General features: G+C 49.1%; 122 protein-coding genes, 3 tRNA genes and 1 riboswitch (1 of these 126 only partly in view). Of the genes, 62 read left to right on the top strand and 63 right to left on the bottom strand.

What is annotated here, in order from left to right:
* Positions 1-162: 162 nt before the first annotated feature.
* The gene (locus tag Q7T66_RS05090; RefSeq protein WP_304932227.1) at positions 163-1,758 is read left to right on the top strand and encodes a gamma-glutamyltransferase family protein; all 1,596 of its coding nucleotides are present in this window, start codon (positions 163-165) and stop codon (positions 1,756-1,758) included.
* Positions 1,759-1,871: 113 nt separating this feature from the next.
* Here Q7T66_RS05090 and Q7T66_RS05085 read toward each other — a convergent pair whose 3' ends face one another.
* Positions 1,872-2,570: a GntR family transcriptional regulator gene (locus Q7T66_RS05085; RefSeq protein WP_304932225.1), complete on the bottom strand. Its 699-nt coding sequence runs from the start codon at positions 2,568-2,570 to the stop codon at positions 1,872-1,874.
* Positions 2,571-2,882: 312 nt separating this feature from the next.
* Here Q7T66_RS05085 and Q7T66_RS05080 point away from each other — a divergent pair, with 312 nt between their 5' ends.
* A complete protein-coding gene (locus Q7T66_RS05080) occupies positions 2,883-3,578 on the top strand; it encodes a fumarylacetoacetate hydrolase family protein (RefSeq protein ID WP_304932224.1) in 696 nt (231 codons plus the stop codon).
* 132 nt (positions 3,579-3,710) lie between these two features.
* On the opposite strand, the gene Q7T66_RS05075 is transcribed toward Q7T66_RS05080, so the two are convergent.
* Positions 3,711-4,196 (bottom strand): glycine zipper 2TM domain-containing protein, encoded by a 486-nt coding sequence (locus tag Q7T66_RS05075; RefSeq protein ID WP_304932223.1) that lies wholly within the window; start codon positions 4,194-4,196, stop codon positions 3,711-3,713.
* A gap of 562 nt (positions 4,197-4,758) precedes the next feature.
* Here Q7T66_RS05075 and Q7T66_RS05070 point away from each other — a divergent pair.
* From Q7T66_RS05070 to Q7T66_RS05055, 4 genes are all read left to right on the top strand, one after another.
* Positions 4,759-5,208 (top strand): rhodanese-like domain-containing protein, encoded by a 450-nt coding sequence (locus Q7T66_RS05070; RefSeq protein ID WP_304932222.1) that lies wholly within the window; start codon positions 4,759-4,761, stop codon positions 5,206-5,208.
* Between the two features lie 39 nt (positions 5,209-5,247).
* A complete protein-coding gene (locus Q7T66_RS05065; protein WP_304932221.1) occupies positions 5,248-5,517 on the top strand; it encodes a helix-turn-helix domain-containing protein in 270 nt (89 codons plus the stop codon).
* A gap of 95 nt (positions 5,518-5,612) precedes the next feature.
* Positions 5,613-6,542, top strand: a complete 930-nt coding sequence (locus tag Q7T66_RS05060; RefSeq protein WP_304932220.1) for a family 2A encapsulin nanocompartment shell protein — start codon at positions 5,613-5,615, stop codon at positions 6,540-6,542.
* An 8-nt stretch (positions 6,543-6,550) separates the two neighbouring features.
* On the top strand, positions 6,551-8,620 hold the full coding sequence (locus tag Q7T66_RS05055; protein ID WP_304932218.1) for a family 2A encapsulin nanocompartment cargo protein cysteine desulfurase: 2,070 nt from the start codon (positions 6,551-6,553) through the stop codon (positions 8,618-8,620).
* A 241-nt stretch (positions 8,621-8,861) separates the two neighbouring features.
* Here Q7T66_RS05055 and Q7T66_RS05050 read toward each other — a convergent pair.
* The 3 genes from Q7T66_RS05050 to Q7T66_RS05040 form a co-directional block, all read right to left on the bottom strand.
* Positions 8,862-8,936, bottom strand: a tRNA-Arg gene (locus tag Q7T66_RS05050).
* A gap of 445 nt (positions 8,937-9,381) precedes the next feature.
* Entirely contained in the window at positions 9,382-10,020 is a 639-nt protein-coding gene (locus tag Q7T66_RS05045) for an RloB family protein (protein WP_304932217.1), read from the bottom strand.
* Entirely contained in the window at positions 10,020-11,249 is a 1,230-nt protein-coding gene (locus Q7T66_RS05040) for an ATP/GTP-binding protein (protein ID WP_304932216.1), read from the bottom strand. The genes Q7T66_RS05045 and Q7T66_RS05040 overlap by 1 nt, the downstream gene beginning before the upstream one ends.
* A gap of 496 nt (positions 11,250-11,745) precedes the next feature.
* Here Q7T66_RS05040 and Q7T66_RS05035 point away from each other — a divergent pair, with 496 nt between their 5' ends.
* Complete coding sequence (locus Q7T66_RS05035; protein WP_304932215.1) at positions 11,746-13,659, top strand: ATP-binding cassette domain-containing protein; 1,914 nt, start codon at positions 11,746-11,748, stop codon at positions 13,657-13,659.
* Between the two features lie 53 nt (positions 13,660-13,712).
* On the opposite strand, the gene Q7T66_RS05030 is transcribed toward Q7T66_RS05035, so the two are convergent.
* Positions 13,713-14,552, bottom strand: a complete 840-nt coding sequence (locus tag Q7T66_RS05030) for a SirB1 family protein (RefSeq protein ID WP_304932214.1) — start codon at positions 14,550-14,552, stop codon at positions 13,713-13,715.
* Between the two features lie 59 nt (positions 14,553-14,611).
* Positions 14,612-16,162 (bottom strand): murein biosynthesis integral membrane protein MurJ, encoded by a 1,551-nt coding sequence (murJ, locus tag Q7T66_RS05025; protein ID WP_304932213.1) that lies wholly within the window; start codon positions 16,160-16,162, stop codon positions 14,612-14,614.
* A gap of 338 nt (positions 16,163-16,500) precedes the next feature.
* On the opposite strand from murJ, the gene rpsT reads away from it, so the two are divergent.
* The gene (gene rpsT / locus Q7T66_RS05020) at positions 16,501-16,764 is read left to right on the top strand and encodes a 30S ribosomal protein S20 (protein WP_112991257.1); all 264 of its coding nucleotides are present in this window, start codon (positions 16,501-16,503) and stop codon (positions 16,762-16,764) included.
* Positions 16,765-16,902: 138 nt separating this feature from the next.
* Here the strand turns inward: rpsT and Q7T66_RS05015 are convergent, their stop codons facing one another.
* The 3 genes from Q7T66_RS05015 to Q7T66_RS05005 all read right to left on the bottom strand — a co-directional run bounded on the left by Q7T66_RS05015 (position 16,903) and on the right by Q7T66_RS05005 (position 18,427).
* Positions 16,903-17,358, bottom strand: a complete 456-nt coding sequence (locus Q7T66_RS05015) for a DUF192 domain-containing protein (RefSeq protein ID WP_304932212.1) — start codon at positions 17,356-17,358, stop codon at positions 16,903-16,905.
* A 121-nt stretch (positions 17,359-17,479) separates the two neighbouring features.
* The gene (locus tag Q7T66_RS05010; protein WP_304932211.1) at positions 17,480-18,040 is read right to left on the bottom strand and encodes a pseudouridine synthase; all 561 of its coding nucleotides are present in this window, start codon (positions 18,038-18,040) and stop codon (positions 17,480-17,482) included.
* A gap of 183 nt (positions 18,041-18,223) precedes the next feature.
* Positions 18,224-18,427, bottom strand: a complete 204-nt coding sequence (locus Q7T66_RS05005) for a cold-shock protein (RefSeq protein WP_009665919.1) — start codon at positions 18,425-18,427, stop codon at positions 18,224-18,226.
* Between the two features lie 334 nt (positions 18,428-18,761).
* On the opposite strand from Q7T66_RS05005, the gene clpS reads away from it, so the two are divergent.
* Positions 18,762-19,070 carry an ATP-dependent Clp protease adapter ClpS gene (gene clpS / locus Q7T66_RS05000; protein ID WP_304932210.1) on the top strand — a complete coding sequence of 103 codons (309 nt, stop codon included), beginning with the start codon at positions 18,762-18,764 and terminating at the stop codon, positions 19,068-19,070.
* Complete coding sequence (gene clpA / locus Q7T66_RS04995) at positions 19,067-21,370, top strand: ATP-dependent Clp protease ATP-binding subunit ClpA (RefSeq protein ID WP_304932209.1); 2,304 nt, start codon at positions 19,067-19,069, stop codon at positions 21,368-21,370. The genes clpS and clpA overlap by 4 nt, the downstream gene beginning before the upstream one ends.
* A 114-nt stretch (positions 21,371-21,484) precedes the next feature.
* Here the strand turns inward: clpA and Q7T66_RS04990 are convergent, their stop codons facing one another.
* The 3 genes from Q7T66_RS04990 to aat form a co-directional block, all read right to left on the bottom strand.
* Entirely contained in the window at positions 21,485-22,525 is a 1,041-nt protein-coding gene (locus Q7T66_RS04990) for a quinone-dependent dihydroorotate dehydrogenase (protein WP_304932208.1), read from the bottom strand.
* Between the two features lie 94 nt (positions 22,526-22,619).
* Positions 22,620-23,369, bottom strand: a complete 750-nt coding sequence (locus Q7T66_RS04985; protein WP_304932207.1) for an arginyltransferase — start codon at positions 23,367-23,369, stop codon at positions 22,620-22,622.
* Between the two features lie 90 nt (positions 23,370-23,459).
* Entirely contained in the window at positions 23,460-24,191 is a 732-nt protein-coding gene (aat, locus tag Q7T66_RS04980) for a leucyl/phenylalanyl-tRNA--protein transferase (protein WP_304932206.1), read from the bottom strand.
* 181 nt (positions 24,192-24,372) lie between these two features.
* Here aat and Q7T66_RS04975 point away from each other — a divergent pair, with 181 nt between their 5' ends.
* On the top strand, positions 24,373-25,575 hold the full coding sequence (locus tag Q7T66_RS04975; protein ID WP_304932205.1) for an ammonium transporter: 1,203 nt from the start codon (positions 24,373-24,375) through the stop codon (positions 25,573-25,575).
* Positions 25,576-25,647: 72 nt separating this feature from the next.
* Here the strand turns inward: Q7T66_RS04975 and Q7T66_RS04970 are convergent, their stop codons facing one another.
* Positions 25,648-26,244 carry an NUDIX hydrolase gene (locus tag Q7T66_RS04970; RefSeq protein ID WP_304932204.1) on the bottom strand — a complete coding sequence of 199 codons (597 nt, stop codon included), beginning with the start codon at positions 26,242-26,244 and terminating at the stop codon, positions 25,648-25,650.
* Between the two features lie 139 nt (positions 26,245-26,383).
* Here Q7T66_RS04970 and Q7T66_RS04965 point away from each other — a divergent pair.
* The 9 genes from Q7T66_RS04965 to typA all read left to right on the top strand — a co-directional run bounded on the left by Q7T66_RS04965 (position 26,384) and on the right by typA (position 37,982).
* Positions 26,384-26,460: transfer RNA gene (locus tag Q7T66_RS04965), tRNA-Met, on the top strand.
* A 160-nt stretch (positions 26,461-26,620) separates the two neighbouring features.
* Complete coding sequence (gene scpB / locus Q7T66_RS04960) at positions 26,621-27,550, top strand: SMC-Scp complex subunit ScpB (protein ID WP_304932203.1); 930 nt, start codon at positions 26,621-26,623, stop codon at positions 27,548-27,550.
* Positions 27,528-29,183 (top strand): 23S rRNA pseudouridine(2605) synthase RluB, encoded by a 1,656-nt coding sequence (gene rluB / locus Q7T66_RS04955; protein ID WP_304932202.1) that lies wholly within the window; start codon positions 27,528-27,530, stop codon positions 29,181-29,183. Before scpB ends, rluB begins: the two co-directional genes overlap by 23 nt.
* 288 nt (positions 29,184-29,471) lie before the next feature.
* Positions 29,472-29,960 (top strand): ribosome maturation factor RimP, encoded by a 489-nt coding sequence (rimP, locus tag Q7T66_RS04950; RefSeq protein ID WP_304932330.1) that lies wholly within the window; start codon positions 29,472-29,474, stop codon positions 29,958-29,960.
* Complete coding sequence (gene nusA / locus Q7T66_RS04945) at positions 29,957-31,516, top strand: transcription termination factor NusA (RefSeq protein WP_304932201.1); 1,560 nt, start codon at positions 29,957-29,959, stop codon at positions 31,514-31,516. The genes rimP and nusA overlap by 4 nt, the downstream gene beginning before the upstream one ends.
* Positions 31,517-31,565: 49 nt before the next feature.
* Positions 31,566-34,370, top strand: coding sequence for a translation initiation factor IF-2 (gene infB, locus Q7T66_RS04940; protein WP_304932200.1), 2,805 nt, complete (start codon positions 31,566-31,568; stop codon positions 34,368-34,370).
* A gap of 114 nt (positions 34,371-34,484) precedes the next feature.
* The gene (gene rbfA / locus Q7T66_RS04935; RefSeq protein ID WP_304932199.1) at positions 34,485-34,871 is read left to right on the top strand and encodes a 30S ribosome-binding factor RbfA; all 387 of its coding nucleotides are present in this window, start codon (positions 34,485-34,487) and stop codon (positions 34,869-34,871) included.
* A 125-nt stretch (positions 34,872-34,996) separates the two neighbouring features.
* Positions 34,997-35,941, top strand: coding sequence for a tRNA pseudouridine(55) synthase TruB (gene truB, locus Q7T66_RS04930; protein WP_304932198.1), 945 nt, complete (start codon positions 34,997-34,999; stop codon positions 35,939-35,941).
* A 205-nt stretch (positions 35,942-36,146) separates the two neighbouring features.
* The gene (gene typA, locus Q7T66_RS04925; protein ID WP_304932197.1) at positions 36,147-37,982 is read left to right on the top strand and encodes a translational GTPase TypA; all 1,836 of its coding nucleotides are present in this window, start codon (positions 36,147-36,149) and stop codon (positions 37,980-37,982) included.
* Between the two features lie 169 nt (positions 37,983-38,151).
* On the opposite strand, the gene Q7T66_RS04920 is transcribed toward typA, so the two are convergent.
* The gene (locus Q7T66_RS04920; RefSeq protein WP_304932195.1) at positions 38,152-39,471 is read right to left on the bottom strand and encodes an aspartate aminotransferase family protein; all 1,320 of its coding nucleotides are present in this window, start codon (positions 39,469-39,471) and stop codon (positions 38,152-38,154) included.
* 392 nt (positions 39,472-39,863) lie between these two features.
* Here Q7T66_RS04920 and Q7T66_RS04915 point away from each other — a divergent pair, with 392 nt between their 5' ends.
* Positions 39,864-40,214, top strand: coding sequence for a hypothetical protein (locus Q7T66_RS04915; protein WP_304932194.1), 351 nt, complete (start codon positions 39,864-39,866; stop codon positions 40,212-40,214).
* 21 nt (positions 40,215-40,235) lie between these two features.
* Here Q7T66_RS04915 and Q7T66_RS04910 read toward each other — a convergent pair whose 3' ends face one another.
* Positions 40,236-40,520 carry a hypothetical protein gene (locus tag Q7T66_RS04910; protein ID WP_304932193.1) on the bottom strand — a complete coding sequence of 95 codons (285 nt, stop codon included), beginning with the start codon at positions 40,518-40,520 and terminating at the stop codon, positions 40,236-40,238.
* A gap of 17 nt (positions 40,521-40,537) precedes the next feature.
* Positions 40,538-40,843 carry a helix-turn-helix domain-containing protein gene (locus tag Q7T66_RS04905; protein WP_304932192.1) on the bottom strand — a complete coding sequence of 102 codons (306 nt, stop codon included), beginning with the start codon at positions 40,841-40,843 and terminating at the stop codon, positions 40,538-40,540.
* A 93-nt stretch (positions 40,844-40,936) separates the two neighbouring features.
* Here Q7T66_RS04905 and Q7T66_RS04900 point away from each other — a divergent pair, with 93 nt between their 5' ends.
* The 3 genes from Q7T66_RS04900 (at position 40,937) to Q7T66_RS04890 (ending at position 42,002) form a co-directional block, all read left to right on the top strand.
* Positions 40,937-41,185 (top strand): hypothetical protein, encoded by a 249-nt coding sequence (locus Q7T66_RS04900; RefSeq protein WP_304932191.1) that lies wholly within the window; start codon positions 40,937-40,939, stop codon positions 41,183-41,185.
* The gene (locus Q7T66_RS04895) at positions 41,182-41,586 is read left to right on the top strand and encodes a hypothetical protein (RefSeq protein WP_304932190.1); all 405 of its coding nucleotides are present in this window, start codon (positions 41,182-41,184) and stop codon (positions 41,584-41,586) included. Before Q7T66_RS04900 ends, Q7T66_RS04895 begins: the two co-directional genes overlap by 4 nt.
* Before the next feature lie 77 nt (positions 41,587-41,663).
* Positions 41,664-42,002 (top strand): hypothetical protein, encoded by a 339-nt coding sequence (locus Q7T66_RS04890; protein WP_304932189.1) that lies wholly within the window; start codon positions 41,664-41,666, stop codon positions 42,000-42,002.
* A 9-nt stretch (positions 42,003-42,011) separates the two neighbouring features.
* Here the strand turns inward: Q7T66_RS04890 and Q7T66_RS04885 are convergent, their stop codons facing one another.
* Entirely contained in the window at positions 42,012-42,539 is a 528-nt protein-coding gene (locus Q7T66_RS04885) for a hypothetical protein (protein WP_304932188.1), read from the bottom strand.
* A 16-nt stretch (positions 42,540-42,555) separates the two neighbouring features.
* On the bottom strand, positions 42,556-43,185 hold the full coding sequence (locus tag Q7T66_RS04880) for an SOS response-associated peptidase family protein (protein ID WP_304932186.1): 630 nt from the start codon (positions 43,183-43,185) through the stop codon (positions 42,556-42,558).
* Positions 43,186-43,344: 159 nt separating this feature from the next.
* Between Q7T66_RS04880 and Q7T66_RS04875 the strand changes: the two genes are divergently transcribed.
* Both Q7T66_RS04875 and Q7T66_RS04870 read left to right on the top strand, forming a co-directional pair.
* On the top strand, positions 43,345-43,806 hold the full coding sequence (locus Q7T66_RS04875; protein WP_304932185.1) for a LexA family transcriptional regulator: 462 nt from the start codon (positions 43,345-43,347) through the stop codon (positions 43,804-43,806).
* A gap of 4 nt (positions 43,807-43,810) precedes the next feature.
* Positions 43,811-45,082 carry a Y-family DNA polymerase gene (locus Q7T66_RS04870; RefSeq protein ID WP_304932184.1) on the top strand — a complete coding sequence of 424 codons (1,272 nt, stop codon included), beginning with the start codon at positions 43,811-43,813 and terminating at the stop codon, positions 45,080-45,082.
* A 61-nt stretch (positions 45,083-45,143) separates the two neighbouring features.
* On the opposite strand, the gene Q7T66_RS04865 is transcribed toward Q7T66_RS04870, so the two are convergent.
* From Q7T66_RS04865 to Q7T66_RS04845, 5 genes are all read right to left on the bottom strand, one after another.
* Positions 45,144-45,716, bottom strand: coding sequence for a hypothetical protein (locus Q7T66_RS04865; protein WP_304932183.1), 573 nt, complete (start codon positions 45,714-45,716; stop codon positions 45,144-45,146).
* A gap of 454 nt (positions 45,717-46,170) precedes the next feature.
* A complete protein-coding gene (locus Q7T66_RS04860; RefSeq protein WP_304932182.1) occupies positions 46,171-46,698 on the bottom strand; it encodes a hypothetical protein in 528 nt (175 codons plus the stop codon).
* A 190-nt stretch (positions 46,699-46,888) separates the two neighbouring features.
* Positions 46,889-47,347 (bottom strand): thermonuclease family protein, encoded by a 459-nt coding sequence (locus tag Q7T66_RS04855; protein ID WP_304932181.1) that lies wholly within the window; start codon positions 47,345-47,347, stop codon positions 46,889-46,891.
* Positions 47,347-47,748, bottom strand: coding sequence for a surface-adhesin E family protein (locus Q7T66_RS04850; RefSeq protein ID WP_304932180.1), 402 nt, complete (start codon positions 47,746-47,748; stop codon positions 47,347-47,349). Before Q7T66_RS04850 ends, Q7T66_RS04855 begins: the two co-directional genes overlap by 1 nt.
* 24 nt (positions 47,749-47,772) lie before the next feature.
* On the bottom strand, positions 47,773-48,006 hold the full coding sequence (locus Q7T66_RS04845) for a hypothetical protein (protein ID WP_304932179.1): 234 nt from the start codon (positions 48,004-48,006) through the stop codon (positions 47,773-47,775).
* A 169-nt stretch (positions 48,007-48,175) separates the two neighbouring features.
* Here Q7T66_RS04845 and Q7T66_RS04840 point away from each other — a divergent pair, with 169 nt between their 5' ends.
* On the top strand, positions 48,176-48,979 hold the full coding sequence (locus tag Q7T66_RS04840; protein WP_304932178.1) for a hypothetical protein: 804 nt from the start codon (positions 48,176-48,178) through the stop codon (positions 48,977-48,979).
* 119 nt (positions 48,980-49,098) lie between these two features.
* Here the strand turns inward: Q7T66_RS04840 and Q7T66_RS04835 are convergent, their stop codons facing one another.
* Positions 49,099-49,428: a multidrug efflux SMR transporter gene (locus tag Q7T66_RS04835; RefSeq protein WP_304932177.1), complete on the bottom strand. Its 330-nt coding sequence runs from the start codon at positions 49,426-49,428 to the stop codon at positions 49,099-49,101.
* 465 nt (positions 49,429-49,893) lie between these two features.
* Here Q7T66_RS04835 and Q7T66_RS04830 point away from each other — a divergent pair, with 465 nt between their 5' ends.
* Together Q7T66_RS04830 and Q7T66_RS04825 are read left to right on the top strand one after the other, a co-directional pair.
* On the top strand, positions 49,894-50,148 hold the full coding sequence (locus tag Q7T66_RS04830; protein ID WP_304932176.1) for a hypothetical protein: 255 nt from the start codon (positions 49,894-49,896) through the stop codon (positions 50,146-50,148).
* A 9-nt stretch (positions 50,149-50,157) separates the two neighbouring features.
* Positions 50,158-50,907: a hypothetical protein gene (locus tag Q7T66_RS04825; RefSeq protein ID WP_304932175.1), complete on the top strand. Its 750-nt coding sequence runs from the start codon at positions 50,158-50,160 to the stop codon at positions 50,905-50,907.
* Between the two features lie 68 nt (positions 50,908-50,975).
* Here Q7T66_RS04825 and Q7T66_RS04820 read toward each other — a convergent pair whose 3' ends face one another.
* Together Q7T66_RS04820 and Q7T66_RS04815 are read right to left on the bottom strand one after the other, a co-directional pair.
* On the bottom strand, positions 50,976-51,884 hold the full coding sequence (locus Q7T66_RS04820) for a hypothetical protein (RefSeq protein WP_304932174.1): 909 nt from the start codon (positions 51,882-51,884) through the stop codon (positions 50,976-50,978).
* A gap of 49 nt (positions 51,885-51,933) precedes the next feature.
* Positions 51,934-52,545, bottom strand: a complete 612-nt coding sequence (locus Q7T66_RS04815) for a hypothetical protein (protein WP_304932173.1) — start codon at positions 52,543-52,545, stop codon at positions 51,934-51,936.
* Between the two features lie 340 nt (positions 52,546-52,885).
* On the opposite strand from Q7T66_RS04815, the gene Q7T66_RS04810 reads away from it, so the two are divergent.
* Complete coding sequence (locus tag Q7T66_RS04810) at positions 52,886-53,281, top strand: helix-turn-helix domain-containing protein (protein ID WP_304932172.1); 396 nt, start codon at positions 52,886-52,888, stop codon at positions 53,279-53,281.
* Between the two features lie 216 nt (positions 53,282-53,497).
* Positions 53,498-54,649: a hypothetical protein gene (locus Q7T66_RS04805; RefSeq protein WP_304932171.1), complete on the top strand. Its 1,152-nt coding sequence runs from the start codon at positions 53,498-53,500 to the stop codon at positions 54,647-54,649.
* A 378-nt stretch (positions 54,650-55,027) separates the two neighbouring features.
* On the opposite strand, the gene Q7T66_RS04800 is transcribed toward Q7T66_RS04805, so the two are convergent.
* The 11 genes from Q7T66_RS04800 to Q7T66_RS04750 all read right to left on the bottom strand — a co-directional run bounded on the left by Q7T66_RS04800 (position 55,028) and on the right by Q7T66_RS04750 (position 61,673).
* On the bottom strand, positions 55,028-55,618 hold the full coding sequence (locus tag Q7T66_RS04800; RefSeq protein WP_304932170.1) for a recombinase family protein: 591 nt from the start codon (positions 55,616-55,618) through the stop codon (positions 55,028-55,030).
* A gap of 400 nt (positions 55,619-56,018) precedes the next feature.
* Positions 56,019-56,555, bottom strand: coding sequence for a hypothetical protein (locus Q7T66_RS04795; RefSeq protein WP_304932169.1), 537 nt, complete (start codon positions 56,553-56,555; stop codon positions 56,019-56,021).
* A 213-nt stretch (positions 56,556-56,768) separates the two neighbouring features.
* A complete protein-coding gene (locus Q7T66_RS04790) occupies positions 56,769-58,085 on the bottom strand; it encodes a primase-helicase family protein (RefSeq protein WP_304932168.1) in 1,317 nt (438 codons plus the stop codon).
* The gene (locus tag Q7T66_RS04785; protein ID WP_304932167.1) at positions 58,063-58,290 is read right to left on the bottom strand and encodes a hypothetical protein; all 228 of its coding nucleotides are present in this window, start codon (positions 58,288-58,290) and stop codon (positions 58,063-58,065) included. The genes Q7T66_RS04790 and Q7T66_RS04785 overlap by 23 nt, the downstream gene beginning before the upstream one ends.
* Positions 58,287-58,592 (bottom strand): hypothetical protein, encoded by a 306-nt coding sequence (locus Q7T66_RS04780; protein ID WP_304932166.1) that lies wholly within the window; start codon positions 58,590-58,592, stop codon positions 58,287-58,289. The genes Q7T66_RS04785 and Q7T66_RS04780 overlap by 4 nt, the downstream gene beginning before the upstream one ends.
* On the bottom strand, positions 58,585-59,067 hold the full coding sequence (locus Q7T66_RS04775) for a hypothetical protein (protein WP_304932165.1): 483 nt from the start codon (positions 59,065-59,067) through the stop codon (positions 58,585-58,587). Before Q7T66_RS04775 ends, Q7T66_RS04780 begins: the two co-directional genes overlap by 8 nt.
* Before the next feature lie 13 nt (positions 59,068-59,080).
* On the bottom strand, positions 59,081-59,344 hold the full coding sequence (locus tag Q7T66_RS04770) for a hypothetical protein (RefSeq protein WP_304932163.1): 264 nt from the start codon (positions 59,342-59,344) through the stop codon (positions 59,081-59,083).
* Positions 59,337-59,597, bottom strand: a complete 261-nt coding sequence (locus tag Q7T66_RS04765; protein ID WP_304932162.1) for a hypothetical protein — start codon at positions 59,595-59,597, stop codon at positions 59,337-59,339. Before Q7T66_RS04765 ends, Q7T66_RS04770 begins: the two co-directional genes overlap by 8 nt.
* On the bottom strand, positions 59,597-59,887 hold the full coding sequence (locus Q7T66_RS04760; RefSeq protein ID WP_304932161.1) for a hypothetical protein: 291 nt from the start codon (positions 59,885-59,887) through the stop codon (positions 59,597-59,599). The genes Q7T66_RS04765 and Q7T66_RS04760 overlap by 1 nt, the downstream gene beginning before the upstream one ends.
* Before the next feature lie 284 nt (positions 59,888-60,171).
* Positions 60,172-60,420 (bottom strand): hypothetical protein, encoded by a 249-nt coding sequence (locus Q7T66_RS04755; RefSeq protein ID WP_304932160.1) that lies wholly within the window; start codon positions 60,418-60,420, stop codon positions 60,172-60,174.
* Between the two features lie 212 nt (positions 60,421-60,632).
* Positions 60,633-61,673 (bottom strand): site-specific integrase, encoded by a 1,041-nt coding sequence (locus tag Q7T66_RS04750; protein WP_304932158.1) that lies wholly within the window; start codon positions 61,671-61,673, stop codon positions 60,633-60,635.
* Positions 61,674-61,796: 123 nt separating this feature from the next.
* On the opposite strand from Q7T66_RS04750, the gene dusA reads away from it, so the two are divergent.
* From dusA to Q7T66_RS04735, 3 genes are all read left to right on the top strand, one after another.
* Positions 61,797-62,813 carry a tRNA dihydrouridine(20/20a) synthase DusA gene (gene dusA / locus Q7T66_RS04745; protein ID WP_304932157.1) on the top strand — a complete coding sequence of 339 codons (1,017 nt, stop codon included), beginning with the start codon at positions 61,797-61,799 and terminating at the stop codon, positions 62,811-62,813.
* 285 nt (positions 62,814-63,098) lie between these two features.
* Positions 63,099-63,551, top strand: coding sequence for a BON domain-containing protein (locus Q7T66_RS04740; RefSeq protein ID WP_304932156.1), 453 nt, complete (start codon positions 63,099-63,101; stop codon positions 63,549-63,551).
* A gap of 208 nt (positions 63,552-63,759) precedes the next feature.
* Complete coding sequence (locus Q7T66_RS04735) at positions 63,760-64,305, top strand: DUF421 domain-containing protein (RefSeq protein WP_304932155.1); 546 nt, start codon at positions 63,760-63,762, stop codon at positions 64,303-64,305.
* A gap of 121 nt (positions 64,306-64,426) precedes the next feature.
* Here the strand turns inward: Q7T66_RS04735 and Q7T66_RS04730 are convergent, their stop codons facing one another.
* From Q7T66_RS04730 to Q7T66_RS04720, 3 genes are all read right to left on the bottom strand, one after another.
* Positions 64,427-64,567, bottom strand: a complete 141-nt coding sequence (locus tag Q7T66_RS04730) for an entericidin A/B family lipoprotein (protein ID WP_304932154.1) — start codon at positions 64,565-64,567, stop codon at positions 64,427-64,429.
* A gap of 182 nt (positions 64,568-64,749) precedes the next feature.
* Positions 64,750-65,094: a YqjD family protein gene (locus Q7T66_RS04725; RefSeq protein WP_304932153.1), complete on the bottom strand. Its 345-nt coding sequence runs from the start codon at positions 65,092-65,094 to the stop codon at positions 64,750-64,752.
* Positions 65,095-65,177: 83 nt separating this feature from the next.
* The gene (locus Q7T66_RS04720; RefSeq protein WP_304932151.1) at positions 65,178-65,432 is read right to left on the bottom strand and encodes a hypothetical protein; all 255 of its coding nucleotides are present in this window, start codon (positions 65,430-65,432) and stop codon (positions 65,178-65,180) included.
* Between the two features lie 372 nt (positions 65,433-65,804).
* On the opposite strand from Q7T66_RS04720, the gene epsC reads away from it, so the two are divergent.
* The 15 genes from epsC (at position 65,805) to Q7T66_RS04645 (ending at position 79,844) form a co-directional block, all read left to right on the top strand.
* The gene (gene epsC, locus Q7T66_RS04715; protein WP_304932150.1) at positions 65,805-66,767 is read left to right on the top strand and encodes a serine O-acetyltransferase EpsC; all 963 of its coding nucleotides are present in this window, start codon (positions 65,805-65,807) and stop codon (positions 66,765-66,767) included.
* 179 nt (positions 66,768-66,946) lie between these two features.
* A complete protein-coding gene (locus tag Q7T66_RS04710; RefSeq protein ID WP_304932149.1) occupies positions 66,947-67,840 on the top strand; it encodes a TauD/TfdA family dioxygenase in 894 nt (297 codons plus the stop codon).
* Positions 67,841-67,933: 93 nt separating this feature from the next.
* Entirely contained in the window at positions 67,934-68,986 is a 1,053-nt protein-coding gene (locus Q7T66_RS04705) for an ABC transporter substrate-binding protein (protein WP_304932148.1), read from the top strand.
* A 2-nt stretch (positions 68,987-68,988) separates the two neighbouring features.
* Complete coding sequence (locus tag Q7T66_RS04700; protein WP_304932146.1) at positions 68,989-69,993, top strand: ABC transporter substrate-binding protein; 1,005 nt, start codon at positions 68,989-68,991, stop codon at positions 69,991-69,993.
* Position 69,994: 1 nt separating this feature from the next.
* Positions 69,995-70,930 carry an ABC transporter ATP-binding protein gene (locus Q7T66_RS04695; protein ID WP_304932145.1) on the top strand — a complete coding sequence of 312 codons (936 nt, stop codon included), beginning with the start codon at positions 69,995-69,997 and terminating at the stop codon, positions 70,928-70,930.
* Positions 70,927-71,799 carry an ABC transporter permease gene (locus tag Q7T66_RS04690; protein ID WP_304932144.1) on the top strand — a complete coding sequence of 291 codons (873 nt, stop codon included), beginning with the start codon at positions 70,927-70,929 and terminating at the stop codon, positions 71,797-71,799. Before Q7T66_RS04695 ends, Q7T66_RS04690 begins: the two co-directional genes overlap by 4 nt.
* Before the next feature lie 245 nt (positions 71,800-72,044).
* The gene (locus Q7T66_RS04685; protein ID WP_304932143.1) at positions 72,045-72,836 is read left to right on the top strand and encodes a GntR family transcriptional regulator; all 792 of its coding nucleotides are present in this window, start codon (positions 72,045-72,047) and stop codon (positions 72,834-72,836) included.
* 9 nt (positions 72,837-72,845) lie between these two features.
* Positions 72,846-74,609 carry a fumarate reductase/succinate dehydrogenase flavoprotein subunit gene (locus Q7T66_RS04680; protein ID WP_304932141.1) on the top strand — a complete coding sequence of 588 codons (1,764 nt, stop codon included), beginning with the start codon at positions 72,846-72,848 and terminating at the stop codon, positions 74,607-74,609.
* A 42-nt stretch (positions 74,610-74,651) separates the two neighbouring features.
* Positions 74,652-74,885, top strand: a complete 234-nt coding sequence (locus Q7T66_RS04675; protein ID WP_304932140.1) for a ferredoxin family protein — start codon at positions 74,652-74,654, stop codon at positions 74,883-74,885.
* A gap of 72 nt (positions 74,886-74,957) precedes the next feature.
* Positions 74,958-76,355, top strand: coding sequence for an ABC transporter substrate-binding protein (locus Q7T66_RS04670; protein ID WP_304932139.1), 1,398 nt, complete (start codon positions 74,958-74,960; stop codon positions 76,353-76,355).
* A 15-nt stretch (positions 76,356-76,370) separates the two neighbouring features.
* Positions 76,371-77,207, top strand: coding sequence for an ABC transporter permease (locus Q7T66_RS04665; protein WP_304932138.1), 837 nt, complete (start codon positions 76,371-76,373; stop codon positions 77,205-77,207).
* Positions 77,204-78,055 carry an ABC transporter ATP-binding protein gene (locus tag Q7T66_RS04660; protein ID WP_304932137.1) on the top strand — a complete coding sequence of 284 codons (852 nt, stop codon included), beginning with the start codon at positions 77,204-77,206 and terminating at the stop codon, positions 78,053-78,055. Before Q7T66_RS04665 ends, Q7T66_RS04660 begins: the two co-directional genes overlap by 4 nt.
* A 10-nt stretch (positions 78,056-78,065) precedes the next feature.
* Complete coding sequence (locus Q7T66_RS04655) at positions 78,066-79,037, top strand: HEAT repeat domain-containing protein (protein ID WP_304932136.1); 972 nt, start codon at positions 78,066-78,068, stop codon at positions 79,035-79,037.
* Positions 79,024-79,332: a DUF971 domain-containing protein gene (locus Q7T66_RS04650; protein WP_304932135.1), complete on the top strand. Its 309-nt coding sequence runs from the start codon at positions 79,024-79,026 to the stop codon at positions 79,330-79,332. The genes Q7T66_RS04655 and Q7T66_RS04650 overlap by 14 nt, the downstream gene beginning before the upstream one ends.
* Positions 79,333-79,487: 155 nt before the next feature.
* The gene (locus Q7T66_RS04645; RefSeq protein ID WP_304932134.1) at positions 79,488-79,844 is read left to right on the top strand and encodes a PilZ domain-containing protein; all 357 of its coding nucleotides are present in this window, start codon (positions 79,488-79,490) and stop codon (positions 79,842-79,844) included.
* 212 nt (positions 79,845-80,056) lie between these two features.
* On the opposite strand, the gene Q7T66_RS04640 is transcribed toward Q7T66_RS04645, so the two are convergent.
* From Q7T66_RS04640 to Q7T66_RS04595, 10 genes are all read right to left on the bottom strand, one after another.
* Positions 80,057-80,132 (bottom strand) — tRNA-Lys (locus Q7T66_RS04640).
* Positions 80,133-80,393: 261 nt separating this feature from the next.
* Complete coding sequence (ybgF, locus tag Q7T66_RS04635; RefSeq protein WP_304932133.1) at positions 80,394-81,131, bottom strand: tol-pal system protein YbgF; 738 nt, start codon at positions 81,129-81,131, stop codon at positions 80,394-80,396.
* 5 nt (positions 81,132-81,136) lie between these two features.
* Positions 81,137-81,643, bottom strand: a complete 507-nt coding sequence (gene pal / locus Q7T66_RS04630; protein ID WP_304932132.1) for a peptidoglycan-associated lipoprotein Pal — start codon at positions 81,641-81,643, stop codon at positions 81,137-81,139.
* A gap of 68 nt (positions 81,644-81,711) precedes the next feature.
* The gene (gene tolB / locus Q7T66_RS04625) at positions 81,712-82,983 is read right to left on the bottom strand and encodes a Tol-Pal system beta propeller repeat protein TolB (protein WP_304932131.1); all 1,272 of its coding nucleotides are present in this window, start codon (positions 82,981-82,983) and stop codon (positions 81,712-81,714) included.
* Positions 82,984-82,986: 3 nt separating this feature from the next.
* A complete protein-coding gene (tolA, locus tag Q7T66_RS04620) occupies positions 82,987-83,862 on the bottom strand; it encodes a cell envelope integrity protein TolA (RefSeq protein WP_304932130.1) in 876 nt (291 codons plus the stop codon).
* A 10-nt stretch (positions 83,863-83,872) separates the two neighbouring features.
* A complete protein-coding gene (locus Q7T66_RS04615; protein WP_304932129.1) occupies positions 83,873-84,310 on the bottom strand; it encodes an ExbD/TolR family protein in 438 nt (145 codons plus the stop codon).
* A gap of 11 nt (positions 84,311-84,321) precedes the next feature.
* Entirely contained in the window at positions 84,322-85,017 is a 696-nt protein-coding gene (gene tolQ, locus Q7T66_RS04610; protein WP_304932128.1) for a protein TolQ, read from the bottom strand.
* 156 nt (positions 85,018-85,173) lie between these two features.
* A complete protein-coding gene (ybgC, locus tag Q7T66_RS04605; RefSeq protein ID WP_304932127.1) occupies positions 85,174-85,599 on the bottom strand; it encodes a tol-pal system-associated acyl-CoA thioesterase in 426 nt (141 codons plus the stop codon).
* A 139-nt stretch (positions 85,600-85,738) separates the two neighbouring features.
* On the bottom strand, positions 85,739-86,485 hold the full coding sequence (locus Q7T66_RS04600) for an SDR family NAD(P)-dependent oxidoreductase (protein WP_304932126.1): 747 nt from the start codon (positions 86,483-86,485) through the stop codon (positions 85,739-85,741).
* A gap of 122 nt (positions 86,486-86,607) precedes the next feature.
* Entirely contained in the window at positions 86,608-88,119 is a 1,512-nt protein-coding gene (locus tag Q7T66_RS04595) for a leucyl aminopeptidase (RefSeq protein WP_304932125.1), read from the bottom strand.
* A gap of 39 nt (positions 88,120-88,158) precedes the next feature.
* Between Q7T66_RS04595 and lptF the strand changes: the two genes are divergently transcribed.
* From lptF to Q7T66_RS04580, 3 genes are read left to right on the top strand one after another with little or no spacing between them, the layout of a single operon-like run.
* Complete coding sequence (gene lptF / locus Q7T66_RS04590) at positions 88,159-89,289, top strand: LPS export ABC transporter permease LptF (RefSeq protein ID WP_304932124.1); 1,131 nt, start codon at positions 88,159-88,161, stop codon at positions 89,287-89,289.
* A complete protein-coding gene (gene lptG, locus Q7T66_RS04585) occupies positions 89,286-90,434 on the top strand; it encodes an LPS export ABC transporter permease LptG (RefSeq protein WP_304932122.1) in 1,149 nt (382 codons plus the stop codon). The genes lptF and lptG overlap by 4 nt, the downstream gene beginning before the upstream one ends.
* A 2-nt stretch (positions 90,435-90,436) precedes the next feature.
* On the top strand, positions 90,437-90,817 hold the full coding sequence (locus tag Q7T66_RS04580) for a sirohydrochlorin chelatase (RefSeq protein WP_304932121.1): 381 nt from the start codon (positions 90,437-90,439) through the stop codon (positions 90,815-90,817).
* Positions 90,818-90,827: 10 nt separating this feature from the next.
* On the opposite strand, the gene cobA is transcribed toward Q7T66_RS04580, so the two are convergent.
* Genes cobA through Q7T66_RS04545 form a run of 7 tightly spaced genes read right to left on the bottom strand, consistent with a single transcriptional unit; the run spans position 90,828 to position 97,616 of the window.
* Complete coding sequence (cobA, locus tag Q7T66_RS04575) at positions 90,828-91,562, bottom strand: uroporphyrinogen-III C-methyltransferase (protein WP_304932120.1); 735 nt, start codon at positions 91,560-91,562, stop codon at positions 90,828-90,830.
* Between the two features lie 27 nt (positions 91,563-91,589).
* The gene (locus Q7T66_RS04570) at positions 91,590-92,915 is read right to left on the bottom strand and encodes a sulfate adenylyltransferase subunit 1 (RefSeq protein WP_304932119.1); all 1,326 of its coding nucleotides are present in this window, start codon (positions 92,913-92,915) and stop codon (positions 91,590-91,592) included.
* Entirely contained in the window at positions 92,915-93,850 is a 936-nt protein-coding gene (cysD, locus tag Q7T66_RS04565; protein ID WP_304932118.1) for a sulfate adenylyltransferase subunit CysD, read from the bottom strand. The genes Q7T66_RS04570 and cysD overlap by 1 nt, the downstream gene beginning before the upstream one ends.
* Before the next feature lie 6 nt (positions 93,851-93,856).
* Positions 93,857-94,591, bottom strand: coding sequence for a phosphoadenylyl-sulfate reductase (locus Q7T66_RS04560; RefSeq protein WP_304932117.1), 735 nt, complete (start codon positions 94,589-94,591; stop codon positions 93,857-93,859).
* Positions 94,588-95,145, bottom strand: coding sequence for a DUF934 domain-containing protein (locus Q7T66_RS04555; protein WP_304932116.1), 558 nt, complete (start codon positions 95,143-95,145; stop codon positions 94,588-94,590). Before Q7T66_RS04555 ends, Q7T66_RS04560 begins: the two co-directional genes overlap by 4 nt.
* Complete coding sequence (locus Q7T66_RS04550) at positions 95,138-96,832, bottom strand: nitrite/sulfite reductase (protein WP_304932114.1); 1,695 nt, start codon at positions 96,830-96,832, stop codon at positions 95,138-95,140. The genes Q7T66_RS04555 and Q7T66_RS04550 overlap by 8 nt, the downstream gene beginning before the upstream one ends.
* A 10-nt stretch (positions 96,833-96,842) precedes the next feature.
* Positions 96,843-97,616 (bottom strand): sulfite exporter TauE/SafE family protein, encoded by a 774-nt coding sequence (locus tag Q7T66_RS04545; protein WP_304932113.1) that lies wholly within the window; start codon positions 97,614-97,616, stop codon positions 96,843-96,845.
* Positions 97,617-97,766: 150 nt separating this feature from the next.
* Here Q7T66_RS04545 and Q7T66_RS04540 point away from each other — a divergent pair, with 150 nt between their 5' ends.
* The 5 genes from Q7T66_RS04540 (at position 97,767) to Q7T66_RS04520 (ending at position 101,323) form a co-directional block, all read left to right on the top strand.
* Positions 97,767-98,708, top strand: coding sequence for a CysB family HTH-type transcriptional regulator (locus Q7T66_RS04540; RefSeq protein WP_304932111.1), 942 nt, complete (start codon positions 97,767-97,769; stop codon positions 98,706-98,708).
* A 79-nt stretch (positions 98,709-98,787) separates the two neighbouring features.
* Positions 98,788-99,444 (top strand): trans-aconitate 2-methyltransferase, encoded by a 657-nt coding sequence (locus tag Q7T66_RS04535; RefSeq protein ID WP_304932109.1) that lies wholly within the window; start codon positions 98,788-98,790, stop codon positions 99,442-99,444.
* Positions 99,445-99,465: 21 nt separating this feature from the next.
* A complete protein-coding gene (locus Q7T66_RS04530) occupies positions 99,466-99,729 on the top strand; it encodes a hypothetical protein (protein ID WP_304932108.1) in 264 nt (87 codons plus the stop codon).
* A 90-nt stretch (positions 99,730-99,819) separates the two neighbouring features.
* Positions 99,820-100,170, top strand: a complete 351-nt coding sequence (locus Q7T66_RS04525; RefSeq protein WP_304932107.1) for a DUF6572 domain-containing protein — start codon at positions 99,820-99,822, stop codon at positions 100,168-100,170.
* 175 nt (positions 100,171-100,345) lie between these two features.
* Positions 100,346-101,323, top strand: a complete 978-nt coding sequence (locus Q7T66_RS04520; protein ID WP_304932106.1) for a tripartite tricarboxylate transporter substrate binding protein — start codon at positions 100,346-100,348, stop codon at positions 101,321-101,323.
* A gap of 125 nt (positions 101,324-101,448) precedes the next feature.
* Here the strand turns inward: Q7T66_RS04520 and xth are convergent, their stop codons facing one another.
* Positions 101,449-102,213 (bottom strand): exodeoxyribonuclease III, encoded by a 765-nt coding sequence (xth, locus tag Q7T66_RS04515; protein ID WP_304932104.1) that lies wholly within the window; start codon positions 102,211-102,213, stop codon positions 101,449-101,451.
* Positions 102,214-102,435: 222 nt separating this feature from the next.
* Positions 102,436-102,540: riboswitch (ZMP/ZTP riboswitch) on the top strand.
* 166 nt (positions 102,541-102,706) lie between these two features.
* Between xth and glyA the strand changes: the two genes are divergently transcribed.
* The 3 genes from glyA (at position 102,707) to Q7T66_RS04500 (ending at position 105,781) form a co-directional block, all read left to right on the top strand.
* Positions 102,707-103,951 carry a serine hydroxymethyltransferase gene (gene glyA, locus Q7T66_RS04510; protein WP_304932103.1) on the top strand — a complete coding sequence of 415 codons (1,245 nt, stop codon included), beginning with the start codon at positions 102,707-102,709 and terminating at the stop codon, positions 103,949-103,951.
* A gap of 269 nt (positions 103,952-104,220) precedes the next feature.
* On the top strand, positions 104,221-104,691 hold the full coding sequence (gene nrdR, locus Q7T66_RS04505) for a transcriptional regulator NrdR (protein WP_304932102.1): 471 nt from the start codon (positions 104,221-104,223) through the stop codon (positions 104,689-104,691).
* Between the two features lie 238 nt (positions 104,692-104,929).
* Positions 104,930-105,781: a Crp/Fnr family transcriptional regulator gene (locus Q7T66_RS04500; RefSeq protein WP_304932101.1), complete on the top strand. Its 852-nt coding sequence runs from the start codon at positions 104,930-104,932 to the stop codon at positions 105,779-105,781.
* An 87-nt stretch (positions 105,782-105,868) separates the two neighbouring features.
* Here Q7T66_RS04500 and Q7T66_RS04495 read toward each other — a convergent pair whose 3' ends face one another.
* From Q7T66_RS04495 to Q7T66_RS04480, 4 genes are all read right to left on the bottom strand, one after another.
* Positions 105,869-106,819, bottom strand: coding sequence for a PDR/VanB family oxidoreductase (locus Q7T66_RS04495; RefSeq protein WP_304932100.1), 951 nt, complete (start codon positions 106,817-106,819; stop codon positions 105,869-105,871).
* 13 nt (positions 106,820-106,832) lie between these two features.
* Positions 106,833-107,327, bottom strand: a complete 495-nt coding sequence (locus Q7T66_RS04490; protein ID WP_304932099.1) for an MOSC domain-containing protein — start codon at positions 107,325-107,327, stop codon at positions 106,833-106,835.
* Positions 107,324-107,731: a RidA family protein gene (locus Q7T66_RS04485; RefSeq protein WP_304932098.1), complete on the bottom strand. Its 408-nt coding sequence runs from the start codon at positions 107,729-107,731 to the stop codon at positions 107,324-107,326. The genes Q7T66_RS04490 and Q7T66_RS04485 overlap by 4 nt, the downstream gene beginning before the upstream one ends.
* A 90-nt stretch (positions 107,732-107,821) precedes the next feature.
* A complete protein-coding gene (locus Q7T66_RS04480; RefSeq protein ID WP_304932097.1) occupies positions 107,822-109,132 on the bottom strand; it encodes an MFS transporter in 1,311 nt (436 codons plus the stop codon).
* Positions 109,133-109,340: 208 nt separating this feature from the next.
* Here Q7T66_RS04480 and Q7T66_RS04475 point away from each other — a divergent pair, with 208 nt between their 5' ends.
* Both Q7T66_RS04475 and Q7T66_RS04470 read left to right on the top strand, forming a co-directional pair.
* The gene (locus Q7T66_RS04475; protein ID WP_304932096.1) at positions 109,341-110,036 is read left to right on the top strand and encodes a DJ-1/PfpI family protein; all 696 of its coding nucleotides are present in this window, start codon (positions 109,341-109,343) and stop codon (positions 110,034-110,036) included.
* A protein-coding gene (locus Q7T66_RS04470) for a helix-turn-helix domain-containing protein (protein WP_304932095.1) crosses the window boundary here: on the top strand, positions 110,011-110,450 show its 5' portion. 190 nt of this gene lie beyond the right edge of the window; 440 of the gene's 630 nt are visible here — the first part of the coding sequence; its start codon is at positions 110,011-110,013; the stop codon falls past the right edge of the window. Before Q7T66_RS04475 ends, Q7T66_RS04470 begins: the two co-directional genes overlap by 26 nt.

Raw genomic sequence — 110,450 nt, 5'->3', positions numbered from 1 at the left:
GATTTAAATAAAAGGAATTGTCGCGATCGCTGTATGCGGCAATTCCATTAATAAATCGAAGGCAAGATTTGGTTAAGTTTGTAATTAGAGGTTTGAGATCAAGACTGAACAAATCGAATCAATTAAAGAAAACTAATACCCGGATTTAATACAAAGGTTTTTATGCAAAATACTACCTACGCAACACGCGGCATGGCTGTTGCGCCGCATTCTCTTGCTGCTCAGGCTGCACAGTCGGTATTGCAAGAAGGCGGCAATGCGCTTGAGGCTATGATTGCCGCGGCATCGACGATTGCAGTTGTTTATCCGCATATGAACGGGATAGGCGGCGACAGTTTTTGGGTGATGTCTGAACCTGGTAAGCCAGTGTTGGCGATCGAGGCTTGCGGTGTTGCTGGTGCTGATGTGTCTACGGATTTTTATGCAAGCCGCAAGCTGGATGCGATTCCTGTGCGCGGGCCGTTGGCTGCGAATACCACTGCCGGCACTATAGGCGGCTGGCAACAAGCTTTGGATCTGGCGGGAAGTTGGGGCGGCACGTTGCCGTTGCCACGTTTGCTGGCCGACGCTATTCACTACGCAGAAGACGGCATACCAGTGACGCCATCGCAGTATGCAAGCACATCAGCTAAACATGCAGAGTTGCTGGCGCAGCCGGGATTTGCCAATACGTTTTTGGTAAAAGGAAAAGCGCCACTTGCAGGTACTCGCTTCAAGCAAGCACGCATGGCGACAACTTTGCGTACGTTGGCACGCGACGGCCTAGACAGTTTTTATCGTGGTGAACTCGCACAACACATTGCCGCGGATCTGGCGGCTGTCAGTAGTCCGATTACATTGCAGGATCTGAATGCTTATCGCGCGCGTACGGTTGCGCCGGTTCATCTGAAGCACAGTCTGGGCGATGTCTATAACTCGGCGCCGCCAACGCAAGGCGTAGTGTCGCTGATCATCATCGGGATTCTGGATCGCTTGAATCTGGCGCAGTACGAAGCAGACAGTTTGGAATATGTGCATCTGGTCGTCGAAGCGACCAAGCAGGCGTTTGCGATTCGCGACAAGTACGTGACCGATCCTGCGTACATGACGATTGATCCGCAAGAATGTTTGACCGACGAATTTCTGGCGCCTTATGTTGCGGCGATACGCGTCAATCAGGCTTTGCCGTGGGGGCAAGGCAAAGGTCCCGGCGACACAATCTGGATGGGCGTGATCGATGGTGAAGGACGCGCAGTGTCTTTCATTCAAAGTATTTATCACGAGTTCGGTAGCGGTGTTGTGCTAGAAAAAACCGGCATCAATTGGCAAAACCGTGGCTGTTCTTTCTCGCTGGATCCTAATCATTTGAACGCATTGTTGCCGGGTAAAAAACCGTTCCACACATTGAATCCTGCGCTCGCTCGTTTCAACGATGGTCGCACGATGGTGTATGGCACGATGGGTGGTGACGGTCAGCCGCAAACGCAAGCTGCGGTATTCACGCGTTACGCTGTATTCGGTCAGGCGGTGCAGCAGGCGATCACCGCTCCGCGCTGGTTACTTGGTCGTACCTGGGGCCAGAGCTCGGATTCACTTAAAGTTGAAAATCGTTTTTCGCCAGAGATCGTGGCTGGCTTGCAGGCGCTGGGTCATGAGGTTGATGTGATCGCTGCGTTTGACGAAATGGTCGGCCATGCTGGCGCGATTGTGCGCAATCCTGATGGTATCTTCGAAGGCGGTTTTGATCCGCGCAGCAATGGGATTGTTGCGGGTTTCTGATCGATGGGGAAGTCGATTTGAAAATAAACGTCCAACGACTGATCCCGTTTGATCCTGTTTCTGGAAGCAAGTTTACGGCGACAGTGATGTCGCCGTTTTTTCGTTTATTTGTTTTACAGCCCGCCCATGAATTGCAGCGTTTTGCGCGTGTATTCTTCAACGTAATCGATCAAGCGATCGGACGCTTCACGCGCACCAGCTTCATCGTTGGCGGCAATCGCGCGTGCGATACGTGCATGTAAATTTGATACACGTGCCAAGTCGCCGAAGCGTTTGAAATGCAAATACCAGAAACGACGGGTTTGCGCTTCGATCGGGCCGATGGCGTAGGACACGTATTTGTTTTGCGCAGTCTCTATGCAGAGACTGTTGAAGTCTCTATCGGTTTCGATAAAGATCGCACCGTCATTGGTTTCCGCAGCGCGGTCAAAGCCTTCCGCCAGCTTCAGAAAAACCGCACGCTGATCTTCCATCGCCAGACGTGCAGCGCGACCGGCGATGATTTTTTCTAGTTCGCGTCGGACTTCGATCATGTTCAATTGATCAGCTAAATCGATTTCAGAAACGATCACACCAGAGCGCGGCATGATTTTTACGTTGCCTTCGATAGCTAGACGCTGCAGCGCTTCACGCAAAGGTGTGCGGCCAAAACCTAGCGAACGGTTCAAGGCTTTTTCAGAAATCTTGCTGCCTGGCGGAAGTTTGAGCGTGACGATCATTTCTTCCAGGATGCGATAAGCCATCTGTGCCTGGTTCTCGCCATTGCCTTCCATTTCAGACTGCAATGCTTTTACTTGTTCTTCTGTGATCATCGCTCTACCTTTGAGATAACGCTTTTTGCCCCGCACTATTTAGTAGCGGTTTGCTAATTATTTGTTGATTATACGATCCGCCTGCGCTGCCCTGGAATAATCCGTTTAGGGTGCTTGATACAAAGTAAATATAAACAAAATCATTACAAGCAAAAACAGCGCCTGCGATCAAGTGAGTATTTCACGCATAACGTGGAGCTAGCGCCGATGGCATAATTCTGCGAAGCGCATTTTCACTGAATTAATGAATTATTTTTATAAAACCATAGATTGAGAAAAACGAATCTATGGTTTTCACAACGAGGAGTTGTCATGCAGTTTGTTATTCCCGCTGTGCCGACAGCCGCAGTGCCTGTTGTGGGCAGCGATGCATTCTTCCCTGTGCATAGAATTTATTGCGTCGGACGTAACTATGTCGATCATGCGATTGAAATGGGCGGCACGGGCAGGGAGCCACCGTTCTTTTTCATGAAGCCGGCGGATGCGGTTTTCCCAATCGGATACGGTGCAGTCGCAGAACTGCCTTATCCGGAGATGACGGAAGATTTTCAATACGAGCTTGAGCTGGTTGCGGCCATAGGCAAGGCCGGTAAAAACATCGCGGCTGCAGATGCTATGCAATACGTCTGGGGTTATGCGATCGGTTTGGATATGACGCGCCGCGATGTGCAGGCTGAAGCAAAAAGCCTGCGCCGTCCGTGGGATACCGGCAAGGCGTTTGAACAATCTGCGCCCATCGGTCCGCTTCATCCGGCAGCAGAGATTGGCGCACCGGGAAACCGTGCGATTCAGCTAAGCGTCAATGGCCAGGTGAAACAACAAAGCACTGTCGATAAATTGATCTGGAGTATAGAAGAAATGATTGCGTATCTGTCGCAATATTTCACGCTGCAACCCGGCGACTTGATCATGACTGGAACGCCAGCCGGTGTATCGGCAGTGAAGAAGGGCGATCTAATGGAATGCAAAATTGAAGGCTTGGGCGAATTGAATATAAAAGTGGTGTAACTTTTTTCTACCGAATAGAAAAAGCCCCGCGTCATTTACATGAAGCGGGGCTTTTTCACGTTGTACTCATCGAGTCCAACAATGTCGCTACAGATTACTAATTGAAATTAGTAATGCGACTAGTAACGACGATTAATAACGATACACGCGACCGTTTTCGATACGTACGCGATTACCAACACGCAGATCGCCTACGCTATCCAGCGTCATGGTTTGATATGCGCCATTGTCGAGACGTACACCGATTTGGTATACATCACGCACTTGCTGGTTGCTGTTTTGAATTTGATTGCCAATCAGCGCGCCACCCGCTACGCCTGCTACTGTTGCTACAGTGTTGCCTGACCCTTTACCGATCTGGTTACCTACCAAGCCGCCGACGACGCCACCGACTACTGCGCCAGCACCGATGCCACTATGGCCTGTCGTTTGCTGCACAACTTGAATCGAATCAACCACGCCATAAGCAGAGTTGTATGCCGGAGCATTCGAAACAGGTGTTTGCGGATATTGATTGCCTGCGGGATCAGGATTGTAAGGTGCTGCACAACCTGCAAGAACTGCGACTGAAAAAACAGCAGCAGCTGTGAATATTTTTTTTGTTTGAGTGGTTTTCATGATGACTCCGTTATTGTTAATGGTATTTTTTTGACGGTACGTTCAGAGCTTAGCCGCGAAATACATAGCTGCTCGGTGCGGTAGCGCACCCAACTTCGATGATGGTTGCGCATCTGAGCGGCGTACGGCTCTAGACCGTATCTTTAGCGACAAGTGCGCAGCAAACTGGTTAAGAAAGTGTGAGCTTTGTAACAAAACGCATTAAGGTTGCGTAACGATTGAGCATGATTGCGCGGTCGTATTATTTTTATTACAGCGCTTCGCGATGGTTCGCCTTGCCATTTCCCTTGAATTAGCAAATCCAAATCAAGCTTTAATCTGTGCGCGAGACACGCTGCACGAAGATGGTCATAGACATCCGCGACACGATTCAAGTGTCTTCATCAAACGTATATCTATATGCGTTTGATGCCTCAAATATCCTTCCGAAGTCAGTAACAAAATTCAGATATTCAAGCGCGTTTTTATTCGTTTGTTGGCTATAGGCTTTCTTATATTCTGGTTGCACTGATTTTATTGATGCCGATGTCACACCATCGGCGTCCATGCCTAGGAGAACGAAATGGGTGCATCTCTTCCAAATATTCAAATCACGCAGGATGGCAGCGATGCATCAAGTGTGTTGTCTGCAGACGGCGTAACGCCACAAGCTGCATGGGCTCTTTTTTCAAGTGGACAAGCCGTGCTGGTCGACGTGCGCACTGCAGAAGAACGCGCATTCGTCGGCTATGTACCGGATAGCGTGCACGTGCCATGGGCCACCGGCACCAGTCTGACGCGCAACCCACGTTTTGTCCGTGAGCTGGAAGCGAAGACCGGCAAGGACAAAACCATTCTGTTGTTGTGCCGTAGCGGTAAGCGTTCTGCGCTGGCGTTAGACGCTGCCAGCAAAGCCGGCTTCACCAGCGTATTCAATGTGCTGGAAGGCTTCGAAGGCGAGCTCAACGATAAGCAGCATCGCGGCTCTGCCGATGGCTGGCGCTTTCATAAGCTGCCTTGGATACAAGCCTGATTTTCTCTAAGCAATTGATACGAATGCGTTTGTAAAAAGATGAGTAAGTTGTGTGCCAGTTTTGGTGTCACGGTGCGGCAATTGCGCGAAGCGCAAGGTTGGTCGCAAGAGATATTGGCCGAGAAGGCGCAACTCAATCGCTCCTATGTGGGCGAGGTAGAGCGCGGCAAGGTCATCCCATCGCTGATCACCTTGGACAAACTCGCCAGCGCACTCGGTTTAAAAATTTCAGATCTGCTGGCGCAGTGCGAACGTCATCGCGGACAGCAGGCTGTTTATAAACTCAACTTGGCGTCTATAGCATGTTGAGCGTCATGCAATTCCAGTCGACACTCCGCGCTGACATTGCCGTTTCATCATTCATTCAAGTTTCATCACTCTCTTAATTTACAACTGGAATTCTCATGGCAGATACTTCTCCGCAATTAGCCCTTGGCGACAACGCAGCGCGTCAGTTAGCCAACGCAACTAAAACCGTTCCGCAGTTATCGATCATCTCGCCGCGCTGGCTGACACATCTGTTGCAATGGGTGCCTGTCGAAGCCGGTATCTATCGCGTCAATCAAGTCAAGAATCCAGAGTCGATCAAGGTTACTTGCACGTCGCGTGAAGAAGAAAATCAACTGCCGCGCACCTTCGTTGATTACGAAGAAAATCCGCGTGAACATTTCCTGAATGCTGTCAGCACCATCCTTGATGTGCACACACGCATCTCCGATCTGTATAGCAGCCCGCACGATCAGATCAAAGAACAACTGCGTCTGACAATCGAAACGATCAAAGAAAATCAGGAGAGCGAACTCATCAACAATCCTGACTACGGCCTGCTGGCACAAGTCGCGGAAGAGCAACGTATTTTCCCTTTGACCGGCGCGCCAACTCCTGACGATCTGGATGAATTGCTGACTAAAGTCTGGAAAGAACCAGCATTCTTCCTGGCGCATCCGCTGGCGATTGCCGCCTTTGGTCGTGAAGCGACGCGTCGCGGTACGCCACCACCGACCATCAGTTTGTTCGGCTCGCAATTCATCACATGGCGCGGTATTCCATTGATTCCATCGGACAAAATTCCCGTCGCAGATGGCAAGAGCAAAATCATTTTGCTGCGCGTAGGCGACAAACGCCAAGGCGTGGTCGGTCTGTTCCAACCAGGTTTGCCTGGCGAACAAAGCCCAGGTTTGTCGGTGCGCTTCATGGGCATCAACAACCAGGCGATCGCTTCGTATCTGATTTCACTGTACTGCTCGCTTGCCGTATTGACGCCTGATGCGCTGGCTGTGCTGGACGATGTTGAGGTCAACAAATATCACGAGTACCCAGATACTTACCGTTAAGCGCGACTATGAGTAACTTACCATCCAATCCCGTGAGTATTCCTCAAGCGGGCGAGGCGCCTATCGATCCGGCTTTGCTTGCACGCATGGCGACTGCATTTTTTTCGGCGCTGCCGAATCAAAGCAGTGGCGTATTGCCAGGTGTACAAGCGCCGGTGAATATCGCGCCGCCGGGTTCGCCCTTGGCCAGTCCTGCTGGATTTGGCCCATCGATACCCGGCACGCCTATCCCGCAAGGACAGATACCCGGCACGAATCTGTTGCCGGCTTCGCCTACGCAATTGCCCTCATTGGCAAACCGTGCGCCCGCATTATTGCCGCACGCGACTGCGCCTAACGGCGTACCCGATACCTTGATCAGTACCTTGCCGGCTTATGAGCCGCGTCTGGGTGGTGCAGTTCTTGGTGTGCCGCAGGCGCAAGCAGCGGGTGGTCAGCAAGCTGGTTCAAGTCAGTTTGCGCAGCCAGCTTCCTCTGCGCCTGTCGACTTGCCATCGAATGCTGGTGCAAGCTCGCCGTATTATTTTCTGCAACACGGGCAGCCATCGCTACCCGGACGCGCGGGGAATACGCCAGCGGTAGGCAATATTCTTGATCAATTGGCGGATCAGCCTTTTGCAAATCCGGCTGGTAATGATGTGCAGAATTTGCTCTCGCCAAGTTCGTCGAATGCGAGCAAGGCGAGTGCGCAAGGTCCGGCTAAACCATCGACAGCACCGCAGTATTACTTTGTCGATTCAGTGGTGCTGCCTAGCGGTTATGTCACACCAGCCAAACCGCACCCGCATGGTCATGCTGGTCATGTGCAAAGCACGCCGATTTCAAATGCAGATCAAAGTCGTCATCCTGCATTCGATGTGCATGCAGTGCGTCGCGATTTTCCGGTATTGCAAGAGCGCGTCAATGGCAAGCAACTGGTTTGGTTCGACAATGCCGCCACCACGCACAAACCGCAATCGGTGATCGACCGCATTGCGTATTTTTACGCACACGAAAATTCCAATATCCATCGCGCCGCACATGAACTTGCAGCACGCGCCACCGATGCGTATGAAGGTGCACGGCTACGTGTGAAGAACTTCATCAACGCACCTGACGTGAACGAAGTTATCTTCGTACGCGGCACCACTGAGGCGATCAATCTGGTTGCCAAAAGTTGGGGCGGACAGCATGTGGGTGAGGGCGACGAGATTATCGTTTCCAATCTTGAACACCACGCCAACATCGTGCCGTGGCAGCAACTCGCCGCAGCCAAAGGTGCCAAGCTGCGCGTGATTCCAGTGGACGATTCGGGACAGGTTTTGCTCGATGAATACAAGAAACTGCTCAACGACCGCACTAAAATCGTCGCCGTCACGCAAGTGTCGAACGCATTGGGTACGGTCGTCCCGGTGAAAGAAATCGTTGCACTGGCACAGCGTGCTGGGGCCAAGGCTTTGGTCGATGGTGCGCAATCGATTTCGCACATGCGGATCGACGTGCAAGACATCGGTGCCGACTTCTTCGTTTTCTCAGGTCACAAAGTATTCGGCCCAACCGGTATCGGCGTGGTCTGGGGCAAACGCGAAGTGCTGGAAGACATGCCACCATGGCAAGGCGGCGGCAACATGATCGCCGACGTCACTTTTGAGAAGACAGTGTTCCAGCCGATTCCGAACAAGTTCGAAGCCGGCACCGGTAACATCGCCGATGCAGTTGGTTTGGGCGCAGCAATCGATTACGTCACCAAAGTCGGTATCGAAAACATCGCCCGCTACGAGCATGAGCTGCTGGTCTACGGAATGCAAAAGCTAGCTGCGATTACTGGTGTGCGTTTGATCGGTACAGCCGCAGACAAAGCCAGCGTCATGTCTTTTGTCTTGCAGGGATATACGACGGAAGAAGTGGGCAAGGCGCTCAATGAAGAAGGTATCGCAGTACGTACCGGCCATCACTGCGCACAACCGATTTTGCGCCGCTTTGGCGTAGAGACAACCGTGCGTCCTTCACTCGCGTTCTACAACACCTTCGAGGAAATTGATCGTTTGGTGCAAGTGGTAACGCAACTTGCAGGGCAGCGTCGGCTTTCATCAAAATAGAAATACGTCTTCAACAAACGGCCATCGCGAATGTTTTTTGTTAAGAACTTTTGGATGGCTGTCACAAAGAGGTAATAAAACCTTTTTATGATGACCCCAGATTTGCCACTCTCCACTATAGGTTTGGGTAAATCTTCGCAAAGCCTGCGTCTTAACTGACGTGGGCTTTTTTATTATGGGAGGCATTTATGTGATGGCAATGTGCAAACTCCATTACCAGTTTGATCAGGATAGGAAAAATTGGTCCCGCCGACAGGAATCGGACCTGTATCTAGCGCTTAGGAGGCACTCGTTCTATCCATTGAACTACGGCGAGGCAATGGGTAGAATAATTTTTTCTACCGCATTCTCTACTCTGTGGGACTCATTCTGACTCATCTCTGACTCATCTGATTTCACCCAACTTTTCCCCTTCAGTGATACGAAGTGATACGGCGAGTGATACAGAAAAGAGTCCAGATTTGGGACAGCAAGATTGTAACAGAGCTAATCTTTGTTATTCCATAGCGTTATCGCAATCGGTTCTACCCCGTAACCTTAAGGGGAGCACTAGTCGAAGAGTATCGTGAATCGAATAGCAAGAAGGGAGAGATATTGCTCGGTATCGCCCAAGAGCAAATGAAGCCGCTCCGCCGCACCAAGTGCTTAATTATTTAGGAGTGCTGCTGCAATATTACGGTTGTTGCAGTGAGTAATCCTGCATGGTGTGAAATGGCGATAAGAATGCTGGATACGAATTTTCAGTTCAGTTCAAGTGAAGTTCACTTCTTATCTTGAACCTGAATAGGTTGGGCTAAGGCTTCAAATGCATCGAACACTTCATGAATGCCCGTACTCGGATTCATTTCGCCATTTTCGATAGCTGCCTTCAGAATTATTGGAGAAGTTTTACGCGCTTGATTAAACGGCTCGCCGAGAAATGATGAAAACAAATTTCTTATATTGCCCTTGGCGTACTCCGCCATTCCGGGATGCTTTCGAAGATCGGCAATCAAACGATCCGCCGCGCTATGATTACCTACAGAGGAATATGGTTTGCAAATGTGTCCGAAGTGGATCAATAGCCAATATTCGAAGCAAGGATATGAGGCGATTACATTGACGTTCTCTTTAGACTCAGATAATACCAACGCTTCATCGAAATTTTGGTGGCTGTCACGATCAATAATGCAGAAAATCTGTTCATAAGCCTTGGACCGTTTTAAAGCGGCTTCTACAATCCCTTTTGGATCAGTTCGGCCACAGTGCAGAACTTCAACCTCCACATCAACTCTAAAATGAGCACGTGCTTCTTCAAAGTATTGTTTACCTGATTTCAAATCTTCACAGATCAGGAGGACTTTAGGCTGCGGCTTAAATTTTTGTCCTATCCTTTTAAAGGAGTCTGCATTGCGCGCCATCAAGACTCTCCTAAAAGCGGAAGGGAGCGGTACCTACCTTCATAGTATCGCTTTTCAATGTCCTCATTATCTCTGCCGACAAAATCATGTATTGAACGCAGCTGTGTAGCACCTTCAGAGTTGCGTTCAGTTAGCCAAAACTGATCTCTTCGCATCAGTTTGGTGTCCATCAAATGCGTATCATGCGTTGTAAAAATTAATTGCGTGCTATTCCCTGACTTGATGTGCTGCGAAACTAAACTTGCAACAATCTTGGGATGTAAGCTGCTATCCAATTCGTCAACTGCCAATACTCGATATTCTTTTGCATGGTTGTCCTGGACAAGCATCCACGGAAGCCAAAAACCGATGAGATTTTTCGTGCCGCTCGATTCTTCGTCAAAATCAAAATCAGCTGCTCCCAACGAGGAATTGTGCGTTAACGTTGTCGTCGTTGGCGCATCATCGTTCGAATCTAACATCCCGCCATCAGGTGATTTTTTGTCAAAACGAATGCCGAGTACGGGAACATCCACCTTCTGGAGGAAAGTCGCCAGTCGATTCATAAGTTCAGGCGCTCTCTTTGCAACTTGCTGCGAAGCGTTGGCCCAAGGCCTCATTTCACTTGAAACCACAGTAAATCCGGCCTGCAGCCACTTCAGTGGAGAACGAAGTTGAAGAAGATCATCGCTGCTGTTTGCCACAGCTTGTGTAATAAACAAAACTTGTGAGCTAGTTAGGTTTGCCCAAGTTGCATGGAGTTCTTTCGTACCTTCGAGCAATCCAAAATCATAAATGTCGTGTTTGCCATTCCAAGTTCGGCTATATAGCAAAGTTTCCTTGCCTCGAGGATAGCAAATCAGTCTTTCTTCATGGATTCTGGATTGAGTTGCTGCAAACTCAAATTGATATCTTATGTGATCTTGTATGAAATGAATCTCAAATCGACTCGGCTTATCCTGTAATGCCGTGTCAAATCGGAAAGGTTGCACTGGCAAAATAGTTGGCGTAGAAGACGGCCTCTGGTGCGCGAACACGCGAAAAGCGTCTAATGCTAATAAAAGATTTGATTTGCCGGAAGCATTTGGTCCGTATATAGCTACTACTTTCAACAGGTTTGGCAATTTTTCGCCAAGCGCACCAGCTGGGAAATGATTTTCTTTTTTTTGCAGGCGCGGTGCGGCAACCATGGAAAACGTCTGCTTGTCCTTAAAAGAACGAAAATTGCTTACGGATATTTCGATTAACATGCAGTTTTTCCGCGTTTAAAACTAATAATCATCGAGTGTAATCTTATTTTTTGAGTTTAACTGCTGTTTTTCTGCAACTGGCGTTGTAATTCCCTTCATTGCCTTCTTTTAGATGGTTGGCGAATGGCTGAGAGAACCATATGAGCGGTTAATTCATTTTTCTCCAACCTGAATTAAGGTTATTCGGGGTGTTTCGAGGGCGTCGAGATAGAAATGGGAGATGTGGAAATTGTTGATAGCTAGCATCAAAATTTGATACGCAAGTGATACGAGTCGGCTTGAGAGCCTTATCTGTATTAGACATGTCCCCTTGAACTACGGCGAGACGCGCGGAAGTGATGCATGTTGCTCACTTCCGCCCGCGATTATAGCTGACGAAAGTGCAAAGAATAGCGAGATAGGCGCCGCTATCGGTACAATGCTGACTTCATTCTCGATTTACTCTTTTTAATTGGTCGCCTGCAATCGCACGCAGACCTCACATCCTCAGGCATTTATGGCAGTCATCTCCCTCTCGAACGCGCAGCTCGCGTTCGGCCACGTCCCGTTGCTCGATAAAGCGGAATTCTCTCTGGAAACCACCGAGCGCGTGGGTTTGATCGGCCGTAACGGTACCGGCAAATCGTCTTTGCTGAAAATTATCGCAGGCACGTCGAAGCTGGATGATGGCCTGTTTGTCATGCAGCAAGGCATCAAGATCGCGTACGTGGAGCAGGAGCCGCATTTTTCGCAGGAGATGTCCGTCTATGATGCCGTTGCCTCAGGCATGGGCGATATGCAAGCGCTGTTGACTGAATACGATGCGCTGACCGGTCAATTTGGTGGCGATGACGACGAAGCCTTGATGGAGCGTATGCACGACATTCAGGTCAAGCTGGATGCGGCCGATGCGTGGAATTTGAATCACAAGGTTGAGGCGACGCTGGATCGTTTGAATCTGGTCAAGGATTCGTTGATGGGCACTTTGTCCGGCGGTATGCAGAAGCGCGTTGCGCTGGCACGCGCGCTGGTGAGTGCGCCTGATGTGTTGCTGCTCGATGAACCGACCAATCATTTGGATTTCACTTCGATTCTCTGGCTCGAAGGCTTGCTGCGCGATTACAAAGGTAGCGTGCTGTTCATTACCCATGACCGTAGCTTCCTGGATAACGTCGCAACGCGCATCATCGAACTCGATCGCGGTCGCTTACTGTCATTCCCGGGTAACTTCAGCGCGTATCAAGTACGCAAGGCTGAGCAACTGGAAATCGAAGAAGTCGAGAACGCCAAGTTTGATAAATTTCTCGCGCAGGAAGAGGTCTGGATACGCAAAGGCGTGCAAGCGCGTCGTACGCGTGACGAAGGTCGTGTGCGCCGTTTGGAAGCATTGCGGTTGTCGCGCAGTGCACGTCGTGATCAACAAGGTCAGGTCAACCTGAATGTGTCGTCTGGCGATCGCTCCGGCAAGATCGTGGCCGAGCTGGAAAATATCAACAAAGATTACGGCGATAAAGTGATCGTCAAGGATTTCACCGCAACGATTTTGCGTGGCGATAAAGTTGGTCTGATCGGTTTGAACGGCGCGGGTAAAACCACGCTGCTGAAAATGATCCTGGGCCAGGAAGAGCCGGATTCGGGCACCGTCAAGCAAGGTACCAAATTGCAGATCGCGTACTTCGATCAGATGCGCGCGCAGCTCGATGAAAACGCCAGTCTGGCCGATACCATTGCGCCGGGTAGTGACTGGGTCGAAATCAACGGTCAACGCAAGCACGTGATGACGTATTTGAACGACTTCTTGTTTGCTCCGGAGCGTGCACGTTCACCGGTTAAGTCATTGTCAGGTGGAGAACGTAATCGTTTGCTGCTGGCGCGTTTGTTTGCCAAACCAGCCAACGTCTTGGTGCTCGATGAGCCGACCAATGATCTGGATATCGACACGCTGGAGTTGCTGGAAGAATTGCTGGAAGATTACGAAGGCACCGTGTTCCTGGTCAGCCATGATCGTACCTTCCTCGACAACGTCGTCACACAAGTGATCGTTGCTGAAGGCAATGGCTTGTGGCGCGAATATATCGGCGGCTATACCGATTGGGAGCGTGTGCGTCCTGCTGCAATTCCAGCTGGTTCGCCTAAAGGTAATGGCAAAGTTGATGCTAAAACTGAAGCCGTATCGTCGCAAGCCGCACCGGCTGCAAAGCAGAAAAAGCTGAGCTATAAAGAGCAGCGCGAGATCGATGCGTTGCCTACTTTGATTGCTCAGTTGGAAGCGGAACAAAAAGCGATTACGGAAAAATTGGCTGATGCCAGCATCTATACCAAGCAGGCAGATGAGGCAAAACGCTTGAACCAGCGTTTTGCAGAAATCGATGGCTTGTTGCTGGACGCGCTGGAGAAATGGGAAACCATCGAAGCGCGCGCGAAGGCGTAATACAGGAAGAAGAAAATCATATTGCCGCTCCCGCTAACGCAGGAGCGGCATTTTTAATTCAAGCGACCGATTGCATTCCGCAAGTCAGGCAATCTGGCGCGTAGTTCCGCTGCATCCATCGCGTACGGTCTTTGCTCCAGATACGCTTCAATATCCTGCACCGCAGCTTGCGGACATTCCAGATTGGCATACGCCAGACCACGATCGCGCCGCTCGCTAATTTCACGCGGCAGCAAGATCAATAATCTTTCCTGAACTTCCAGCAAACGCTGCCAGCGTTCCTGTTGCGTGAATAATAATTTCAGATTGCGCAGCATGCGTACCAATATGTCGCGCGGGCTGGCCGCGTCGAGATAGGCGTTGAACTGAAAATCATCCGGGAAATCCTGCTCAAGGATATAAGGCTCAACGCGTTCTTCCAGCTCTTCACGCGACAGGCTTGAACCATTGAATGGATCAAGTACAACCTGCCCCGATTGGACTGAAAGTTTCATCAGGAAATGACCAGGAAATGAAATGCCCTGAACTTCCAGATCGATCTGCTGCGCCAGTTCCATATACAAAATCGCAAGCGAAATCGGAATCCCGCGTCGGGTGCTGAGCACACGATGCAAGTAGCTGTTATCGGGGTTGTAGTAATCGTTGACATTGCCGCTGAAGCCGAGTTCATTGTAAAAATAATGATTCAGCATGCGCAGTTTTTGCAGATGCGACGCATCGTCCGGCAAACGCTGCTTGAGCTTGGCGGCAAGCGTATCGACTTCTTCTTCCAGCGCGGCTAGATCGAGATCAGGTTCGGCATCCTGCGCAATTGCCAACGCAGCTTCAAACAAGGGAATGCTGTCGTCCTGCTGCACCAACGTGGAAAAGTATTCGAGAGTATTGATCGTCATATGCCTCCATCATAACGAGGATGCGGCAAACGTGCAGCGCGCACGGTCAAGGTGTTCGATCAGTGTGTTATCCGTTTGAAATCGCGGAAGCGAAATCCCATGGCCAACAATGCCCCAAAATAACTTATGCCGCAAGCTGCCATCACAATCAGCAAGGCGCTGACGCGGCGTAGCGGGAAGGCGCGCATTTCAACCCAGTCGAAATGTCCTGCCGTCCATAAGGCAACGCCACCCATCAAAAAGAGCGCGCCGGCCAGGCGGATAAAGAACATGCGCCAGCCCGGTAAAGCGATATAAATGCCGCGGCTTTTCAATCCCCAATACAGGAAGCCTGCATTCAGGCATGCGCCCAAACCGATCGACAATGCCAAGCCTGCATGTGCAATCCACGGTACAAAAATCAGGTTCATCAATTGTGTTGCAATCAATACACCGATCGCAATTTTGACCGGGGTTTTGATGTTTTGTTGCGCATAAAATCCTGGAGCAAGAATTTTCACCAATATCAGGCCGATCAAGCCGACGCCGTATGCGACCAAGGCTTTTGATGTCATCGCAACTGATTGCGCGTCGAATTTTCCGTAATGGAATAGCGTGGCGGTCAAAGGTTCGGAGATCGTTGCCAAGCCGACTGCGCAGGGCAGGGCGAGCAAGAAGGTCAGACGCAAGCCCCAATCCAGCAGCGACGAGTATTCGGCTTTGTTGCCTTCGAAATTAGCTTTGGACAAACTTGGCAACAGAATCGTCCCTAGCGCGACGCCGAGCAGTGCGGTTGGGAATTCCATCAAGCGATCAGCGTAAGACAGCCATGAGACGCTGCCGCTTTGCAGCCGCGATGCAATGTTTGTATTGATCATCAAACTGATTTGCGCAGCCGAGACGGCGAATACGGCGGGCCCCATTTTGCTCAGGATCTTGCGTACGCCCGCATCGCCGAGGCTGGCAAACGGATTCTTTGAAATGCGCGGCAACATGCCGATTTTCAGCAAAGCCGGGATCTGGATTGCCATTTGCAAAATACCGCCGACTACAACGGCGATCGCCATCGCATAGATCGGCGTGTCGAGATAGGGCGCGAGAAACAGTGTGGCGACGATGAAGGATAAATTCAACAGAGCCGGCGTGAAGGCCGGAATCTTGAATTCACGCCAAGTATTCAGAATGCCGCCACTGAGCGCGACGAAGGACATGAAGCCGATATACGGAAACATCACGCGCGTCATCCAGACCGATGCGTCAAACACGGTGTCGTTCGATTTGAGGCCGGTGGCAATCAGGTAGACGATGAAGGGCGTGGCGACGATGCCAATCAGGCAAGTGAGCAGCATTGTCCACATCAATACAGTGGCGACGTGATCAACTAGCGTTTTGGTGGCTTCTTCGCCTTTTTGGCTTTTGTACTCGGCCAAAATCGGCACGAATGCCTGCGAAAACGCGCCTTCTGCAAACAAGCGGCGTAATAGATTGGGGATGCGGAAGGCAATATTGAACGCATCGGTATAGGCGGATGCGCCAAATGCACGGGCAAACAGGATCTCGCGGATCAATCCTGTCACACGAGAAACCATCGTCATGCCGGATACTGCCGCGAGCGTTTTGTGCAAGTTCATGGAGCGGGATTATAGCTGGTGGCAGATCAGCTTGGCGACGATTCGCAGGTTTTGGGTGGCGGGATTATTGCGAGCTTTAATGAACTTGCGGCAACGCAACCTTACAAAACGATACGCTGGTCTTAGTTAGTAAATTATTATTTATTTGGCAATGAAGGTTCATTACTATTAGATGTCGGCACTCGAGCAAGGGCGCGTTTTGCAACAAGCTTGTCGCCTGAATAGCATCTATTTGCGTGATTGGCAAAATGCCGCTATAATCCGAGGCTTCACAGAATTCTGTCTCACTAATGCGTGTTTGCGAATGCGCTTCGACCCTGTTTTAGGAAATAATATTCATGGCAAATACAGCACAAGCACGCAAACGCGCTCGTCAAGCAGTCAAACAAAACGCTCATAATTCGAGCCAACGTTCGACATTGCGTACAGCAGTTAAAGCAGTTCGCAAAGCAATCGAAGCTGGCGACAAAACAGCAGCAGCTGAAGTTTTCTTGAAATCTGTTTCGACGATCGATCGTATCGCCGACAAAAAGATCATTCACAAAAACAAAGCAGCACGTCATAAAAGCCGCCTCGCAGCAGCTTTGAAAGCGCTGGCTTAATAAATTCCTTGTCGCTGCAGAAATGCGGCGACCAAGTAATAAAAAACCCCCGCATGATTTTCATCATGCGGGGGTTTTTTATTAGTGCTGAGCTTTTGCAAGTGTTCAGCGTTTTTCTGCAAATTATCTTCCAGCTTCCTATCTGCTTTTTGGCAAGCCATCAATGGTGCTGCCCGGTTTGATGTTCTTTTGCTTGAACCAGCCTTCGTTCATTTCCAGCGCATAACGTACCTGTTTTTTCGAGCAGTGTGATTCCAGGCTTTGCGGTTTCATATTTTCGATATTCACGATCTTGCCGTCATCATCAATAAATGCGACGGAAAGCGGAATCAAAGTGTTTTTCATCCACATGCAAACACTGGCCGGCGCGCCGAACAGAAAAACCATGCCTTCGTTTTGCGCCATATGTTCGCGGAACATCAATCCCTTCTGGCGCTCGGCTTCGGTCGCAACCACTTCTGCCTGTATGACATGCATACCTGTAGTCAGTGGAATGACCGGAAACTTCTTGTTTTGCTGAGCCAATGCCGCGCCCGCTGTGAGTGTCGACGTAACGACTAAAGCTGCTGCGCAAGTAGTAAACAATTTATTCATGAGGCGATGTTTGAGCAAAAGTTGGATTGAATCTGCACGAGTGTAATTGAAAATATAGAAGACGCGTTTGCTAGGATCAAAAAGTGAGGCTCTGAAAATCTTTGAACGACTTGAATGTTGTTTAAAGACCTAACTCAGCGGCAGAAATTTCGCGCGATTCACCCGGCAAAAGCGGATGTGACTGCAAAGAAATTGCGCCAATCGCAATACGGATCAGGCGCAGTGTAGGTAGGCCGACAGCGCCGGTCATGCGACGCACCTGTCGGTTTTTTCCTTCTGCCAGCGTAATGGCAAGCCAGCTAGTTGGCACTAGAGCGCGTTCGCGGATGGGTGGATTACGCGGCCAAAGCCATTCCGGTTCTTGTACGCGTTTAACTTCGCAACCTTGCGTAATGAAATCCCCAAGATCAAGTGGCACCCGCAAACGCGCTAATACATCAGCATCTGGTATTCCTTCAACTTGGGCCAGATAAGTTTTCTTTTGCTTGTGATCAGGATGACTGATCGTATGCTGCAATTTGCCATCATCCGTCAGCAACAATAAGCCTTCGCTATCGGCGTCCAGTCTTCCCGCAGGATAGACGTTTGGAATATCCAGATAATCAGCCAGAGATTGGCGGGTAGGGTGCGGCGAGAATTGGCACATTACCTGGAAGGGTTTGTTGAACAGAATCAGAGGCATGGTCGACGGGTTTGGTTTTGAAGAATCGATCACCGGTACAAGATGCAAGCGAAGATCAGGTGGAATGGTAAAGAGATTTCATCTGATGCGATATCAAAATACGTTGGTTAACACGCCCTAATTTTGTGCGAGACAATAAAAAACCCCGCCGAAGCGGGGTTTTTCTTGAAGCTTCTTAAATAATTAAGGAGCTTGAATGTTGGAAGCTTGCTTGCCTTTAGGGCCTTGCGTGACTTCGAACTGTACTTTTTGACCTTCTTTGAGAGTCTTGAAGCCGTTCATTTGGATTGCGGAAAAGTGTGCAAACAAATCTTCACCGCCGTCGTCTGGGGTGATAAAGCCGAAGCCTTTAGAATCGTTGAACCACTTGACTGTACCTGTTGCCATAAAAAGCGTCTTTCTATATAGACTTAATCACACGAGCCGCAAAAGAAAGAAGCCTCGACTATCGTTGCCCCTCCTAAAACCTGCTCACTTCATATTGACAGCCAATGTTGTCAAGCATGTCAATAAAACTCATTCTTTACGTAAAAAATATAAAAGTCAAGAATTTTGATGGCGGGTTTGCAAGTTTATTTTAGGGGTGTAAAACACGGCCTCTTGAATTCCTACAAATGATCGTCATCTGCGTCTTCAGAAGAAAACGCGTAAGATTTAATTTAATTTGTTTCTCTGTTCTTCTGGGCATTGTGCTCACGGTCGAACGTATTAGAATAGACCTATGGCAATTAAGCATGACGATGGTACGGTCCTTATGCGGCAAGAGCAAAAACTCAAGCCGCCGTCTATGTATCAGGTGTTATTGCTGAATGACGATTACACCCCGATGGAATTCGTGGTGATGGTTCTTCAGGAATACTTTAGTAAAGATCGTGAGACAGCAACGCAAATCATGCTCATGGTTCACCGCGACGGAAAAGGTATGTGTGGCGTGTATCCGAAGGATATTGCGTCTACGAAAGTTGAGCTGGTTTTGAACCACGCCCGAAAAGCAGGGCACCCCCTGCAGTGCGTGATGGAGGAAGTATGATTGCGCAGGAATTGGAAGTCAGTTTGCACATGGCCTTTGTCGAAGCAAGACAGGCGCGCCATGAATTCATCACCGTTGAGCACTTGCTCTTGGCGCTGCTGGATAATCCATCAGCCGCTGAAGTGTTACGTGCTTGCGCAGTGAACATCGATGATCTGCGGAAGACGCTGACCAACTTCATCGGCGATAACACGCCGACAGTTCCAGGCGCTGCAGAAGTCGATACTCAACCTACACTCGGTTTTCAACGTGTTATTCAGCGTGCGATTATGCACGTGCAATCTGCGTCTAACGGCAAGAAGGAAGTGACCGGCGCGAATGTGCTGGTTGCGATCTTTGGCGAAAAAGATTCGCACGCTGTTTATTACTTGCACCAACAAGGTGTAACGCGTCTCGACGTAGTGAATTTCATTTCCCACGGCGTGCGTAAAGATCAACAGATCGATGCCCAGAAAAGCTCTGAGGGTGCGGAAGATGCACCAGCGGCGGAAGGTCAGCAAAAAGAAAGTGCGCTTGATCAGTTCACACAGAATCTGAACAAGCTCGCTACTGAAGGCAAAATTGATCCGCTGATCGGCCGCGAAGGCGAAGTCGAGCGTGTGATTCAAACCTTGTGCCGTCGCCGTAAAAATAATCCGCTGCTGGTTGGTGAAGCCGGCGTTGGTAAAACTGCGATCGCCGAAGGCCTCGCATGGCGCATTACGCAAGGCGAAGTGCCGGAAGTACTGCAAAACGCGATTGTATATTCGCTTGACATGGGCGCGTTGTTGGCCGGCACCAAATATCGCGGCGACTTTGAGCAGCGTTTGAAAGCAGTACTGAAACAGTTGAAAGACAATCCAAACGGGATTCTCTTCATCGATGAAATCCATACCATCATCGGCGCCGGTTCGGCATCGGGCGGTACGCTGGATGCGTCGAATCTGCTCAAACCTGCATTGTCCAATGGCCAGTTGAAGTGCATCGGTGCGACTACGTTTACTGAGTTCCGCGGCGTCTTCGAAAAAGATCACGCTTTGTCACGTCGCTTCCAAAAGATCGATGTTAACGAGCCTACGGTTGAACAAACCATTCAAATTCTGCGTGGTTTGAAATCGCGTTTCGAAGAACATCATGGCGTGAAGTATTCGGCATCGGCATTGACGTCGGCTGCAGAGTTGGCTGCGCGCTTTATCAATGATAGGCATCTGCCTGACAAGGCAATCGACGTGATCGATGAAGCCGGTGCTGCGCAACGTATCTTGCCGAAATCAAAGCAAAAGAAAACCATTGGTAAAGCCGAGATCGAAGACATCATTTCCAAGATCGCGCGTATTCCACCGCAAACGGTTAATCAGGATGACCGTTCGAAATTGCAGACCATCGACCGCGATTTGAAAAATGTCGTGTTCGGCCAGGATCCTGCACTCGAAGCATTGGGTTCGGCGATCAAGGTTGCGCGCGCTGGTTTGGGTAAAACTGATAAACCGATTGGTTCATTCCTGTTCTCGGGGCCTACTGGTGTCGGTAAAACTGAAGCGGCAAAACAGTTGGCCTTCATTATGGGCATTGATCTGATTCGTTTCGATATGTCCGAATACATGGAGCGTCATGCGGTCAGTCGTTTAATCGGTGCGCCTCCAGGTTATGTCGGTTTCGATCAGGGTGGTTTGTTGACCGAAGCGATTACCAAGAAGCCGCATGCTGTTCTGCTGCTTGATGAAATCGAAAAAGCGCATCCGGATATTTTCAATATCCTGTTGCAGGTGATGGATCACGGTACGTTGACTGATAACAATGGTCGCAAGGCGGATTTCCGCAACGTGATCATCATCATGACAACGAACGCTGGTGCTGAAAGCCTGCAGAAACGCACAATCGGTTTCACCGAGAAGAAGGAAGCCGGCGACGAGATGGCGGATATCAAGCGCATGTTTACGCCTGAGTTCCGTAATCGCCTCGACGCAATCATCAGCTTCCGTGCACTGGATGAGGAAATCATCTTGCGCGTGGTCGACAAGTTCCTGATGCAATTGGAAGAACAATTGCACGAGAAAAAAGTGGAAGCGATCTTCACCGACAAGCTTCGTACTTTCCTCGCGAAGAAGGGCTTCGATCCGCTCATGGGCGCACGGCCAATGTCACGTCTGATTCAAGACATGATACGCAAGGCGCTAGCAGATGAATTGCTGTTCGGTCGTCTGGTTACTGGTGGCAAGGTTACGGTTGATTTGGATGAAAGCGATCTGATCAAGCTGGACTTTAGCGAAGGTGATACAGCTCCTCCTGCAGCTGCGCAAGAGACGGTTGAAGTCGAATAAAAATTCAACCGGAAATTAAAAAGCCCGAATCATGGTTCGGGCTTTTTCAATTGTAGGATCGATTAACTTGAGCTTTGTATGACATGCGAATATGTCACTCACATCAAGGGCACTTTAAGATGATCGCAATGCCGCAGCACATTCCTTGATCAGAGCCGGCCCACGATAAATCAAGCCGGTGTAGAGCTGAACCAACGATGCACCTGCCGCTATCTTTGCTTGCGCATTTTCGCCTGACAAAATTCCGCCGACGCCGATGATAGGCAAACTATCACCCAATTCTTTTTTCAGCGCACGGATCACAATATTCGATGATTCAAAAACTGGTGAACCAGACAGGCCGCCAGTTTCTTCTGCGTGTTTCATGTTCTTTACCGCGTCACGATTGATTGTCGTGTTGGTCGCGATGACGCCATCCATCTTGTGACGTAACAATGCTTGCGCAATCGTCTGGATTTGTTCGGTATCGATATCAGGTGCAATCTTCAACGCGATTGGCACATAACGTTTGTGCTGATCTGCAAGACGTTGTTGCGCTTCCTTGAGCTGCGACAACAAGGCGTCGAGTTCGGATGCACCTTGCAACTGACGCAGATTCTTGGTGTTCGGTGATGAAATGTTGACGGTCACATAGCTGGCGTATGGATAGACTTTTCCCAGGCAAATCAGATAATCATCGACTGCACGTTCAATTGGCGTGTCTGCATTCTTGCCGATGTTCAGCCCAAGAATGCCTTCCTTGTTTTGATAGAAGCGCGAGGCCTGCACGTTGGCGACAAAAGTATCGACACCTCCATTATTAAAACCCATACGATTGATGATGGCGTTTGCTTGCGGTAGGCGGAACATGCGCGGCATAGGATTGCCGGGTTGCGCACGCGGCGTCACAGTGCCAACTTCGATCGAGCCAAAGCCTAGTGTCGCCAAGCCATCGATGTATGCGCCATCTTTATCCAGTCCGGCAGCGAGGCCGACTGGATTCGGGAAGTTAATGCCCATCACCGTACGTGGGTCGTGGGCAGGTTTCGCAATCGATGAAGTCAATCCCAAGGCTGCAGCGCGACGCAGAGCGGGCAAGGTCAGGTTGTGAGCTGCTTCCGGATCAATGGCAAACAAGAGGGGGCGAGCAAGTGCGTAGAGAAGTTTTTCGGACACGATGGGAGTCAGGTTGGTGAATCAGATTTGTGAGTCAAGGCACAGCGAGCTGCTGCACTGAAAATGCGATGAGTATACTGCTCAGTGCAGTATTTTAACGCGAGGTAGCTGGCGCCGTGTCATCCAGCGCTTGCCATTCGCCTTGCTGCAGCGCTTCCAGTGGTTGGAAGTTTTGTTTGTACACCATCTTCGGACTTTCCTTGATCCAGTAGCCGAGATAGATATAAGGCATTTGCAATAATTTAGCCTGCTCAATTTGCCACAGGACATTGTAGGTGCCGTAGGAAGCGGTTTTTTCGTCAGGATCGTAGAAGGTATAAACCGAAGACAGGCCATCATCGAGTACGTCGATGATGCTGATCATGCGCAAGATGCCTTCGGCGTCGCGAAACTCTACAAGCCGCGTATTCACCTTGCTTTGCAAAAGAAATTGCGCGTACTGGTCGCGGCTATCTTGATCCATGCCGCCGCCGGCATGGCGTGCAGCTTGATAACGCAGATAGAGATCGTAGTGTTCGCTTAAATAAGCGAGCTTGGTGACAGAGGTTTGCAGATCGCCATGCTTGGCTTGAGCGCGTTTTTGACTACGATTTGGCACAAACTCATTGACCTTGATACGCACCGGCGTGCACGCCTGACAGCCATCGCAATACGGGCGGTAGGTGAAAATCCCACTACGGCGAAAGCCATTTTTGACCAGCTCGCTATAGACATCAGCGTTGATCAAATGTGAAGGAGTTGCTACTTGCGAGCGCGCCTGACGGCCATCCAGATAACTGCACGGATAAGGTGCTGTTGCATAAAACTGCAGGGTTGAGAACGGTAGTTCTTTTGGATGCGTCATGGTTGATGGTGGTGGCGGTTTGCGACTTGATTTGACTCTACTACTTTTACGCTATTTATATCAAATAGATGTTGCCATGTAAGCGTGCTTTCAATCGACTTCAAATACAGGAATTGGTTTCCAATCCTTGATTTGAGGTGCAACAATTGCTTGCCGTAAGAGCGAAATAAATTCCGACCGCGCAATCGGTGCAGCGCCCAGCGATGCCAAATGCGCTGTCTGCTGTTGGCAGTCTATCATTGAAACTCCGTGGCTTTTCAAGAAGTGGACGAGGTAGGCGAGGGCGATTTTTGACGCGTCTGTGACTTGGGTAAACATTGATTCGCCATAGAACATTTCGCCTATGCAAACGCCGTATGCACCGCCCACTAATTTGCCGTCCAGCCAAACTTCCGCTGAATGGGCATAGCCTTGTTTATGCAGGCCTGCGTATCCGGCAATGATGTCTTCGGATATCCATGTGCCGGGTTCGCCATTGCGCGGTGCAGCGCAGGCGCGCATGACATCTTCAAATGCTTGATCGAAGCTGACTCGCCACTGCCCGTTTGATTGCATGCTGCGATGGACATTTTTCAATGTCTTTTTCAGGCTGGTCGAGATTTTAAAATCATCGACGAACAGCACCATGCGCGGGTCTGTGCTCCACCACAGTATCGGTTGTCCTTCAGAGAACCAAGGAAAAATCCCATTCTGATAAGCCAGTAACAGGCGTTCCGGAGAAAGATTGGCACCAGCGGCCAGAAGACCGGCAGCGCCATCCGCTTCGGTTAATGCGCTGGAGACATTGGGAAACGGATCGTCATCTTCCAGCCATGGAATCATTGTTCATCCCCATTTTCGCTCATTATTTCGCGCGATTTTAGTGCGTAAAACTCGATCTTTCCAGCCATTAAAAAATTACCTTTAAAAATCATGTACTTGTAAATATCACCAAAATGGAACGATTTTTGCTTTTGTGGTGCATTAATTTTGTTAACTGCACACTGATTGGGAGATTTTCTGCATGGATGCACTTAAAAACGGCGCGGATGCATTATTCATCATGCTCGGCGCCATCATGGTTTTAGCCATGCATGCCGGCTTTGCCTTCTTGGAGCTGGGTACAGTACGCAAGAAAAACCAAGTCAACGCCTTGGTCAAAATATTAGTCGATTTTGCAGTCTCCACAATCGCCTATTTTTTCGTCGGTTATAGCGTTGCGTATGGCGTCAGCTTTTTCGGTAGTGCCGAGGTCCTGACGCAGCGCAATGGTTTTGATCTGGTGAAGTTCTTTTTTCTGCTGACCTTTGCGGCGGCGATCCCCGCAATTATTTCCGGCGGAATTGCCGAGCGGGCGCGTTTCCATCCGCAGCTTTTGGCGACCGCACTGATCGTTGGTTTGGTATATCCGCTATTTGAAGGCATCGCGTGGAATCAACATTTTGGTTTCCAGGCATGGTTGCAAGCGACCTTCGGCGCACCTTTCCATGATTTTGCAGGCTCGATCGTTGTGCATGCATTCGGCGGCTGGATTGCTTTGCCGGCAGTTCTTTTATTGGGTGCGCGGCGTGGGCGTTATACGAAAGAGGGTACGATTGCGGCGCACCCACCTTCGAGCATTCCATTTCTCGCGCTTGGCGCCTGGATACTTACTGTGGGCTGGTTTGGTTTCAATGTAATGAGCGCGCAGACCATGGAAAACATGAATGGTCTGGTCGCAGTCAATTCATTGATGGCGATGGTCGGCGGCACATTGGCGGCGTTCATCGCTGGTAAAAACGACCCAGGCTATGTACACAACGGGCCGTTGGCTGGATTGGTGGCCGTGTGTGCCGGTTCTAACGTGATGCATCCTATGGGCGCATTGGTCACGGGCTTGGTTGCCGGTTTCATCTTTGTCTGGACGTTTGGCTTGGCGCAAAACAAATGGAAAATTGATGACGTGCTGGGTGTCTGGCCTTTGCACGGTTTGTGCGGCGCATGGGGCGGATTGGCAGCAGGAATTTTTGGTCTGAAAACGCTGGGTGGTTTAGGCGGCGTCTCGATCATGTCGCAATTGTTTGGTACAGGGTTGGGAATTGCGATTGCGGTGATAGGCGGGACTTTGATCTACGGTGGATTGAAGTTGGCGATAGGACTTCGTCTGGATGCAGAGCAGGAATTCAATGGCGCTGATTTGTCGATACACAATGTTAGTGCAACGCCGGAGCGTGAAACGTATTGGTGATCGTTGGTTGATCGTACAAAATAAAAGGACGCAATTGATTGCGCCCTTTTTAATTTATTATTTGATCACTGATTAGTCGATGTTGACGGCTTCCGGATATGGAGCTGGCTTCAAAATGTCGTAAGTATGGAAGCCGTAATTGGCCCCTTGCGCGCCTTCTTTGCGCGCTGCATGATCTGCCAGGAAAAATTTCAATGTATGGCTGACGGTTTGAAACGCAATTTCATCCCACGGAATTTCATCTGCGGCAAACATTTTCACTTCCAGACTTTCAATGCCAGCCGCGTAATTCAGATCGAGTAAAGTCGCACGGTAGAACATGTGGACTTGATGTACATGCGGCACATTCAATAGTGAAAACAGTCCGTGCAATTGAATATTCGCACCAGCTTCTTCTACCGTTTCACGTATCGCTGCCTCTGCTGTGGTTTCATTATTTTCCATGAAGCCAGCAGGCAAAGTCCAATAGCCGTGACGTGGTTCGATCGCGCGTTTGCATAGGAGAATACGCATGTCGCCATCTTCATCCCATACAGGAATTGAACCCAGCACCATTTTCGGATTTTGATAATGAATCGCGCCGCAATTACTGCATACATAACGCGGTCGATTGTCGCCATCAGGAATAGATAGTGAAACAGGATGAGCGCACTCGGAACAAAATTTCATAAAAATAAAATCGTTTAAAACCTGCGGTATCGGAATAGTAGCGAGCCAAATTACAAGCGATGAAGTGTAGCACCGAGTAAAGAATCTGCAATTAAGATTGCTTTGCGTGAAGATACTCTATATACTTCACATCTTCAGACGCGGGGTGGAGCAGTCTGGCAGCTCGTCGGGCTCATAACCCGAAGGTCGTAGGTTCAAATCCTGCCCCCGCAACCAAAGTCTTACAAGTCTTATATAATCCCGCCCATCAGTACATCTCCTCTAAACGGGCGTCGGACAGCAATATCAACTGGTTCTCTAGCCGGACAGCATCGATAAGATCCTGTCGTTGAATATAATTTTGCACATTGCAACTAAACAGTCGTAAAAATCGTAAATGAATATTGCTGAGGCGAAGAAGATCCTCGAAACGGCGCTACTCTGCGCTCACGAGCCACTGTCCATCAACGACATGAAGAAGCTTTATGTCGAGTCGAGCGAATCAGACACTCAAATCGATACGGATGCCATCAAGCAAATGCTTGAAGAGCTGCGTGAAGATTGGATAGACAAAGGGATTGAGGTCGTAAGCTTGTCGACCGGTTGGCGATTCCAAAGTCGTCCCGAGATGAAAATATATCTGGAGCGATTGAATCCAGAAAAGCCGCCCAAGTATTCGCGCGCAACCCTAGAAACACTTGCCATCATTACTTATCGCCAGCCAGTGACGCGTGGCGATATCGAAGAAATTCGTGGCGTAACAGTCAATTCGCAAACCATCAAGATGCTGGAAGATCGTGGTTGGATCGAAGCGATCGGACATAGAGATGTTCCAGGACGTCCTGCATTATTTGCGACGACCAAGCATTTTCTGGATGACCTAGGTTTAACTTCTCTGGACCAATTGCCGCCATTGCAGCAAGTAGAGAAGGGCGATATGCAAGGCGATGTTTTGCTGGAAATGCAAACACTCGAAGCAGAAATACAAGCGCATCTGGATCAGACCGCGATCGATTTCGCTGAAGCTGAGACCGGTGTCGAAGCTGCTGAAGCTCCCGCAGAACTTCAAGTAGAACGTCAAATAGAATCACAAGACGAATCTCAATTTGTCGCAGTCGAGATTGCTGATACTGATAGCGCTCAAGTGGACTCGGATGAACTTTCCGCCGCTACTGACGATCTAGATAGCGACAACACGAATACAAGCGTACTCCCAGTTTCGACATCCGAAACGCCCCTCGCTGACGCGACGCCCGACTTGACGGTTGTTGACGTCACAAGTCAAGACAACCAAGAAGTGAATGATGAATCGCCCAACAAAAAATAATCCGTCCGATACACCGATCAATGACGCATCGCCTGCAGAGCATGCCGATCGTGGTGAGACTGAACAACACGCAGCATCTACGGATGGTAATGCTGCCAAACCAGTGAAACGTGGTTTGCGTGGTCCGCGTACTTTGCGCCGTGCGCGCAATGCGCCGCGCACCGATGCTGGCAATCCTGAAAATAATGAACCACGAGCTGTTGCAGATACCTCCGGTGTTGAAGCGCAACCAGCTGCTCAGCACGATGGACGTGCACCAGTATCAGACGAAGTGCGCAGAGAACGCCCTCCGCGCCGTGATGACAATAGGCAGCCTGGTGCAAGAGGGCCGCAAAAATCACGTGGCAAGCCGAATGCAGCAGGACCAAATCGTGGCGGCAAGCCACATTCAAAAGTGGGTGATGCAGACGAAGTATTTTCCTTTGTCACATCCGAGAGTTTTGATACGTTCGCTGGTGCGGATGATGCCGCTGGTGGCAAACGTCGCCAGGAACAAAAACCGGTACGTCGTGATTTAACTGCCGACGATGATGCTCCGAAATTGCACAAGGTTCTGGCTGAAGCCGGCCTTGGTTCACGTCGCGATATGGAAGAATTGATTATCGCCGGCCGTGTTTCGGTCAACGGTGAGCCGGCACATATCGGTCAACGTATTCTGCCGACGGATCAAGTACGTATTAATGGCAAATTGATTCAACGCAAAGTCAGTAACAAGCCGCCGCGCGTGCTGGTGTATCACAAACCAGCCGGCGAAATTGTCAGCACCAACGATCCTGATGGCCGTCCATCTGTATTTGAACGTTTGCCGACGATGAAAGCCGCCAAATGGATCGCCGTCGGTCGTCTCGATTTCAACACTGAAGGTTTGTTGTTGTTTACGACCTCCGGTGATTTGGCTAATCGCTTGATGCACCCGCGTTACGGTATCGATCGCGAATACGCGGTGCGTACCTTAGGCGAGCTGGAAGAAGGCATGCGCCAGAAACTGTTAGCTGGCGTCGAGTTGGAAGACGGTCTTGCACAATTCTCGAAAATTGCCGATGGCGGTGGTGAAGGTGTTAATAAATGGTATCGCGTCATCATCGGCGAAGGCCGTAACCGCGAAGTGCGTCGTATGTTCGAGGCAATTGGTTTGACGGTCTCGCGCCTTATCCGTACACGCTACGGTGCGCTTACCTTGCCAAAAAACCTCAAGCGCGGACGCTGGGAAGAAATGGAAGAACACGCAGTCCGTGATTTGCTGGCATTGAGCGGGCTGGAGAAAAAATCTGCAGACGGCGCGCCTAAAGGTCGCAGCGGCGCAGGGGGCGATCGTCCAAATGGTAATCGTGCACCACGTATTGATAATGGCATGGGTCAACAACCGCGCAGTCCAAGTCAATGGGGCGCAGGTCAAGGTCAGGGCCAAGGCCGTTCACAAGGACAAAATCCTGGTAAACCAGCTGGTCGCCAAGGTCAACCGCGCAGTCGCCAACCTGATCCTTTGCAAACTTCGCTGGGTTTCCCAGGCATGGGGCAACCGCGCCGCAGTAACGGTAATGGCCCGAATCGTGGCCCGGGCGGCAATGGTCCGTCGCGTGGTAACGGTCCTCAAGGTGGTCAAGGCGGACCGCGCCGTCGTTCAAAAATTTAATTTTTAGCCGTTCTGAGCGCAAGACGCCTGTCTTGCGCTTGCTGTTGTTGATGGCCTGAATTAGTGCTCGCAAGGATTCCCACATTGCGGTGCACAAGGTAATCGACTATAATTCGGCAGTTAACAAAGGTCGTCAGCCAAAAATTATGTTTTTGGCATTGAATTTGATGGCCAGAATGACAAGAAGGATGGGCAGATGCCCATTTTTTTTTTGTTAAACAGTTTGCGTTGTTGTATTCAATTTCGGTGACAGGTTTGCCGCAGTTGTACGTTATTCGGAGAATTCCTTTGCTGTTGTCGGCGTTGATTGAAAAAACCGTAGTTGGCATGGGCTATGAACTGGTCAATTTTGAACAGGCTGCCCGTGGTTTGGTGCGTGTGTATATAGACTTTACGCCGGAAGATGCGGCGGATAAAGGTTCGATCACCGTTGAAGACTGTGAAAAAGTGACCCACCAGTTGCTGCATGTATTGACGGTAGAAAACGCCAATTATGAACGTCTGGAAGTGTCGTCGCCGGGTTTGGATAGACCGCTGAAGAAGTTGTCGGATTATGTGCGTTTTACGGGAGCAGAAGCGCTCGTGAAATTGCGTTTGCCGATGCCGAATGCAGCTAATCGCAAATCGTTTCAGGGTATTTTGCTGGAACCGGTAGGCGAAAATCTGGCGTTGGAATTTGAAGGAAACGAGGGGCCGGCGAAGCTTGAATTTACGCTCGCCGATGTAGACAAGGCACATTTGGTGCCGCAAGTGAATTTTAGGAGTCGCAAAGCATGAGTCGCGAAATTTTACAGTTGGTTGATGCGCTCGCGCGCGAAAAAAACGTCGAAGCAGACATCGTGTTTGGAGCGTTGGAACACGCGCTCGCACAAGCCACCAAAAAACGCTATGAAGGCGATGTCGATATCCGTGTCTCCATTGATCGCGAAACTGGCGCATTCGAGTCATTCCGTCGCTGGCACGTTGTGCCTGACGATGCAGGCTTGCAATTGCCGGATCAAGAAATTTTGCACTTCGAAGCCAAGGAACAAATTGGCGATATCGAAGTAGATGACCATATCGAAGAGCCGATTGAATCGGTTGAATTCGGTCGTCGCTTTGCACAAGATACCAAGCAAGTTGTCTTGCAACGTATTCGTGATGCTGAACGTGAACAGATTCTTGCTGACTTCCTGGAACGCGGCGATTCGCTGGTAACAGGCACCATCAAACGCATGGAACGCGGTGACGCGATTGTTGAGTCCGGCCGTATCGAAGCACGTCTGCCACGTGACCAAACAATTCCAAAAGAAAATCTGCGTATCGGCGATCGCGTCCGTGCTTATATTCTGCGCATTGATCGCAACGCACGTGGCCCACAAGTCATCTTGTCGCGCACCGCACCAGAGTTCATCATGAAATTGTTCGAGCTCGAAGTACCTGAGATCGAGCAAGGCTTGCTGGAAATTAAATCGGCAGCGCGCGATGCAGGTGTACGCGCCAAGATCGCCGTCTTTACCAGCGACAAACGCATTGATCCTATCGGCACTTGCGTTGGTATGCGCGGTTCGCGCGTACAGGCAGTGACTGGCGAACTCGGCGGCGAACGTGTTGATATCGTGTTGTGGTCGGAAGATCCAGCGCAATTCGTCATCGGTGCACTGGCACCGGCCAACGTTTCTTCCATCGTTGTCGATGAAGAAAAACATGCAATGGACGTTGTGGTTGACGAAGAAAATCTCGCGATTGCAATCGGTCGCGGCGGTCAAAACGTACGTTTGGCTTCCGAACTGACTGGCTGGCAAATCAACATCATGACAGCAGAAGAATCCGCGGATAAATCGCAGCTGGAAACCGCAGCGATCCGTATTCTGTTCATGGAAAAACTCGATGTTGATCAAGAAGTCGCTGACATTCTGGTTGATGAAGGTTTTGCCTCGCTCGAAGAAATTGCTTACGTGCCTATCAGCGAAATGCTGGATATCGAATCCTTCGATGAAGATACCGTCAACGAGTTGCGCAACCGCGCACGCGATGCACTGGTAACCGAAGCGATTGCATCCGAAGAAGGCATGGAAGGCATGGACGACGCACTCGCGAATCTGGACGGTATGGATCGCGTAGTTGCCGGAAAACTTGGCGCCGCAAGTATCAAAACGCTGGAAGGTTTCGCAGCGTTGGCATATGACGAATTTGGCGCAATCCTGGCCTTGTCCGCAGACCGCGCGCGTCAATTGATTGAAACTGAATTTGCAGATGTGACAGACGAAGAGATGAAGCTCATCGATGCCAAATACGATGATCACGCCAAGGCGCTGCAAGCCAAGGTGTGGAGCCTCGCGGAAGCGAAATAATCCACGAAGGTTGTTTACATCTAACGTGTCATATAGAAAAGAGGACTGAATGGCGAGTAACAACGTAGCCCAATTTGCCACCGAGCTCAAGATGCCAGCAGATGTACTGCTCACGCAACTGCGGGATGCTGGCGTCGAAAAAAGTTCCACGTCCGACGAGTTGTCCAAGACTGACAAGGACAAGCTCCTTGACCACCTGCGCCGCGCGCATGGGGTTGCGCCTGACGCAGAGAAAAAGAAAATCACGTTGACGCGCAAGGAAACGACCGAGATCAAGCAAGCGGATGCCACTGGCAAGTCGCGCACGATTCAAGTCGAAGTTCGCAAGAAACGCACTTTTGTAAAACGTGATGAACCGACAGTTGAAGAAGCGCCGGTCGTTGCTGCTGCGCCTGTCATTGACGAAGCTGAAGTTGAACGCCGCGCTGAAGAGTCGCGCCGCCACGCAGAGTTGATGGCTCGCCAAGAAGCTGATTTACGCGAGAAGCAAGATCGTCTTGCCAAGCTGGACGCTGAAAAAGAAGCACAAGCCAAAGCATTGAAAAAAGCTGAAGTCGATGCGCAAAAAGCAGAAGCTGAAAAACCAGTTGAAGTGAAAGCGGACGAATCAGCAAGCGAAGAGAAAAAACGCGTAGCAGCTGAAGAAACCAAGAAAAAAGCTGCAGCAGTAGCCAAAGAAGCAGCCAAAGAAGCAAACGAAAAAGCCGCAGCAACAGAAGTTGCGCGCAAAGTCGTTGCGGATGAAGTTGCTCAAATCAAGGCGATGATGAACGCGCCGCGTCGCGCAATCAAAGCACCTGAGCCAGTTGCTCCAGTAGCGAAACCTGCTGCTGAAGGCACCTTGCACAAACCGGCTGATAAAAAGCCAGGCGAGAAAAAAGACGAGAAAAAACCTGCTGTCACCGCAGACAAGAAGTCGATCAAATCGGCCAATGTCTCATCGACCTGGCAGGACGATGCGAAAAAACGCGGTGCTGGCATCAAGACCCGCGGCAATACTGGTGGTGGTCGTGATGGTTGGCGTGCAGGCCCTAAAGGCCGTCGTCAATCGCATCATGATGATCGCGAAAGTAACTTCCAGGCACCGACTGAAGCCGTCATCAAAGACGTGCACGTGCCAGAAACGATTACCGTTGCCGAACTCGCGCACAAAATGTCTGTCAAGGCATCCGAAGTCATCAAGCATTTGATGAAGCTCGGCCAAATGTGCACGATCAATCAAGTACTCGATCAAGAAACAGCAATGATTTTGGTTGAAGAAATGGGCCACACCGCGCACGCAGCGAAACTGGATGATCCAGAAGCCTTGCTTGAAATCGGTGAAGAACATGCTGATGTCGAATCGTTGCCACGCGCACCGGTTGTCACCGTCATGGGTCACGTCGATCACGGTAAAACATCGTTGCTGGATTACATCCGTCGCGCCAAGGTTGCATCCGGCGAAGCGGGCGGTATTACACAACATATTGGCGCGTATCACGTTGAAACACCACGTGGCATGATCACCTTCCTCGATACACCAGGCCATGAAGCATTTACGGCTATGCGTGCTCGCGGTGCGAAAGCAACCGATATCGTGATTCTGGTGGTCGCAGCTGACGATGGCGTGATGCCACAAACCAAAGAAGCGATCGCGCATGCGAAAGCTGCTGGCGTACCGCTGGTTGTGGCGATCAACAAGATCGACAAGCCAGGTGCGAATATGGATCGCGTCAAGCAAGAACTGATCGCTGAACAAGTTGTGCCTGAAGAATACGGTGGCGATTCACCATTCGTTCCAGTGTCGGCTAAAACCGGCGAAGGCATTGATGCCTTGCTCGAACAAGTATTGTTGCAAGCAGAAGTGTTGGAACTGAAAGCACCTGTCGTTTCACCTGCACGTGGTCTCGTAGTCGAAGCCAAATTGGATAAAGGTCGCGGCCCGGTTGCCACGATTCTGGTTCAGTCCGGTACTTTGCGTCGCGGCGATGTCGTGTTGGCAGGTTCTGCTTACGGTCGCGTTCGTGCGATGTTGGACGAAAACGGCAAGAGCATTACTGAAGCCGGCCCATCGATTCCAGTCGAGATTCAAGGTCTGACCGAAGTGCCGAACGCGGGTGAAGAAGTCATGGTCATGGCTGATGAACGCAAAGCGCGTGAAATCGGCTTGTTCCGTCAAGGTAAATTCCGCGATGTGAAACTGGCGAAGCAGCAAGCAGCGAAACTGGAAAACATGTTCGAGAACATGGGCGAGGGCGAAGTCAAAAACCTGCCTATGATCATCAAGACCGACGTACAAGGTTCGCAAGAAGCGCTGGTTGGCTCATTGCAAAAACTCTCCACCGGCGAAGTGCGCGTACAAGTTGTGCATGCAGCGGTGGGTGGTATTTCCGAGTCCGACGTCAACTTGGCGGTCGCCTCGAAAGCGGTCATCATCGGCTTCAACACGCGTGCTGACGCTTCCGCTCGCAAGCTGGCAGAAGCCAACGGCGTTGATATTCGCTACTACAACATCATTTACGATGCAGTAGACGAAATCAAGGCAGCGATGTCTGGCATGTTGTCGCCAGAGAAGCGCGAACAAGCGTTGGGTCTGGTCGAGATTCGTCAAGTTATTCTGGTCAGCAAAGTCGGCGCGATTGCCGGTTGCTACGTGCTCGAAGGCGTGGTCAAACGCGGTGCTTCAGTCCGCTTGCTGCGTGAGAATGTCGTGATTTGGACTGGTGAGCTCGATTCGTTGAAACGCTTCAAGGATGATGCAAAAGAAGTTAAATCCGGCTTCGAATGCGGCTTGACCTTGAAAAACTTCAACGACATCAAAGAAGGCGATCAACTCGAAGTCTTTGAAGTACAAGAAATCGCACGTACGCTGTAAAACTTTACAGGGTGGCTCACAAGCTGCCCTTGTTCTATCATGATCGCATCGGCCGGCTTCCCTGCTTGCCGATGCGAACTTACTTTTGCTTCACCAGTTGTATCGAAGAAATTTATGGCCAAACACAGTAAATCCATCCCAGGACGCGGCTTGCGCGTTGCAGATCAGATCCAGCGCGATCTGTCTGAAATTGTCGCGTTTGAATTGAAGGATCCACGCGTCGGGATGATCACGATTACCGAAGTGCAGGTCACACCTGACTATGCGCACGCCAAAGTATTTTTCACTATGCTGAGTGACAATAAAGACGAGATCAAGAACACGGTATCTGGTTTGACTGCAGCGTCCGGCTATATACGTGGACAGCTTGGTCATCGCCTGTCTATTCATACTTTGCCGCAACTGCATTTCGTGCATGACTCATCGACTGCGCGCGGCATCGAAATGTCCAAGCTGATCGACGAAGCGAATGCGTCACGCGCCAAGGATGCGGAAGACTAATCTTCTGCATTCAGCTTGACGCGAGTGTTGTGCTTGCTACAAGCGCTTCGTTTCATTTCTTTCTATGCCAGATCAGACAGCTTGTTTAGTCTGACAGGCCAAATCGCAATTCCCCTGCATCCATCATGGCCACAACTCCCATCAAAAAAAAGCGCGTACCGGTTCACGGTGTTTTGCTGCTCGATAAGCAAGTTGGCGTATCCAGCAATGATGCATTGATCAAAGCCAAGTGGTTGTTGAATGCGCTCAAGGCTGGTCATACCGGCACGCTGGATCCATTTGCGACCGGCTTGTTGCCGCTTTGTTTTGGCGAGGCTACCAAGTTCGCGCAGGATTTGCTCGACGCTGACAAAACCTATGAAACTGTCGTGCATCTTGGCATCACCACGAACACTGGTGACACCGAGGGCGAGGTAATCGATACACGTGAAGTGAACGTCACGCAAACGCAAATCGATGCAGTGCTGGCCCAATTCCGTGGTGATATCCAACAAGTGCCGCCTATGTATTCTGCGCTCAAGCGCGATGGCAAACCTCTGTATGAATATGCGCGCGCCGGCATCACGCTGGAACGCGAAGCACGCCCTGTGACCATCCATTTGCTAGAGTTCGTCGCTTTTCAAGCGCCGTATCTGACCTTGCGCGTACGCTGCAGCAAAGGCACTTACATACGCGTGCTGGGCGAAGACATCGGCACCGCATTAGGATGCGGTGCGCATCTCAATGCATTGCGTCGGATTCAGGTTGGCGATTTGTTGATCGCTCAAGCGATCACGATAGATGAACTCATCGCCAAAGATGCAGATGAACGGATTGCAGCGCTGGCACCAGTCGATGCACTATTGACATCGTTTCCTGCGTTGCCTTTGTCCGACGAACTAGCCAAGCGGTTTTTGCATGGACAAAGATTGGCGTTGGGAAAAGAAGAAATTGTCTTGCCAGAAGGTCAGGGCCGGATGCGCATTTATCGTGAAAGCGATGGCCAATTACTGGGTACGGGGCTGATGCAGGAATACAGTATTCTGGCGCCTGAGCGCCTGATTTCTACCGTCGAAACTGCCGCTGTTTAAGTTGGTTTTAAAGTCTGAATTTTCAATCCGGCAATACTTCTCACAACACCGCGTCTCGCTTCCGCAAATGGCGCAGTCATCAAACTGTCACAAGAATTTCTAGCAACTCCTTGAAATATCAAGGTTTTCCCAAGGGTAGGCATGGCTTGCTGTGCTATAATCTGCGGTTTTCCAAATTCAGCACCACCAACCGTAAAAACCGACTATGTCAAACTCAAAACGCGCTATTCGTAACATTGCCATCATCGCTCACGTTGATCACGGCAAAACCACGCTTGTTGACCAATTATTGCGTCAATCAGGCACTTTCCGTGACAACCAGCAGGTCGATGCCCGCGTGATGGACTCGAACGACATCGAAAAAGAACGTGGCATCACGATCTTGTCGAAAAACTGCGCGGTTGAGTACAAAGGCACACACATCAACATCGTTGATACCCCAGGCCATGCCGATTTCGGCGGCGAAGTGGAACGTGTTCTGTCGATGGTTGACAGCGTGTTGTTGCTGGTCGATGCACAAGAAGGCCCAATGCCGCAAACGCGTTTCGTAACGCGTAAAGCGTTGGCGCTGGGTCTGAAGCCTATCGTTGTCGTCAACAAGATCGATCGCGAAAACGCAGACCCACAAAAAGCAGTTAACGCGACTTTCGAATTGTTCGACAAGCTCGGCGCGACTGACGAACAACTGGATTTCCCTATCGTTTATGCATCGGGCTTCAAAGGCTACGCAGGTTTGGTAGACACAGTCCGCGAAGGCAATATGGAACCATTGTTCGACGCGATTCTGGAGCACGTTCCAGCGCGTGAAGATGATCCTGATGCACCTTTGCAATTGCAAATTACATCGCTCGAATACTCGTCCTACGTCGGCAAAATCGGTGTTGGCCGTATCTTGGCTGGTCGTATCAAAGCGTTGCAAGATGTGGTCTGGATGAACGGTCCTGATGACAAGCCAACCAAAGCACGTATCAACCAAGTCCTGACATTCAAAGGTCTGGATCGCGTGTTGGTTGACGAAGCGCTGGCTGGCGACATCGTTCTGATCAACGGTATCGAAGAAATCAGTATCGGTTCAACCATCTGCGCAGTCGATGCACCGAATGGCTTGCCTATGTTGAAGGTCGATGAGCCGACTCTGACCATGAACTTCATGGTCAACAACTCGCCGCTGGCTGGCCGCGAAGGCAAATTCGTTACCACGCGTCAAATCCGTGATCGTCTCGAAAAAGAATTGAAAGCCAATATGGCTTTGCGCGTTGTGCAATCGGAAGAAGATGATTCGACCTACGAAGTATCAGGTCGTGGCGAATTGCATCTGACAATCTTGATTGAAAACATGCGTCGCGAAGGTTTCGAGATGGCTGTTTCGCGTCCACGCGTTGTTTTCAAAATGGTAGATGGCGTACGCCATGAGCCGTACGAAAACTTGACCGTTGACGTCGAAGAATCGAACCAAGGCGGCGTGATGGAAGAACTCGGTCGTCGTCGTGGCGATCTGCAAAACATGGAACCGGACGGCAAAGGTCGTGTGCGTTTGGAATACCGCATTCCTGCACGTGGCTTGATCGGCTTCCAAGGCGAATTCATGACACTGACACGCGGTACCGGCTTGATGAGCCACGTGTTCGATGAATACGCTCCAGTGGATAACACCAAAGGCGAACTCGGCGGTCGTCGTAACGGCGTACTGATTTCGCAAGATGACGGCGCTGCTGTTGCCTACGCAATCTGGAAACTGCAAGATCGCGGCCGCATGTTTGTGAGCCACAACGATCCAGTCTACGAAGGCATGATCATCGGCATTCACTCACGTGATAACGATCTGGTTGTGAACCCGATCAAAGGTAAGCAATTGACCAACGTTCGTTCATCGGGTACCGATGAAGCGGTACGTTTGGTTCCACCTATCGAAATGTCGCTGGAGTACGCAGTTGAATTTATCGACGACGACGAACTGGTTGAAGTCACACCAAAAAGTATTCGTTTGCGCAAACGTTATTTGAAAGAACACGAGCGTAAAAAAGCTGGTCGCGATTCGTAATTTCTAAGTAAGCGGCAAGAGCCCGTTCAATAATTTGAATTGGCTCACGTCAAAAAGCCCGCTGATTCTTGATGACCTGTAAAGGCGCAAGGATCAGCGGGCTTTTTTATTGATTGAGTTTTTAAGTTAATGCTGGATGGCGCACGTCATGCACGTAATGAGCGCACTGCTATTTAATCGATTTCAAAAGCTCCGCGATGCCGCCAAACATCTCATTGACCTGCGCCTTGTTAATGATCAGCGGCGGCGATAAGGCAATCACGTCAGCAGTAGTACGAATCAACAAGCCCTTGTCCCAAAATGCCCTGTTGAACAAATCGTAAGCCCGTGCCCCAGGCTTGCCCGAAATGCCTTCCAGTTCGATCCCGCACACCAAACCAAGGTTGCGTATGTCTTTGACGAAAGGCAGGCCTTTCAAGCTGTGCGCAGCATCTTCAAAGTATGGCGACATCTCGGCAGCACGTTCGAACAGCTGCTCTTCTTTGTAGACCTCTAGCGTGGCAATCGCAGCCGCTGCAGCGACCGGATGGCCGGAGTAGGTGTAGCCGTGGAAGAATTCAATTGTGTCTGCCGGTGCTGCGTCCATAAAGGTATCGTGGATAGACTGTTTGACGATCACGGCACCCATGGGTACGGTCGCGTTCGTTAGGCCTTTGGCGCAGACGATCATGTCTGGTGTGACCTTGAAGAAATCAGCGCCGAATGCTGTGCCTAAACGGCCAAAACCAGTAATGACTTCATCAAAAATCAGCAAGATGCCGTGCTTGTCGCAGATCGCGCGGATTTTTTCTAGATAGCCTTCGGGCGGCACAATCACGCCGGTTGATCCTTGTAGCGGCTCAACGATAACTGCGGCGACGGTAGATGGATCATGCAAGGCAAGCAGGCGTTGCTCAAGCTCATCAGCCATCTCGGCGCCATGCAAGGGCAAGCCACGTGAGTAGGCATTCTTCTCAATATCTAGTGGATGACGCAGATGGTCTGCAGCCAGGCCGGGGCCGAACTGCTTACGATTGCCTGCAATGCCGCCGACCGCAATCCCGCCGAAGCCGACGCCGTGATACGCGCGTTCGCGGCCTATCAATCGTGTGCGTCCGCCATCGCCACGCATGCGGTGATAGGCAAGGGCGATCTTGAGCGCGGTATCGACACCTTCCGAACCATCGTTGCAAAAGAAGACGCGGTTCATCCCCTCGGGTGCCATCTTAGCCAATGCTGTGGCAGCTTCAAACGCCTTGGCATGCCCCATTTGGAAGGTGGGTGCGAAATCCATCAGCACTACCTGCTTTTGCACAGCCTCAACGATCTTTGGATGGCAGTGGCCGGCGTTCACGCACCACAAGCCCGCTGTCGCATCCAGAATCTTGCGGCCATCGTCAGTGGTGTAATACATGCCCGCTGCCGACGCCATCAAGCGAGGTTTGGCTTTGTACTGGCGATTGGCGGTGAAGGGCATCCACAAGTGCGAGGTGTCGAGAGCTTTGGTCATGGCCGCTGTTGTTTTTAAATAGTGAAGGTAATGGTATTACGTTTGTGAGCGGGAAGAAATAGAGCTGATCGCAGGTGCAAGCAAGGTGCAAACAAGAGCCAAATAGACCAAGGATGACTGGATGACAAGATCGACACAGAATAAAGCCTGCATTCGTAATCTTGCGTATACTTCGTGTTATTCCAATTCGCTTGTTGTCCTTGCAGCTACTTCTCAGTGCAGATAAAGGTTCTTCAATTTTTCGCTAGCTCGTCAGTCGTAATGAAACCAACTATCACTCCTTCGCGCCGTATCTCTGTTGCTCCAATGATGGACTGGAAAGAATAACTAGTATTCATGAGGGTTTTATGCTGGTCGTGAGCAATTCGTGAGCAGTGACTAGAGGAGTAATTATGGAAGCACTGCCAGATGAGCTTCTGTTTGATGATGAAAGCAAAGCGATAGCAGAGTCGGACTTGGGAGCTGTGATTACAGCATTTGAAAATGGCGGTGAGGGCTTGCCTGAAATTGAGTATATCCAGATAGCCTGTGAGTTACTTATGGTTATGGCAGGACAGGTTAACCATAAGATCGGCAATCAAATTCTAGACGAGCTACATAACCGCAAAGGCGTTACCTATTCTCGTGTAGCTCTTCACATTCCTGCATTTCTCAAAGATATGGATAGCCACATTGAGGCAGCTCGAGACAAGAGAAGTAAGCAAATCGAATATCAGAACAATCCTCCTGACATTCCTTTTTGATGCATACGTATAGATGATGCTTCAATAGAATTTGTAGAATCGCTTTTTATCCTTCTGGTACATCTTAAAAGCTAATATCCAAAAGCTGATGAGACAGAACCATGCTGCCTTGTCATATTTTCTTAAAATCTTATCTCTGAAAAAATCCGAATAAGGAGCCATCATTCCCTGTAGCTGGAAATTCTCTAGCTGATACCAGCCAGTTAGCAAAATTACGAGAAATCCAACTACACCCAGCATAAATGCCAACTGCGTTTTACGAGAGTAAGCCAAAATCATCAATACATCATCAATCCAATCTTTCATCGTATTCCTCATATTCACTAAGTGGCTTTTATCTGCTCGATAAAAGCAGCAATCTTTTTTCTCCTCGTTTGATTCATGCCGTAAATTGATACCAGTAGCGAAGCTATTTCATCGTCTTGCTCATAAAAATACGAGACTGGGAGATTTAGAGCTTTTGCAATTCGCTCTACTACCGACACGTCCGGTATATGCTTTTCGCGTTCATATTGATTCATGCGCGCACTCGCAGACATTTCATCAATTCCGGCAAGTACGCCTAGCCTCTCTTGCGAGATTCCTTCAGCCTTCCGAGCTTCTTTCAGACGTTTAGCAATCACCGACATTCTTAGTCCTCCAAAACTAAGATCGTCGTAGGATTCAGTTGACGCCACACTAAGGAATGCTTAGTATCGCCAAATTATCAAACGGAGATATGAATGCGCTCATTAATATGTTTTGGACTGTTTTTTACCTTGTGTGGCTGTGCTGCACCTCAACCAAAGATGCTTACTAAGAACGTATCCGATTCTGAGGCAGCTCAAGATAATGCAGCGTGCAAGATGCAATCAATGATGAACAGTTCTGCGGACTGGGAATATCGAGGAACAATGTTTGAAGGGGCTGCAATCCAGATGAAGCAAAACAAAATCATGGAGCTTTGTTTGCAGTCCAAAGGATATAAATGAAAATCAGCGGAATCATTCTACTTATAGCCGGTTTGATGCTGGGTCTTTATGCTCTAACAATGGAGGTAGGCGTCGATATCCCTGCTAAGGATTACGGTTACGGAGTTTCAACGCCAGCAACGAAAGTAGCAAATTTAAGCCTCATGAATGAACGTCAAAATCTATTGATTTTCTCAGGAGTCATTTCCATAGTCGGATCGATTCTCTTGGGCTTTGGGTTTTCTAATACCAAAGTCAACACACAAAATGATGTCAAAGAAATCGGTGAAGAACCTGTCTCCAAACCGAAAATAGTAAGGTCATACGTGCCCGTCTCGACAGTAACAATTTGCCCTCATTGCAGGAAAATGGAAACAGGTGAAGTGTCTGAATGTTCAGGATGTGGTGCGGTTTTTAGTTAACGTTTTTATCAAACTAGTTGATATTCAATGCATTAATCTCTCTGCTATCCTTCTGTTTAAATGCACGGAGAGAGCAAATGAAAACGACCAAGGAAGTCTTAAAAACCAATTTACCTGCGGTTCAGCTGATTCACTGTGATTCATGCGAGAAATCTACTGGTCACAAGGTGGTAGCTTCACACGAAGCAAGAACGGTGTTTGAGAACGATGATCGACTTGAAATCGCTATGCAGATAATCCGCTGCGAAACTTGCGAAACTGTTTCATTTCGTGAGCTGTACGCAAGCCGTGGATTTCATGAAGAAAACTCTAAGGGTGTATGGGTTGATCCTGTCACAGAGAGACTTTATTCTCGAACAGAAATAGCCACTACTAGAAGATTGAGTGCTGACGAATCAACCGGAATTTTCGACTGAGCTACATATTCATCTTCCGGTTTGCAGCTGATTCTGAGTTTTCAAAACACGCACTCCTTCTGCTGCCCTGTCGTATGCAGGAGTAAGAAGCGTATCGATATCTTCTGCAGAAGCAGCTCCCGAACCAACATCCCCGCGATTTATACGAATTGTTTCGATCATCACGGCTTTACAGCCTGCGTTTAGAGCATTTGCGCACTCAGGATTTGAGCGTATCAAAGTTGCCAAACGTTCAATCGACTCTTTGTTGGAAAAGGTGAGGTTGCGCATTTGATCGAATAATAATTTCACATTCATTAATTCGACCGGGCCGTCTTGTTGATGCCATTTGAACGACTCAACCATAACTAAATCACGTTGTTTTTGTCTCTCTCCGTATTGAGTAACTAGTCCACTTGATACTGATCCGAGTATTGCTCCGATAATTCCACAAATGCCTCCAATTATTATTGCTCTATTTGGGGATTTATTATTCGATGTACGTTTTTTCCAAAATTTTTTCGGGTGCATTGACTTAAGAGGTATCTCTGGTTTCATATTTTAATTTTAGGTCTTAGATTTCTAATTGTTTTTGCTGAGTCGGTTTCGGGGCTGGCTCTGAAACCATAAAAGCAGGCGGATATAGCTGAAAGAATGATCGAGCTTCTTCAGGATTTCTGCAACCCAGCCAAGCATCCCATTCTGCCTCGGGGATAATAATCAGTGATCGCTTCTCGTCATTCGAGCGGTGAAATTGATTCATAAACGGGTGGTCGTCTGCATTCATGGTGAGCTGCGTGAATGACATATCTACCGTGCCGTCTGGATTTGACCATTCTTTCCACAGACCTGCCACGCCAAACGGCCTACCGTCTGCTAAACCAATCTTGTGCCTGACGTGCACCGTGTCTTCCTCAAGCCACATAGGTTCGTAGAAGTGCATGCAGGGTACTAGGCACAGCTTTCCCTCCCGCCATTGCTTGCTGTAACTGCGCTTCTCGCCAACCGTTTCAACACGGGCATTCATTGTGGACATTCTCTTAACTTGAGGCGGCTTCCGTTTCTGAGGAACGATGCCGTATGACGCAACCCGTGTATGCCTTGCAGAACCATCTCCCAAAATGATCGGTGCTAGATAGTCCTGCCATACCTCTTGAGGCCATTCGGGTTGATCGACTACCGGAGCAGTAAATGTCTCAACCATTGTGTCGGGCGTTGGAGCACGGAAACTGATGCACATTTGGAATCCTGTTTGTTATTCGCTAAGCAATCATTGCACAGGTTATGAAAATATATCTGTGCGCTAACCTTGCCAAGGCTCTAATCGACTGTCTATACTGGCTGTATAAATACACAGTTCAAAATGATAACATTTACCGCAAAAGCAGAGCCTTTACTATCGCAATTCGTCAGAGCTGCGATTGACCCGCCAGTGGTGCGGCGTCCTCTTGCGTTATGTCCAGTGCCTGCAGGCTTTGCATCTCCAGCTCGTGATTACAAAGGCAAAAGTCTCGATTTAAACGAACTTCTGATTCGGAATAGCCCTGCTACTTTCTTCTGGAATGTCAGCGGATTTTCCATGAGGGATGAAGGGATTAATGATGGCGACATTGTTGTAGTTGATCGCTCGGTCGAAGCAAAGCACGGGCATATCGTTGTTGCGGAAATTAATGGGGAAGTGACAGTTAAGAAGCTCTACAAGAGAGGCCGTGTGGTTGAACTACGACCTGCAAATCCTGACTTTCAACCTATCTGTTTCAAAGATGGTGATGAGCTAATTATTTGGGGCGTTGTCACGTCTGTAATCCACATTTTTAAATCGTAATGTCATGTTTGCCCTTGTTGACGTAAACAATTTTTACTGCAGTTGTGAACGAGTATTCAATCCAAAACTTGGAAAAGTACCGCTCGTAGTTCTATCAAATAACGATGGCTGTGCTGTAGCGAGATCGAATGAAGCTAAGGCACTTGGCATAAAGATGGGCGCACCGTGGTTCCAAATGAGAGACCTCGCTAAGAAGCACGGCATTATTGCGCTTTCGTCTAATTACACCCTCTATGGCGATATGTCGGACAGAGTTATGCAAATCCTCAGAGGATATGCGCCTCAAGTAGAAGTTTATTCAATAGATGAGAGCTTCCTCCAGCTGGAAGGATTAGAGGGCTTGTGGCCTTCCTATACGGAGCTAGGACAGCATATGCGTCAACGGATAAGAATGTGGACGGGTTTGCCTGTCTGTGCGGGTATAGCCCCTTCTAAGACCCTTGCTAAGCTTTCTAATCATCTCGCAAAGAAAAATGAAGAATTCAATGGCGTTTGTGATTTCAATGCGTTAAGTGATGCAGACATTCAACGTTATTTTTCTAAGCTAGATGTAGGCGAGGTATGGGGCATTGGTAGGCGCTTGCAGGTTCAATTGATAGGGCTAGGCATAGAGACAGTGCAGGACTTGCGCTCAGCGAGTCCTAAGCGGCTCCGTGATCGTTTTGGCGTTGTTATGGAGCGGACGGTTAACGAGCTGCAGGGGATGTCCTGCTTAGCTATTGAGGAAGTCGCACCGTTACGCAAACAAATTATCTCCTCAAGATCGTTTGGAGAAATGGTTACTACGTATCGAGGTTTACGGGAAGCAGTCTCAACTTACGCAACGACAGCAGCAGAAGGGCTTCGCAACGAGGCCAGCGTTTGCAATATGGTGAATGTATTCGTTGAAACAAATCGATTCCGAGAGCAGGACAAGCAATACAGCAACAGCATTACGATTCCATTGACAGAAGCGACTAACGACACAAGAAGACTTGTAGCAGCAGCTTTGTTTGGACTGCGAAGGATTTACCAAAGGGGCTATTCGTATAAGAAGGCAGGGATAGTTTTGATGGAGCTATCCTCAGCAGCCGTTCGCCAGCAATTGCTATTCCGAGATGAAGACCCTCGATCTGCAAAGTTAATGCTGGCTATGGATGCTTTGAATAGCTGTTATGGAAGAAACACAGTCAGCCTTGCATCATCCGGTATTGATAAACAATGGTCTGCGAGGTTCGAGCACTGCACTCCCCACTACACGACCGATTGGAATCAGATTCCGACTGCTATGGCTTGATGCTCTGATTCTTTTCTGTGGTGAGCACGTTCTTGCAGTGAAAAACAAATGCTAAAGAAAGTTAGGAAGGTTTTACAGCGTGCTTTTTCAAGATTGAGTCAAAGTGCTCATCATCCAATCGTTTTTTCTCTGCGTCGTCCGATTCACGTCTTTTGGAACTTTGGAGATCGTTAATAAGCTGGGCATCAACTTTTTCAAACTCAGCTTTATTATTCAAAAGATTTTCTTGAACTACATCAAACTCTTTTAAAACTTCGTCGGGTGATATACCTAATTTCTTCCCGTATTGAAGCGCAATCTCTTTAAATGCTTTCTGACTCAGCATCCACTGAGCCATTAACTCTTGCTGCTTTTCATATGTTTGTTTGAACTTGCCATTCTTTTTCGCTATATCGAGCATTGGTCCGCACAAAAGCTTTTCATAAGCTTCAACTTCTTCTTTCAATTTACGTTCAGTATTTGACGTACCTTGGCTGTTTCGTAGCTCGACACTTAGTCGCTGAATCTCATTTTGTTGATCGCTAATACGAACAGCTTGTTGAGCGTCAATGTTGTGTTGATCAACCCGTGCTCGGCTTGCAGCGTCATCCTGATTAATTAAATGTGCAGCTAAAAAAGTTTTTTCAATGCTCATAACATTCCTCGATTGGGATTTGGATGTCAGTCAACGGACAAGTTTATGCAGTGTAAGTAAATTGCAGATTCAAGCCAATAACGTTAGAGAAAATCTTTGGTTGACACAAGGCAACTTTATTCACCACTATACATTGGTAAAAACTTACATGAAATTGGATAACTTCCGAACTAAGTTTGCGAGAAAATTAATCGTGTAGAATAAAGACAGAGCAGAGGAAACTCGCTCGGGTTTTACACTTACCACTATAGGTCTGGTGATACCCTCTTAAATTAGCCTGCCTCCGTAATGGACGCGGGCGTTTTTGTGTCTGTTCAATTCACTACTATCTTCACTACAAACCCGCTTCTGCCAATAATTCAGACGGCTTGCATTCCAATGAAACTGATATGCGTGCGATGTCCAGAGTTGCGTTTCATTCGCCTCGCACAATTGATCCGGAGAATGCATTTACTTACTGGAAGTTAAATTGATTGGTAGCTGTATGTGGCTTTTTGCCCTTCGGCCTATCCTGCAAATAAAAAATCAACACAGCCGACTCCGCGTCACCTTGAGTAATTTGAAGTGTGAGACGATAAAAACCAAAGGCGATGTAAGTAGGATGTATCGCCGCTCCATGCCCATTCGAGACCTTAATATCTGCGTTATAGAAATCAATATCCTCGTCACTGATTCTGAAAAGAATTTCTCTGACGTTAGGATGTCCTTGAGGGGTGAAGTATTTCACATCGTTGAGATAGGGAATACCCCAAGAAGGCGGATTATCCTCTCGCCTGCTAATTACTCCTGGCACGTTAAAGTCAGCAAAGATTTGATCTTCAAATGCTTGCGCTATAGCATTTGTTGACCAGTTTGCAGGGGCGGAATCTTTTTTAGATATTTTGTAGAAATGCTTTGAGACGATATAACTCAACAATCCACCAAACGCGGCACCGATTGCCGCTCCAACCAATAAATTAGCCCAATCTAAATTGATAACCATAAATAAATCCTAAATATAAAAAGGGCTTATCGTCCTTGTTCGTCTCTTGGGAAACCAATCTCATAAACATGGACAATAAAAACCGCCGAAGCGGATGGAGTTTCCTAATATTAGGAAAGGGCGTAAAAAAGCCCTGCGCGGAAGATCATCGAAATCCTTAATCGGAGCTTTGCAATCGATTGCAAACTACCTACCGCATGGGCACTTTCTGCGCCTTCCGCCACTCCCAAGGAGACAGGGGATGCGGATCAGCCCACAAGCCTAACCCGGTCAGCTTAGCCGCTTGCTGCAACGCTGGCAGGTTGGAGTCCTTATTGTATTTCGGGTACACCCAAGCCATGCCTAACGCTACCTGAACCTTGTGGACCTGTGCGCCGTCACAGAAGACGACCGCGACCGTGCGCTTATATTTATCGATAGTCTCGGTCACATATTTCGCATCTTTGCCCCAGCACAGCTTAGATAGCGATTCCTTTGACCGTTGACCGAATGGCTGCTTCTTTTCTGGCGCGTCTATATTGGCTAGCCTTATCTTCAGCGGTTTCTGATCGACCAATAGCGTCATTGTGTCACCGTCAGCAATGGTTACAACCTGATGGGCATGGGCAGCAATTGATAAAAAGAAGAGACTTAGAAGGGTAATTTTCATTACAAATTTTTGCCGCAGACGAAAATGAAAATTTGCTCGCCTACGGTGTCCGGTATCACCTCATCAAAACTAGATGCAACTATAGGGTACTTGGACGAGGCGATTGTTTCGCCTTGACCTTCAAAGCCTGCATACATTGTAAATTGAGCTCGAGCTGACGACCGTTCTGTGCAGTTGAAATGCATAAGGACTTTTGATGAACGTGGGCCGGAAGTCTTACTAACCTCCTCAATGTCCGTCCACATAATCCAAGCTTTGCGCGTGGCTTTAAGTTTGACGATAGAAGACAAATCTACATACGCATAAGCGGTGTTACTTTGGCCTACAAGCCTCCAGTCTGCAGCTTGCGCATTCGACACGCCAAATCCGAAGGCAACTAAAAAAACAGCAAATATTTTCATTATTTTCTTTCTTAGAGGAAGATATTATTTTTCACGGTTGTCTTTCCATGCCGCCCCATTAATTCCACAGTTTCGTTCTAAGCCAGCAAAACTATCTTCCGCCGAATGAATGCGAGCACGGTAACTATCGATGACGACCTGCACATATGCACGACAGTTCACTGGCAAGCCTGATTTTTTACCATATACAGCCTCGGAATTGTCGTCGGTGCAGCCAGCCATCAACAAAACTACTGAAAGATACATTATGGCTTTCATAAACCGTCCCCTAAAGTACATCATTAGACCCTATATCAAAGAAGCCTCATCCCATATTCATGGGATATTGTCCATGAAGAGAGTCGGTGATACTCCTTCGCAGTGAGAAATCCACAGCCAAATACTAACTAGATTTCATGACTAATAAATCGACTTGTTGGGAGAAAAAATGTTTGTACTGGAGATGGAGTTTTCAGTCGCGGAGATAATGGATGTTGTATTAAGCGGGAATCCAGCATTTTCTTGGAAGGGTCTACCCAATAAAAAAGAGCTTGGGAATTTTTATAAAACTTTCTCGGTTGTGCCGAATAACATTGGGCCAACGGAAAAATTATTTTTCAGAAGATACACATTTGGGAAAACGGCCCGCGATGACATAAAAGGTCCGGTGCACCAAGCCACGCATTTTCATATACCGCTATTTAATTGTGAATCCATAGTGGCAGGGGAGTATGTGACAGGATTTCCGTTAGAGGTAGCTAGTGGTAGTCAGCGAGGTTTAGTGAATTTTGGACAGTTTACTGGATTGCAAAATGGTGATGTCGGCCCCTTTGTAGTGCTCTCAGAGTCACCTGTTTTTACTTCTGATAGTTCACAAAATGAAGATATTTATAGAGTCGAAGCAGCTCCTATTTCATTCCCAACAAGCGTACCGAAGGATGTCATGCAGCTGATAAAAACTGGACACCAGTTAGTTTGGATGCCGGCCTACAGCAAGTTTTACCCCTTTAAAATTCACTTTTTATACAATTCCAAACTGTACTTCAGCAAAACGATTGGTAACAACAACATTAGATATAGGGCTCTTTATTATGCAGAACCGATGTTGCCAATAAAAGATGGCGACACGTATTCCGGCAAAGGTCTCGTCCTAGGTTTTGGTGTCAGTTCAGACTTGGGTAAGAATGCTCGAGGCCTCGGTGTCATTTCAACATTTGATCCAGAATCTGTTTCATTTGAACCATCTGCCTAATCTCGATTTATCGAATTACCGAATATTTGCGCAGCTAGGCGTGCGGATATGGCCAGAAGCGGACACTTCACACACATTCTTGGACTACGCGGGGCTACCTCAAAGGTGGCGCGAATCCATTAATGGCCCGTTTTGGAAAATACGTTCATTACAACTACCCCAGCAATGATGAGGCTCATGCCTACTAATGCAGGCGCATCAAGCTTTTGTCCAAATAATATCCATCCAGCGAGTGTAATTAGAACGATGCCGACACCGGACCAGATTGCATAAGCAATTCCAATCGGGATTGTTTTTAAGGTTAGAGAAAGAAAATAAAATGCGACTCCATATCCAAGCACAACAATGATAGAGGGCATAACCCTTGTAAACCCTTCGCTCGCTTTCATTGCCGATGTTGCGATAGTTTCAGCAGCTATTGCTATGCCTAACATGAGCCATTGATTCATTTTATTTCTCCTAAGTGAAGTCGGAGTATGCAATGTTCTCTATGGCCCGAACAGTCTAGGCAAAATCGAAATAATCGTAGCAAACTACCCAAGATTACGACTTTATCGAGTCGCTTAGGGTCGGAAGGAGACGTTCGCGATCGGCCAATCGCTGACACCTACCAAGTGATCCGGAGCCATAGAGTGCTATTTGAACGCGGATATATGATGAATGTAACGTAGGCGAAGGTGAAAGGAGTGACTGGGAATTTCATTACGAAATGAATGAGCAGGGCTTCAGCGCTGACGAAATCGCTGATGCTGCAGCTTGCGGATATCCGCCGTATGAGTCGCAATATATTGACAGAGACTGGGTTGAATCTCAGCTTGATGATGCGCCAGAAGATAAAACTATACTGAAGAATGCAAGCAACATAATTATTAGAACTTTCGAGTGAAGATTAAGAATGAAACAGGGGGTTTCCTTTGGGCTCAGTTAATATCAACGATGATGATTTCTATACAAATAGTTTTTTTACATTCAATCCTGCACTTCAACCAAATGAATTATTTGTACAAGAGTTCACAACTGATCAGCCAATCAAACCAACATTCTTTTTAAGAGGTGCAGCAATGCCTAAGAATTCACCAAATATCCAATACTTTGATTATATGGAATACAAAAGAGCTGTAGAAGCCATTGAAAGAGAAGAGAAATTACTCTCTAAATTAAAAAGTTAAAAGAACATCATGGGAATATTTGGCTCACTATTTGGTAAAAAAAAGGTGACTCAGGAAGAAGAACCTTCCATTACGATCAATGAAGTAAATGCTGTGCATGAAATATATAAGAGGGTATTTCATGAGGAGATGAAAAATGTCGAGGGCATATCTGAATCAGACAAGGCTGACATTCTCTGCATAATTAATGGTTGTGAGGGTGGATTTCCTAACTTAGGTGGATATCACAAGCGTGTTTATGAGAGCTATTTCAAAGGCAAATCATGGACATGGACTTGGTATGAAAAATGGGCTGAACGATTTGCTGAATTCGGAAGATATCCAACTGGATTCTTTGTGAAGCAAGTTTTGACAAAAGATTTTGTCTATGACTTACTCACAGTAGCTGAATACAAAAACGCGCTTACAAACAAAGGTATTGCATTCACTTCAAAACATAAGAAACAAGATCTTATTGAATTAGTTAAACAGAATTTGAAGATTGAAGATCTGCCACTTATTGCTCAGAGGCTTTCTGAGCATAGTGAGAAAGAAAAGTATGAACTCTATTCAATCCTCATGCGAACAATCAATTTTAGAAGTAATCACATTCATACATCGATTAGGTGTGCAAAAGCTGGAATCAAAAATGTGAAGCTAATGCAAACGCATGATGATCACAAAGTATTTAGTGATATGGCCATAAAAGAAAATCCTAGAGCTATTCCACCACTCTACCCTTGTGATCTCACATGGCTGAAACCAGAAATTAATTTTTAACTCAAATATTTAAATAAAAGAGAAACCATGTGGGCAAATACGGTAGATAAGATATAAGGTTGTCGTGGTCAGCGTTCTTGATCTAATAATGTTTTTGATACACCTCTTTTTAATAACTCTTTATCTTTAACACTATTAATCATTGAAAGATTAAAGCCGGTAACTGCATACAACAAAATTCCTCGAAGACCGCCATCACTTCCATGCATGCTTTCGATTTTTTCTTCATACGTTTCAATGTAAGCCTGAAGATTTTTTAAATCAATTCGCGCAACATAGTCATCTGAGGCAATCTGTTGTTCTTGTAATTGATTCGGCAAGCGGAACCATATATTTCGCGTTATCTCCGTTAGCGATTGAATGGATTTTTCTAACATTAAAGTAGCAAGGGGCAGTCCCGAAATAATTGCCGCATGTCGTCCGCCAAAACGATGAGCCTCAACAGACATTGCGGAAAGACGATCACGGGTTACTAAATATTGTGGAGTTTGATCAATTATCTGCTGTAACTGGAACGTTGTTTCCGAAGTGACGCCATTTAATTTATATCCCTCAACAGCTCTGATCACCGCCTTAGCAAAAATGCTTAGCTCGCAGGTTAACCGAGACGCTTCGTTAAAAAAATTTTCGATATCGTAAGCCGCCTCAACCCTCAGTTTTGCGAGGACTTCTCCTTTCCAGCTATTAGTAGCGGCATGAAATGTAATTAAGAATCCGATGATGGTGAGAAGAGAGGTTGCTACACCTGTCTTGAATTCCTTATCGAGTGAGTCGAACCACATTATCAGTTCAGCGAACGTATAGGGTGGGGAATCAGAAAAGTAGAAGGCGAAAACGTAGATGGTGGAAACCAGTAGTAATACGCCACGCGGATTAGTAAAAAGATATCGGATAAAAAGAAGTACCGGCATTCCCCAAAAAAAGAGCGCAGAAAAAACATTTGGGGAGATATAACGAAGTAAAAAATTGGCGAACATGCACTTCCCTTCAACTTAAGAAATCTAAACTCAAAAGTGATAAATCGCGCTATTTGGCTAAATGAGGTCGAGTTAAATTTTCCAAGTCTGAAATTTTTCTATTAATCTCTTTAGTAAATTCATTGGACTCATCAAGGCTATCCCATAAGCGTTCTTCTGTAGTTTTTTGAAGCGCTTCTCGTCCATTGAAGTATTCACCCCTACTTGCCGTATTCTTGATATAGCTACTTACAGCGTTCCTAAACATCCCAATACAACTTTCAAAGGCCGTACATTTCTCTTTAATATCTTTACCCCATAGTGCCTCTGCCTCCAGAGCAGATGTTTGATATTCACGAAGCGAACTAAGAACTGGTTTCATACGCGCCTGATAGACAAATTCTTCGGCGCTTGCTTGTACTTTTGGGTCTTGGTCAAAATGTGAATATTCGGAAGGATATTCGTTGCTAAATATAGCCGGTGACCTAGCCATATTGAGCTTATCTCTGAGGTCGTAGGTCGCTCGTATAAGATTGCGAGCCACTTCAAACTGAGCTTTACCTTTTAGTTCTCGATTCCAATTCTTAAGCCCAGCAATAGCCACGCAAGCTGTAACAATTCCTGCGACTGCCAAAGAAATATCTTTTAGAGCGCCAATGACTTGTAGGGTGCATTCACTCATTTTCTCTCCCTTTAGTTCTTGTTAATTGGAGGGATTATAGATGTGCGAATCCGCAAACTGCATTCTAGAAAGAATTGTCTGCAAAGTTTGAAAGTTACACGCCGCATTACACAACTGATTGAAATCAGATTCAAGCTGCTATGTCCTAGCAATCAAAACGTAAAGCCATTTAAGTATTACTTTTTCGTAAGGAGCCTTTAGGCTCTTTTTTTCGTCACAAAAACTACAAACTGAAAATTAAAGCGACAGAATTGTCATACATAATAGTATACATATTTACGTTGTAAATAATTCGTGATTTAATGCAAACATCAACTAGCAACTTAGTAAGCAACAACACATGCAAATAGCTAAATCTACTGTGACTGAGAAGTGGGGCTCTGCCTTAGATGCAGGTTACGTTGTTGTGCCTAATGTGCTTTTGCTTAAACAGCATGATTTAGGTTTGTCAGATAGTGAGGTTCTTGTCTTGCTCCACGTATTTATGGCATGGAGGGAAAAGGATAAGTTGCCTTTTCCAAGTCCTGCTACGTTGGCAAAGAGAATAGGCGTGAACCCGCGAACTGTTCAGCGGCACTTAGCGGCAATTGCAGATAAGGGTTTGATGGTGCGGATAAAAGACGGCGAGGATGGAATTAGGAAGTATGACCCAACCGCCCTAGTCACCAAATTAAAGGCTTTAGCGCCCCATTTAGCAATGCACAAGCATCCCGTGGAGGATGCGGCAAGAATTTGAAAAGTCCTGTCAATGTCCCTCGATTTTTGCTGTCCGGCAAGCAATTTGAATCAGCCCAAATTGCGTAGTGGTCGGGGGGTCTCGATGCGAAGTGCGGTTTCCAAAACCGACTACCGAGCATCGACAGGCATATTTATTGTACCAGCCATTTAAATGATGGCTGATCTGGAGCGGGAGTGCCTATGTGTACTCCCGTTTTTCCGTTATGGGGGAGATATGGCTAAGCGATCGAAACAAGGATATTTTAAAACCAGTTTGAAAACGCTTAAGGCGCTCTCTTTGCATGGAAAGTCAGATTTGGTTATCGGATATTTAGTGCTATCTCGATTTTCCGACGGAGCCCCACCTGAAGGTATAGCTTCGCACACCATTATTGGTGCGGGAGTTAGGTCAATGAAAGATTATGCTGGCCTGTCCGAAGCGACTGGAAAAGGTGTCATTGACGAGTTGATTGAGCTAGGAGTTATTAAGTCAGCGTCATCGGATACTAAAATTCAATATGAGGGCTTGAGGCATCGCCCTATGTATGAAATTCTTAATGCGGAAAACGATCTTGAGCTCCCGAATGCTTTGGTTGAGGGCATGGATGATGGGAGAGTGACTTCCCCATTAAAACGTATTAAGGTTGCGTCCGTGCTTCGTCGGGCGAGTGGTCTAGACGAGCTTTCAAAGAACAGTTTGCGGCTCGATTGCGTAATGCTTCTTTTGACTCTATACGAGTTTAATTCGATGGCATCTTTCGGGGGTGTATCTCCCCGCAGCATACTTAGAAAATGGGAAACCAAAAGTCAGCGGAAAACTGCTGATGGATTGTACGAATGGATGTCTGAGCCTGATGAGGAATCTACAGTGGCGACATACTTGGACTTTATGGTATCAAGCTTGCCCCATTTGGCTAGCATTGCCCCAAAAAAAACAGACAAGATAAATGATCTCTTTCGTGATCGATTTTGGAATGCTTGGGACAATATTCGTCAAATGAGTTTGATTTATGAGGCAGTCACGATGTTCGATGCAAACCCAGTCACAGATCAAAACAGTCGGATCGTTTGTACCTTACGCGTAAATGATTATCACGCGGACTCAAAAGAAGATGGTGATCCTAGCCTGATAAAAACAATGAAAAATGTCGGTGATAGGGCTCTGCATTTTTATACCAATCCAGAAGCTCCTTATGATGCGTCAGGGCAGAGTAGGCAAGATGACGAGAGTTTGCGTCTTTCATGGCCTGATAAGAGTGGGCATATTGTAGGGATTTGGCGTCCACGATTTCGCGTCATTAATTCGGATGCAGGTACTTGGTTTGAAGCTGAACTTGAGGCGATTGAACAGGCATCAAATCGAATCAAATCTTTTATGGGGACATAAAGGTAGAACGACCAATAAAAGTAGGATGACTTCAATAAACGCATAAAGGAAGAATGAGCTTAAAAAAAGAAGAATGAGCGGACGACGAGCCCAAAAAAAAGAAGAAAAAAAATAATAAGGGAAGTGACGCAGGAAGGTGGATTGAAATACCTCTGTGGGCAAAATATCTGCCTATGGCTTAGACACTGCTAGGCAGGAAAACAGAGGTATGTTTGTCGATCCATCGATAATTTTCAAATATCTACAAACACAAACATCGTCGCTAATTCACCGCACCATCGGGAATCCTCTTGGAAGACTCATGGAAGGCTCTTGGAAGGATCATGGAAGACCCTCCGCATTGGCGTCTTTATAGAAACAGCGCCATGCGCGCGCTCTCTAAGTGGGTATAGAGGCTTCAGCAGAACGTACACGCATGATCGTCTGTCTAGTCGTCTTGTAGTCTCTTGCAATAGCAGCGATCGCTTCGCCCTTAGCTATACGCGCTAATACGTTCGCCTTCTGTTCAGCGTCTAAAGCAGATGGTCTGCCGCTTATCTTGCCCTCAGCCTTAGCTCGTGCCTGTCCTGCTTGAGTACGTTCAATCAGTAAGTCCCTTTCAAACTCAGCCATAGCAACTAACACGGTCATAATCATCTTACCTGCAGAGCTTGTTAGGTCAGCACCTCCCAGCTGCAAGCAATGTACCCTTACACCCATCTCAGTTAGATGCTCAACGGTAGCCCTAACGTCCATAGCGTTACGTCCTAGCCTGTCCAGCTTAGTGACGATAAGAACATCTTCCTGCTCCAGTTTGTTTAGTAGCTGAGCGAATCCTTTGCGCTGCAATGCATGCACTGAGCCTGATACGGTTTCTGTGACTGTGCGTTGGGGGGTTACCTTGAAGCCCGCTGCCTCAATCTCCTGTAGCTGGTTGTCTACTGTCTGCAAGGACGTCGATACGCGGCAATAAACAAAGACTCTAGACATGGCTGGCTCTCTATGTACGTTAATGATGTACGAATTTTAGGTGGTGTACTTAATTAAGTCAAGCTATGTTTAGTACATCCCACCGCAGGGTGTACCAAAAGAATCATATTCGTACAGTTGAGATGACCCTGCAGCTTTCGATGCTTAGGCTGAGGTACGGTGCGGGATTATGCTATTTGGTGTGGGTTTGCCGGTATTTATTGAATAAAAAGCAATGCTGACAGCTGGAGCAGGTTATCAAAGTGAGATTTCAAACCGAATACTCTAGCTATCAGAGGAACTGCTAGACGGGAAGCTATACGAGATAACAAATAATCTCTTTATAATCAATTACTTGCGTTATTTTACGGGGAAGGCAAAGAGGTAATATTACATCTAGGCAAAATCGGCTGAGAGTCAATCAGGTAGCGGGGTACAAGACGTGTTCTATCTCATTGTCTGTGTAAGAAAGTCTAAACGTAAATGCATTAATACCTGCCCTCTGCAGCTGGAGAAATCCTAAGTAAGAAGGAAGCGATCTAAGGTCACACCACACTAATCCCGCTTTAATAAGCCGTTGAGCTTCGTCAAAGTTTGGGAGCACATCAAAAACGATTATGAAGTTATTGCGTGTTAGCTCTTTCTGAACGATCGACTGCTTATAAATGCTGTTACTCCAGCTGAAGTTAAGCTCGTCTATTGTTTTTAAATTTCCGTTACGCCATTCCAGTTGTCGAGCAATTGCTTTGTCTGCGCTGGCTTTGCTCGTCTTAGAATTAAGTTCAGAGCATTTAAGCTCAATGAATAAGCCGGTAGCAGGGTGATAAAAATCAGCTTTAGCTTTGAAGCTCACGCCTTGCTTATCCTTAAAAATCGCTTCGAGAGTATCGCTGCACCGGATGCAGGAAAACCTCTGTAGGTAAGGAGCAGTGGTCTCCTCAAATTTTGAATCGTACATAAATCCTTTCATTAAACTTCAGCATCACAAAAGTGATACTTCATACTAATAATAGAGTTCTAAAGAATGTGTCCTAACTGTCCTACCTGATATGTTTGGCAAATAAATTTCTTTATAATCAATGGCTTAAATAATTATTGTTAGGTCGTTCTGGGACACATTTTAGAAAATTAGGACAGATTTGGAGCGAGATAGGACAGGCTGGGACACATCTTAGAAGTCTGAGCTGATGTGTTTTGCTATTGCTAGCGCTTCTTTATCTGTCAGTGCCCTCGCTTTTTGGATTGATCGAGGCTGTAAAACATAAATCTTTGAAGGATTGCAGCCTTCAACTACACGTCTTTTTCTCTCGTATCCTAAAGCTGATAAAGCAGCTTTCACCTTGTCTGGGTTAGGAAACTTGACTCCGCTAGAGATGAGAGAATCATTCAGCATTCCCTCTACAAAAATAGGCTTTTCATCTGTGTATTCCTTAATTGATTGATACAAGACAGAAGTGCTGTTTTCAATCATGGCCTTATGCGTAGGAGTAGAAACATGCTCACCACGCTTAAAGTCCGTGAGATCGATAGACAGGAAGTAGTGATACAAAATAGCTGGCGTGTCTGGGTGCTCAAGAAACTTAACAAAACGAGTAAAGAACTCTTTGCTCTCTGCTTCATTAACAAGATGGTCGCTACGCTCTGTGCAATACAGGCGTCTATCCCCCTCTTCAATCACCAAACCTGCTTCTGGCAGATTCGAGAAAATCATAATCCTGCAGTACACATCACGGCTTACAAGGTTTTGCTGTCCCTTGATTTCTACTGACATGGATTTTCTTGTTATCCCATCTTTTAACTTCATGTAAGCATTGCGATCATTTGCATCACAATCGTCAAAGGCCGCTAACAAGTTATTGCAGAACACTTCTGAGAACGGTTTAAAAGCGTCCGTGTAGCTATTCTTGCTGTAGGTGTGGTTATGCCCTAGCGCCAGCTCTACCAGCCTGTAGAGCGACGATTTACCCGTGCCCGGAGCGCCTGTAACTACAAGAGCTGATTGAGGGCGTATGCATGGATTTTGGATAATGTCAGCTAAAAACATCGGGACGAATTTACGATCATTCTCGTTCATACAAACCCGTTGAAAATACTCCCCCAGAATAGGGGGAGGAATAGATACAAAATCAGGGGTGAATGGGATAAACGTATTCGACAGCTTTACGCCTGCTGAATTAACGAAAAACTTCTCTATCGTTGGTTTCATTGCTGAACCAAAGATTTGAGGTAGCCTTTTTCTCAATTCGTTAGGAAGCTTCTCTATGAATTCTGGATACTCGCTTTGAGCTACTTTGATTCCTTCAGTAGAAGCCCACTTTGGAAAGCAATCTACAAAAAATTGCGGGTTCACTTCCTGATTGCCTTTACTCTTTAAAGCCATTACAGAAATCTTAGAGTAGTCGTGGCAATAGCTTTCATTCTCTAAATGTTTTGCGTATCTCTTCGTTGCTTCTTTTGCTGATAGTTCAGTGGTTTTTGTAGTTGTCATGTGGTTCCTTATCTTTGCCAGCTTCGTTGGCGATCATGTTTTTGATTATTGTCGATTGATTCAACCCGGTCTCTCTAACGAGCACCTGTAGTGCTAGCCATGTCTCAGGTAATAAATAGAGATACTTACGCTGCAGTCGAACTCCGTCTTTAGCAACAAGCTCCTGGCGATCTGTGCTTTTGATCGTGCGAATATTGCTGCTCATTTCTTCTCTCCGTAAATGGATTTGATCAACTCACTTGTAGGTGTGGTTACCGCTTCAGTTGAAAGGGCTGGCTTAGCCTCCGTCACCAGCTGCTCAATCGCTGTTAAGTAATCAACACCTCGTGCAGCCGCGATCAAACAGAGCGCGGAGAGGGTCTGTGCTGACAATTCAAGTGAGAACGAATCAAGCTTAGCGATTGCGCTTGCTGTAGGGGCTGTAGTGGCTTTAGAAGTCGTTTGTGTGGCTTTCGCCACTACAGGAACAAACTTCTTATTCATAGCTGCTTTAATCCGATTAAGCATTCTTGCCTCCTTTGATTGCTGGTTTAGCTGGTGCAAGCAACCTCAACGAATAGAGTCCAATGTCAAAGTAATCAATTGAATTTAAATCCACCTGATAGCCTTTATTGCACCAGTGGCTAATGTCCATGCAAAGAGCCACGGGGTTCTTAGCCTCTATCTGCACAACAGCAGGAGATGATGCGAGAAAGTCTTCTCTCTCTTTTTCTTTCTTCACTACTTCGTCAGCAGCTGCAGCAGCTTTGGCTTGCTTCTGTTTCTCACGCTCTACGTTCTCAGCGTAGTATTCAGAGTCTGTTAGTGGGCGTGTCTCTTTGTTGTCTGCTCGGGTTTGTGCTTCTCTAATCAGGCGCTCAGTATTTCTGTTGTGCTGATAGATGCGCTCATGTTCTGCTGCGTGCGCTGCAATCGCTTCTTGAGAGTGCAAAACGTCAATTGATAGAGGGTTTGGAAATTTAAGTAGTAAGTTATTTGTCATTTTGTTTGTTCCTTTATAGTTGTTTTAAGAAGTTCTTTAGCTTTTGAATGAGTGATTTTTTAGGGCGCTGACATCTAAATGTTCTGGCTTTATCACCAGCTGATAGCGTGAAACCCCCAGCTAGTGAAGCCCTAAAGAAGGTATTCATTCCCACTTTTTCGCCTAGCTCACGCTCCATCTGATCTCGGAAATTTGAGTCAAACAGGAGATCGTCTGGCATTGATTCGAGATAAGTGCGTACAGCGAAAATTGAAGCTAATGTTTGAGCGTTATCCATTTAAGACCTCAAGCTTCTTCACTTTTTCCAATATCGTTGCGTAGTGCTGGGTCTGGATAGGGGACAGGCGATAGGACGACTGAAGCGGATTTTCGATTCCGAATGCAATCACCTCACCGGCTCTCCAATAAGGGCGTTCGGAATGCTTAATGCTTAGGTGGTTTAGTACCTCTGCCATCGCTGGATAGCTGGCTCCGAGGGATATCAAGTGGATGAGCACGCTGCTCACGTAGGAGACATAAATTGAACGCATTATTTACCACTCAATCTTGGCGACTGATAGAGAGCTGTAAAAGCATCCTTAAGCGTTAGTTGTCCACTGACGATAAGAAGAAGCAGCTCTTGGTATAACGTTGATTTGAAATGCTCAGCAGGATTTCTAAGTTTCCAAATGTCTTGTTCTATAGCGTTGCATGAGTAAGCAAGCCCACGAGGTGTTGTCAGCTGTAGCTCGTTAAGCTTTGCAGCGATAGCAGTGTTTGATGAACCTGCTCTAAGTTGCTGCAGGATAGTAATAATAGTTTGTTGACTTTTTGATAACACGATATTGTCCCTCCATTTGGTGGATATAGTTTTTAGAATTTTTGGGTTTGGTACTACAGGGGTGGCACAGGGCTTCTGCGCGGTAAAACGAGGGACGCAGTAGATGATCTACTGGTCTTTAGATAAGGAGGGTATAGATTTCCTCACTAATATAAAAGATTATACAGCAATTAGTTTAAATGTCAAGATATTTGTCATTGACCTAGGTCAAGATTATTAAAATGAATTTATCTAAAAGCACTCCAGCAGCGTTATAGCTACAGGAGCACTCTTTAGTATCACGCCTACAGCATCTGTGAGGCGGGGTCTAGCGGAATGCGCTCTTTGACTAGGGAGGTCAAATAAGTCTTGAGTCCGTCGATGGGGTAGAAGAATTCATTACCCCAGTAGGCATAGGTCGGCCCTGTGCCGGTGTTGCGCCACTTCTTAAGGGTAGATAGCTCTACACCTGATAGTGCTGCTACATCAGCCTCTGAAACGAAGCCTAAAAGCTGTAAAAGTTGTTGTTGATTTACTCCTGTGTTGTTAGTCATGGTGAACCTCCCTGCGTTGCGCTAATTCCTCCTAATTTGGTTTAGCTGGTTGATAAAATGGTGTTTAAAAAGCTTTCGGGCAGGATGGAAGAACAGTCCGAGGAGGGCTAAAAAATAAACAAGCGTCTCCGCTTGCTCAAATCTAGTTCTGCTCATCCCACGCCTCTTGCCAACCAACAACAAAAGACCGAAAAGCTTTTACAACGGAAATATTATGCCACAGAAATAGACTTCTGTGTTAGGAAATTTAGAACGTCCTTGGCTGTGGTATGCGTGTAGCGTGCAAGCATCTTCCAATCTTTATGGCCTGTGAAGATTGCAACCTGTTGGATTTGGAAGCCCATCTTATTAAACAGGTCGCTTGTAGCCTTATGGCGTAAGTCATGGAAGTGGAGGTTTTTGATCCCTGTAGCCTTGCAAGCCCGTGTAAAGGAGGTAGAGACTGTGTTGGCTTCAAAAGGGAATACTCTTCCTGTTTTACTCTCTGCAAAGATAGGCTCTATGATTTTCCATGCAGCAGGGAGTAGGGGAACCGTTTGATCGTTGCCATACTTCTTCTGAGGGTCTTTCCTGTTGCGAATGATGATAGACGGTGTGGATGGGTCTATATCACTCAATAAGATAGAGCAGATTTCTTCCTGTCTCATAGTAGTGGCTAAAGCAAACCTGCAAATAGTCTCCATAGGCGTCTTCATTGTCTTGCTCTTAGACCAGTGTGCATACAGAAGGTCAAGCTCCGCGTCTTCGGGCATTCGATCACGCTCTTTACTACGGGTATTAACCTTCAGAGCTGATAACTGTGCTCTGGCGTCTCTAGTGAGGTTTAAATCTAAGTCCATTTTGCGTGCGTGCTTACCGTACTTAAGAATAGCTGTAAGGAAGCACAGATCGGCGGCAATCGTCACACCACCTGCGGTCTTACGTCTTTTAGTTATGAATTCCATCATGTGCAAGTTAGAAAGGGAGCGAAGACCAATATTGCCCAGCTCTCGCTTTAGCATAGTAAGAGTAGCTGTCTTGGTTTTCCCTCCTGCTGGGGTGTCACGCACGAATTCGTCTATAAGCATCCCTACGGTGTAGCCCTCTTCAATGGATTGGAAGCCAGAGGATATAATACGTTTCGCCTGTGATTCTCTCGCGGTAGCCCACTCAACAGCATCTCGTCTAAGCTTGAATGTATTGCTATCTTTCAGACCAGTTTTGCGTATCTGCGCACGCCAATGGCCTGAAGCTAATTTTGTGTAAGTTGCCATTTCGTGAGCAGTCCGTGTGCATTCTTAAGAGTATCTATTATCTATCATTTGTCTATTCCGTGTGCATTTCGTGAGCAGCTGTGAGCAAAAAACAGCAAAAACAAGAAAGTTGAAGGATTTTAAGTGGTTGATTCTAAACGAATTAATGGTAGAAGAATATCTGTTGCTCCAATGATGGATTGGACCGATAGGCATTGCCGCATGTTTCATAGACAGATCAGTCGCCATACCTGGCTGTACACGGAAATGGTGACGACCGGCGCTTTGCTGCACGGTGATGTGGCGCGTCATCTGGACTTCAACGATGAAGAGCATCCAGTTGCCTTGCAGCTTGGCGGAAGCGAGCCGGCGGATCTGGCGAAGAGCGCCAAGCTCGGCGAGCAATGGGGTTACGACGAGGTTAATCTGAATTGCGGTTGTCCATCAGAGCGCGTGCAAAAAGGCGCGTTCGGTGCGTGCTTGATGAGTGAGGCTTCGCTGGTTGCAGATTGCGTCAAGGCGATGCGCGATGCGGTACAGATTGATGTGACCGTCAAGCATAGGATCGGGATTGATGACATCACGTCTTACGATTTTGTGCGCGACTTTGTTGGCACTGTTGCGGATGCCGGTTGCAATACTTTTATCGTCCACGCACGCAATGCGATTCTCAAGGGCTTGAGTCCGAAAGAGAATCGCGAGATCCCACCTTTGCGTTATGAGTTTGCACATCAGTTGAAAAAGGATTTTCCACAATTGGAAATCCTCATCAATGGCGGCTTTAAAACGCAGGAAGAAATCGATGCGCATCTCTTGCATGTCGATGGCGTGATGATAGGCCGCGAGGCGTATCACAACCCGTTCATGATGTCGTCCTTCGATGCGCGTTATTACGGTGACGATGCGGTACCGAAAACGCGAGCGGAAGTTTTGCATGCGATGATTCCGTATATCCGTTCGCAGCTTGAGAAGCATGGCAAGAGCGAGAAGAGTGGCGGTTTGAAATTGAACAGCATCACGCGTCACATGCTGGGCTTGATGGCAGGTCTGCCGAATGCGCGTGCATTCCGCCAAACTTTATCGGATTCGAAAAAGCTGGCCCTTGGCGATCCAGATTTGTTATTGCAAGCGTTGGCGCGCATGCAACCGATCGCAGCCTAGGACTTCTTACCTACTGCAGAATTTTCAATTTTCTGTGCTAAATCCTGCTCTTTTATCTGTAAATTTTACAGATAATGTAAATCCTGCTTGTTGCAAAATCTTTTTCTCAAACAAGATTTTTTAGTGAGAACCTTCTAGAAATAGTGTGGTCAATCAGATAACCGATTCTGTTTTTAAGTGCTTCTTGAAGGCAAGTCGGATTCTCGATTCAAGTGCCATATGAAATCTCCGCTTCCGTAATTTTGAGTGGAACTGGTATTTCTTATTCCCTGAAAGGAAATCATGATGAAAACATTGCCAAATAATTCCCGTGTAGTTCTTGCTGCAGCTGTATTGACCGTATTGTTCGCCGCAGGTTGTGAACGTCGTGCGCCTACCGATCCTGCTACTGGCGCTACGCCTCCAGCAGAGTCGCCAGCGGTGACAACACCAGCACCAAGCGCACAACCTGAAACGACTCCTGCCGCACCTGCTCCAGTGACAGAAAGCACACCTGCTGGTAGCGATCAAATGGCAGGTAGTGTGGTTGACGACACAGTTATCACGACCAAAGTGAAAACCGCTTTGTTGGCTGACTCTGATGTCAAAGGCTTGGATGTAAATGTTGATACGGTTAAAGCGATCGTTACTTTGAACGGCGCAGTCAACAATCAAACTCAGATTGATCGTGCCGGCAAACTCGCGACCGATGTGCCAGGTGTGAAGTCTGTGATTAATAACCTTACGATCAAAAAATAATAGTCATCGCCCTCAAGCCTGAGTATTCAAGCTTTTTGAATATTCAAGTTTTATACAGGCTTGAAGCTGACTAAGATTGTTTGATGGACGTATCGACCGAAGCCGGATTTAAATCTGCTTCGGTCGTTTTTTATTGTGGGCGGTTTGTTCAAACTCAATAATATTTTTTTCAATGGTCTGCTGAATCGATATTCCACAAGAGGACGCAATGAATCTTTTTCTCGGCATTGATTGGGTAGAATTATTCAAGATCAGCGTTCCGATCTCGGAAATGATTGTGCGTGGCACCGCGATTTACTGGTTCCTCTTTATTATTTTTCGTTTTGTCATTCCGCGCGACGTTGGCGCGATAGGCATTGCCGATATTCTGATCCTGGTGATCATTGCCGACGCTTCGCAAAATGCGATGTCGGGCGACTATAAAACCATTACCGATGGCATGGTTCTGATTGCAGTACTGGTCGGCTGGAATCTTGCATTCGACAGACTGGCTTTTTACTTTCCTTCGTTCCGCCGCTTTGCGACGCCGCCCACTTTATGCCTGGTGAAGGATGGCCGTATGTTGAAACGAAATATGCGGCGTGAATTTATTACTGACGACGAATTATGGAGTCACTTGCGGATGGAAGGTGTTGAATCTTTGGCGCAAGTGCGCACGGTTTATCTGGAGTCTGATGGCGGCTTCAGTGTCATCAAGAAAGAAAATAGCGATCATCACAGTCCGCATAGTCCTTCGCGTTCGGAAAGCATCTGAGCATGAACCGCTTGTGTAAATATTGCATGAGAAGGCTGCGTCGAAGGTAAAAATTACTTGTAATACAGACGCAAAAAAAGCGTGAATTTCTTCACGCTTTTTTATCGGTACAAAGAACTTATTAGTTCTTTGCTTTAACTGCTGCGTCTTGTACTTTTTCGCCGCCACGTTCTACGTCTTTGCCTGCACCTTGAATGGTGTTACAAGCTGACAGTCCAACGCTCATTGCAACGAGACACATAATGGAAATGATTTTTTTCATGATATTTTTCCTTTCAGTAAGTGGATAAGCGTAGGAACGCCTCCTTAATTTTTCCAGAAATTATTCCTGGAAAACGTCCGCGTCGCTTTTCCTCATCTGGTCAAGCAACTTGATAGTTGGACAATCGTTTGCAATAAAGTTCATTCAAACAATGTTTGAATCAATTGATTGAATGAAATATTTTATTTCCGGCCAATAATCACGCCGAGCAGTACGCCGAAGCCGACCGCTAGTGAAATCGATTTGATTGGCTTCTCTTTAACGTAATCGCTTGTTACTTCTACGCCGTGATTAAACTGGCGGCCGGCTTCTACTGCAATGCCTTTTGCCGCAACACGTAATGAATTAAATTTTGCAAGAATGCGTTCTTGCGCATCGTGCAGTTCTGCATCGGTCAATTCGGCAGCATGGCCAAGCAAGGTGTCGAGATCCGCTTTCAATGTTTGCAAGTCATCGCGCAAAGTTGCGGTTGAAGCAGTAGCCGATTTTGCGCTACGGGCTGGCAGAGTGGAGGTATTCGAGCTCATGTGGATTCCTTTACTGTAGTGGTCTATTAAAGAGATGGATACTAATCAAAGGTAGTTCAAATTGATGCGCTTACTTATCAAGGTCAAGGCCATGGTGCGGGGTTGACGTTGGAGTACTGCGGCCCGCCATCTTCTGGTTCCGGGACCTTAGCATTGCGCTTGCCCAAGTCAAAATCGCGAGTCGTCAATAATGCGATTTCTTTCCGGGCAACATCAAAATCCCCATTGGTCGGCGGTGTGTCTTTGTCCGGCCAATTGGCAATCGTCCAGGTCGCAAATTCCTCGAAGCGTCGCTTCAATTCATTTGAAAATTCTGCATGCTCTTCATTGATTGCCATGGTGATTTCCCCTTTTGAGTGAATCGCAAAAACCAGCACTTAAGCTGGTTATGCAAGGTCTGACCACAACAGTTCGCAATGATTCGTTCCAGAATCAAATTATTTGAGAAATTTTTCTAATCGCTTGCCTGGCCTTCAGCGAAAAAAGTAGGCGATATCCCACGCTGAGAGTGTGGATGGCGGGTGCGGCTTGCTGGCGGCATCGCTTCCAGCATTTTTCGCCTTTGGATATGCGGTTTTATTCGTATTCAAGCACCTGAACACGCTCCTATAATTTCCTCGTCTTCATGATGTTTCATCTCTTAGTAGTTTTCCGATAGTCGATTTCGATCGACTATCGATTTTTTTCTCCAACGATTTTCACTGCACACCATGTCAAATTTGCGTCCATCACTCGAGCTTGTCGTCCCCGTTGCTGCCGGAACCTGGGGCTTGAACGATGTCGTCCGCTCCTTGCGTGAATCGCGAGAAGAAACACATAACATCCGCTACCGTGGGCAGATTCGTGAATTGCCTTCACGCGAGGCATTAACAAAAATTTTGGGCGGTCTGTCGGCAGCTCTGTTTCCTACTCATTACGGCCAACCCGATTTGACCGATGAGAGCATCGATTACTTTGTCGGGGACAAACTCAATGTCGCATTGAATGACCTGGCGGAACAAGTACGCCGTGGTCTTCTTTTTATTTCGCATCACGATGCAGACGGTAAAGAGAGCGATCAGCCAATCAACATCAGCCATGAAACGCTGGAACGCGAAGCCTTGCAAATCACACGCAATTTCGCTGAGCAATTACGCCATATTCGCGACTTGCTGGTAACAGATCTGCAGGCTGCCTATCAAGGCGATCCGGCGGCGCATAGCGTGTCGGAAATTCTGCTCTGCTATCCCGGCATGACTGCCATCATTTATCACCGTTTTGCACATGCACTACATAATCTTGGTGCGCCTTTCCTGGCGCGCCTGATTTCAAGCATTGCGCATTCAACGACAGGCATAGACATTCATCCGGGCGCAGAAATTGGCGGTAGCTTCTTTATTGATCACGGGACCGGAGTTGTGATTGGCGAGACGGCAGTCATCGGTCATCGCGTGCGTTTGTACCAGGCAGTGACGCTGGGTGCCAAGCGTTTTCCGACTGACGAGAACGGCGTGCTGATCAAAGGCAATGCGCGCCATCCTATCGTCGAAGACGATGTCGTGATTTACGCCGGTGCGACTGTGCTTGGCCGTATCACGATAGGTAAAGGCTCCACCATTGGTGGCGGTGTCTGGCTAACGCAAACTGTCCCGCCGGCCAGCAGCATTACGCAAGCGCAAACGCGTAATCATTAATCAGTTTTTAGTAAATGATAGTTCTCCGAAAGACGGCATATATTTGCCGTCTTTTTATTTGGACTTAACGATTGTGTGAATCAAAAATCGCATATGGTTAGAAAATAACATTCGTTTGTTATAGAACACTCGCCAGATAAACTAATTTTTCTTATCTGGATAAAACGAGTTTTCTTATTATGTCCGCAGCACTTATCTCCGAACCTGAAGTTCTTGCAACTTCAACATTCAAGGTTAATCCATTCAATGCACCACTTGGTGCAGAGATCATCAATCTCGACCTGACGCGTGCATTGCCTGATGATGAGTTCAAACGCGTACATCAGGCGCATCTGGATCATCATCTGCTGATCTTTCGCGATCAACGCATTACACCTGCGCAACAAATTGCATTCAGCCGCCGCTTCGGCGCGTTGCAGATCCACGTACTGCATCAATTCCAATTGTCTGGCTATCCAGAGATTTTAATCATCTCGAACATCAAGGAAAACGGCGAGCCGATAGGCTTGGGCGATGCCGGTCATTTCTGGCATTCGGACCTGTCGTACGTCGATCTACCAAGTCTGGGTTCGATGCTGCATGCACAGGAATTGCCTGCTGAAGGCGGCGATACCTTATTCGCAAATATGCATCTGGCATGGGACACACTAGCCCCCGCCTTGCAACGCCAAGTCGCGCATCTGAAAGCTGAACACAGCTATCTTGCGCAGTACGCCGAACTGCAGCGTCGTAATCCATGGCGTCCTGATTTGACTGCTGAGCAAATTGCCAAGGTCAAGCCGGTGTTGCAGCCGGTGGTGCGCACGCATCCGGAAACCGGCCGCAAAACTTTGTTTGTCAGTGAGCATTTCACGACAAAGATCGATGGCTTGCCGGAAGATGAAAGTCGCGATCTGCTGCATCAACTATTCACGCACAGCGTCAAGCCGGAGCATGTTTATCGCCATCACTATCAGCCGCATGATCTGGTGTTCTGGGATAACCGCTCATTGATGCATCTTGCTGGCGGTTGTCCGGACGATCAACGCCGCAAGCTTTATCGCACCACGATTGAAGGCGATCTGCCTTTCTAATTTTACTAATGAATAGCTGTATTTGGATACATTCAATCGATGTATTCACCTTGCTGTATTTGACTCTAAATAAAATTTATACACGGAGAGTTCATGTCGTATTCATCGCGCCCATATCGCACCAATTACGCACCGCGTCGTCGCTTGTTGGCTGTAACTTTGTGCATCGCTGCGGTCGTTGTGTCGCTGTTGTCTGCGCAATCAGCCCGGGCTGAAGGCAAGATTCGCATCGCTGAACAGTTCGGCATCGTCTATCTGTTGTTGAACGTCGCGCAAGATCAAAAGCTGATTGAAAAACACGGCAAGAAAAACGGCGTCGATGTTGACGTTGAATGGCTGAAGTTGTCAGGCGGCTCCGCAGTTAATGATGCCTTGTTGTCTGGCTCCATCGATATCGCTGGCGCTGGTGTTGGTCCGTTGCTGACGATATGGGATCGCACATTGGGCAAGCAAAACGTCAAAGGCGTCGCCTCATTAGGTAATTTCCCTTACTACCTGGTGACGAATAATCCAGCCGTCAAGAGCATCGCCGACTTCACCGACAAGGATCGCATCGCGGTTCCGGCTGTCGGCGTGTCAGTGCAATCACGCATTCTGCAACTGGCTTCAGCCAAGCTGTGGGGCGACAAGGAATTCGCACGTCTCGACAAATTCAGCGTTGCCGTGCCGCATCCTGATGCGACAGCAGCGATCATCAAGGGCGGTACTGAAATTACCGGCCACTTCGGTAATCCTCCATTCCAGGAGCAGGAACTGGCAGGCAATCCGAATGCACACATCGTCTTGAATTCCTACCAGGTACTCGGTGGTCCAGCGTCCGCAACCGTGCTGTATGCGACTGAAAAATTCCGCAACGATAATCCGAAAACCTACAAAGCCTTTATCGATGCGTTGGCAGAAGCAGCGCAGTTCATCAGCAAGAATCCTGAAAAGGCTGCTGACATTTATATCAAGGTCAGCAATGCAAATATCGACCGCAATCTTTTGCTGAAGATCATCAAGAATCCTGAAGTTCAATTCAAGATTACGCCACAGAACACTTACACCTTGGCGGAATTCATGCATCGCATCGGTGCCATCAAAAATAAACCAGCATCAGTCAAAGACTATTTCTTTGACGATGCACACAACGTAGCGGGTAATTAAACATGAAAGCAACAAAGTTTTTATTAAGTGGTATCAGCCTGGGACTGGCTCTGTTGAGCGGCACCGTGCATGCAGAAGGCAAGATCAGCATCGCGCAACAGTTTGGTATCGGTTACCTGATTCTCGACGTTGTACGCGATCAAAAGCTGATTGAAAAACACGGCAAGCAGCAGGGCGTGAATATTGAAGTTGAGTGGTCCAGCATCTCTGGCGCAACTGCGATGAACGAAGCGTTGCTGGCAGGCGCACTCGATGTGGTATCGGCAGGTGTGCCACCAATGTTGACGATGTGGGATAGAACCAAGGGCAAGCAGAATGTGAAAGCAGTGGCGGCACTCGGTTCCTTGCCTAACTACTTGCTGTCGAATAATCCTGCAGTCAAAACGTTGAAGGATTTGAGCGACAAGGATCGTATTGCAGTACCCGCAGCTGGAGTCGGTTTCCAGTCGCGTACTTTACAGATTGAAACAGCACGTCAGTTTGGTAAAGATAATTTCAAAAAATTCGACAATATTTCTGTCAGCTTGCCGCATCCTGATGCGACGGTTGCATTGATTGCCGGTGGCTCCGAGATCAACACGCATTTCTCCAGCGCGCCTTTCTACTACCAGGCGCTGGCTGCGAACAAGAACGTACACAAGGTAATCAGTTCATACGACATCCTTGGTGGACCTGCGACATTTAACGTGTTGTACACGACGCAGAAGTTCCACGACGAGAATCCAAAGACTTACAAGGCTTTCTACGCTGCGTTGCTGGAAGCATCACAGTTCATCAAGTCTAACAAGGCCAAGGCAGCCGATACTTTCATCCGCATACAGAAATCAAAACTGGAGCCAGAACTTGTACGCAGCATCGTTGAGGATCCAGAGAATGATTTCACCATTTCGCCACACCGTACTTTTGTCTATGCAGACGAATTGCAAAAACTAGGTGTGATCAAAAACAAGGCGGCATCGTGGAAGGATTACTTCTTCGAAGAAGCCTACGCGCAGCCGGGTAGCTAAGATGTTACGCGCGCGACTGGCCACGCAATCAGTAGGCGAATCGGTAGGCCAACCAATTTTGAATAGCAGTGTGAGCGCCTTGCATCGCGCTCCAGAATTCGGTGCGCTTGTTGCGCCGGGTCGCAATGCGGTGCCGTCTCGTAATGTGGACGAGGTAACAGCGGTTTCGCCTTTGCTGCAGGTTGATGGCGTCAGTCTCGAATATCGTACCCATGAACGCGTAGTCCGCGCGACACATCGCGTTAGTTTTGATATGCATGAAGGCGATCGTTTCGTGTTGCTTGGTCCTTCGGGTTGCGGCAAGTCGACCTTGTTGAAAGCCGTTGGTGGTTTTATCGGACCAGTGGAAGGTGAGATTCGTCTTGGTGGCAAACCAGTGACAGCACCGGGTCCAGATCGCATGGTCGTGTTCCAGGAATTTGACCAGCTATCACCTTGGAAAACGGTAAAACAGAATGTGATCTTTCCGCTGAAGGCTTCCGGCACTTTACGAAAGAAGGAAGCGGAAGAACGCGCCTTGCACTATCTAGACAAGGTTGGCCTTTCCAAGTTTGCTGATGTACATCCGCATCAACTGTCTGGCGGCATGAAGGCGCGCGTTGCGATTGCGCGAGCATTGGCGATGCAGCCACGTGTTTTGTTGATGGATGAGCCGTTCGCTGCGCTCGATGCCCTGACGCGTCGCAAGATGCAGGAAGAACTTTTACAGTTATGGGATGAAGTTCGCTTCACGTTATTGTTTGTTACCCATTCAATTGAAGAAGCACTGATCGTTGGCAATCGCATTGCCTTGCTATCGCCGCATCCTGGTCGTATGCGTGCTGAAATCAACAGTCACGACTTCAACTTGGCAAGCTTGGGCAGCGCTGAATTTCAAGGCACTGCGCAGCGCATACACCATATGCTGTTTGAAGAAGAGCAAGAAGGCGCAGTATGAGCAATACCTTGAACCCGCCGATCCGGCCTGAATATGAATTGCCTCTGCAAACTTTTAACGAAATTGCAGTCGAACGTCGCTTGCCGTTTGCTTCACGTTTGTGGGCGCAAGGCTGGTTGCGCAAGGGCGTGATTCTGATTGTGCTGGCGCTGATCTGGGAATTGGCAGCACGCTGGCAAGATAATGATTTGTTGTTTCCAACGTTCATCGCCACAGCGCATGCATTGGTGGAAGGTGTGATTAGTGGCGAATTGATCGAAAAGGTCGCCATTTCTTTGTCGGTGTTATTGCAAGGTTATGTCATCGGCGTGCTGGTGGCATTTGCATTGACGACACTGGCGGTGTCTACGCAGCTGGGTCGTGATCTGCTGGATACCTTGACGTCGATGCTCAATCCTTTACCTGCGATTGCCTTACTGCCGCTGGCCTTGCTGTGGTTTGGCCTGGGACGTGGCAGTCTGGTATTTGTACTGGTGCATTCGGTATTGTGGCCATTGGCTTTGAATACTTACGCAGGCTTTCAAGGTGTTCCGGAAACATTGCGCATGGCCGGTCGCAATTATGGTTTGCGTGGCTTGCCTTATGTGTTGCAAGTGTTGGTTCCTGCCGCGCTACCGGCGATTCTCTCTGGCCTGAAAATTGGCTGGGCCTTTGCATGGCGCACCTTGATTGCAGCTGAACTTGTATTCGGCGCATCGTCAGGAAAAGGCGGACTCGGGTGGTATATTTTTCAGAATCGTAATGAGCTCTATACCGACAAAGTATTCGCCGGACTCGCTGCAGTTATTTTGATTGGTCTGCTGGTAGAGAATATCGTGTTCCGTACTTTGGAAAGAGTCACAGTGCAACGCTGGGGCATGCAACGATAAATATCTGCAATCGTCTTTTTGCATCAAATTTCTCATCTCAAATGGTCGACTGCTCTGGAGTTGGCCATTTTTTTATGTCGTCTAGCGCAATTCATTATCAGACCTGTGCCTAAAAATAAGGCACAACATTTTTCTCATAAGTAATCGCGAATAGATTCGTTCACAAGCGATATGTCGATCGTTAAGATCATCAAAATTGAATCGAACATAACTTGTTATGACAAGTAAGAAGAAAGCAGATCCTCATGAGTAATTTCCGTACGCTGGCGATGTCACCGGTTCCTCTCTACACGCAACTGAAGGAAAGTCTGCGTGAGCGGATTCTCGATGGCACTTACAAAGTGCACCAGCAATTACCTTCCGAAAGCGAGATGAGCGCCTTGTTTGGCGTTAGTCGCATCACTGTGCGACAAGCATTGAGCGATCTACAAAAAGAAGGCTTGATCTTCAAGATTCCAGGCAAAGGCACTTTCGTTGCAAAGACCAAAGCATTCCAGCAATTGATGCAACTTGAAGGCCTGGCCGAAGCCATGTCACGCATGGGCTACGAGATTTACAACCAGGTTACGAGTCACAAGATCGTGCCGGCCTCGACTACCGTTGCCGAGAGATTGCAACTTGAAGTTGGTGCGCCAGTAGCCGAAATCAAACGCGTGCGACATCTGAATCGCGAACCACTTTCTATCGAAATTACCTATCTGCCGGCGGAGATAGGCGAACGATTGCGCAAAGTCGATCTGGCAACGCGCGACATTTTTCTGGTACTTGAAAACGATTTCGGCATTGCACTGGGACGCGCGGATTTGCAACTGGACGCAATGCTGGCTGATGAAGTTTTGGCGCGACCTTTGCAGATTGAAGAGGGCACCGCGCTATTACGCATGGAGCGTCTGACGCATACCGCAGAGGGACAACCACTGGATTTCGAATACCTGTATTTCCGCGGCGATGCCTTTCAGTATCGACTGCAGATCGAACGTCATACAACACCACATACCGCACCGGCGAAACCCGCAACTCGCACGCGCAAGAAATAAGGAATCAATATGGAAACAATTATTCAAACAGTCGATGTGCTGGTCATAGGCGGTGGTACAGCTGGCCCCATGGCGGCTGTCAAAGCCAAAGAAGCGAATCCGAAGTTGCGCGTATTGCTGCTGGAAAAAGCCAACGTCAAACGCAGTGGCGCAATCTCGATGGGGATGGACGGCTTGAACAACGCAGTCGTACCTGGCTTCGCAACGCCAGAACAATATGTAAAAGAAATTACCACCGCTAACGACGGCATCGTCAATCAAAAAACGGTGATGGCCTACGCGCAGAACAGCTACGCGATGATTGAGGAACTCGATCAATGGGGCGTCAAGTTCGAGAAGGATGAAACCGGCGATTACGCGATGCGCAAGGTGCACCACATGGGCACTTATGTATTGCCTATGCCGGAAGGTCACGACATCAAGAAGGTCTTGTATCGCCGCCTGAAGCGCACGCGAGTAGAGATCACCAATCGCCTGGTCGCCACGCGCTTGCTGCTCGCAGAAGACGGCAGTATTGCCGGCGCGATGGCCTTCGATTGCCGTACCGGCGACTTTCATGTGATTCGCGCGAAGAGTGTGGTGCTGTCAACTGGCGCTGCGGGTCGCCTTGGCTTGCCGTCGTCTGGTTATCTGTTTGGTACGTATGAAAATCCAACCAACGCCGGCGACGGTTACAGCATGGCGTATCACGCTGGCGCTGAACTGTCGGGCATCGAGTGCTTCCAGATCAATCCATTGATCAAGGATTACAACGGCCCCGCTTGCGCATACGTGACTGGCCCTTTCGGCGGTTTCACGACCAACAACAAAGGTGAACGCTTCATCGAATGCGATTACTGGAGCGGCCAGATGATGCAGGAGTTTTATAACGAACTGCAAAGCGGTAACGGCCCTGTATTCCTGAAGCTCGATCACCTCGCCGAAGAAACCATCAGCACGATTGAAACAATCTTGCATACGAATGAACGTCCAAGTCGTGGTCGTTTCCACGAAGGACGCGGCACCAACTATCGCGAACAGATGGTCGAGATGCACATTTCCGAAATCGGTTTGTGCAGCGGCCATTCAGCATCCGGCGTGTGGGTTGATGAACATGCAGCGACGACAGTACCGGGCTTGTACGCCGCCGGCGATCTGGCCTGTGTGCCGCACAACTATATGTTGGGTGCCTTCGTCTACGGCAAGTTGGCAGGTGAAAGCGCCGCGCAACGTTGCGCCGAGATCGAACTGGCAGACATGGATGACGCGCAAGTCGAATTGGAACGCACCCGCGTCTGGGCACCGCTGCTGGTGAAGGACGGTTTGCCGCCTTCGCAAGTTGAATACAAATTGCGCCGCATGGTGAATGACTATCTGCAACCGCCGAAAGTCACACGCAAGATGGAAATCGGCCTGACGCGTTTCGAAGCGATACGCGCAGATCTGGAACACATGTCTGCGGCCGGGCCACATGAGTTGATGCGTGCGATGGAAGTACATGCAATCCGTGACTGCGCAGAGATGGCAGCACGCGCTTCGCTGTATCGCACCGAAAGCCGCTGGGGTTTGTATCACAACCGCGTCGATTTTCCTGAACAGAACGACAAGAATTGGTTCGTCCACGTGCAGGTGAAAAAGGTCGATGGAGAAATGACTTGCTTCAAACGCCCGATTGAACCGTACATCGTCAGTCTCGATGACGACGAGAAAAATGCATATAACCATTTACGCGTTCGGAAAGATAGCGATAAGGAAGTTAGTGCAGCAGCAGCGGAGGTTGCACATGCGCACTGATTCTACTTCTATCAACAACACGTTCATGCAAGGAGGGCAAACATGCCCATCGCTCTAACCTCAACCAGCGTCCCGGTACGCGTTAACGACGACCTGTGTATCGCGCACAAAGGCTGCACAGTATGCGTCGATGTCTGTCCACTCGATGTGCTGGCGATCGACATGATCAAAGGCAAGGCTTACATGAAGTTCGATGAATGCTGGTACTGCATGCCGTGCGAGAAGGATTGCCCGACCGGCGCGGTCACAGTCGATATTCCATATTTATTGCGGTAGATGTCCCGAAGTCGAAAGATTAATCAAGCACTCATCAATGAAATAAGTGAAGTACTTTTACGGAGAAAGAATATGAAGTTTCAGGGAAAAATAATAGGACTGCTGCTCACCGCCGCATTTGGCATGAATGCAGCACAGGCAGAAACCATACGCGTTGCAATCGGCACGCAAGATACGACGATCAATTGCGCCACAGGTGGTTTGATCATTCGCGAGCTTAAATTGCTGGAAAAATATTTGCCGCGCGATGGCAAGTACAAGGATGTGCAATACGACATTCAATGGAAAAACTTTACATCCGGTGCGCCGCTGACGAATGAAATGCTGGCTGGCAAGCTGGATATTGGTTCGATGGCTGATTTCCCTGGTTCGTTTAACGGCGCTGCGTTCCAAAAGGCCGGTAAGCAAAGCCAGTTCATCACCGTACTGTCAGGCAGCACGACTGGTAGCGGTAACGGCATCGTGGTGCCTAAGGCCTCGACCGTGCAGTCGCTGGCTGAACTGAAAGGTAAAACGATTTCAGTACCATTTGCATCCACTGCGCACGGTATGTTGTTGCGTGCGGTCGCTGCACAAGGCTGGGTGTTGGATAAAGATGTGACGATCGTCACGCAAGCACCGGAAGTTGCCGGTCCTGCATTGCAAGCCAACAAGATCGAAGCGCATGCTGACTTTGTTCCGTTTGCTGAACTGTTCCCGTACCGCGGTTTTGCCCGCAAGATTTTCGATGGTTCGCAAGCTAACGCGCCGACATTACACGGCAGTCTGGTCGATAGCGATTATGCCAAAAAATATCCTGAAATTGTGACCGCGTATTTGCGTGCTGCGATTGAAGCGGATCGCCTGTTTGCAGCAGAGCCGGAAAAATACAGCGAGCTGATCGCTAAAGTGACCGGTATCGAGCCTGAAGTAAATTATCTGTTCCACGGTCCACTCGGTTTGCAAACGCGTGACTTCACTTTCAAACCTGAATATCGCCAAGCAATCAAAACGTCCATCGATACCTTGCGTTTGATGAAGCGTACCGAAACCGATCTTGACGTTAATACTTTCATCAACGATCTGTACATCCGCGCTGCATTCAAACAAGCTGGTCAGGACTACGACGGTCATCTGAAAAACTATGCACGTTCACCTTTGAAGGCCAAAGATGCGCGCACCGGCAAAGCTATCACCGATGTAAAACGTGTTGCGCAAATCTGGGTACAAGGTGAACCACTGGTGCGTCATTACGTCTCGCCTGAATCTGCTCTGACTGATCTCGCTGCATTGGAAAAATCTGGCAAGAAGATCCGTGTGGTGTACGCACAGGACCGTAATAGCGGCAACAAACTGCTGGCTGGCGACGCGTGGTTCGTGAAGAACAAAGGCGAAGTCAACGCCTTCCTGTTGAAAGATGCCGCAGAAGCCTGGGCCCAAACCAACGGCGGCACTGTGCTTGATTTCGACGCGGTTAAAGCAGCGATCTAAAAGTAAAGGAACAAGATGAGCGCCATTGCACCTCCACTTACAGTGGCTGCACGCCAGCGGCAACCGCGTCGTCTGGATTTCGGCCGGCTATTGCTGAGGCTGGCTTCGCTGGCAAGCTGCATACTCATTTGGCATTGGGCGTCGACGATGCGTTGGAATCTTGGCATCGTGACGTTTCAGAATGTACCGTCGCCAAGCGAAGTATTGAGCGCAGCGTGGGCACTATTGCATGCGCCAGTGCTGGTGTCGCATTTGACTGCCAGTGTGTCACGTGTGATCAGTGGCTTTCTGACGGCAGCGGTGGTGGGCGTTAGTTTGGGCTTGTTGATTGGACGTACACGGTCAGCGGAGGACGTGTTGTTACCTCCGCTGGAAATGTTGCGTCCGATTCCCGCAGTGGCGTGGATACCATTGGCGATTTTGATGTTCCCATCATCGGAAATGTCGATGATCTTCATTACCTTTACCGGCGCCTTGTTTCCGATTCTGTTGAATACGATACATGGTGTGGAAGCAGTTGATCCACGCCTGATTGCTTCTGCTCGCAGCTTGGGTGGCGGACATCGTGCCGTACTGCTGGAAGTGATTCTGCCAGCCGCAGCGCCGGGAATTTTTACCGGTCTGGCGATTGGCATGGGCACAGCCTGGTTCTGTCTGGTGACTGCAGAAATGATTTCCGGACAATTCGGCATCGGGTATTACACCTGGATGTCTTACACGATCCAGAACTATGCAGACATCATCGTCGGCATGTTGTTGATCGGTGTGATGGGCATGGCGAGTAGCGCCCTGGTCAAAGCCATCGGTAACTTCTTGATGCCGTGGTACGTGCTGGAAAGGAAAAAATCATGAGTGCTGTTCCTGAAGTCGCGAAGGGCCGCATCGATATCGAGAATGTTCACATTCATTTAGGGCAGGGCGCGCAAGCGTTCGAAGCGCTGCACGATGTCTCGATCAAGATAGAACCAGGCGAATTTGTCTGCATCCTCGGTCCATCTGGATGTGGCAAATCTACCTTGCTCGGCGCACTGGCCGGTCATTTGCAAAGTAGTCATGGTGCGATTCACGTTGATGCGCAAGCGGTCGATGGCCCGCATCCGGATCGCGGATTGGTATTCCAGCATCACACACTTTTTCCATGGAAGAAGGTGCTCGACAACGTCACCTTCGGCTTGAAGATGAAAGGTGTGTCGCGTACTGAACGACGTAATCGTGCGCGCGAGTTGTTGAAGCTGGTGGATCTCGCCAGTTTTGAAAATCATTATCCGTCGCAGCTTTCCGGCGGCATGCAGCAACGGGTTGAGATCGCGCGTGTGTTGATCAATCATCCTCGTGTGATGTTGATGGATGAACCGTTCGGTGCACTGGATGCGCAGACGCGGCTGATGATGCAACAACTATTGCTGGAAGTCTGGGCGCGTATCAAGACCACGATTGTTTTCATCACGCATGATATTGATGAGGCCTTGTTTTTGGCCGATCGCATTCTGGTCATGAGCCCACGTCCCGGCCGCATCATCGAAGAAATTACACTGGATTTTCCAAGACCGCGTCAAGCGGATTTGGTGACGTCACAACGGTTTACCGAATTGAAACGTCATTGTCTGGAACTATTGCATCCGCAAAGAAGTTTGCCACCGTTGCCGCGTCTGACGCCGCTAGGCGCGCCACCTGCAGCACGTATGCAATTTGCAATTTAAAGGGTTAGATGTGACTACTGTATTTGAAGACGATCCAGAGATTCGCGAGATTCAATTGCGTCTCGCGGATGAAGATGGCGAGGTCCGTCGTATTGCCTTGATAGATTTGGCTGACCTGGCTGGCGACGAACATGTGCCGCTGATCATTGCAGCATTGAGCGATCCGTTGCCAACCGTGCGCGCAGAAGCAGCGCACGCGCTGGAAGCGTTTGAAACAGATGAAGGCATCATAGGCCTGATCGCATTGCTGGATGATCTTGATCAAGCGGTACGCGCAGCTGCGGCGCATGGCCTGCATGATTTGAAGTTGCCATCGTCGGCTCGTTTGCTGCTGCCGCATTTGCAGGACGCGAGCAACTTCAAATCGATTGCCTTGTTACGTGCATTGCGTGAGTTGCGCGTCCCTGAAAGTTTTAGTCCGGCGTTGAATGCCTTGGATAACACTGCGCCAGAAGTTCGCAGGGAAGCGATTGCCGTGCTTGGTTATTTAAAACATGCAGATGCGCTGCCCGCATTGAGTGCGCTGGCGGCCAATGATGCCGATGCGGAAGTGCGTCGCGCAGCGATAGGTGCGCTCGGCTTTGCCGCCGATGAGATCGTCTTGCCTTCATTGTTACTTGGCTTGAACGATGATGCCTGGCAGGTCCGTGAAGAGGCCGCCACGACGCTAGGCAAGTTGCGCTTGCAGTCAGCCCTCAATGAATTGATTGCAGCATTGGAGGACAGCTATTGGCAAGTTCGCTTGCGTGCGGCACGTGCACTGGGCCGCTTGCGCGACAAGGCAGCTGTGCAGTCCTTGATCGTCGTGTTGGGACATCAGATCAGTAACTTGCGCAAGGAAGCCGCATTGGCCTTGGGTGAGATTGCATCACTGGAAGCGCTGCAAAGTTTAGAGGCATTACAGGATGATGCTGATCCGGATGTACGCAAATCAGTGCGCCTCGCGATTAGCCAGATCAAGCTTGCCCATGAGCCACGATGATTTTCAATTGCATGCGCTAAGTATTACTAACCATTCGGATAGTGGTCGCGTGGAGATTATGTGGAGCGACGGCTTGGCCATGGCGTTCGAACACGGTTTTCTACGCACGCATTGCAAGTGCGCCGATTGCACCGCAGCGAACGCTGTGCCAGCGTACGCGTCATCGCTCAGATTGAATGATATTCGCCCGGTGGGGAGCTACGGCATCCAGCTGGTGTTCAACGATGGCCATGACCGAGGGATTTATCCATGGCCGTATTTGTATCAGCTCGGCAAAGATCAGCGCACTAGCTGAACAAGAACCGAATAAGGCTCCGCGGTTTTTCTTCATATCGATATCGCCAAACATTCGTTTGTTTTTTTCATGGAATTCGTAAGATGAGGCTTCCTGCTAGCGCATGGAGCCATCTTCCATCAGCAACGAATTCAATTGAAAAGGCGAAGAATAATATGACAGCACATCAACTTGCCATGCTCTCCCAAGTGCAAAGACAGACTTACAGAAAGATTTTTCGCCGGCGCGCGATTCTGACCTTGGGAAATAATCAAACCTCGCATGCCAGAACAATCGATATCTCTCCGCAGGATTTAAACATCATGGTCGATACGCCGTTGGAGATAGGTCATGCCGCCAGCCTCGCGTTCAACGTTACCATCAAACAGAAAACCACGCCCTTGGAATTCAAAGGTCGCGTGAGTTATTGCGTGCTCGTGGGGCGCGAAGGATTCCGTGTCGGCTTTGCGCTGGCCGCAGGCGATGCACTTCACAAAAAGCATATCGCGCACATCATGCGCGAGTCGCCCTAAACATTGCCGTTAAAGTTTGCGATGCAATTTACATCGCGTGAGGCGAGTACAGACGCAGACGCGCAACTGAATATTTCAGCTTGTAAAATTTGAAGTGATGGTGGGGAAGGCGGGAAAAGATATTACGTAAGTGCTCGCTCTTGAGAGAGCGCTACTTACATCGCCAAAAACAAGAAAGGGTCTAGATTTTCATCTAGACCCTCATGAATTCGTGGTAGGCCGTGCGGGATTCGAACCTGCGACCAACGGATTAAAAGTCCGCTGCTCTACCAGCTGAGCTAACGACCCCCGAAAGAGAGCTATTATAGAGAACTCTTATAGCCTCTGTCAATCACATCCCGACTTTTTATCTAATGTTTATTGCGACGACATGAATTGCTGATTTTGCCTGCGTATACGCTCTGTGCGTATGCGTTCCAAACTCAAGTGCTTCTAGTTGGACGACAAAAAAATCGCCCGGCTAGCGGGCGATTTTTTATACGATCTTGAAAAAATGTCAGCTTTTCAATTCGATATAAGCATCACGTAGTAGTGATGCTTATATGCGGATTATTTGAAATTAGCCAACCGTTCTTTCGCAGTCTGCGCTGAAGGAGTATTGGGATACTGGGCGACCAGTGACTCCAATGTTTTTTTCGCTGCAGATTTATCCTTCAATTCCGTATACGAGCTGGCGATGTTCAACAAGGCATCTGCACCTTTTGGATTGCCGGGATACTTTTTCAACAGTGCTTGCTGTGCCGCGATCGCATTTTTGTAATCACGTTGTGCATAGTAAGCATTGCCTATCCAGTATTGCGCAGAAGGGGCGTATGCAGATTGCGGATAGCGCTGCAGAAAATCGGCAAACGCTGCGCCGGATTTTTTGTAATCGCCAGCCTTGAACAGTGCGAGTGCATTGTCGTATGTGCGTTGCTCTGACAATTCAACAGTCGCGTCCTTGCCATCAACTGCAACGACTTGAGGTTCGAGTTTGCGCAGGCGATTATCGAGGTCGACGTAAAAGTCTTTTTGACGTTGCTGGATATTTGCAACTTCATTCGACAGTACTTCGATCTGACCATTGAGGCGTGCAATTTCCTGACGCAACTGGTCATTTTGATTCGACAGTTCAAGCACGGCTGAATTATCCGCCTTGCTTTGCTGCAGGGTATCGACCTTGGTACGAACATCGAGAATCGCGCGGCGCGCTTCGTCGTCGCCGAACAGCGCAGCATGCGCTGACAGCGACGCACAAGAAAATGCGGCCATCAAGGCCGCAATCAGGGTTTTTTTAATCATTGCCATTCAGATTAATAAACGATATCGGCACGGCGGTTTTCTGCCCATGCTGCTTCATCGCTACCCAATGCTTTTGGTTTTTCTTTGCCCAACGAAACAGCTTCCATTTGCGATTCAGGAACGCCTAACAGGGACAAGGATTTACGCACTGCTTCTGCACGTTTTTGACCAAGAGCCAAGTTGTATTCTGCGCCACCGCGTTCATCGGTATTACCTTGGATGATGATTTTACGAGCCTTGTTGCTTTGCAGGTATTTAGCGTGGTTGGCGACGACTTGCTGGTATTCAGGTTTGACGACATAGCTGTCGAGGTCAAAGTACACGCTGCGCTTGGCCAATACACCTTGTGGGTCGTTCAATGGATCGCTCGATGCGTTGACGGTGCCAACGGAACGTGGATCAGCTGCTGATGAACCTGTGCGGTCTTCAACTGGTGCTTTGTCGTCCAGTTTGGTTGACGAGCAAGCGGCCAACAGCATGGCTGTCGATAAGATGAAAACGGATGTAATTGTGCGCATTTTTATTTCCCTTGTTGATATTAAGCGTTCGAATGGTGACGAGTGTTACTTGAAGCAATTGACGTGCATTATTTCATAAACGGGCCCCATGTGGGCTCACGTATGTCGCCAGCCTGAGTGGTCAAGCGCTGTTTAACCTGACCATCCACCGAAACAACCGCCAATGTGCCGCGGCGACCGGATTCGGTTGCGTACATCAGATATTTGCCGTTAGGCGAAAAGCTGGGCGATTCGTCTTTGACGGTGTCGGAGAGGCGTTGTTCCTGACCATTCGTCAAATCCAGCGTAAATAATTGAAATTTTCCTTCGCGGCGCGAAATATAGGCCAAAAATTTGCCATCCGGCGAGATGCGGGGGCTGATGTTGTAAGCGCCGGAGAAAGTCACACGACGCGCTTCGCCGCCATTTGCACTCATTTTGTAGATCTGCGGGCCGCCGCTGCGATCGCTGGTGAAGAAAATGCTTTGGCCATCGGCTGAAAATTGTGGTTCAGTGTCGATGCCGTTCGAGTTGCTCAGACGACGTGGGTTGGTGCCGTCAGCATTGACTACATACACCTGCGTCAAGCCATCACGCGACAGCGCAACTGCCAGGCGGTTACCGTCTGGTGCCCATGAAGGTGCTGAATTGCTACCCTTGAAGTTGGAGGCAACGGTGCGTTTGCGGCTGACCAGATCCTGGATGTAGACCACAGGTTTTTTGTTTTCAAACGATACATACGCGACCTTGGTGCCATCTGGCGACCAGGCTGGCGAAATGATCGGTTCGTTCGAGCGCAGTGCGACTTGCGTGCCTTCGCCATCTGAATCGGCGATTTCAAGGCGGAATTCCTTGCCTGACTTGGTGACGTAGGCGATGCGGGTAGCAAATACGCCGCGTATGCCTGTCAATTTTTCATAGATGTCATCAGCGATTTTATGTGCTGAGACGCGGATGAATTGCGGCTGATTCGCCAGTGCCAGCGAAGACAGTTGCGTGCCTTTGTTGGTGTCGAACAAACGATATTTCACATCGAAGCGGCCATCCGACAAGCGTTGTACGCTGCCGACTACCAGTGCATCAGCACCTTTCGATTTCCAGTCAGCAAGATTGACCGCGGAATTTTCGGTCAGCACCGAGCCGGTATCGATGATTTTGAAATAACCACTGCGCAACAGGTCGGCCTTGATGATGGCACTGACTTGGTGCGGCGCCAGCGATTCATCGCCAAAGGTGGCGAGGGCTACCGGTATCTGGTTGGCACCAACGCCGGCGATTTCCACCCGCAATTGCGCGTGAGCGAGACTGGTAACGAACAAGGCGAGGATCGCGAATGAGCGTAAAAAAGAAGTCTTTATCATGGGTCACTGATCTTTCGGTTTATGAACGACGGTCAAGCGGCCAGGGACGCTGCCGGATTGATCTTTAGGAAATGGTTGCGAACGTTCGATCGCACGTTTAACGGCTTCATCGAAAGCGGGCAAACCTGAAGATTTACGCAGGCTTAATCCGCGCAACGAGCCGTCAGGCAGCAGTTCGACCTCGTATTCGACAGGAGGATTCCCGCTTAATTCAGCCGGAACCATAAATTGTGTGTTTGAACGGATTCTTGCGCGGATCTTATCGGCATATGCACCATCTGCACGGCCGCTGCCTTGCGATTTTGCTGCCTGGCCAGAACCACCGCTGCCAATAGCACCGGTCATGCGACTCAATTCTTCGGCACGTCGCTTGTCACTCAATTCTTGATCACGTTTGTCTTGCAGGCGTTTTTTGTCGGCATCAGCTTTTTTCTGCTGCTCAACTTTTTTCTTTTCAGCTTCCTGCTCTTTCAGTTTGTCCTGCTTGTCTTGCTCGGCTTTTTGCTTTGCTTTCTTTTCTTTGTCTTCTTCAGCCAGCTTGTCTTTACGTTCCTGCTCTTTGCGTTTCTTTTCTTTTTCCAGCGCGATATCGACTTTAGGCGGCTCAGGTTTGATTGGCTCTGCCTTCGGTTCTTCCTTGACGATAGGTTTTGGTTCCGGCTTAGGCTGCGGAGTTGGTTCCGGTTCTGGTGGCAGCGGTGCGGCTTCCTTCGCCTGAAAATCCCAGATTTCTGCCTTCACGGCGACCGGCGTTGCGCTTTGCCAATCGATGCCTATCCAGAAAAATACCAGCAGCGCGACGTGCACAGCCGCTGCCAGCGTGATGGCACGCCAGCGACCAGGTTCTTTCGGGACGGTGTACGGTGAATGATCTGTCATAAAACGGGGGTCACTTGGTGGCCAATCCTACGCGGCTGATGCCAAGTTTTTTTGCTTCAGAGATGGCTTGAATCACCTCGTCGTATTTAATGTTTTTGTCGGCTGCGATCATGACGGCGATATCAGGATTCTCCGCATACAGCGCCTGCAATTTCTTACCGATTTCGCCGCGACCTATCGTTTCGGTCGGCACGGGTGCGCCTTTTTTACCTTTTACCGATACAGTAGCCGATGCATCAGCCTTCAATTCTATGCTGATGTATTCGGTCGGTGGCTGCGTCGATTTGGCGGCGTTCGGCAACTGGATTTCGTTGGGATTAACCATGGGCGCAGTCACCATGAAGATTACCAGCAGCACCATCATCACGTCGATGTATGGCACAACGTTGATTTCGGCCTTGAATTTTCTAGTGCGTCCGCCACGCATGCTTCCGGATGAGAATGACATCGCTGCAGTCCTTAACGCGTCTGACGTTGCAGAATATTCGAGAACTCTTCAACGAAGCTTTCGAAGCGCATCGCCAGTCTGTCGATATCGTGCGAATAGCGATTGTAGGCAACCACCGCAGGAATCGCCGCGAACAAACCAATCGCAGTCGCTATCAGCGCTTCTGCAATCCCTGGAGCGACCGCAGCCAATGTGGCTTGCTGTACGTTGGCGAGGCCACGGAAAGAATTCATGATGCCCCACACCGTGCCGAACAAGCCGACATATGGTGAGACCGAACCGACTGAAGCGAGGAAGGCGAGATGTGATTCGAGACCATCCATTTCGCGCTGATAAGCGGCGCGCATGGCGCGGCGTGCGCCGTCCAGGCGTACGCTGGCTTGAGAAGGATCATGCGATGCGCCGCGGGATTTATTGAACTCGCTCATGCCAGCTTCGAAGATACGTTCCAGTGCGCCGGTCGAGCCATTGCTTTTGCGACGATTGGAGGTTGCGTCTTGATAGAGCGCGTTCAAATCGCCGCCAGACCAGAATGCGCGTTCAAATTCTTCCGTCTGTCTGCGCGCGTTTTTGATCGCGAACATTTTACGGAAAATGTAGGTCCAGCTCATGACAGAAACGGCGACCAAAAGCGCCATGACGAGCTGTACAAGAACCGAAGCGTTGGAGATCAGATGAACAAATGAAAGGTCTTGAGTGACGGTCATGGAAGTGTGGTTTAGTCGAATTTGATCAATTGTATGCGCAACTGGCAGGGGGCTGTGCGGTTTGGTCGTGCAACTACTGGTTTATCTTTAGGTGCTTCTTTAATGCTTCTTTACGTCTGTGGAACTGGTCGCTAGCCGGCTACTGTAAAAGCGCAATCACGCTGCTTCAATAGTATTGATCGCTTGCATAACTTCCTGCGGAATTTCGCTAGGACGGAACCGCAATGTATCGACGCAACCGACTTTGATACGTCCAGTCGCCAGCAGTTCTTCGCTGTCGCCATTGATGCGCCAAGCTTGTTGCACGAATTGTACCGAAGCGCGGCCCATCTTTTCGACTACGACAGTCAATTTGAGTTCATTATCCAGTTTCGCCGGAGCGTGATAGTCGACCGCGGTGCTCTTGACCACGAACATCACAGCATGCGTTTCAGTCATGATTTGCTGGTTGATGCCAGCACTGCGCAGCCATTCGGTGCGCGCCCGTTCAAAAAACTTCAGGTAATTTGCATAGAACACGACGCCACCGGCATCGGTATCTTCATAGTAGACGCGGATGGTCCACGTAAAATTTGACGGCATCTGTTGACCTTGAGGTGGCAGCGCCTGAGCGGCTTGCCATGATTATCTGTGGATGCGCAATTATCGATGAGTTTGATTGGGCATGACAAGTTTGTTACCTGTCACACCCAATTTGCTTCTTGCTCGGAGTTCTCTAGATTCAGGTATTGCGCTTGATGAACAAGGGGCCAAAACCCTGACAGGTCGGCATGATCTCAATGTGATTGATATTCACATGCGGTGGCAAAGTCGCGATCCAGTATGCGGTATCGGCAATATCGCCAGGACTCAAAGGCACAGTGCCTTCATACACTTTGGCAGCCGCAGTATCGTCACTCAAACGCACGTTCGAAAACTCGGTACCGCCAGCCAAACCAGGTGCAAGGTTGGTCGCACGCACGCCTGTGCCGACCAAATCCGCGCGCAAATTAAGCGTAAATTGCGCAACGAAAGCTTTGGTCGCACCGTACACATTCGCGCCAGGATAAGCGTATGCGCCCGCGCTGGAACCAATGTTGATGATGGTGCCACGATTGCGCTTGAGCATATCCGGCAAGACCAGACGGGTGACGGTGACCAGACCTTTGCAGTTAGTCTCTATCATGGTTTCCCATTGTTCCAGCGAGGCGCTTTGTGCGGGCGCGACGCCTAAGGCGAGACCGGCGTTGTTGATCAGTACATCGATTTCTTGCCATTCCTTAGGCAAGGAAGCCAAGGCCGCGCTAATCGAATTTTTATCCGTGACATCCATCGCCACTGTCAAAACTGCTGCGCCCAATTCTTCGGCGAGATCGGCGAGTCTATCTGTGCGTCGTCCGGTCGCAATCACCTTGTGACCATTCGCTACAAATTTTCGCGCCATTTCAGCACCGAAGCCTGAGCTTGCACCTGTGATCAAAACGATCATGGAATTTCCTTTAAAACGAAACGAGGCCCGGAAGGGCGCTCGTAGAGTGATGACTGATTCGCTGCGGCTGATTCAAAATGTGCGCAGCGAAATAAGCTTCGCTCGCGCACATGGTCATCTGATTACTTGGCTGCTTGCGCGCGTTGAATCAGGAACGTCGTCAACAATGGAACCGGGCGGCCAGTTGAGCCTTTGGCTGCGCCGCTTTTCCACGCGGTACCGGCGATATCCAGATGCGCCCAGGTGTATTTCTTCGTATAGCGTTCGAGGAAACAAGCTGCTGTGACTGCGCCGCCAGCCGGGCCGCCGATGTTCGCCATATCGGCAAAATTCGACTTCAACTGTTCTTGATAGCTGTCCTCGATAGGCATACGCCATGCGGTGTCACCAGCTGCTTTACCCGCGTAAAGCAATTCATTCGCGAGTGCATCGTGGGCATCATCGCTGCGTGTGAACAGGCCGGAATTATGATGGCCGAGCGCGGTGATGCAAGCGCCGGTCAAGGTTGCGACGTCAACTACGGCTGCTGGCTTGAAGCGTTCTACATAGGTCAGCGCATCGCACAGAACCAAACGACCTTCAGCATCGGTGTTCAATACTTCAATTGTCTGACCAGACATCGAGGTCACGATATCGCCGGGTTTGGTGGCGCTGCCGGATGGCATGTTTTCACAGGTCGGGACGACGACGATAACGTTGAGTTTCAATTTCAATTCAGCAATCGCGCGCATGGTGCCGAGCACGGAAGCAGCGCCGCCCATGTCGTATTTCATTTCATCCATTGCGGCGCCCGGCTTTAGTGAAATACCGCCGGAATCAAAGGTGATGCCTTTGCCTACCAGTACGGTCGGTGCATCCTTGGCTTTGCCGCCCAGGTGTTTGATGACGATGAATTTAGGTGGTTCGACGCTGCCGTTGGTAACGGACAAAAAGCTGCCCATTTTCAGCGCCTGCAATTGCTTGCGGTCTAAAACTTCAACCTGCAGCTTGAATTCTTTACCCATGCTCTTGGCCGTGTTTGCCAAGTAGGTTGGGGTGCAGACGTTGGCTGGAAGATTGCCAAGATCCTTGGTCAGGTCGATACCGTTGGCAACAGCTACGGCTTGTGTGATCGCTTCTTTCGCAATAGTGGCGGCAGTTGGCGCGACGGCAAACGTGATTTTTTTCACGCCGACTGGTGCTGGTTCTTTTTTGCTTTTCAAGCGGTCAAAGCGGTAGGCTGCGTCGCGTGCATTCAAAACGTAGCAGCGGATTGCCCATGCTGGATCGCGGGACGCGACGGCATCAAATGGCAATGCGACGACGGCGTCGCTGGCGCCTAGTGAACTAAAAGTGCGCGCAACGGCTTGTACTGCAGATGCAAATTCTTTTTCGCTAACGGCTTCTTCCTTGCCGAGGCCGACCAGCAGGACGCGTTCAGCCGTGACGCCGTTGACGCCGCGTAATAAAAGGGTGGAGCCGGCTTTGCCGGTGATGTCGCCTGACTTCAATGCGGCGCTGATGTCGCCCTTCAAATTCAAGGCTTGCGCGGCGGCTGACAGGTTTTTGTTCTCAAATACAGCGACGGCGATACAGCCGGTCTTGATACTCGCGATAGTGCTTTTTGAGTCCAGTGCTTTTATGCTAAAGTCCATGCGTTACTCTCCTTGTCGATTCACGATTATAGCCTTCCAATGATTTTTCAGCGCGCGCTTAGACGCGACTTGCTTAACACCGCTGGCGCCGTCTTCACCACCCTTTTTACTATTACGATCACTGTGATGTTGATTCGTATCCTGGGGCAGGCTGCGGGCGGCAAAGTTGCGTCCGCCGATGTGGTTGCCCTGATCGGGTTTTCTGCACTCAACTATTTACCAATTATTTTAAATCTGGCCGGCTTCATGTCGGTCTTGCTGGTCGTTACGCGCAGCTATCAGGATTCTGAAATGGTGGTGTGGTTTGCCTCCGGCCTGAGCCTATCGCGCTGGATCAAGCCGGTGCTGATGTTCAGTTTGCCGATTGTGTTCATGACCGCCATGCTCAGTCTTTTTTTGACGCCCTGGTCGAATCAGCAAAGCGCTGTGTATAAAGAACGCTACGCAAATCGCGAAGACATCGCACGGGTTTCGCCCGGCAAGTTTCAGGAATCGTCATCCTCCAATCGCGTCTTCTTCGTTGAAGGCGTAGCTGGCGACGCAACCAAGGTTAGAAATATTTTCGTCAGTAGCGTGCGCAATGGCAAAACCAGCGTAGTGGTCGCGAAAGAAGGCACGGTCGAAGTTGATCCGAACGGCGACAAGTTTCTGGTCATGCACCAGGGCCGACGTTACGACGGCGTGCCGACTCAATCCGATTTTCAATTGATGGAATTCGATCGTTATGGCGTATTGGTAGCAAGCAAATCAAGCGCGCTGGTCGGCGATACGTCGGCTCGCGCCTTGTCGACACGAGAACTTTTACGTACGCGCAATAACTTCAATGATGGCGAAATTTTGTGGCGTGTGTCCTTGCCGCTGATGGGCGTCTTGCTGATGTTGCTGGCTATTCCTTTGGGCTTCGTCAATCCACGTGGTGGTCGTTCTGCCAATTTGTTGATCGCCTTATTCCTTTTCGTTTTTTACAGCAATATGCTGAGCTATGCGCAAGCGACGGTCGTGCAAAGTCGTAGCTCCTTGATGCTGGCTTGGTGGCCAGTGCATCTGGTGGCATTGCTGGTGGTCGTCATCTTCTTTTCATGGCGCTTGAAGGTGAACAGTCGCTATCACCCACTCGTTGTGTGGGCCATGATCAAGCGCGCTTACTTCATGCGTCGGGCTGCATCATGAGAATCCTGCAAAAATATTTCGCAGCCGAAATCGGTCGCTCGGTGATCTTCGTATTGATCGCCTTCCTGGCGTTGTTCGGCTTTTTCGATTTGATCGCTGAGTTGAAATCAGTTGGTCATGGTGGTTACAAGATTCAACATGCGTTGCTGTTCGTGCTGTTGTCTATGCCGGGTTATCTCTATGAGCTGATGCCGATTGCGGCGTTGATCGGCACCATCTGGACGCTGTCGCAATTTGCAGCACGTTCGGAGTTCACGATCATGCGCGCATCCAGTATGTCGACCGGCATGGCTGGCTTGATGCTGGTGAAGATTGGCGTGGTGTTTGCGATCACGACGTTTGTGTTTGGTGAATTTATCGTGCCGATTTCATCATCGACGGCGGAAAAAATCAGAACATTGAATCAGGGCGGTTCCTTGTCGCAGGAGTTTCGCTCCGGGTTGTGGACCAAGGATTTGATACGTGCCAATGGCGCTGAAGGCGAAGTCATCGGTTCGCGCTTTTTGAATGTGCGTACGGTGCAGCCTGATGGCAAATTGCTTGATCTGAAAATTTATGAATTCAATCGTAACTTTCATCTGACCGCATTGATTACTGCGGCGACGGCGACTTACACCGGTGCCAATAACTGGAATCTGTCCGACGGCTCGGAAGCGACTTTTGGCGAAACGCAATTGATGGGTGCGACGGTGGCATCCGATATTACAACTGCAATCTCGACCAAGAAATTTGCCAGCAAGTCCTTGATCTCTGAAGTGACACCGGAAATTCTGTCGGTTGGTTTCTCTGACCCAGCCAAAATGTCGGCTTACGATCTAGTTAATTACACGCAATACCTGTCCGAAAATAATCGCGAAACTGCGCGCTATGAAATTGCCTTGTGGAAGAAAGTGGTTTATCCATTTGCAGTCTTCGTCATGATGGCGCTGGCATTGCCGTTCGCTTATCTGCACTTCCGCTCCGGCGGCGTCAGCTTGAAGATTTTTACCGGCATCATGATCGGTGTCAGCTTCCAATTGATTAACAGCCTGTTCTCGCATTTGGGTTTGCTGAATACGTGGCCGCCATTTGCGACCGCGATTCTGCCTAGTCTCTTATTCTTGATGGCCGCGATCGGCGCTTTGTTATGGGTGGAAAGGCATTAGAGATGACAACTTCACAAAAACGCGCTTTAGTTTTATTCGCACATGGCGCACGCGATCCACGTTGGGCCGAACCGTTTAAACGCTTGCAGGGAATTGTGCAATCGCAGTCGCCTGAACTGACGGTTTCACTGGCTTTTCTGGAATTGATGTCGCCGCGTTTGCCGGAACTTGTCCCTGAACTAGTGAGCGCGGGCGTTGATGACGTGACGATCGTGCCGGTATTTCTCGGGCAGGGCGGCCATGTATTGCGTGACCTGCCTTTGATTATTGATGAGCTGAAAACGACTTATCCAGCGCTGTCGTTCAAGATTGCTGGTGCGGTGGGTGAAGACCCGCAAGTGTTGAATGCAATGGCGACTTATTGCGTCAGTGCTATCGATTAATTAGCTGAAGTTAATTTATTTTTGAAGTGCTGCGTTCCGCCATCGCTTCACCTATCATCACCAGCACCGGTCCTTCGCAATCCCCCAATCCCTGTTCCAGGTCATGCAAGGTCATGCGCAGGATGCGCTGATTTTCCAGGCTGCAGTTTTCCACGATGACAACCGGCAAGGCCGGTGAACGTCCTTGCTCTAGCAATTTTTGCGCAGTGACGATGGCTTCGCGACCACCCATGTACTGAATCAAGGTATCGCAATCCGGTAGCGTCAATTCATTTGGCTGATTGGGTGCGGTGGCTGACGTGAAGAAGGCAATGCTGCGGGCGACACCGCGCTTGGTGAGCGGTTGCTGTGTCGCTGCTGCTGCGGCGAAAGCGGTGGTGATGCCGGGAATGATTTCAACTTCTATGCCGTGCGATTCCAGCGCGTGCAATTCTTCATCGGCACGTCCGAATAGCATCGGGTCGCCACCTTTCAGGCGCACGATCAATTTGTATTTTTCTGCGCAGTCGATTAGTAGCTGATTGATTGCAATTTGTGCAGTAGAGCGCTGACCACTGCGCTTGCCGACGGAAATTTTCTCCGCCTCCGGACACAACGCCAGCATGTCGGCGGTGACCAAGGCATCGTGCAACACGACATCGGCTTGCGCCAGAATGCGCGCACCACGTACGGTAATTAAATCGACGGCACCGGGGCCGGCACCGATCAAATAAACCTTACCGTACGTTTTTTCTGCTTGCGTCATGCTGTGCTACTTAATTTGTCTAGGAGTTTATTTCGTCAGACGGATCATGCCGGCTGCGACGGTTTGATGCGTGACTTCATCGATCAAAATGAAGGCGCCAGTCGAGCGGATTTCTTCATACGCATCAGCAGCCAATGGTTGTTGCACATTGATCGTAACGCTGGCGATACCGTTGAGTTTGACTTCATCGGCTGGACGTTTTTCTTGCGTGTTGATGTCGAGCAGCGTGTCGATCTTGGTGATGCGTGCCGCGACTTGACGGGTTGTATGTTTCAACCAGTATTTGCGACGCACATCCAAGGGCTCTTCCGACAACCAGCACAAATCAGCGTTGACGGTTTTCAGCAGTTCAGCAGGACGGCTGGCAGCCGACAGCATATCGCCGCGTGAAATATCGACATGCTCTTCCAGCAGCAAGGTGATCGATTGACCGACCACTGCATATTCCAGGGAGCCATCCAGGGTTTGAATATCCTTGACGGTCGCTGTGTGGCCGCTAGGTTGCACGACGAGCTTGTCGCCCTTACTGACTTTGCCAGCTTCGATACGTCCCATGTAACCACGGAAGTCATCGGCTTCATGACCGTTGTGACGCGCGACCAGTTGAACCGGGAAGCGGAATGGTTCGTCATGTGACTCGTCATAAACGCTCAACGATTCCAGCAATTCGATCAGGGTTGGACCTTGATACCAATCCAGTTTTGCGCCACGAGTGACAACATTGTCGCCAGCCAGTGCTGACAATGGAATTGGGTGGATATCCTTCAAGCCCAGTGTTTTCGCAAACTCTGCGTAAGCTGCAACGATACGGTCATAAGTAGTTTGATCGTAGTTGACCAGATCCATCTTGTTGACAGCGACGATCACGTGTTCGATTTGCAGCAAGTGTGCAATCGTCGAATGACGTTTGGTTTGAATCAGCAATTCAACACTGCCGTCGTCGCCGAGTTTTACTTTGGAGACGTCGATCAGAATGATCACTGCATCGGCAGTTGATGCGCCGGTCACCATATTGCGGGTGTACTGTTCGTGGCCTGGTGTATCGGCGATGATGAACTTGCGTTTTGGCGTGGCGAAATAGCGATACGCAACGTCAATCGTGATGCCTTGTTCGCGTTCTGCTTCCAGACCGTCGGTCAGCAAGGACAGATCGATGGTATCGCCGACTGTACGTTTGTGTTTGGCGCGCGACATCGCATCCAGTTGATCGGCAAAAATACCTTTGCTGTCGAACAGCAGGCGGCCGATCAGTGTGCTTTTACCATCATCGACGGAACCAGCAGTAATGAAGCGCAGCAAGCCGCGTTCTGCCGATTTCTTTTCAACGACGGCAGCGTTCAATTGGGCACTCATCAGAAATATCCTTCTTTTTTACGTTTTTCCATCGATGCTTCGGACGTTTGATCGTCCATGCGGGTTGCGCCGCGCTCGGTGATTTGGGTGACTGCGGTTTCTGCAATGATCGCGTCAACTGTGTCTGCGTCCGATGACACAGGGCAGGTGCACGAAATATCGCCTACGGTACGGAAACGGACAGTTTGTGTTTCAACTGTTTCGCCATCTTTGGCTGGAGTCAACGGTGTCAGTGGCACCAGCAAGCCGTTGCGTGGAATGACTTGGCGTTGATGTGCGAAATAGATCGATGGCAGTTCAAGTTTTTCGCGTGCGATGTATTGCCACACGTCGAGTTCTGTCCAGTTCGAGATCGGGAACACGCGCATGTTTTCGCCCGGATGTACGCGGGTGTTGTACAGGTCCCAGAGTTCAGGACGTTGCGCTTTTGGATTCCATTGGCCGAATTCATCGCGGAACGAAAAGATGCGTTCTTTGGCGCGGGCTTTTTCTTCATCGCGACGTGCACCACCGATGCACGCGTCGAATTTATATTCAGCGATCGTTTCCAGCAGCGTCACAGCTTGCGCCGCGTTGCGTGAATCGGTCAGTGGATTACGCAGGCGTACGGTGCCGCGCTTGATCGAATCTTCTACCGAACCGACGATCAAACGTTCGCCGAGTTCAGCAGCGCGCTTGTCGCGGAAGGCAATCACTTCGTCGAAGTTGTGACCGGTATCGATGTGCACTAATGGGAATGGGAATTTACCCGGACGAAAGGCTTTTTCAGCCAGACGCAACATCACAACCGAATCTTTGCCGCCCGAAAACAGCAACGCAGGGTTGGCGCATTCCGCTGCGACTTCGCGCATGATATGGATCGCTTCGGATTCGAGCCAGTCCAGATGTTTATTGCTGGCTGCATCGAGAAATAATTTATCGACTACTGTGTTCATAGGATCTTAAGCGTTAGTTGCTACTGGTTTAATTCTGATCAGCTTGCCGTCGACGACGTGCAAACCGCATTCTTTCGATTCCGGGTTTTCCCACCACCAGCGACCGGCGCGTACATCTTCGCCAGCTTGAATCGCGCGTGTGCATGGTTCGCAGCCTATCGATGGAAAGCCGCGGTCGTGCAATACGTTGTATGGCACATTGTTGCTGTGTATGTAATGCCAGACATCTTCTTCCGACCAATCCGCGAGCGGATTGAACTTGATCATGTCGTGCGCTTCATCCTGCTCTTGCACATCCAGCGCGGCACGTGTCGTCGATTGCGCACGGCGTTGGCCTGTAACCCACGAACGATTGCCTTTCAACGCACGATTCAGCGGCTCGACCTTGCGGATGCGGCAGCATTCCTTGCGCATGTCCACGCTTTCGTAAAACGCATTCAAACCGTTTTGCTTGACGTAGGCTTCGACGGCTTCCGGTTGCGGACGATATGACGTGACCTCGTAATCGTAGGTTTCCTTGATGCGATCAAGCACAGCCAAAGTTTCTGCATGCAAGCGACCCGTTTCCAGAGTGAAGATGCTTAACTTGTGTTGCAGCTTGTTGCGCAAGATCATGTCGGTCAGCACTTGATCTTCTGCTGCGAGACTTGATGCAAAAACCGCAGGCGAAAACTTATCGGCGACGCGTTGTAGCGTCGCGATCGTTGTTTTCACCAATTCGTCGAAATTGTCGCTAATCATTTTGGTGCTACTGCCTGACGATCAACACGGCGGAACAGTGGAGTCTTTTTATCCCACGATTGCTGATAGCTTTCGGAAAAATCGCTCAAGCCTTTCAGTGCATCGTTGACATCACGATCTGCACGTACGGCGAACGAGTTGAAGCCCACGCGCTGCATGTAAAACAGTTGATCGCGCAATACATCGCCGACCGCACGCAGTTCGCCGGTGTAGTCGTAACGCGCGCGCAAGTTGTAGGCGATCGAATAACCGCGGCCATCTGCAAATTTTGGGAAGTCGATTGCGATCATGGACAATTTGGTCACATCGTCTTTCAACGCCTCCGGGCGTTCGTCGCTGGCGAGCCAGACGCCGATATCCTTGCGTTCTTCCAGTGTTGAACGTTGCGCTTGCCATACGGCCAGCGGCACGATGACTTTGCCGGCTGGCACGACAACGGCTTCCGGTGTTTCGCCTTCTTGTGCTTCTGCGCCTTCAACGATAGTTGGTTTCAGCCGCAGCAATGTCCAATCGTCTTCGCCGACGACGACTTTGTCTTTGATGATATTAAGCATATGCGTCTTCTCCCTTAGGATGCGCGACCTTGATCGGCGTGGCGTAAACATGTTCCTTGAACGGCGCGACGCCAACGCGACGCGCAGTATCGATAAAGCGTTCGTCTTCGATGCGGTCGCGTACATACACTTGCAGCAAACGTTCGATTACGGTTGGCATTTGGTGCGCAGAGAACGATGGGCCAATGATTTTGCCGATCGAACTTTGATTGCCTTGTGCGCCACCGATGGATACCTGGTACCACTCAGCGCCATCTTTATCGACACCGAGAATGCCGATGTTGCCGACGTGATGGTGACCGCAAGCGTTGATGCAACCGGAGATATTCAATTCGATCTCACCGATGTCATGCTGGAAGTCGAGATTGTCGAAACGCTCAGCAATCGCTTCTGCAATCGGAATAGATTTGGCATTTGCCAGCGAACAGAAATCGCCGCCAGGGCAGCAAATCATGTCGGTTAGCAAACCGATATTCGGTGTGGCCAGGCCGTGCGCTTTGGCTTCTTGCCAAACCGTGTACAGGTCAGACAATTTGACGTCAGCCAGCACCACGTTTTGTTCGTGTGTGACGCGCAGTTCGCCGAAGCTGTAGCGGTCAGACAAATCAGCCATGAAATCCAGTTGTTCAGCAGTTGCATCGCCTGGTGGCACGCCAGTCTTTTTGACCGACAACACAACCGCTGCGTAACCAGGAACTTTGTGAGCTTTGACGTTACGTGTGAGCCAGTTGGCGAATGCTTTGTCTTCGGCTTTTTTCGCTTCGAACTCTGCATTGTCAGCAGACAGCGTTTCGTACGCTGGTGAAGTGAAGAACGCGGCGACGCGATTCAATTCGTCTTCAGTCACGGTGCCTGGACCATCTTTGATGTCCAACCATTCTTGTTCGACTTGGCGGCGATATTCTTCGATGCCGATGGCTTTCACCAGAATCTTGATGCGCGCTTTATAAATATTGTCGCGCCTACCGTATTGGTTATAGACGCGCAGGATTGCTTCGAGATACGTCATCACGTGTTGCCACGGCAGGAATGAGCAGATTTCGCTGCCGAGGATAGGTGTGCGGCCCATGCCGCCGCCTACCATCACGCGGAAACCGATTTCGCCTTGTTCGTTTTTGATGACGTGCAAGCCGATGTCATGCACCGCAGTCGCAGCGCGATCTTCTTTGGCGCCGCTGATAGCGATCTTGAATTTGCGTGGCAGGTAAGCGAATTCTGGATGGAAGGTACTCCATTCGCGGATGATTTCTGCATACGGACGTGGATCGACGATTTCGTCGGCGGCAACGCCGGCCAATTCATCTGAAGTCGTGTTGCGGATGCAATTGCCCGAGGTCTGGATCGCGTGCATTTCGACTGAAGCGAGTTCAGTCAGAATGTCCGGCGTTTCTTCCAGATTGATCCAGTTGAACTGGATGTTTTGGCGCGTCGTGAAGTGGCCATAGCCGCGGTCATACTTGCGGGCGATATGACCGAACATACGCATCTGTGCCGACGACAACAAGCCATACGGCACGGCGATGCGCAACATGTACGCATGACGCTGCATGTACAGGCCATTTTGCAGGCGCAGGATACGGAATTCGTCTTCAGCCAATTCGTCAGACAGACGACGGCGAACCTGATCGCGATATTGCGCGATACGTTCCTTGACGATTTGATGGTCGTATTGATCGTAGCGATACATCTTGTATTCCTTAAAAAACTAACTTGACGGCAACGGTAGTCAGCACAGTGGCTAACAAAACACGCAAGACTTTTTCCGGTATGGCTTTCGAGACTAGCGATCCCAGCGTGATACCAGGTACGGAACCCAGCAACAGCATGGCCAGCAGCTCCCAATTGATTGATCCCAACCACCAGTGGCCGAGAGCCGCAATCGCGGTCAACGGTACTGCGTAGGCAATGTCGGTACCGGCAATTTCGGCCGGCGACAGGCGTGGATAAAGCAAAACCAGTATGGTGGCGCCGATAGCACCGGCACCAATAGACGAGATTGTAACCAATGTACCGAGAATTGCACCGGAAACAATAGTCGCTGTGACCAATTTTGCACCGTGAAATTGACGATTCGGATGCAGGCTCATCCAGTTTTGCAAACGTGTTCTAAATATCAACGCAATCACGGTCAACATGACCGAACCGGCGATCGAATAACGGATAATCTGGCCGACTTCTTTATCCAGCCCGCCAAAGTATTTCAGTGTGAGCGTGGTCAAAACCGCTGCTGGCAAAGCGCCTATGCACAAGTGGCGCACGATATTCCAGTGCACATTGCCGCGATAACGGTGCGCAAAAGTACCTGCGACCTTGGTCGCAGAAGCAAACGCGAGATCAGTCCCTACCGCAACTGTAGGCGACACGCCAAACAGCAGGGTGAGTAAAGGCGTCATCAGGGAACCGCCGCCGACACCGGTCAAACCGACCAGTAAACCGACAGCAAAACCTGAAACGATATAAGAAACAGACATAAGACCTCGCGCAAAGTAGGGCGAATAGTAATAAACTTGAGCCTTATTCCAAACTACTTAGTAATTATTTGCTTATATTCATTTTTGATATAAGCAATGATGAAAAATGACTGAAACGTTTTTTCGGTCGAAAAAACATAAGGGGAAGGCATGAATCTCCACCAACTTCGCTTTGTGCGCGAAGCTGTTCGACAAAATTTCAATTTGACCGAAGCCGCCAAGGCGCTGTTTACATCGCAGCCTGGCGTGTCCAAAGCGATCATCGAACTGGAAGAAGAGCTGGGCGTGGATATTTTTTCACGCCACGGCAAGCGTATTCGCGGATTGACCGAGCCTGGGCGCGCGGTGTTGAAGGCGGTCGAAGTGATCATGCAAGAGATCGACGGCCTCAAGCGCATAGGTAACGAATTCGCAGCACACGACAGCGGCAGCTTCACAATTGCGACCACGCATACGCAAGCGCGTTATTCCTTACCTAAAGTGGTGCAGGCTTTTACGCAAAAATTTCCTAAAGTGCGCTTGTCTTTATTGCAAGGAAATCCCAAGCAAGTTGCTGATATGGTCTTGATGGGGCAAGCCGATTTGGCGATTGCGACTGAATCGATCGCGAATGTTGATGGTTTGATTTCATTGCCCTGCTATCAATGGGAACATTTGGTCGTGGTGCCGCCTGAACATCCATTGTTAAAGTCGAAGTCGATCACGCTGGAAGAACTGGCTGCGTATCCTTTAATTACTTACGATAGCGCGTTCACCGGTCGCAACAAGATAGACCACGCATTCACGCTGCGTAATCTAAAGCCTGATGTCTTGCTGGAAGCGATCGATGCCGATGTGATCAAAACCTATGTTGAACTTGGTTTGGGCGTCGGCATTATTGCCGGGATGGCTTTCGATGCCGAGCGCGACAAGAGTTTGCGCGCGATTCCGGCCGGTCATTTGTTTGGCACCAATGTGTCGCGGGTGGCTTTGAAGCAGGGCGCATATCTGCGCAGCTATGTATTTACGTTTATTGAATTGCTGACGCCTACGCTGAATCGCAAACTGGTTGAACAAGTGTTGAGCGGCGAAAAAGATATGTACGAGCTGTAGCAATCAGCTTTAGTAATTGCGGCAAAAAGTGTTCTGTAAATTTTGAGTTTTATTGTTTGTATTTTAGGAAGTTGTAAGCATGATTAAACCGGTCAATACCGATATGGCTGCGTATTACGCGCAGCGCAATAATTTCGATGAAGAAGATGTAGAAAATCCGGATGGCATGGATGCGCTCGATGACATCATGGAAAATCTGCGCGATCAACTGACGGATGAGCACGTGCTGGAACTGGCATGCGGCGACGGCTACTGGACCGATGAGTTGGCGGAATACGCAGCGTCGGTGCTGGCTACCGATATCAATCCGAATTTGATAGAGCAGGCGCAAGCCAGAGAATTGCCGGAAGAAGTCGTGCAGTTTGCGGTTACCGATGCACTCGATCCACAGGTCGAAGGCGAGTTTACCGCTTGCTTCGCTGGCTTTTGGTGGTCGCATGTCAAACGCCAGGATCAGGGCGAAGTCATCGCACGCATACGCAAAATTATCGGTAAAGATGGCTTGCTGGTGTTGGTAGACAATTCGCAAGTCGATACCGAAAAAACCGTGATCGCGCGTACCGATGCGGAAGGTAACACTTATCAGATTCATGCGCTGCCAAACGGCGAGCGCTACGAAATTCTTAAAAATTACTACACCAGTAGTACCTTGCGCAAACGCTTGGGACCATTATTGAAAGACATGCGTATTCATTATTTTGAACACTACTGGATGTTGACTGCGCGTTTGCGCTAAGACTAAAAACAGGAGCATGACGTGAGATCAACCCGAGCTACCTCCGCTGTTGAGCGGCTGAAAGAACGTAGCGGCAATGACGGCTACGCGATGGTGCGCACTGCCGCCGAATCGTTTTATCTGGTGGATAACTCGGGTGGGGGCGCGCCCGTAGTTTTGTGCGAGCATTTGCCACTGGATGAATTTGTCAGCTTCGTCAAAGCCTACGGTCCGCAAACGCCGCGCCGCCAAACAAAATCCGATATTGCTTTTGAAAAGCAGTTGGTCAAAAAGAGCGAAAGCTGATCAAGCCCCGCGAGCCAGTGATGACGCACTTTAGCGTGCACATAGATCGCCATACAATCACCACATTTCAAGTACGAGTAAATTCAAATCATGACAGATGAACGTATCAATCTGATCGATAGCATTATTATCGATCGCGACTTCGGCATATGCACATTGAACATCGTTGATCCTTTGCCTTGGACTGACGATGAGGCGCATCTCGCCGAGCTGCAAGCCAAGATCAACAACTGTTTGCAATACATCGAGAGCAGCGAAATTTATATTGCCTATCCATCTTCTCGCGGATTTGATCTGGCGATACACGTGCAATTTATTTATGCGCCCAACGACGATGCGCAGCACTTTTTATTAGAAGCGCAAAGTGTGTTGGATGATGCGGGCTATGCCTTGACCTTCGGTCCATTCGGTAGCGATTACGCAATTACAGCGGCTGAATAAATTAGCCGTGTAAGTAATTGGTAAGCATTCGGTAAGTATCATCCGGCAAGATGCGGTATTCTTCTTTTCTGAGGCGGTACATCCGCCGCCTTGCCCTTCGCGCATCCGCTTGTATTGATTGATTTGTCAGTTCAATGTCAAGTTGGCGCGTGATTACTTTTATAAGGATAGCATCATGAGACAAGTATCCCGCGTCAGCAAAGTACTCTTTTGCGCGATTGCAGCAGCCAGTTTTTCAGTGAGTGCGTTTGCACAAAACTGGCCTAACTCGACGGTTACAGTCGTCGTGCCATGGCCTCCAGGTGGACCGTCCGATATCGCGGCACGTCCTATCGCCAAACGTCTGACTGAAGATCTCGGCCAGCCTTTCGTCATTGATAATCGCGGCGGTGGCGGCGGTAATATCGGTAGCGCTGCAGTGGCACGCGCGCCGGCAGATGGCAACACATTGTTGATTACATCCAGTGCACCGATTGTCATCAATCCTAGCCTGTACAAAAAAATGGCCTTCGATCCAAGCAAAGATCTGGTGCCTATCACCAATCTGTTGCGCGTACCTTTGGTACTGGTAGCGAGCCCATCCGTGCCTGCGAATAATTTGAAAGAATTGATCGCATATATCAAGTCGCAACCGACTTTCTCGTACGCATCGGCTGGTAACGGTACGCCGCAGCACATGACCGGCGAGTTGTTCAAAAGCGTAACCAAGCTGGACATCACGCACGTACCTTACAAAGGTTCGGCTCCTGCGATTTCCGATTTGCTGGGCGGTCACGTACCTGTGATGTTCGACAGCATGATCGCGATCATGCCGCATATCAAAAGCGGCAAGGTCAAAGTCATTGCAGTCTCGGGTGCAAAACGTTCACCTTTGATTCCTGATGTTCCAACCTTTGCTGAATCTGGTTACCCAACATTGGTTTCCTACGCTTGGTACGGTTTCTTCGCACCAGCTGGCACACCAAAACCATTGGTCGCCAAAATCAATGCTGAAACGTTGAAGATCATGAAAGAACCATCCTTCCAGAAAATTCTGGCTGATACCGGTTCTGATTATGTTGGTGATACCCCAGAAAACTTCGCTGCCTTCGTAAAAGAAGAGTCAGTGAAATGGGCGAAAGTCGTAAAAGAAAGTGGCGCAACCGTAGACTGATATTGCTGATGCAGGTTGATGAAAGTCAGCTTGCAGCAACGCTCAAAAAAAGCCCCGTAGATACGGGGCTTTTTTTCGTTCTGCGCGTTTTTTACGCGGGAAATAATGCAGACACACTCAAGTCGTCAATCGATAGTCGCAATCACCGGCGTGTGATCCGAAGGTTGTTCCCACTTGCGCGGTACCTTGTCGATCACGCAAGCGCTGCAACGTAAGGCCAATGGCGCAGTCAGCAAAATATGGTCGATGCGCATGCCGCGATTCAGGCGAAAACCCATCTGACGATAATCCCACCAGCTATACAATTTTGGCGGCTGCTCAAATTTGCGGAAGGCATCGGTAAATCCCATGTCCTGCAAGCGCACAAATGCGGCGCGTTCCGGTTCGGATACCAATACTTGTCCTACCCACGCAGCGGGATCGTGTACGTCGCGGTCTTCCGGTGCGATGTTGTAGTCACCCAGCAATGCCAGTTCTGGATATTGTTTCTGCTCTTGTTCCAGCCATTTATGCAAACCTTTAAGCCAGCTCAATTTGTAGATGTACTTGTCTGAATCCAGCGACTGTCCGTTCGGAATATAGGCACAGATAATGCGCACGCCTTGTATCGTGCCGGCAATCAGGCGTTGCTGTTCATCGGCATACAGCGGATTGTTTTTGACGACGTCGGTGATCGGATGGCGCGACAGGATGGCGACACCGTTGTAGGTTTTTTGCCCGCTGAATTCGACGTGGTAACCGGCTGCTTCAATTTCTGCTTTCGGGAATTTTTCGTCTACGGTTTTCGTTTCCTGCAGACACAGCACATCGACTGGATTGTCGGTCAGCCATTGCAAGACTTGCGGTAGGCGAACTTTGAGGGAGTTGACGTTCCAGGTGGCTATTTTCATTTGTGGTTCGATTGCTGGATAAATAAATGCGATGTAAGTGCGAGGTGAGTGCGGCAGCAGTTTTACTTCGCGTAAAGAAGTTGGCTGGCCTGCGCCTTGGATGCGGAATTGTATCAGCCAGCCGGGATAGATGTGATGCTAGCTCTTGTCATTCTTGCATTGTGCAGAAAGCGGCCTGCTGCTTGCCCAAAACAGGCGCTTGCCGTAAAATCTACGCACCGTTTCGTCTCACGTAACTGGCGAATCCGACCGATTACATCGCGTCGTAAGGTGGGCCTATCCACCGTGAAGCGTGAGATTTCATTGCCGTGCGCCTGGGTAGCCCGAATGGTTGAGTAAGACTGAGGCTGCCTGCGCGTTAAATTTTGGCCACTCTTTCTATTCCAGCTTGTTGTAATTGCATGTCTTTGCGCCTCGATGTTGATGCGACTTTGATGCGCCGCCTTACCTACGCTATAGCTTTCTTCTTATTTTTGAACGATTGGAGTGATTCATGTTTTCAAAAGACCAGACCCTCGCAAAAACAGATACCGAACTGTGGTCGGCGATCCAGAAGGAAAATACACGTCAGCAAGATCACATCGAGTTGATCGCATCTGAAAACTACACATCGCCTGCGGTGATGGAAGCGCAAGGTTCGCAACTGACCAACAAGTATGCGGAAGGTTATCCAGGCAAGCGTTACTACGGCGGCTGTGAATACGTCGATATCGTCGAGCAACTCGCGATCGACCGCGTGAAGAAATTGTTTGGCGCAGAAGCGGCCAACGTACAACCGAATTCAGGCTCACAAGCCAATCAAGGTGTGTTCTTCGCCGTCCTCAAACCAGGCGACACCATCATGGGCATGTCGCTGGCAGAAGGCGGTCACTTGACGCACGGCATGGCATTGAACATGTCGGGCAAATGGTTCAACGTGGTTTCCTATGGCTTGAACGACAAAGAAGAAATCGATTACGAACAGATGGAACGTCTGGCGCGTGAACATAAACCGAAGATGATTATTGCTGGCGCATCCGCTTACGCGCTGCGTATCGACTTTGAACGCTTCGCAAAAGTCGCGAAAGAAATCGGCGCTTACTTCATGGTCGACATGGCGCATTACGCGGGTTTGATCGCTGCAGGCGAATATCCGAATCCTGTGCCATACGCTGACTTCGTCACATCGACCACGCACAAATCATTGCGCGGTCCACGCGGCGGTTTCATCCTTATGAAAGCCGAGCACGAAAAAATCATCAACTCGGCGATCTTCCCAGGCATTCAGGGCGGCCCATTGATGCATGTGATCGCTGGCAAGGCAGTCGCATTCAAGGAAGCGCTGGAACCAGAGTTCAAGACCTATCAGCAACAAGTCGTCAAGAACGCCGACGCTTTGGCCAAGGCCTTGATCGCACGTGGTTTGCGCATCGTTTCCAACCGTACTGAATCGCACGTGATGCTGGTCGATCTGCGCGCAAAGAAAATCACCGGCAAGGATGCGGAAGCGTTGCTGGGTTCGGCGCACATCACAACCAACAAAAACGGCATTCCTAACGATCCGGAAAAACCATTTATTTCTTCCGGTATTCGTCTCGGCAGCCCGGCGATGACGACGCGTGGTTTCAAGGAAGCGGAAGCGACCAAAGTGGGTAACCTGATCGCCGACGTATTGGATAATCCTAATGACGCAGCAACCATCGAACGCGTGAAAGCTGAAGTCAAAAAATTGACTGATGCCTTCCCGGTTTATGGCTGATAGCGGTTTGATTTGAAGGTTTGGTTTTAAAGCGCTTTTGTAGCAAAGTACTTTTTCATAAAAATGAAAAAGTACGGCAGAATGGCCTCGTCGCGGTGAATAACCGGATGAGGCCATTTTGGAATGTTGGATAGCTAGTAGTGGTATTTAATATATCTGCAGTCGTATTTTTGAACCGGTAAAAGTAACCGAGAGTGTTCAAGGTTTCGCCGGAATAGCGATTTACAAGATAACGATCTACAAGACGATCCATAAGGCCGCGCACCGCAATGAAATGTCCTTTTTGCCAGCACGACGATACTCAAGTTCTGGATACGCGTATCTCGGAAGAGGGCGACAGCATACGTCGCCGACGTCGTTGCGTGAGCTGCGATAAACGCTTTACGACTTACGAGCGGATAGAGTTGACGATGCCTGTCATCGTCAAGAAAAACGGCAGCCGTACCGACTTCGATCCAAAAAAACTGCAAGCCAGTCTGCAGCTTGCCTTGCGCAAGCGTCCGGTTTCTGCCGAGGCAGTGGATGCAGCGATACATCGTATCGAGCAAAAACTATTGTCCAGCGGTGAACGTGAAGTTGTTTCCGGACAAATTGGTGAACTGGTGATGCGCGAGTTGCAACGACTAGACAAGATTGCCTATATCCGCTTCGCGTCGGTCTATAAGAGTTTTGAGGACGTAGCTGAATTTCAAGATGCCATCGCCGAAGTCGGCAGTGAGCGCAAGGTGCCGCCTAAGTAAGAGAGATCTCTTCGCATATATATAAATGGCCCGCTTGTTGCGGGCCATTTTTTATTGCCTACCTGGTAGAAGAGCGGTAAATCAATGCAAAGTTTCTTTTGGGTAATTAGTGCTATAGCCACTTATTGCCGGTTTGTCAGTGTGTTCTCACACGCAAATGGGATAAGCGCTGATTTTTATGGCGCGCAGATGATGTGATGATCAAGCCTCGGAAATAATGATTACAAGGGGAATACCCATGGCACAAGTCTCTAATCTGCGTATCAAGGCTGTTGGACATCATGTCATCAATTCCAACGCCATTGCAGCGCTCAAAACCAAGAGCGAACAAATCGCGCCAAATCGCTTGCCGATCGCGCCTAAAGCGCTGGCAGGCTTGCATGGTCACAATCCCAAACATAATGGTTTGCTCGCCGCATTGCCGGCGGCCGACTATGAGCGCTTGCTGCCGCATCTTGAATTCGTCGAAATGCCTTTTGGCACGACAATCTGCGAAGCTGGCGAGAAAATGCAATACGCCTATTTTCTCACTAGTAGCATTGTCTCGCTACTTTATGAAACTGCGGATGGCGCATCGTCTGAAACAGCCGTTATTGGCTACGAAGGACTGGTCGGTGTTGATATCGTCATGGGTGGCGGCGCATCGCTGAATCGCGCCTTCATCAAAAGCGCCGGTTATGGCTTCCGTATCAAGGCTTCGGCTTTGAAGGAAGAGTTTGCACGCGGTGGTCCTTTGCAACAGTTGCTGCTGCGTTTTACGCAGGCTCTGTTTTCGCAAATGGCGCACACCGTTGCCTGCAATCGTCATCACACCATCGTGCAACAATTGTGCCGCTGGCTCTTGCTGAGTCTGGATCGTCTGCCGACCAATAAAATCAGCATGACGCAGGATCTGATTGCCAATATGCTCGGCGTGCGTCGTGAAAGCGTGACTGAAGCCGCACGTAAATTGCAGGATGAAGGTTTGATTCATTACAGCCGCGGCCAAATCACTATCGTTGATAGAGCTGGCTTGGAAGAACAAATCTGCGAGTGCTACACCAGCCTGAGTAAAGAATATGATGGTTTGTTGGTAGCGAACGGCCGATAAAAAGCCTTGCAGCGTTAGCGCAAAATAAAGCCGCCTTTACGGGCGGCTTTATTTTTGTCGACTTACTTTGCGCTTACTCTGTGCCTGTCACAGTTCAACCGTTACAGCCACGCGTGCGCGCGACACGCACAACATCATGCGATCCTGCCGCGAAGACACGCCGAGTATCGAATCTCTGTGAATGACCGTGCCGTCTTTATAGCCACATTCGCACGAACCACACACGCCTAGTTCACATGAGGATGAGACGATGAATCCACGCTCACGCAGTACTTCCAAAGCAGATTGATTGGCAGGCACTCGTATGACTTCGCCTGTTGACGCGATCTTCATGTCGAACGGTTCAGCCTTGAAGTTTTCATCCAGAGTTGCTGCAAACACTTCGAAATGAACTTGCGATTCAGGCCAATCTACCGTTGCTTCACGCACTGCATTGACCAGGCTGTTCGGTCCGCAGCAATAGATATGCATTCCTTCGACGGGAGCGCCGATGGATGCGGCATCAAAGCGTAGCTTTGGTATTTGATCACCCGCCCAGACGCGCAAGTTTCTATCGCCACACATGGCACGCAACTTCGCGAAGAGTGGTGCATCTACGCTGGACCGTACGCAGTATTCAACAAAGAATTCTTCGCCTGCTTCTTTCGCAGCCTGCACCATCGCTGAGAATGGCGTGATCCCAATTCCGCCGCCGATAAAGAGATGGCGTTTGGCACCAGCGACCAAAGGGAAATTATTGCGTGGTGCCGAGACGTGCAGTATTGAGCCGAGCTCGACGTTCTCGTGCAACCAGCGCGAACCACCTCGGCCATCGTCTTCACGTCTTACCGCAATTTGATAAATCGAATCATCTGCAGGATCGCCGCAGAGCGAGTACTGGCGGATTTTCCCATCCGGTAAACGGACGTCGACATGTGCGCCTGCAGAGGGCACAGGAAGCGTATCGCGCAAAGGGTGTTTTAAAGTGAAGATCTTGACGGTCGGTGTATCGTGAACGATATTCGTAACCATCAACTTCATGATGATGCGTGCTGTCATAGTGATTTAACTTTTAGTCGTCTATCGGTTCGATACTTGCACCAGGCCGGATAAAACCGCCGACTTCAATCGAGCAGTTCAAACCTGAACGGTTATACAAAGGCAGAAAGAGTGGGCGGCCTAAAATTTCTTCCAGATATTTGCAGGGGAAATTAAGCCGACCGCCACGCAAAATTACATCGCCGACGCGAAAGCGTTTGCCCACAAGATGGTTGAGCGGTACGCCTTGCACCGATAAATTGCGGCGATGTTCGGCAGCGCTCAAGTGGATCGCGCCTTCCTGTAACGGTGGATCGTTGCGCGCCAATGCATCGAGTACATCCATGTCGAACAAGGTCACGTCGCGCACGTCAGGCTTAGGTGAGTAGGTGCCGTTACCGAGAAAATACCTGTCGCCGACTATGCCTTTTCCGGCGATCAATTCGGCTTCCTGCAACTCTTCCATTTCATACGAAGCCGCCGGTGCGATATGTATGTGTAGCAATTTTCCGTCTGACCATTTGATCATGGCAGCACCGTTTGATTAGCGTTGGCGATCACTGCAATCGCTTCTACTTCAACCAGCACGTCGCGCGGCAATCGTGCGACTTCGATAGTTGAACGCGCAGGTACTGCACCAGGGAAATAGCTGGCGTAGATGCCGTTCATCACTGCGAAGTCGCCCATGTTTTTCAAAAACACGGTGGTCTTGACGATGTGTTCCATACCAGATCCACCGGCTGTTAAAACGGCGGCGACATTCGACAAGGATTGACGGGTTTGCGCTTCAATTCCATCCGGCACTTCGCCAGTCAGTGGGTCTATCGGTAATTGTCCCGAACAAAATGCCAGGCCAAGCGCTGTCACGCCTTGTGCATAAGGGCCGACTGCCGGCGGTGCATTGGTCGTAGAAATTTGTTGTTTGCTGCTCATAAGTTTTAATCCAATGTTGTTGAGAAAATCGTTCTGACTAATTTGAGATTGGCTGTTAATGCCAATCTCAAGTTTGAGTCGCCTTAGTGCTTAGTTAAGAAGGGCATCGTCTTTGGTTTCTCGGGCAAAACAGGCCGCCACCAAGGTGATGAGTGCCAGCACGATCAACATGATCGACACGCCCGCAGTGCCACCCATATAGCCGGCAAGTGCAGTGGCTAGAATCGGGCTGAAGCCACCACCAATCGCTGCTGCAACCTGGAAACCGAATGACGCGCCGCTATAACGAACGTTGGCACCAAACAGTTCCGGGAAGTAAGTCGCTTCCGGTGCAAACATCAAACCGTGTCCCATGCTCATCGCAACCACGATAGTCAGGATGATGGCTTCCGGTGTTTTCAAATCAAAAAGCCAGAACAACGGGAAGGCGAACAGGATCGTAAAGATGGCGCCAATAAAATACAGTGGACGACGACCGATGATGTCGGACAAATAGCCGAACAGTGGAATCGTAATCAGCTCGACCATTGCCGCAATCAGAATCGCATCAAGGATCAGCGACTTTGGAAGTTTCAATGTCGTCGTCGCATAGACCACCATGAACACCGTCAGCATGTAGACCCATGACACTTCAGAAATCTTCAAGCCGATTGCGACGAAGGTACGCGGATGTTTGAGGATCACTTCCATCACCGGACTTTTAACGATTTGTTTGCGTGCTTTCATGTCTTCAAATACCGGCGACTCTTTGACGTTCGAGCGGATAAACATGCCAACGACAATCAATACTGCGCTGACCAAAAACGGTACACGCCAGCCCCAGCTCATCAAATCTTCTTCAGGCATTTTCGATACTGCGGAAAATACCAATGTGGCGATCACCAATCCCAGCGGGAAACCGACTTGCACCAAGCTGCCGTAGAAACCACGGCGATGTTTTGGTGCGTGCTCAAGCACCATCACTGCCGCGCCGCCCCATTCACCACCCAGGCCTATGCCTTGAATGAAACGCAAGCTGATCAGCATGATGGGTGCCCAGATGCCGACTTGTTGATAGGTTGGCAGCAGGCCGATAAAAAACGTCCCGAGTCCCATCAAGATCAACGTCAACATCAAGATCGATTTACGTCCTACGCGGTCACCGTAATGTCCGAATAGTGCGCCGCCAAGTGGGCGCGCCAGGAAACCGACGGCGTAAGTGCCGAGTGCCGCCAAGGTTCCCAGCAATGGATCGATGTTCGGGAAAAACAGTTTGTTAAAAACCAGCGCCGCAGCCATGCCGTAGATCAAAAAGTCATACCACTCGATCACTGTGCCGATCGCACTGGCAAAGACTACTGAGCGAATACCCTTTTCCTTCTTTACAGCGCCCAAGGGCGCGGTGCTTATATTGAGTGCCATGCTCTTTTCCTTGAATGAATGAGGGAAAAAATCCCGAAAAGCCGACACAAAGTAATCATAATAGGAAACTTCGCACAAAAGAAGCGCAATTTTCAGGTGCGCTGCAACTAGGTGGTGCGTTGTAATACCTATGTAATCCAATAAATCTGTCGACATATTCAATCATGCATGTTTCATGCCATGAAACATTAATATAAAATGTTTCATTGTGGCTTTGGCTTTTTATCCATTATTTTTCAAGGGATCTAATATGAAGTTCGGAATTTTTATTTATGACGGCGTTGAGCCGATTGATCTGGCGACCTTTGGTGTTTTGTCGATGGCGCGCAGAATTCGGCCTGAAATTGAAATTTGCACAGTCGCGCCTTTGGCTGGAGCAGTGGCGCTGTCAAATGGATTGACTGTCCTTGCAGATTTTGGCGTTGCCGATGCGCCGACCTTGGATGTTTTGATAGTGACGGGTGGGCCGTGTTGGGTTCAGCAAGCGCAAGATCCGGCGACGCTCGCTTTTATCCAGCGCCTGGCAGGCGATACGCTCTTAGCATCGGTATGTACGGGTGGTATGATTCTGGCTGCCAGCGGTGTTCTCGATGACAAGCTTGCGACGACCAAACGCGAGGTTGTTGCGCCTGAGTTCCCGCCGATTGATGCGATGCGTAAAAGCTATAGCAAGATCGATGTGCGCGAGGGCGTGTTTATCGATAACGGGCAGGTGATAACGGGTGGCGGTGTCTCGCTTTGTATCGATACCACGCTCTATCTTTTGGAAAAATTATTCGATGCAAAAAACGCATCGGAAACTGCGCGGATCATGGAGTACGCGTCTGCTAGACAGGCTAATCTTCGTGAGTTTCCACCCATACTATTAGAAGTAAAGAATGACAGAAGAGATCAGCGCCAATAAAGACGAGACCGCTACCGCAATTGAATTGCAGTTAGGGAAGCGCATATCCAAACTGCGATCTGCCAAAGGTTTTACCCAGGACAAGTTGGCGTTGTCGACCGGTTTTACCAAAGGTTATTTGTCGAAGATCGAAAATTCCAAAGTCATTCCACCGATAGGCACATTGGTAAAGATCGCGCAGATCCTGGATACCGATGTAGCCGATTTACTCGAGCCGGAAACTTCAACCGAAAGCGACGAGATCTGCGTCGTGCGTTCCTGGCAGCGCGAATCGGTCATCAAGGGCGCAACCTCGTTTGGCTACGATTACACGGCACTCGCACACAAGCGCCATCACAAGCAGATGGAGCCGTTCATCATGGTGTTCCCATCCGAGGTTGATCGCGACGTGCGCTTTGAGCATGAGGGCGAAGA

It is taken from the genome of Herminiimonas sp. (genome assembly GCF_030655415.1).
The sequence above is the reverse complement of the archived record's forward strand: the minus strand, read 5'-3'. Positions and strand labels throughout refer to the sequence as shown.

Excerpts from the sequence above, each read along its gene's own strand:
- Q7T66_RS05090 (WP_304932227.1), top strand. The coding sequence starts at position 163 with ATGCAAAATACTACCTACGCAACACGCGGCATGGCTGTTGCGCCGCAT.
- Q7T66_RS05085 (WP_304932225.1), bottom strand. The coding sequence starts at position 2,570 with ATGATCACAGAAGAACAAGTAAAAGCATTGCAGTCTGAAATGGAAGGC.
- Q7T66_RS05080 (WP_304932224.1), top strand. The coding sequence starts at position 2,883 with ATGCAGTTTGTTATTCCCGCTGTGCCGACAGCCGCAGTGCCTGTTGTG.
- Q7T66_RS05075 (WP_304932223.1), bottom strand. The coding sequence starts at position 4,196 with ATGAAAACCACTCAAACAAAAAAAATATTCACAGCTGCTGCTGTTTTT.
- Q7T66_RS05070 (WP_304932222.1), top strand. The coding sequence starts at position 4,759 with ATGGGTGCATCTCTTCCAAATATTCAAATCACGCAGGATGGCAGCGAT.
- Q7T66_RS05065 (WP_304932221.1), top strand. The coding sequence starts at position 5,248 with ATGAGTAAGTTGTGTGCCAGTTTTGGTGTCACGGTGCGGCAATTGCGC.
- Q7T66_RS05060 (WP_304932220.1), top strand. The coding sequence starts at position 5,613 with ATGGCAGATACTTCTCCGCAATTAGCCCTTGGCGACAACGCAGCGCGT.
- Q7T66_RS05055 (WP_304932218.1), top strand. The coding sequence starts at position 6,551 with ATGAGTAACTTACCATCCAATCCCGTGAGTATTCCTCAAGCGGGCGAG.
- Q7T66_RS05045 (WP_304932217.1), bottom strand. The coding sequence starts at position 10,020 with ATGGCGCGCAATGCAGACTCCTTTAAAAGGATAGGACAAAAATTTAAG.
- Q7T66_RS05040 (WP_304932216.1), bottom strand. The coding sequence starts at position 11,249 with ATGTTAATCGAAATATCCGTAAGCAATTTTCGTTCTTTTAAGGACAAG.
- Q7T66_RS05035 (WP_304932215.1), top strand. The coding sequence starts at position 11,746 with ATGGCAGTCATCTCCCTCTCGAACGCGCAGCTCGCGTTCGGCCACGTC.
- Q7T66_RS05030 (WP_304932214.1), bottom strand. The coding sequence starts at position 14,552 with ATGACGATCAATACTCTCGAATACTTTTCCACGTTGGTGCAGCAGGAC.
- murJ (WP_304932213.1), bottom strand. The coding sequence starts at position 16,162 with ATGAACTTGCACAAAACGCTCGCGGCAGTATCCGGCATGACGATGGTT.
- rpsT (WP_112991257.1), top strand. The coding sequence starts at position 16,501 with ATGGCAAATACAGCACAAGCACGCAAACGCGCTCGTCAAGCAGTCAAA.
- Q7T66_RS05015 (WP_304932212.1), bottom strand. The coding sequence starts at position 17,358 with ATGAATAAATTGTTTACTACTTGCGCAGCAGCTTTAGTCGTTACGTCG.
- Q7T66_RS05010 (WP_304932211.1), bottom strand. The coding sequence starts at position 18,040 with ATGCCTCTGATTCTGTTCAACAAACCCTTCCAGGTAATGTGCCAATTC.
- Q7T66_RS05005 (WP_009665919.1), bottom strand. The coding sequence starts at position 18,427 with ATGGCAACAGGTACAGTCAAGTGGTTCAACGATTCTAAAGGCTTCGGC.
- clpS (WP_304932210.1), top strand. The coding sequence starts at position 18,762 with ATGGCAATTAAGCATGACGATGGTACGGTCCTTATGCGGCAAGAGCAA.
- clpA (WP_304932209.1), top strand. The coding sequence starts at position 19,067 with ATGATTGCGCAGGAATTGGAAGTCAGTTTGCACATGGCCTTTGTCGAA.
- Q7T66_RS04985 (WP_304932207.1), bottom strand. The coding sequence starts at position 23,369 with ATGACGCATCCAAAAGAACTACCGTTCTCAACCCTGCAGTTTTATGCA.
- aat (WP_304932206.1), bottom strand. The coding sequence starts at position 24,191 with ATGATTCCATGGCTGGAAGATGACGATCCGTTTCCCAATGTCTCCAGC.
- Q7T66_RS04975 (WP_304932205.1), top strand. The coding sequence starts at position 24,373 with ATGGATGCACTTAAAAACGGCGCGGATGCATTATTCATCATGCTCGGC.
- Q7T66_RS04970 (WP_304932204.1), bottom strand. The coding sequence starts at position 26,244 with ATGAAATTTTGTTCCGAGTGCGCTCATCCTGTTTCACTATCTATTCCT.
- scpB (WP_304932203.1), top strand. The coding sequence starts at position 26,621 with ATGAATATTGCTGAGGCGAAGAAGATCCTCGAAACGGCGCTACTCTGC.
- rluB (WP_304932202.1), top strand. The coding sequence starts at position 27,528 with ATGAATCGCCCAACAAAAAATAATCCGTCCGATACACCGATCAATGAC.
- nusA (WP_304932201.1), top strand. The coding sequence starts at position 29,957 with ATGAGTCGCGAAATTTTACAGTTGGTTGATGCGCTCGCGCGCGAAAAA.
- infB (WP_304932200.1), top strand. The coding sequence starts at position 31,566 with ATGGCGAGTAACAACGTAGCCCAATTTGCCACCGAGCTCAAGATGCCA.
- rbfA (WP_304932199.1), top strand. The coding sequence starts at position 34,485 with ATGGCCAAACACAGTAAATCCATCCCAGGACGCGGCTTGCGCGTTGCA.
- truB (WP_304932198.1), top strand. The coding sequence starts at position 34,997 with ATGGCCACAACTCCCATCAAAAAAAAGCGCGTACCGGTTCACGGTGTT.
- typA (WP_304932197.1), top strand. The coding sequence starts at position 36,147 with ATGTCAAACTCAAAACGCGCTATTCGTAACATTGCCATCATCGCTCAC.
- Q7T66_RS04920 (WP_304932195.1), bottom strand. The coding sequence starts at position 39,471 with ATGACCAAAGCTCTCGACACCTCGCACTTGTGGATGCCCTTCACCGCC.
- Q7T66_RS04915 (WP_304932194.1), top strand. The coding sequence starts at position 39,864 with ATGGAAGCACTGCCAGATGAGCTTCTGTTTGATGATGAAAGCAAAGCG.
- Q7T66_RS04910 (WP_304932193.1), bottom strand. The coding sequence starts at position 40,520 with ATGAAAGATTGGATTGATGATGTATTGATGATTTTGGCTTACTCTCGT.
- Q7T66_RS04905 (WP_304932192.1), bottom strand. The coding sequence starts at position 40,843 with ATGTCGGTGATTGCTAAACGTCTGAAAGAAGCTCGGAAGGCTGAAGGA.
- Q7T66_RS04900 (WP_304932191.1), top strand. The coding sequence starts at position 40,937 with ATGCGCTCATTAATATGTTTTGGACTGTTTTTTACCTTGTGTGGCTGT.
- Q7T66_RS04895 (WP_304932190.1), top strand. The coding sequence starts at position 41,182 with ATGAAAATCAGCGGAATCATTCTACTTATAGCCGGTTTGATGCTGGGT.
- Q7T66_RS04890 (WP_304932189.1), top strand. The coding sequence starts at position 41,664 with ATGAAAACGACCAAGGAAGTCTTAAAAACCAATTTACCTGCGGTTCAG.
- Q7T66_RS04885 (WP_304932188.1), bottom strand. The coding sequence starts at position 42,539 with ATGAAACCAGAGATACCTCTTAAGTCAATGCACCCGAAAAAATTTTGG.
- Q7T66_RS04880 (WP_304932186.1), bottom strand. The coding sequence starts at position 43,185 with ATGGTTGAGACATTTACTGCTCCGGTAGTCGATCAACCCGAATGGCCT.
- Q7T66_RS04875 (WP_304932185.1), top strand. The coding sequence starts at position 43,345 with ATGATAACATTTACCGCAAAAGCAGAGCCTTTACTATCGCAATTCGTC.
- Q7T66_RS04870 (WP_304932184.1), top strand. The coding sequence starts at position 43,811 with ATGTTTGCCCTTGTTGACGTAAACAATTTTTACTGCAGTTGTGAACGA.
- Q7T66_RS04865 (WP_304932183.1), bottom strand. The coding sequence starts at position 45,716 with ATGAGCATTGAAAAAACTTTTTTAGCTGCACATTTAATTAATCAGGAT.
- Q7T66_RS04860 (WP_304932182.1), bottom strand. The coding sequence starts at position 46,698 with ATGGTTATCAATTTAGATTGGGCTAATTTATTGGTTGGAGCGGCAATC.
- Q7T66_RS04855 (WP_304932181.1), bottom strand. The coding sequence starts at position 47,347 with ATGAAAATTACCCTTCTAAGTCTCTTCTTTTTATCAATTGCTGCCCAT.
- Q7T66_RS04850 (WP_304932180.1), bottom strand. The coding sequence starts at position 47,748 with ATGAAAATATTTGCTGTTTTTTTAGTTGCCTTCGGATTTGGCGTGTCG.
- Q7T66_RS04845 (WP_304932179.1), bottom strand. The coding sequence starts at position 48,006 with ATGAAAGCCATAATGTATCTTTCAGTAGTTTTGTTGATGGCTGGCTGC.
- Q7T66_RS04840 (WP_304932178.1), top strand. The coding sequence starts at position 48,176 with ATGTTTGTACTGGAGATGGAGTTTTCAGTCGCGGAGATAATGGATGTT.
- Q7T66_RS04835 (WP_304932177.1), bottom strand. The coding sequence starts at position 49,428 with ATGAATCAATGGCTCATGTTAGGCATAGCAATAGCTGCTGAAACTATC.
- Q7T66_RS04825 (WP_304932175.1), top strand. The coding sequence starts at position 50,158 with ATGGGAATATTTGGCTCACTATTTGGTAAAAAAAAGGTGACTCAGGAA.
- Q7T66_RS04820 (WP_304932174.1), bottom strand. The coding sequence starts at position 51,884 with ATGTTCGCCAATTTTTTACTTCGTTATATCTCCCCAAATGTTTTTTCT.
- Q7T66_RS04815 (WP_304932173.1), bottom strand. The coding sequence starts at position 52,545 with ATGAGTGAATGCACCCTACAAGTCATTGGCGCTCTAAAAGATATTTCT.
- Q7T66_RS04810 (WP_304932172.1), top strand. The coding sequence starts at position 52,886 with ATGCAAATAGCTAAATCTACTGTGACTGAGAAGTGGGGCTCTGCCTTA.
- Q7T66_RS04805 (WP_304932171.1), top strand. The coding sequence starts at position 53,498 with ATGGCTAAGCGATCGAAACAAGGATATTTTAAAACCAGTTTGAAAACG.
- Q7T66_RS04800 (WP_304932170.1), bottom strand. The coding sequence starts at position 55,618 with ATGTCTAGAGTCTTTGTTTATTGCCGCGTATCGACGTCCTTGCAGACA.
- Q7T66_RS04795 (WP_304932169.1), bottom strand. The coding sequence starts at position 56,555 with ATGTACGATTCAAAATTTGAGGAGACCACTGCTCCTTACCTACAGAGG.
- Q7T66_RS04790 (WP_304932168.1), bottom strand. The coding sequence starts at position 58,085 with ATGACAACTACAAAAACCACTGAACTATCAGCAAAAGAAGCAACGAAG.
- Q7T66_RS04785 (WP_304932167.1), bottom strand. The coding sequence starts at position 58,290 with ATGAGCAGCAATATTCGCACGATCAAAAGCACAGATCGCCAGGAGCTT.
- Q7T66_RS04780 (WP_304932166.1), bottom strand. The coding sequence starts at position 58,592 with ATGCTTAATCGGATTAAAGCAGCTATGAATAAGAAGTTTGTTCCTGTA.
- Q7T66_RS04775 (WP_304932165.1), bottom strand. The coding sequence starts at position 59,067 with ATGACAAATAACTTACTACTTAAATTTCCAAACCCTCTATCAATTGAC.
- Q7T66_RS04770 (WP_304932163.1), bottom strand. The coding sequence starts at position 59,344 with ATGGATAACGCTCAAACATTAGCTTCAATTTTCGCTGTACGCACTTAT.
- Q7T66_RS04765 (WP_304932162.1), bottom strand. The coding sequence starts at position 59,597 with ATGCGTTCAATTTATGTCTCCTACGTGAGCAGCGTGCTCATCCACTTG.
- Q7T66_RS04755 (WP_304932160.1), bottom strand. The coding sequence starts at position 60,420 with ATGACTAACAACACAGGAGTAAATCAACAACAACTTTTACAGCTTTTA.
- Q7T66_RS04750 (WP_304932158.1), bottom strand. The coding sequence starts at position 61,673 with ATGGCAACTTACACAAAATTAGCTTCAGGCCATTGGCGTGCGCAGATA.
- Q7T66_RS04740 (WP_304932156.1), top strand. The coding sequence starts at position 63,099 with ATGAAAACATTGCCAAATAATTCCCGTGTAGTTCTTGCTGCAGCTGTA.
- Q7T66_RS04735 (WP_304932155.1), top strand. The coding sequence starts at position 63,760 with ATGAATCTTTTTCTCGGCATTGATTGGGTAGAATTATTCAAGATCAGC.
- Q7T66_RS04730 (WP_304932154.1), bottom strand. The coding sequence starts at position 64,567 with ATGAAAAAAATCATTTCCATTATGTGTCTCGTTGCAATGAGCGTTGGA.
- Q7T66_RS04725 (WP_304932153.1), bottom strand. The coding sequence starts at position 65,094 with ATGAGCTCGAATACCTCCACTCTGCCAGCCCGTAGCGCAAAATCGGCT.
- Q7T66_RS04720 (WP_304932151.1), bottom strand. The coding sequence starts at position 65,432 with ATGGCAATCAATGAAGAGCATGCAGAATTTTCAAATGAATTGAAGCGA.
- epsC (WP_304932150.1), top strand. The coding sequence starts at position 65,805 with ATGTCAAATTTGCGTCCATCACTCGAGCTTGTCGTCCCCGTTGCTGCC.
- Q7T66_RS04710 (WP_304932149.1), top strand. The coding sequence starts at position 66,947 with ATGTCCGCAGCACTTATCTCCGAACCTGAAGTTCTTGCAACTTCAACA.
- Q7T66_RS04705 (WP_304932148.1), top strand. The coding sequence starts at position 67,934 with ATGTCGTATTCATCGCGCCCATATCGCACCAATTACGCACCGCGTCGT.
- Q7T66_RS04700 (WP_304932146.1), top strand. The coding sequence starts at position 68,989 with ATGAAAGCAACAAAGTTTTTATTAAGTGGTATCAGCCTGGGACTGGCT.
- Q7T66_RS04695 (WP_304932145.1), top strand. The coding sequence starts at position 69,995 with ATGTTACGCGCGCGACTGGCCACGCAATCAGTAGGCGAATCGGTAGGC.
- Q7T66_RS04690 (WP_304932144.1), top strand. The coding sequence starts at position 70,927 with ATGAGCAATACCTTGAACCCGCCGATCCGGCCTGAATATGAATTGCCT.
- Q7T66_RS04685 (WP_304932143.1), top strand. The coding sequence starts at position 72,045 with ATGAGTAATTTCCGTACGCTGGCGATGTCACCGGTTCCTCTCTACACG.
- Q7T66_RS04680 (WP_304932141.1), top strand. The coding sequence starts at position 72,846 with ATGGAAACAATTATTCAAACAGTCGATGTGCTGGTCATAGGCGGTGGT.
- Q7T66_RS04675 (WP_304932140.1), top strand. The coding sequence starts at position 74,652 with ATGCCCATCGCTCTAACCTCAACCAGCGTCCCGGTACGCGTTAACGAC.
- Q7T66_RS04670 (WP_304932139.1), top strand. The coding sequence starts at position 74,958 with ATGAAGTTTCAGGGAAAAATAATAGGACTGCTGCTCACCGCCGCATTT.
- Q7T66_RS04665 (WP_304932138.1), top strand. The coding sequence starts at position 76,371 with ATGAGCGCCATTGCACCTCCACTTACAGTGGCTGCACGCCAGCGGCAA.
- Q7T66_RS04660 (WP_304932137.1), top strand. The coding sequence starts at position 77,204 with ATGAGTGCTGTTCCTGAAGTCGCGAAGGGCCGCATCGATATCGAGAAT.
- Q7T66_RS04650 (WP_304932135.1), top strand. The coding sequence starts at position 79,024 with ATGAGCCACGATGATTTTCAATTGCATGCGCTAAGTATTACTAACCAT.
- Q7T66_RS04645 (WP_304932134.1), top strand. The coding sequence starts at position 79,488 with ATGACAGCACATCAACTTGCCATGCTCTCCCAAGTGCAAAGACAGACT.
- ybgF (WP_304932133.1), bottom strand. The coding sequence starts at position 81,131 with ATGGCAATGATTAAAAAAACCCTGATTGCGGCCTTGATGGCCGCATTT.
- pal (WP_304932132.1), bottom strand. The coding sequence starts at position 81,643 with ATGCGCACAATTACATCCGTTTTCATCTTATCGACAGCCATGCTGTTG.
- tolB (WP_304932131.1), bottom strand. The coding sequence starts at position 82,983 with ATGATAAAGACTTCTTTTTTACGCTCATTCGCGATCCTCGCCTTGTTC.
- tolA (WP_304932130.1), bottom strand. The coding sequence starts at position 83,862 with ATGACAGATCATTCACCGTACACCGTCCCGAAAGAACCTGGTCGCTGG.
- Q7T66_RS04615 (WP_304932129.1), bottom strand. The coding sequence starts at position 84,310 with ATGTCATTCTCATCCGGAAGCATGCGTGGCGGACGCACTAGAAAATTC.
- tolQ (WP_304932128.1), bottom strand. The coding sequence starts at position 85,017 with ATGACCGTCACTCAAGACCTTTCATTTGTTCATCTGATCTCCAACGCT.
- ybgC (WP_304932127.1), bottom strand. The coding sequence starts at position 85,599 with ATGCCGTCAAATTTTACGTGGACCATCCGCGTCTACTATGAAGATACC.
- Q7T66_RS04600 (WP_304932126.1), bottom strand. The coding sequence starts at position 86,485 with ATGATCGTTTTGATCACAGGTGCAAGCTCAGGCTTCGGTGCTGAAATG.
- Q7T66_RS04595 (WP_304932125.1), bottom strand. The coding sequence starts at position 88,119 with ATGGACTTTAGCATAAAAGCACTGGACTCAAAAAGCACTATCGCGAGT.
- lptF (WP_304932124.1), top strand. The coding sequence starts at position 88,159 with ATGATTTTTCAGCGCGCGCTTAGACGCGACTTGCTTAACACCGCTGGC.
- lptG (WP_304932122.1), top strand. The coding sequence starts at position 89,286 with ATGAGAATCCTGCAAAAATATTTCGCAGCCGAAATCGGTCGCTCGGTG.
- Q7T66_RS04580 (WP_304932121.1), top strand. The coding sequence starts at position 90,437 with ATGACAACTTCACAAAAACGCGCTTTAGTTTTATTCGCACATGGCGCA.
- cobA (WP_304932120.1), bottom strand. The coding sequence starts at position 91,562 with ATGACGCAAGCAGAAAAAACGTACGGTAAGGTTTATTTGATCGGTGCC.
- Q7T66_RS04570 (WP_304932119.1), bottom strand. The coding sequence starts at position 92,915 with ATGAGTGCCCAATTGAACGCTGCCGTCGTTGAAAAGAAATCGGCAGAA.
- cysD (WP_304932118.1), bottom strand. The coding sequence starts at position 93,850 with ATGAACACAGTAGTCGATAAATTATTTCTCGATGCAGCCAGCAATAAA.
- Q7T66_RS04560 (WP_304932117.1), bottom strand. The coding sequence starts at position 94,591 with ATGATTAGCGACAATTTCGACGAATTGGTGAAAACAACGATCGCGACG.
- Q7T66_RS04555 (WP_304932116.1), bottom strand. The coding sequence starts at position 95,145 with ATGCTTAATATCATCAAAGACAAAGTCGTCGTCGGCGAAGACGATTGG.
- Q7T66_RS04550 (WP_304932114.1), bottom strand. The coding sequence starts at position 96,832 with ATGTATCGCTACGATCAATACGACCATCAAATCGTCAAGGAACGTATC.
- Q7T66_RS04545 (WP_304932113.1), bottom strand. The coding sequence starts at position 97,616 with ATGTCTGTTTCTTATATCGTTTCAGGTTTTGCTGTCGGTTTACTGGTC.
- Q7T66_RS04540 (WP_304932111.1), top strand. The coding sequence starts at position 97,767 with ATGAATCTCCACCAACTTCGCTTTGTGCGCGAAGCTGTTCGACAAAAT.
- Q7T66_RS04535 (WP_304932109.1), top strand. The coding sequence starts at position 98,788 with ATGATTAAACCGGTCAATACCGATATGGCTGCGTATTACGCGCAGCGC.
- Q7T66_RS04525 (WP_304932107.1), top strand. The coding sequence starts at position 99,820 with ATGACAGATGAACGTATCAATCTGATCGATAGCATTATTATCGATCGC.
- Q7T66_RS04520 (WP_304932106.1), top strand. The coding sequence starts at position 100,346 with ATGAGACAAGTATCCCGCGTCAGCAAAGTACTCTTTTGCGCGATTGCA.
- xth (WP_304932104.1), bottom strand. The coding sequence starts at position 102,213 with ATGAAAATAGCCACCTGGAACGTCAACTCCCTCAAAGTTCGCCTACCG.
- glyA (WP_304932103.1), top strand. The coding sequence starts at position 102,707 with ATGTTTTCAAAAGACCAGACCCTCGCAAAAACAGATACCGAACTGTGG.
- nrdR (WP_304932102.1), top strand. The coding sequence starts at position 104,221 with ATGAAATGTCCTTTTTGCCAGCACGACGATACTCAAGTTCTGGATACG.
- Q7T66_RS04500 (WP_304932101.1), top strand. The coding sequence starts at position 104,930 with ATGGCACAAGTCTCTAATCTGCGTATCAAGGCTGTTGGACATCATGTC.
- Q7T66_RS04495 (WP_304932100.1), bottom strand. The coding sequence starts at position 106,819 with ATGACAGCACGCATCATCATGAAGTTGATGGTTACGAATATCGTTCAC.
- Q7T66_RS04490 (WP_304932099.1), bottom strand. The coding sequence starts at position 107,327 with ATGATCAAATGGTCAGACGGAAAATTGCTACACATACATATCGCACCG.
- Q7T66_RS04485 (WP_304932098.1), bottom strand. The coding sequence starts at position 107,731 with ATGAGCAGCAAACAACAAATTTCTACGACCAATGCACCGCCGGCAGTC.
- Q7T66_RS04480 (WP_304932097.1), bottom strand. The coding sequence starts at position 109,132 with ATGGCACTCAATATAAGCACCGCGCCCTTGGGCGCTGTAAAGAAGGAA.